Consider the following 113,658-nt stretch of genomic DNA (forward strand, 5'->3'; position numbering starts at 1 on the left):
CGATCATCTATTGGCTGATGTCCATCGCACTGGAACTGATCCAGGCGCGCATGGAGCGGCATTATGGGAAGGCGTACCTCAAGCGCAGTTGACAGCCCCATCGCTGTCAAACGGACCGTTCCGAGAGTGATGTAGGGCAACGCCACGTACCGTGAGCGCTGACGCGACGAGGCCTTGCTCAAGACGCGACCGGACTACAGGCTTCGTCGCGATCTCTCGCCAGAGGCACAGCCATAGCCGGCATCGCGCTCCAGAGTGAATTTTTAAAGTGCGGACTCCCTTCATGAGAGGCCGCATTCAATGCCAGACCAACACGCATATCCACTCCAATACCTTGCCTTGGCGATTGCCCTGATGCTCGGTTGCGCCGATGTCTCCATGGCTCAGCCAATCGTCAATGACGCCCTGCCCTCACCCCCAGAAACCACCGCCCAGGTACAAGCCCGCCTCAAGGCGTTCGCCAGTGCACCGGAGAGAAATCGCACCAGGGTCACCAAGACCGTGCTCGCGCTGGAAACGGGCAGCGACGACGATCTGGTCATCGTGAGCGGACGCGGCAAGCTCATGGGGCTTGTCGACGGCGGAGGCGGAATCAATGTCCTGCAGTTGGACACCGTGTCAGGGGGCAAGCTGGATGAGGTACGCAATTTCCAGGACCTGCATGTCAAGCGAGGGGAATGGTCGAACGCCCAGGGCTTCGATGGCCGAAGCCTGATTGCGCCGAAAGCCAAGCTGATCAACACCGGGCATCTCGGTGGTGAGGTACACGTTCTGGGCGGCTTCGATAATCAGGGCATTGTCACCAGCAGCGTATTTGTCGGGCCCAATGCCCACATGACGAACCCGGGCACCGCTGGGACTGTCGTTGTGGCGGAAACAGCCCGGTTCAGCGGCAGCGGAACGGTGGAGAGCCTCGATGTGGCAGGACTGTTGGAAGTCGGTCCGGCAATGGGTGCGCCTTTCATTGCCAAGGACTTCAGGCTGGCGCAAGGTGCTGAGCTCGTCTACGGCGTCAACGCCCAGGGAGGCAGTGCCACGATCACGGTCGGGGGAATCGCGACCCTGGATAACGCCACGCTGAAAATCAACGCCGCCCCGGGCGAATATGTCGGTACAAACGAACATACCGTTATCAACGCATCCAGGGTCGAAGGCGAATTCGGACAGGTCATCAGCGAACTCGCATTCATGACTGCGACGCCCCGTTACCTGGAGACACAGGTCAATCTAACCTATGCCCGGAACGAGGTTCCGATTGAGTCGCTAGCGGCTACCAAAAACGCGCGCGAATTCGCAGCCCACATCGACGAGCCACAGCCGGTTGAATCGGTTGCGCCACCCGATGTGCAAGCGCCTGCTGTAGCCCCAGCACCCAAAGCTTCCGAGCCAGCGAGAACTGCGGCCGTTGCGCAAGCGCCTGCCGCTCCGCTGCCAGCCGCCCAACCCGCCGCAAAGCCCAACGCCGCCATCAACGCTTTACTGGGCACCAACATATTCACGGCTGCCGACGCTATCGACCAGCTCACGGGTTACGACACCGCCAACCTCGCCAACGCTACCTTGAGCAGCAGCGCTCCGATCAGCACCGGGATGCTCTCGGTCATGGCCCGGAGAAAACCGCAGAGCGAGCCTGTCGACGGTCAGGTCTGGGTCCAGGCCATCGGCAACAATGGCGTTGTCGGTAGGCAATGGGGAAGCGATGCCCTCAAGCATTCAACAACGGGGCTGATGCTGGGGACCGATTGGACGGTCAGCCCTGAATGGCGCCTGGGCATAATCGCCAGCAAGACGCAGACGCGGCTGGACGGCCACCGCTTCGACGGCGGACTCGACAGTTGGTACCTGGGTGCATACGCCCTGCGCCAGGATGGCCCGCTGGCGCTGCGGCTGGGCGCCGTTCATGGCGACCATGACGGCAGTACCAAACGTCACGTGGCCTTCAATGGTTTCAGTGATCGCCTCAAGGGTCGTTACGATGCCAACACGCAACAGGTCTTTGGACAGATGGGCTACCGCTTCGACCTCGCTCATGTCGAGGTCGAGCCCTATGCCCATCTGGGTTACCAACGTTATCAACGTGACCGCTATCAGGAAAAAGGCGGGAACGCGGCGTTGAAAGTCCATGGCCAGACCCAGGACGCTTACAGCAGCCACTTGGGCCTGCGCCTCGCCCGGCCTTTTGCCCTGGATCGCGGTATGCAATGGACTCCTCGCCTGAATGTCGGCTGGAAACACCTCTACGGCGACGTCACCGGCCGTTCTCGCCAGGGCCTGGTGAGCGGCGGCAGTACCTATCGGGTGGAAGGCACCGAGCTGGACCGCGACAGCTTGCTCGTCGAAGCGGGGTTGGACCTGGCTGTTTCAGCCTGGCATACGCTGGGACTGGGCTATAGCGGTGAAACAGGCAACGACAATCGTAACCAGGCGCTGATGGGCCACTGGCGGATGATGTTCTGATCGCCTAAGGAGAGGCTGTGGAAAGTCTTGTGGGAGCGAGCCTGCTCGCGATGACGTCAGGTCAGCCAGTATCGATGGCGGCTGGTACATCGCTATCGCGAGCAGGCTCGCTCCCACAGAGGTTTGGTGTGGGGCAGGCATTTGCGCAAAAAAAAAAGGGGAGCACATGCCCCCCCGAGGTTAAAGCGTTGTATCGAGGCTGTTAGCTCAGCCTTCGATCTCGATCAGGATCTCGCCCGGATTGACCCGGTCGCCCTTGGCCACATGAATGGCGGTGACCTTGCCGGCGATGGCCGCCTGTACTTCGGTCTCCATTTTCATGGCTTCGGTGATCAGCACAGCTTGGCCAGCCTTCACCACGTCGCCTTCCTTGACCAGCACATCGACGATGTTGCCCGGCATGGTGGTGCTGACGTGGCCAGGTGCAGAGGCTTGCTTGCGCTTGCTGCTGCCGCCGCTGACGAATTCATTGAGCGGTTCGAACACCACTTCTTCCGGCATGCCATCGATGGACAGGTAGAAATGACGCTTGCCTTCGGCCTTGACGCCTACCCCGGTGATGTCGACGCGGTAGGTTTCGCCATGAACGTCGATGACGAACTCGGTCGGTACGCCTTCGCCGCCCGCCGAGCCCACACTGCCTGCCTCAGGGATCGGCAACAGCACTTCCGGAGTCAGGGTGCCGGCTTCGCGCTCTTCCAGGAACTTGCGCCCGATATCCGGGAACATGGCAAAGGTCAGCACGTCTTCTTCGGATTTGGCCAAGGCGCCTATTTCGCCGCGCAGCTTGGTCATTTCCGGCTTGAGCAGATCAGCCGGGCGCACGTCGATCACGTCTTCGCTACCGATAGCCTGGCGACGCAGCTTCTCGTTCACTTCACCCGGCGCCTTGCCGTAGCCGCCTTGCAGGTAGAGCTTCACTTCGTTGGTGATGGTCTTGTAGCGCTCGCCGGCCAGCACGTTGAAGAAGGCCTGGGTGCCGACGATCTGCGAGGTCGGCGTGACCAATGGCGGGAAGCCGAGGTCTTCGCGCACTCGCGGGATTTCCGCCAGCACTTCGTTCATGCGGTTCAGCGCGCCCTGCTCTTTCAACTGGTTGGCCAGGTTGGAAATCATCCCGCCGGGTACCTGGTTGACCTGGACACGGGTGTCCACCGCCGTGAACTGGCTTTCGAACTGGTGGTACTTCTTGCGCACCGCGTAGAAGTACAGGCCGATTTCCTGCAGCAACTCCAGGTCCAGGCCGGTATCGAACTCGCTGCCCTTGAGGGCAGCGACCATCGATTCGGTGCCAGGGTGGCTGGTGCCCCAGGCAAAGCTGGAGATAGCAGTGTCGATGTGGTCGGCGCCGTTCTCGACAGCCTTGAGCTGGCACATCGCGGCCAGGCCGGCGGTGTCATGGGAGTGGATGAACACCGGCAACGATTGCTCGGCCTTCAACGCCTTTACCAGTTCGCCAGTGGCGTACGGGGTCAGCAAGCCGGCCATGTCCTTGATCGCCACCGAATCGCAACCCATGGCTTCCATCTGCTTGGCCTGGGCCACGAAAGCGTCGATGGTGTGCACCGGACTGGTGGTGTAGGCGATGGTGCCCTGGGCATGCTTGCCGGCAGCCTTCACCGCCTCGATGGCCACGCGAAGGTTACGTACATCGTTCATCGCATCGAAAATGCGGAAAACATCGATGCCGTTGACCGCGGCCTTGGCCACGAACGCCTTGACCACATCATCGCTGTAATGGCGATAGCCCAACAGGTTCTGGCCGCGCAGCAACATTTGCAGACGGGTGTTGGGCAGCGCGGCGCGCAGCTGGCGCAGGCGCTCCCACGGGTCTTCTTTCAGGAAACGCACGCAGGCGTCGAACGTCGCGCCGCCCCAGACTTCCAGCGACCAGTAGCCGACTTTGTCGAGCTTGTCGCAGATGGGCAGCATGTCTTCGGTGCGCATGCGGGTGGCGAGCAGCGATTGGTGGGCGTCGCGCAGGATTGTGTCGGTAACAAAGATCTTCTTGGACATGGTCATACTTCCTTACAGGCCTGCGTGGGCGGCAATGGCGGCGGCGATGGCCAGGGCCAGCTCTTCGGGTTTGCGCTTGATCGAGTAGTTGGTCAGTTCAGGGTGGCTTTCGACGAAGCTGGTGTTGAACTGGCCGCTCCGGAATTCCGGGTTGCGCAGGATTTCCTGGTAGTACGCGGCAGTGGTCTTGACCCCCTGCAGGCGCATGTCATCCAGGGCACGCAGGCCTCGGTCCATGGCTTCTTCCCAGGTCAACGCCCAGACCACCAGTTTCAGGCACATCGAATCGTAGAACGGTGGAATGGTGTAGCCGGTATAGATCGCCGTATCGGTGCGCACACCCGGGCCGCCAGGGGCGTAGTAGCGGGTGATCTTGCCGAAGCTGGGCAGGAAGTTGTTCTTCGGGTCCTCGGCGTTGATCCGGAACTGCAAGGCAAAGCCACGGTGCTGGATGTCTTCCTGCTTGACCGACAACGGCAGCCCGGACGCAATGCGGATCTGTTCGCGAACGATGTCGATACCGGTGATTTCTTCGGTGATGGTGTGTTCCACCTGCACCCGGGTGTTCATCTCCATGAAGTACACCTCGCCCTCGGCGAGCAGGAACTCCACGGTGCCAGCGTTCTCATAGCCCACGGCCTTGGCGGCGCGCACCGACAGGTCGCCGATGTAGGCGCGCTGCTCGGGCGTCAGTTGCGGGCTGGGGGCGATTTCGATCAGCTTCTGGTTGCGCCGCTGGATCGAGCAATCCCGTTCGAACAGATGCACCACGTTGCCGAAACTGTCGCCCAGGATCTGCGCTTCGATGTGCTTGGGGTTGACGATGCATTTTTCCAGGAACACTTCCGCCGAACCGAACGCCTTGGTGGCTTCGGAGATGACCCGTGGGAAAGCCTGTTCCAGTTCTTCACGGCTGTTGCAGCGTCGAATACCCCGACCGCCGCCGCCGGACGTGGCCTTGAGCATCACCGGGTAACCGATCCGGTCGCCCTCGGCCAACGCCTCTTCGATGCCCGATACGTTGCCTTCGGTGCCCGGTGTAACCGGCACACCGGCCTTGATCATGCTGCGGCGCGCTTCGGTCTTGTCGCCCATGCGGCGAATGACTTCGGCCGCAGGACCAATGAATTTAATTCCGCGTTCGGCGCAGATGTCCGCCAGTTCGGCGTTTTCCGAGAGGAAACCATAACCGGGATGCAGGGCATCACAGCCAGTCTCCACGGCGAGGTTCACCAGTTTGCGCGGGTTGAGGTAGCCGGCCAGCGGGTCAGCGCCGATGCTGTGGGCCTCGTCCGCACGCTTGACATGCAGGGCATGGCGATCAGCGTCGGAATAGACCGCGACCGAGCGAATGCCCATCTCCGCGCAAGCGCGCACGATGCGGACGGCAATCTCACCACGGTTGGCGATCAGGATCTTTTTTATCAATTGGAGGTTCCCTTGAGCCGGTGATACCACGGCCTGAGGTTCAGGCCGACGCGTGACCAGATGTAACAATCGGTCGCAGCACCACACTAGTCCCGGCCGTTGATTAACAAAAATGAATATTTATTGGGTCAGGCATAAGGGAAGACTTATAGTTGACCTACCCGTCGTGGACCAGAGTGGCTAGAAAATGCGTAAGTCATTGATGCGTATGACATTGCGTCAACTTCAGATTTTCAACGAGGTGTGCGACCTGAGGTCCTACAGCCGCGCAGCCGATGAAATGTCTCTCACTCAGCCGGCCGTTAGCCTACAGATTCGATCCCTGGAAGAGCTGATTGGCCAACCGCTGTTTGAGTACGTTGGCAAAAAACTCTACATGACCGAAGCCGCCGAAGCCCTGCAACGCGCCAGCCGGGACATCTTCGGACGCCTGGAAAACCTCGACATGCAGCTTTCGGACATGCAGGGCTCGCTGCAAGGTCAACTGAAGCTGGCGGTGGAGTCCAGCGCCAAATATTTCGTGCCGCACCTGTTTGCCGCGTTCAAGCGCCAGCACCCGGAGGTCAACCTGAGCCTCACGGTGGTCAATCGCGGACAAGTCATTCGCCGGCTCTCGGACAACCGGGACGACTTGGTGATCATGTCCATGGTCCCTCAGGACATGGGGTTGGAGTTCCTGCCATTCCTCAACAATCCGATCGTGGCCGTGGCGCCGCCGGATCATCCGTTGTGTCACATGGGCCCGCTGCGCTTGCAGGATCTGGAGCCGTATACGTTGCTGCTGCGCGAGCCGGGATCAGGCACGCGGCTGGCCTGCGAGGAGTATTTCAAGGAGAAACGGGTGCATTTCACCCAGACACTGGAGGTGGCGTCCGCGGAGGCCCAACGCGAATGCGTGGTGGCCGGCCTGGGCGTGGCATTGTTGACGCGCCACGCCGTGAGCCGGGAGCTGTCGTCCGGCGCACTCATCGAGCTGCCGGTCGAGGAACTGCCGCTGTACCGCAGTTGGTGCCTGGTACAGGCCAGGGCGAAACGACTGTCGCCAGTGGCCCACGCCTTCCTGGCGTTTGTGCGCGGCGAACGCGCTCAGATCATTGGCCTGGTTGAGCGTTTCGACGGGAAGCCGCCGGCGTCGCCTGCCAGTAATTGAATTCTGTGACGTCAGGATATTCGCTGATTTCCGCCAGGAGCTGGCGCTGCTCATAACGGTCTTCGATCGCACGACGAAACGCCATGCGGCGCTGGTCTTCCTGTTGACGACGGGTTTTGACGGCGCTGCGTTCTTCGTAGGACTGGGTCATGTCGAGACTCCCAAGACGTATACGGGAGTTTTACGATGACAATACGGGATGACGATTTAGCGGCGCAGGGGTTACAGATCGATGAATGTTGCGACTAGTGGCCTCTTGCAGCTTGAGGCTCGTACCTTGCAGCTTCTAATCATCCAACGCCTTCACCGACTTGGGCGACAGCCGCAGGCTGCGAAGGCTGCGCTTGACGCTCTTGAGGTGGTTGACCAGACTCGGCCCACGGGCCATGGCAACGCCCATCGCCAGCACATCGATCACCACCAGGTGAGCGATGCGCGAGGTCAGCGGCGTGTAGATCTCGGTGTCTTCATGCACGTCGATGGCCAGGTTTACCGTCGAGAGTTCGGCCAATGGCGTCTGGCTCGGACACAGGGTAATCAACGAGGCGCCGCTTTCGCGAACCAGGTTGGCAGTGATCAACAGATCCTTGGAGCGCCCCGACTGGGAAATGCAGATCGCCACATCGGTGGGCTTCAGGGTGACCGCCGACATGGCCTGCATGTGCGGATCGGAATAGGCAGCCGCCGTGAGCAACAGCCGGAAGAACTTGTGCTGCGCATCCGCCGCCACCGCGCCCGACGCACCAAAACCGTAGAACTCCACACGCTGGGCCTGGGACATGGCCGTGACCGCTTTCTGCAGCGCCACCGGGTCGAGCTTCTCGCGGACCTCCATGAGGGTGTGCAGGGTGGTGTCGAAGATCTTCAGGCTGTAGTCGGCGACCGAATCGTCTTCATGGATCGCAAACTGGCCGAAGCTCGCACCGGCCGCCAGGCTCTGCGCCAGCTTGAGTTTCAGGTCCTGGAACCCGGAGCAACCGATGGCGCGACAGAAGCGCACGATGGTCGGTTCGCTGATGCCGACACTGTGGGCAAGATCAGCCATGGAACTGTGCATCACGGCCGCGGGATCAAGCAGTACGTGATCGGCGACTTTCAGTTCCGATTTGCGCAGCAGGTGGCGCGACTGGGCGATGTGTTGCAACAGGTTCAAGGGGATGGACTCTTGTTATTGGCGGTGGCCGGGATGTAGCAAGTTTGTAGTTATACTACAGGAATTGCCTTTTTGCCTGCCCAATACGTAACTCGATATCCCGATTTCATGCTGTATGCACGCCATGTAGCAGCCAGGCGCTATAAACCGTCTTCGTCGGCCTGCAGCAACGCGGCCAGGCCTTCTGCCTCGACGGGACGGCTGATGAGGTAGCCCTGGACTTCGTCGCAACGCTCGGCTTTCAGGAATTCGAGTTGTCCCGGCCGCTCGACACCTTCGGCCACCACCTTGAGCGATAGCCCGTGGGCCATGGTGATGATTGCCCGGGTGATCGCCGCATCCTCGCCCCCCTCCTCCAGCCCGCGGATGAACGCCTGGTCGATCTTCACGTAATCCACCGGGATACGCTTGAGGTAACTCAAGGAAGAATAGCCGGTGCCGAAGTCGTCGATCGCCAGCTTGACCCCAAGGTCGCGCAACTGTTGGAAGGTGGCGATGATGTGTTCAACGCTGTCGAGCAACTGGCTCTCGGTCAACTCCAACTCCAGGTACTCGGGAGCCAGGCCGGTTTCTTCCAGCACTTGGCGCACAAGGCTGACGAGCTTGCCCTGGCGCAACTGATGCACCGACAGATTCACGGATACCCGGATCGGTGCAAGCCCCTGGCGCTGCCATTCGCACGCCTGCCAGCAGGCCTGGCGCAGCACGAATTCGCCAATGGGCCCGATCAGTCCGGTCTCCTCGGCGAGGCCGATGAAATGCCCCGGCGGCACCCGCCCCATGGCCGGATGATCCCAGCGCACCAGCGCTTCCGCCGCCTTCAGACGACCGCTCGCCAGGCACAATTTGGGCTGGTAGAAGACCTTCAGCTGCCGCTCTTCAAGGGCTTTGCGCAGCTGGTTCTCCAATTGCAGGCGCTCCAGCGTGCTGGCCTGGAGGCTGTCGGTGTAGAACTGGAAGTTGTTGCCACCCAGGTGCTTGGCGTGTTGCATGGCCATGTTCGCCTGGTTGACCAGGGTGGAAACATCCCGCGCGTTGTCGGGCAGCAGACTGATACCGATGGAGGCACTGACCACCAGCTCGTGACCTTCAATGGTCTGTGGCAACCGCAACTTGGCGGACAAGCGGGTTGCCATGCGCGCCAGGCTTGAGAGATTGCCATAGGCATCGAACAGCACCGCGAACTCATCGCCGGACAACCGCGCGATGGTGTTGGCCTCCGGCAGCGCATTGATCAGGCGCCGGGCCATTTTCTGCAACAACTGGTCGGCGATGTCGTGGCCAAGGCTGTCGTTGAGCAGCTTGAAGCGATCCAGGTCGATATGCAGCAAGGCCAAGCTGCGGCGCCCGCCTTGGCGCACCCGCTGCTGCGCTTCCTGCAGGCGTTCGCGGAACAACGAGCGATTCGCCAATCCGGTCAACTCATCGTAATGGGTGAGATAGCGCATCCGCTCTTCGGATTCGCGCCTGGCCGATAAATCGGCGAAGAAGCCCACGATATGACTAACGCTTCCGCGAAAATCTCGCACAATGCTCAATTGCAGCCACTGCGGATACAACTCGCCATTGGCCCGCGCTTCCACCAGTTCACCCTGCCAGGTGCCGTGTTGCTTGAGTGCCTGGCGAATCACGGGATAGTGCCGGCGCGCATCGCGGCTGCACGGCAGGTCGACGACGTTACGTCCCAGCATGTCCTCGATATTGAAACCGGTAATCCGAGTGAATGCCTGGTTGGCGGCGAGCAGCGCATAGTGGGGGTCGAAGATCACGATACCTTCGCTGGCGGCCTCGAACACTGTCGCCGCCAGTTGCCGTTGCTGTTCCAGCTCTTTACTGACGCTGATGTTTCTTCGGGTGCCCACCATGCGCAATACCCGGCCGCTGGCGCTGCGCTCCACGGCCCGGCCACGGTCTTCGATCCAGACCCAATGGCCATTACCGTGACGGATGCGGTACTCGATCTGATAGTCCTCGCTACGGCCCTTGAGGTGTTCGACCAGGGCTCGCTTGAGCGCTGGCAGGTCTTGGGGGTGCAGGCGTGGCGTGAGGTGGCTGAGCATCGCCGTGATGTATTCCGGCTCCAGACCCAGCAATTCCTTGAGCTGGGTGTGATGGACTTCATCAGTCTGCAGGTTCCAGTCCCACAACCCCAACTCACTGGCCTTGAGGGCCAGGGCCAGGCGCGCCTCGCTCTTGCTCAAGGCCTGGCTGGCGGCCTCCAGTTCGAGACTGCGCTGTGCGACCCGCGCCTCGAGACTCACTTGGGCCGCACGCAGTTGCTCCTCGGCGAGACGACGCTGTTCGACCTCCCGTCCCAAGGCCCCGTTAAGCTGCGCACTGCGGATTTGCGTCTGTTGCAGATGCTCGATCAACGCCTGATTCTGGAACCGTCGCAGCATGCCGCTTTGCATCAATCGATTGACCTGCCAGGCCACCACGCTCAGGGATACCAGCACCACCAGACCGAGCCAACCCCATCCGCGCTGCTGTTCGTCACCGCCCCAGAAGAGGAAGCCGATGGCCGGCAACAGGCAGGGCAAGGTGAAAGACAGGAATGCCGGCAGGCTCACGGCATAGGCAACACTGGCCGACAGCGTGGCTGCGCCGATCAGGCCGAACACCCAGGCCTGTTGCTGGAAGCTGTCGGCCGGGACCAGGGCGATGCCGGCCCCGGCCAGCGTCAAGCCAGTCATCGCCGAACCGAGCAGGAACATGCGCAACCAGATCGGGTGCGCCTGGCGGCTGGGGATCGCCGAATCGAAGGCCGCGACTTGTATCACCCGTAGCGCCACCAGCGACAACAGCCAGACCAGCCATACGCTGACCAGGAAATAGCGTGACGGCTCCCACAACAGGCCGGCGCAGACCAAGCCGTTGACCAGCATGAATAACGTGGGCAGCAGCGAGCCCTGGTACAACAACCGTGTACGCTCTACAGCCATCTCCGTGGCGTACTGCTTGCAGATGACCCGCGGTTCCACACAGGGGCCCGCCAGATCGGAATTGAGGGTCATAGGCACTGTTCTTGTTCTTAGGGGCACGGAGAACCCGAAACGAGCACCGAGCATACACAAGCCAGAGGCCATCCCACACTGCTCCCGCTCACAAAAATGTCTAAAAATGTCGCTATTTCATTGGACGACAGCCCCTTCAAGCGTGTTTTGCCGCCGCTTGCACCCATGACTGACCGGTCATCCCAATCGGTCTTTTATCGGCAGAGGTAAAGCTTGGTTTGCCCGGGGTGCCGCCGCACCCTAGAATGCGCCGATGCGCGATGATCTCTCTCTTCTGCTGAACTCCCTCAACGATGCCCAACGCCAGGCCGTAGCAGCCTCCGTGGGTAGACAGTTGGTCCTGGCCGGTGCCGGTTCCGGTAAAACCCGGGTGCTGGTGCACCGTATCGCCTGGTTGATCCAGGTCGAGAACGCCTCGCCCCATTCGATCCTGTCGGTGACCTTCACCAACAAGGCCGCTGCCGAGATGCGCCACCGCATCGAACAGTTGATGGGCATCAACCCGGCCGGCATGTGGGTCGGTACGTTCCACGGCCTGGCACACCGCCTGTTGCGGGCCCATTGGCAGGAGGCCGGCCTGAGCCAGACCTTCCAGATCCTGGACAGCGACGACCAGCAACGTCTGGTCAAGCGGGTGATCCGCGAGCTGGGGCTGGACGAGCAGCGCTGGCCGGCCCGCCAGGCCCAGTGGTTCATCAACGGCCAGAAGGACGAAGGCCTGCGCCCACAGCACATCCAGGCCAGCGGCGACCTGTTCCTGGCGACCATGCGCAGCATCTACGAAGCCTACGAGGCCGCGTGCCAGCGCGCCGGGGTCATCGATTTTTCCGAACTGCTGCTGCGGGCACTCGACCTTTGGCGTGATCATCCAGGGCTGCTGGCGCACTATCAGAAGCGCTTCCGGCATGTGTTGGTGGACGAATTCCAGGACACCAACGCCGTGCAGTACGCCTGGTTGCGCTTGCTGGCCAAAGGCGGCGACAGCCTGATGGTGGTGGGTGACGACGATCAGTCGATCTACGGCTGGCGCGGCGCCAAAATCGAGAACATCCATCAGTACTCGGCGGATTTTCCTGACGCCGAAGTTATCCGCCTGGAACAGAATTACCGCTCCACGGCCGGTATCCTCAAGGCTGCCAACGCCCTGATCGCCAACAACACCGGGCGCCTGGGCAAGGAGCTGTGGACCGACGGCGGCGAAGGCGAAGCCATCAACCTCTATGCCGCCTTCAACGAACACGATGAAGCGCGCTATGTGGTGGAAACCATCGAGAGCGCGCTGAAAACCGGCCTGGCCCGCAGTGACATCGCCATCCTGTACCGCTCCAACGCCCAGTCGCGGGTATTGGAAGAAGCGTTGTTGCGCGAGCGGATCCCTTACCGCATCTACGGCGGCCAGCGCTTCTTCGAGCGCGCCGAAATCAAGAACGCCATGGCCTACCTGCGCTTGCTCGAAGGCCGCGGCAACGACGCAGCCCTGGAGCGAGTGATCAACGTACCGACCCGGGGCATTGGCGAGAAGACCGTCGAAGCGATCCGCGATCATGCGCGCCACAGCCATGTGTCCATGTGGGAATCCATGCGTCTGCTGGTCGACAACAAAGGCGTGACCGGTCGTGCCGCCGGCGCACTGAAGGCCTTTATGGACCTCATCGAGGACCTGGCCGCCAAATGCGCAGAAATGCCACTGCACTTGATGACCCAGACCGTCATCGAGCAGTCCGGCCTGATTGCCTATCACGAAGCGGAAAAAGGCGAGAAAGGCCAGGCCCGGGTAGAAAACCTCGAGGAACTGGTCAGCGCCGCCCGTAACTTCGAGAGCACCGAAGAAGACGCGGACCTGTCGCCCCTGGCGGCCTTCCTCGGCCACGCCTCCCTGGAGGCCGGTGACACCCAGGCCGAGGAACATGAAGACAGCATCCAGTTGATGACCCTGCACAGCGCCAAGGGCCTGGAATTCCCCTACGTGTTCCTGGTGGGCATGGAAGAAGGCCTGTTCCCTCATAAAATGAGCCTGGAAGAACCGGGGCGCCTGGAAGAAGAACGCCGCCTGGCCTATGTCGGCATTACCCGGGCGATGCAGAACCTGGTGCTGACCTACGCCGAAACCCGGCGTCTGTATGGCAGCGAGACCTACAACAAGGTGTCGCGCTTCGTACGTGAGGTGCCGAAGGGTCTGATTCAGGAAGTGCGCCTGTCCAACAGTGTCAGCCGTCCGTTCGGAGGCAGCCAACAGCACGGCACCAGCAGCCTGTTCGGCGGCAGCGACATCCCGGAGACCGGCTTCAGCCTCGGCCAGGCCGTGCGGCACTCGGTATTCGGCGATGGCGTGATCCTCAATTTCGAAGGCGCCGGCGCCCAGGCCCGGGTGCAGGTGAATTTCAGCGAAGGCAGCAAATGGCTGATGCTGGGGTACGCCAAGCTCGAGGCAATCTAGAAGGTTTTCTCGACACTTTCATATGTGGGAGCGAGCCTGCTCGCGATGGCGGTGAATCAGACAACGTTGATGTTGACTGACACTACGCCATCGCGAGCAGGCTCGCCCCCACAGTGACCTTTCAGCAGCTGGCTGCTTTCCGATAGAACTTGTCCACCTTTCCTACAGCCCAAAGCGAACAGGCCCTCTTGCGCTTCTGAAGCTGAACCTAAGCTGTCACGCAAAAGCCCGAAACACTCTGCCGCTAGCCAGCAACAGTTCACCTGTGCAACATGGCGCGCGTGCTATTCACAAATGGGAATGCCTTTATATGAAACGTTTTCTGAGCATCGCCATGGCGTTGTGCATCGGCCTGACGATGGCCATCGACGCCAATGCCGCCAAGCGCTTTGGCGGTGGTAAAAGTGCGGGCGCGGCCCCGACTCACCAGACCAGCCAGATGGCACCGTCCTCCGCAGCCGGTCCAACTGCCGCCACCGCAGGCGCGGCCGGTGCCGCGGGCGCAGCCACCAAGGCCGGCGGTGCTTCGCGCTGGCTCGGCCCCCTGGCCGGTATCGCCGCCGGTGGCCTGCTGGCCTCCATGTTCATGGGTGGCGGTTTCCAGGGCATGCAGATCTTCGACATCCTGATCCTGGCGGTCATCGCCTTCCTGGTGTTCCGCTTCATTGCCGCCCGTCGTCGCAAGCAGCAGGAGCAGTACGCTCCGGCCGGCCATGCGCCAATGCAGCGTGAAACGTTCAACCAGCAGCCTGCCGGTGGCTCGATTTTCGGTGGTTCTGCACCCGTGGCCGCCCGCCCGGTCATCAACGCTCCTGCCTGGTTCAACGAACGGAACTTCGTCGAGGCCGCGCGCACCCACTTCCACTCCCTGCAGCAGCATTGGGACGCGAACGAAATGGACAAGATCGCCGAGTTCGTGACCCCGCAACTGCTGGAGTTCCTCAAGCGCGAACGTGCCGACCTGGGTGATGGCTACCAGTCCACCTACATCGACAATCTTCAGGTGCAACTGGACGGTGTCGATGATCGCGCCGACAAGACCATCGCTACCCTGACCTTCAGCGGTGTGTCGAAGGACTCTCGCTTCGATCAGGGCGAAGCGTTCAGCGAAAGCTGGAACATGGCGCGTGCCCAAGGCGAGAACCAGCCTTGGCTGGTGGCAGGTATTCGCCAGAACGGTTGAACCTTTGCGCGTTTCGCCTGTTGAAATAAGAGAACCCCGGCTCAAGCCGGGGTTTTCTATTTCGCGGTTGCATCTATGGCGCGCTACTGTATAAACCGCCTCATGTAAAACCGCGCCATCGAGAAAGAGGACACCCGGACGTGGAAGAAATCATCGAACAATTGCGTGAAGCCAACGAACCGGTACCGGTTCCACTGGAGTTGCCCGACGAAGACTTGCTGGTAGAGATCGAAGAGCAGTTGTTCATCGATATCCCGTTCGTCTTCAGGGAGTTTTTGCTGACCGTCAGCGATGTCATCTATGGCAGCCTGGAACCGGTCACCGTTACCGATCCCAACTCCCACACCTACCTGCCGGAAGTGGCCGCCACCGCCTGGGATGCGGGTGTCGACCGCAGCCTGATTCCGATCTGCCAGGACGGCGACGATTATTATTGCGTCGAAGAAGACGGTACCGTGGTGCTCTGGCAAGCCGAAGAAGAACTGATTGCCGAAGAAACCTGGGAGTCCGTTTGGCACTGGGCGCGGGACGTCTGGCTGGAAAGCTGATCAGCATCAGGGATCAATGCCCGGACGACTCCTTGTGGTTGTCCAGGGTTTCCATCAAGGCCACCTGCATTCTTGTATGCAGGCGGACAAACCAGCGCCAGAGCAATGCCGCCACGGCAGTCGCTACCACGGCAATCAACACCAGCAGCTTGTTGGTCGGCAGGATACTGGCCGACAAGGCTGCCAATAGCAGGAAAATCACCAGCAGCGAGAGGATGGGGATCACTTCGGCGATCACCCGTCGCACCCGCTGGGTGTGACGACCGGCCATCTCGGCCTTCACGCCCATCTCCGCCAGCAGCATCGACAGCGCCTTGAGCTTGCGATAGGCCGCGATCAGGAAGGGCAGCGACAACAGCAGCGCCCCGCCCCAGATCAGCGCTTTCTGCCAGCTCGGGTCGCTAATCCAGTCTTGCAGATAGACCGACATCCGCTCGGCGAAATACCCGCCCGACACAAAAATCGCGATGACCAGTGCCAGGTTGATGCCCACCTGCAGCAGGATTCGCCTGATCATCGAAGCAATCAACGCGCCTTCGCCGCGAGGCTGGATGCTGCGCAACCATTCACCGTACATGCCCAGCACCCGGGTCAGCCGTCGCGGCATCACGGTCGCCAATTTAAGAGACAACGGATCGGCGGCACGGATCAGGTACGGCGTCAGCAACGTGGTCAGCACCGAGACGGCGACCGCCACCGGGTAGAGAAAGTCGCTGGTGACCTGCAGCGTCATCCCCAATGAGGCGATGATGAAGGAGAACTCGCCAATCTGCGAAAGCCCCATCCCGACCCGCAGAGAAGTACGTCCATCGTTGCCGGCGATAAAGGCGCCGAGACCGCAGGACAACATTTTGCCCAGCACCACGGCCGCCGTGATCACGGCAATCGGCCAGGCGTATTGCAGCAATATGGCCGGATCGAGCATCAGGCCTATCGCCACGAAAAAAATCGCACTGAACAGATCACGCACCGGCTCCACCAGGCGCTCGATCTTCAGCAACTGCCGGGACTCGGCCATGATCGCCCCGATCAGGAACGCCCCGAGCACCATGCTGTATTCCAGTTTCACCACCAGCAGGCAGAAGCCGAAACACAGGCCCAGTACGGTGATCAGCAGCATCTCGTTACTGTCGAACTTCGCCACGTAGGCCAACAGCCTCGGCACCAGCAGGATGCCGACGACCAGTGCGACGATCATGAACAAAGACAGTTTGCCGACGGTGGAGAATACTTCGCCGGAACTCACCGTCCCGCTGACAGCGATGCTTGATAACAAGGCGATGATGCCGATGCCCAGGATGTCTTCAACGATCAGCACGCCGAAAATCAGCTGCGCGAAGCGTTCGTTCTTCATCTTCAGGTCGTTGAGCGCCTTGACGATGATCGTAGTCGAGGAAATGGCCAGGATCGCGCCCAGGAACAGCGAGTCCATGGTATTCCAGTCGAACCAGCGACCGATCTCATAGCCGATCCAGATCATCAGCACGATTTCGAGGAACGCCGCGATGAAGGCCGTGGCGCCGACCTTGAACAGCTTGCGCAGGCTGAACTCCAGGCCCAGGCAGAACATGAGGAAGATCACGCCCAGCTCGGCGAGGGTCTTGATGGTGTCTTCGTCATGGATGAAACCGAACGGCGGCGTATGGGGGCCGATGAGGAAACCGGCAACGATGTAGCCCAATACCACCGGTTGCTTGAAACGATGGAAGAGCACGGTTACCAATCCGGCTGCCATCATGATGATTGCCAGGTCTTGAATGAAATTGATGGCATGCATCGGTCGGGCTCCCTGATCAAATGACTCATCGCCAAGCTGGATAAGTCCGCTTCCTTTGTAGGAAATGCCCATGCAATGGGCTTTTGCAGGTTAACACCGCGACTTCCGACAAAAAGACGGTGCAATATATGGAAACAGATCCATCGGCGCGTGACGGCAGGCACAGGCGCAGCGTCCCGATATCGATGGTTTTGATAAACCTGATGGCCTATGGGCCAGCGACCAGCGCCCGCAGAGGTGCACTCCCTGAATTGCTGCCTTGAACCGTGAGTACGTTATGGAACCCGGAAACGCCCAACTGTCGATGACGGTGTTGATGACCCCCGATATGGCCAACTTCTCTGGCAATGTCCATGGCGGCACCTTGCTCAAATACCTCGACGAAGTCGCCTATGCCTGTGCCAGCCGTTATGCGGGACGCTACGTAGTGACCTTGTCAGTGGACCAGGTGATCTTTCGCGAACCGATTCATGTCGGCGAACTGGTGACCTTCCTGGCGTCGGTGAACTACACCGGCAACACGTCGATGGAAGTGGGCATCAAGGTCGTGACCGAAAACATTCGCGAACGCTCGGTGCGCCACACCAACAGTTGCTTCTTCACCATGGTGGCGGTGGATGACCAGCGTAAACCCGCGGCAGTCCCGCCCTTGCAACCGCAGAACAGCGAAGCAAAACGCCGCTACGAGCAAGCGCAGCAGCGCCGGCAGATCCGTCAGGAACTGGAAAAGCGTTATCAGGAGATCAAGGCGGACGGGCCTTAACCATTGCGCCCTTCGCGAGCAGGCTCGCTCCCACAGTATCTGAACCTACTCGGTCAACGGTGGGGAGCGAGCCTGCTCGCGAAGGGGCCGGTATGGATCAAAGACTGATCGGCACCGCCTCGAACCGTACCCGCGGATGTGCGATCCGGTCCTGGGCACGGACCAGCTCCAACTCATAGCTGGCGCACGCCTGGGTTTCCAACAGCACCTCATGCACCGCAGCCGCGGTGAATTCGAAGGCCGCCACCAGGTTGTCTCCCAGCAGGACCCGCGCCAGGAACAGCCCCGACGTCAGGTCACCCACGCCCACGGGCTGGCGAGGGAAAGCCAGTAGAGGACGGCTCAGGTGCCAACTGCCATCGGCAGTCACCAGCAGCATTTCGAAGCGATCTTCGGGCTTGCCGGGGTAGGCCAGGTGTTTGACCAGGACAGCCTTCGGTCCGCGTGCCATGAGCGCGCGAGCCATGGCGAGGCAGTCGAACAGCGACTGCGCCTTGCGCCCCGAGAAACTGTCCAGCTCCAGTTGATTCGGGCACATGAGGTCAGCCACGGCTGCCGCTTCATCCAACAGGAACTCACTGACCTCGGGCGCCACGATACAGCCTTTCTCCGGGTGCCCCATGACCGGATCGCACAGATACAACGCCTTGGGGTTAGAAGCCTTGATCCGAGCCACGCCCGTCAGAATCGCCCGCCCCTGAGCGGCACTGCCCAGATAACCGGACAGCACCCCGTCGCAATTGCCCAGCTCGCCAATCGCCGCGATGCCTTCGACCAATGCCGGTATCTGCTGCGGCGCAAGCACCTCGCCGGCCCATTGGCCGTACTGGGTGTGATTGGAAAATTGCACGGTATTGAGCGGCCAGACATTCACGCCGACACGCTGCATGGGAAATACCGCAGCGCTGTTGCCTGCGTGGCCGAATACCACGTGGGACTGGATGGCAAGCAGATGGGGCGTCCGTTTCATGGGGAGAGGTTTCCGTAAAACGATTGAAATTCAAGCCGCGCAGTATGCGACTAAACGCAGCCTGTACGACAGACCGGCGACACAGTTAAGCTGATAGCAACTTGTGGGAGCACTTCGTTCATGCTGACTCTTGGAAACATTTTCGTGCTGATGCTGCTGGCCACCGGCGGCGCCTGGTTGTGGCACAACCATGGCTTGCGCGAACGGGCCCTGGCGAGGGTCGTGCAGCATTGCGCCAACCTCAAGATCGAGCTGTTGGACGGCAACGTAGCGCTGAAGAAAATCGGTTTCGTGAAGGATGGCAGTGGGCGGCGCAGGCTGGCCCGTGTCTACAATTTCGAGTTCACCGTCACGGGGGAGTCCCGTCATGCGGGCACCATTACCCAGTTCGGTGCCCACAGCGCGCAAATCGAACTCGCGCCGTATCCGATGCCCTTCGAAGAAGCACCCGAAGCGCCGATTGAACCGATCCAGACCAGGCCTCGGGCCGAGGTTATCGAGTTGAGTCAATGGCGCCAGGAACACAATAAGTGGAAGCCTTGAAACGGGTCTGACTCAGAATCGCCGACAGTTCGCCAGGCCGGCTTGCAACGCGTCAACGTCTTGCGGCTGACCGAAAATCAGTTCTAGCCGCGAATCCTGGCGCCACTCGCTGGTTTGCCAGGTCAGCGCTCCCTTATCCAGTGCATTGGCCGACACCCAGCCATCGACGCTGTGGATAACCAGTTTCGCCCGTGTCCAGTTTCCGCCTTGCAGCCATTCCGTCAGGGCCGTCGGATCGAAGCGCTGGCTCGGGTGCCAACGCCAGCCGATGCTCCAGCCCTCTTCCTGCTGTTGATGCAGGCAAATCGGCAACGTCGGATCACTCCAGATCGTCGGCATCTGGCCCACATCCCTTGGCAGATTCAAGTTATCCACAGCCCCACTTCCCTGCACACCAAACCCCGGCAGCCTGTCGAGGGGCAATGCAGCCTGTTGCGTCCAGTGCTGCGTAAGAGGCGGTAGCTGGGCGGCGATTCGAGCGCGGTCGGTTTCACTGAGGCCTTCGGACTTGTTCATCACCAGCAGTCCGGCATCGGCCAGCGCTTGCTGCTGCGCCTCGGGCAAAGGTCTGCCCTGGGCCAGCGCCTGGGCATCCAGGACCATTACGCAGGGCTGGACCGCCAGAACGCCAAGCCACGGCGCCAGCTGGAGTTGCCGCAGCAGTTGCGCAGGATGACCCAGGCCGGACGGCTCGATAAACAGCCGGTCCGGTCGTGCCTTGCGCAGTAGACGGCCGAGGCCGATCTGGAACGGCGCACCATTGACGCAGCACAGGCAGCCCCCGGCCACCTCGCCCAGTGCGATACCATCGGCCTCCTGAGTCAGCAAGGCGGCATCCAGGCCGATCTGGCCAAACTCATTGATCAGCACTGCCCAGCGCTCATCGGCCGGACGCTGGGCCAGCAGTTGCCTGATCAGGCTGGTCTTGCCGGCGCCCAAGGAACCGGCAATGACATGGGTGGGGATGTTCTGCAACATAATCGGCGACTTTTGATGGAGGTGAACGATGCGGATAATCGGTTGGTGCTTGTTGGCGCTGATTTCAAACCAGGCACTGGCCCAGGCCTGTGTGGTTCACAGTCAAGCGGAGCGGCTCGATGTAAAAGTCTGCCAGCAGAACCGCAACATCCCGCCCAAACTGTTCGCTGACGGCTTCTGCCAACCGAACCTTGCCGGACAGAAAGTCGAGGTGCAATACGTCGATCAGTGCCCTGGAGGGGCCTTTGGCATCTGCAGCAACGCCCAAGTCGCCAATATGCCTTACCGCCAGGATATTCACTATTACGGCGTCACCACCGACGCCGCTTATCTCAAGCCGTTTTGTGAGGGGAAAAGCCAGGGTATCTGGCTCAACCCTTAGGCCAGCCAATCCAGCGTGAGGATCAAGCGGCGTTCTCCCGGGGCCGGCTCCGGCGAGCGATGAATCAGGCCGAAGCCTTCATTGCCCAGCCACTTTTCACCTTTTAGCAACGCCACTTCGCCACTGCACAGCTGCTGGATCACCTGCCGATCACGGGGCTCGGCGTCAGGTTGAGCCAGCCGTCGACGTTCCATGACGCCCTCCTCAAGCCATTCGCTGCCAGCACCGGCATACGTTGTGATCAGCCGCACCGGCACATGATCGACGTGAAAGCGTGGGCACATGGCCTTGTCCAGCGCCCGCAGGCGCAGGCCGATCCGCTTGGCGCCCAGCAGGCAGGCAAACGCGCTGACCAGCCAGGCGACATCGGCAACGAAGCCTTCGTAGCCGTGCAGGTCGCTGAAACCGGCGGCAAGCCCCTTCAGTTCAGGTTGCGAGTCCTCCTCCGGGATCTCGAGCACCAGCGACTCGGCCAGCGCTTGATCCATCGAAAGCACCAACGCCGCAAAATCACTGATGTGCGCCGGAAGCTGACGCTGCCAGACCGCCAGATTGGTGCCGTCTTCCAGAATCTGCGCCAGGGTCCGCGGGGTATCGCCCAGAACCTGCCGAACCTGGCGCTCCTGTTGCAGAGTGGGCGCCCGCATCAGGCCGCGACCTCGTCATACCAGGAGCCGAACGGGTCTGGCAGCAAGCGCCAACCCTCCATACCCAGGGCCATTTCCGCATCCGTGAGCAGGCATCCGTCCAGCTCTTCAGCGAGCAGGTCGAAGTCGATGTTCTGGCCGATGAAGACCAGTTCCTGGCGGCAATCCCCAGTGCCGGGCAGCCAGTTTTTCATGATGGCCGCGGTGCTTTCCGCATCCTGGGGCCATTGATCCTTGGGCACGAACCGCCACCAGCGCCCGGCAAACCCATGTCGCATCAATCCGCCTGCCTGAGACCAACTGCCCGCGTCTTCAGGTTTGCTGGCCAGCCAGAAGAAGCCTTTGGAGCGCAGCAGCTTGCCATTGATCCAGGGTCGTTCTATCAGGTCGAAGAAGCGCTGGGGATGGAAAGGCCCGCGCGCCCGGTAGACTGTCGAAGCGATGCCGTATTCCTCGGTTTCAGGCGAGTGCTCGCCACGCAACTCCTGCAGCCAGCCGGGCGCTTGAGCCGCACGCTCGAAGTCAAAACGACCGGTGTCGAGGATTTCTCCCAGGGGCACCTGCCCCATGACCATGGGCATAATCTTCGCGTGAGCGTTGAGACGCTTGAGGATAGCCATCAGTTCTTCCCGCTCGTGGCGGCTAATCAGGTCGATCTTGCTGATCAGAATCACGTCGGCGAACTCGATCTGTTCAATCAGCAGATCCGTGATCGAACGCTCATCTTCCTCGCCCAGTGTTTCGCCTCGCGATGCAAGGTTCTCGGCAGCTTGGTAATCCGGCAGGAAGTTCAGGCCGTCGACTACCGTCACCATGGTGTCGAGCCGTGCCACATCCGCCAGGCTTCGACCTTCTTCATCACGGAACGTGAAGGTTTCAGCCACCGGCAAAGGCTCGGAAATACCGGTGGATTCGATCAGCAGATAATCGAAGCGCCCTTCCCTGGCCAGTTGCCCGACTTCTTCCAGCAGGTCCTCACGCAAGGTGCAGCAGATGCAACCGTTGCTCATCTCCACCAGCTTTTCCTCGGCGCGGTTCAGGCTGACATCACGCTGAACTTCGCTGCCATCGATATTGATCTCGCTCATATCGTTGACGATGACCGCAACACGCAGGTTGTCACGATTTCGTAGAACGTAGTTGAGCAGCGTGCTCTTACCGGCACCAAGAAACCCGGAGAGCACAGTTACGGGAAGACGATTGGGCATCAGGTATATCCTCATCGGACGGCCGTGTTGGAAGTGTGTGTTGTGGCGCGTTTTGTCAGGTTGTCGCTTCGGTCAGGGCGACTTATTTTATGTTATAGTATAACGATAAATACTCGCTAGCCCGAAATTCCAACTCTTCGAGAATTACTGATGCGCATTCTTTTGAAATTCGTACTGGCGGGCCTGATGCTGTCAGGCGCTCTGGAGGCGTCTGCCCGAACCTCGTTACTGGCAAACTGCACACGCAGCGCGAACTTGCTGGCTTGTTCCGATGAGCAAGGCAATGCCTATAGCGTCATGACGGCAGGGAACACGGTTTATTTGCGCGGTTTTGAGGTGAAGGGCAGCCGACATTGGGCGCAAACGACCAGCCGTTACGGTCAATTGACGTTCTTCACGGGCTTGGCCTCCGACGGTGAAGCTTGGGTTGGTTACAGTCGACGCGTGGGCTGGACCACCCTGAATCGCTTTTCCAGTTCAGGCGGTGCAGCCGGTAAATTCATCTGCGGACGCATAAACGGCTGCGAGGATTCACGCTGATGTTTCACGTGGAACGATCATAAGAACCGCATGAAACTCTGTTCATGAAAAAGATCTGGTTGAATTTATTGTTACACTATAACATAAGCTTTGACCCCATGACGGATCTTGATCATGAATGCGTTTGCACTTCCGGACATCGCTGCCCAAGCTTCGCGCCAAGCCTTGCCTCTCGATTGGGTGGGCATGTGTGGCGTCGCCTTGCCTGTGTTGATCGAGGGACAACAACTGAGTGCTATAGCCGACCTTGGCGTCAGCCTCGACGATGTGGACGCTCGCGGTATCCATATGTCCCGTCTGTACCTGGCACTGGAGATGCTCGAAAACTCGACGCTTTCTCCCCCGCTGTTGCAACGTGTCTTACTGCATTTCCTGGACAGTCATGAAGGCCTTTCACAAGCCGCCTCCCTGACCCTTCACACCGAATTGCTGCTAAAACGCCCTGCCCTGGTCAGTCCGTTATCAGGCTGGAAGCGCTACCCGGTGAGTATCGAAGCGCACCTGAAACATGATGTGTTCCACGTGGAACTGAGCATTCAAATACCCTACTCATCCACCTGTCCATGCTCGGCGGCACTTGCCAGGCAGCTGATCCAACAGCAGTTCGTGGATGATTTCGCGAATAAATCTTTGGAGCATGCTGAGGTTCTGGCCTGGCTGGGTTCCTCACAAGGGATCATTGCTACGCCACACAGCCAACGCAGCATCGCCTCCCTGAACATTCGCTTGAGCACGGGTAGCAGCCACTTGCCGCTGCTACGGATCATCAATCAGGCCGAAGCCGCCTTGGGCACCGCGGTACAAACCGCAGTCAAACGCGCCGACGAACAAGCATTCGCCCTCGCCAATGGTCAGAACCTGATGTTCTGCGAGGATGCCGCTCGACGATTGAGTCAGGCCTTGAGGCAGTCACCCGACGTCATGGCACTCAATGTGCGCGTCGTTCACGCGGAAAGCCTGCATGCCCATGACGCCGTGGCGCAAAGCCGCTGGACACGGGAGGCAGCATGATCAGTTGCCAAGCCTTGCGTTGGGGCCCACCGGGGCGTCCGCTCACACCCGAGCTGTATGTTGAGCGCCCCGCAGGCAGCCTGACGGCGATCATCGGTGCCAACGGTTCGGGCAAAAGCAGCCTGCTGAAAGTCCTCGCGGGGTTGCAAAAGCCCCTCTCCGGAAAACTCACCCTGACGGTTCCACGTCGGGGAGGCGTCTCGTTCCTGCCGCAGCAGCAACACCTGGATCGACAATTTCCCATCAGCCTGCAAGAGCTAATAGCCGCAGGAGCTTGGGGTAGTCGACACACACCGGCCCAGCGAAGCCAGCGACTCGGAACGGCGCTGGAGAACTGGGCGTTGACCGGCCTGGAGAATCGCCCACTCATGGCGTTGTCTGGAGGCGAGTTACAACGCGCTTTACTCGCTCGCTTGAGTCTGGCTGAAGCGCCGTTGCTCTTACTTGATGAACCCCATGCGGCGCTCGATGAAGAGGGTCAGGCGTTGTTGTGGAAACACATTCACACCTGGCATGCCGAGGGCCGCACCTTGGTGGTTGTGTGTCATGACCTTGCCGCTGTACGCCAGCATATTCCCCACACTTTGTTGGTCAGCGCCACAGGCTGCACGTTGGGTCGCAGCGTCGAAGTGATTACCCAACAACCTCATATAAAGGTGGCTTGATGCTCGCGGCCACCCATCTCTGGCAGCCCTTCCAGGAATTCGTTTTCATGCGCCGAGCGTTGCTTGGCGGCCTGGTACTGGCCTGCAGCACAGCGCCGTTGGGGGTGTTTCTGATCCTGCGACGCATGAGCCTGATCGGCGACGCCGTGGCCCACGGCATCCTGCCCGGCGCCGCGCTGGGCTTCTGGTTCGCGGGACTGAGCCTGCCCGCCTTGACCTTGGGCGGCCTCGGCGCGGGCCTGGGCATGGCCGGGCTTGCGGCGTGGGTCACCCGTCGAACGGGTCTGCGGGAAGATGCGAGTCTCGCGGCAATCTATCCCATCTCACTGGCGGCTGGCGTGCTGATCCTCGGCGTGGCCGGTAAACGCCTGGACCTGCTGCACCTGTTATTCGGATCAGCCTTGGCGGTGGACGGCCCGACTCTGACCGGCATGCTTTGGGTGTCGGCGGCGAGCCTGATTGCCATGGCGCTGATCTACCGCCCTTTATTACTCGACACGCTGGATCCGCTGTTCCTGCAAACCGTCAGCCGTCTAGGCCCGTTGGCCCATGGTGTATTCCTGACCTTGGTGGTGCTGAACCTGGTGATCGGCTTTCAGGCCATTGGCGCCCTCATGGTGGTCGGCCTGATGATGTTGCCGGCCGCCGCCTCGCGGTTCTGGAGTCGTCGCTTACCGCCCCTGATGGCCATCGCTGCGCTGCTCGGTTGCCTCTCGGTCTGGTTTGGCCTGTTGTTGTCCTTCTATTTCTCGCTGCCCAGCGGTCCGGCCATCGTGCTGGTTGCGGGGATGTTTTATCTACTGTCCGTGATAGTCGGTCCGGTACACGGTCTGCTGCGCCGCCCGCCCCTGCTCACATCCCCATGAGGTGTTTCCCGATGCGCGTTCTGCTCGTGCTGTTCAGTCTGATGCTGTCGATGTCCTTGTCCGCTGCCGAGAAACTTCAGGTGGTCACCAGCTTCAGCATTCTCGCCGACATAACCCGACAGGTCGGTGGCGAGCATATCCAGATCACCAACATGGTCGGACCAGACGCCGATGCGCACACGTATGAACCGACGCCGGACGATGCCAAGGCGCTGCTCGGTGCAAAATTGATCATCAAGAATGGACTGGGCTTCGAGCCGTGGCTGGATCGCCTGGTCACCAGCACCGAAACCGGCGCGCCGGTTATCAGTGCCAGCCGAGGCGTGATTCCGCGCTCATTGGATGAAGACGGTGAGACCGTTCCGGACCCACACGCCTGGCACAACCTGGCGAATGCCGAGCTGTACGTGCGCAATATCACCAAGGCACTGGAAGTCGCCGACCCAGCCAACAAAGCCGACTATGAGCGCAACAGCCAGGCGTACCTGAAGAAGATTTATGCGCTGCTTGCCGATGCCAAAGCCAAGCTCGGTTCCCTGCCGCCTGGCAACAGGAAGATCGTGACGTCTCACGACGCATTCGGTTATCTGGGTCAGGCCTATGGCATCGACTTCATGGCACCCCAGGGACTGTCCACCGAACGCGAGCCGTCAGCCGCCGAAGTCGCAGCGCTGATCACCCAGATTCGTCAGGCACACGTCAAAGCGGTGTTCATGGAAAACATCAAGGACACCCGCCTGCTGAAGCAGATCGCTGATGAAAGCGGCGCGCACATTGGCGGTACGCTGTACTCCGACGCCCTCGCCGCCAGCGGACCGGCCAGTACCTTCACCGGCCTGTTCGAATACAACCTCAACACGCTGTACGACGCGCTGTCCAAGCCGTAACCGTCAGTTTCACCTACACAGCGGTCAAGCCCTCGGCTTGACCGTTCCGCAATCCTGCCCCAACCACACGGCGCGGGTATCGAGGCTGCCATTCTGCTGGATACCGGTGGCATTGAAGGTGCCATTGACCTTGGTGGTAAATTCCCGATCGCTCTGAAAGGTGGCGATGCCGTTACCCTGGGCTTTCGGGCAACTGAAGCGAAACTTCCACTGATTGCCGGTGCGCTCGGTGATCTGCTGTTTGCATCCCGACTGCGGATCTTGCAGCGGGATGTCATTGGTTTGGACTTGGGCCGGCGTCAGGCATACCCGAATCCCCTTCCCACCCATGGTAATGCCCTGCTTTTCCAGCATCGCCCGCTGCTCCGGGGTGATCTGGTTCTGCAACTGGCCGAGAATAAGTTGCAGGTCTGGCAGGTTCTGGTTATCGACTTTCATGTTGCTTGAAGTCAGTTCCCACAAACCTGGCTGAAGCATCTGTGCCTGAGCCGCCACAGGAACTGACAAGCCAACCGCCAAGGCCAAACCCAGCAGACGAACATTCATTGCAAGAACTCCAGAGGACAAGTGGCCGTTAGACGCCGCCTACGGGCTTCGGTTCAAGCTCGGCGGCGGTGAATTAATTAGCGACATTCGTCATGGAACATGGTCTGTTAGGCATTGAAACTTCAGGAGCAAGGCTGCCCCATGGATTATTTCGGACCGCATGTTTTCGGTTACCTGATTGCGTTGCTTCATACCCTGGGTTCCATCGCCGCGGTGCATGCCGTGCTTACGGTGCGCACCGCCCAAGGCTCGATCGCCTGGGCCCTGTCACTGGTGTTCATCCCCTACCTGACGTTGATTCCTTATCTGGTGTTCGGTCGCAGCACCTTTGATGGTTACATCAAGGCACGCCGGCAAGCCAACGAAGAAATGCGCAAGGCCGTGTCCGAGCTGAATTGGCGCCCATGGGTCGAAGAGGCCCTGACTGCCCGTGCCTCCCAGGCCTACGACTCGCTACGCGCCATGCCCAAACTGGGTCGCACCCCCTGCCTGGCAAACAACGAAGTGCGTTTGCTCGTCAACGGTCACGCCACGTTCGAGGCCATTTTCCGGGCCATCGAAAGCGCCCGTGAAGCGGTGCTGATCCAGTTCTTCATCATCCATGACGACCGACTTGGCCAACGCCTGCAGACGCTGCTTTTAAAGAAAGCCGCCGAAGGTGTAGCGGTGTATCTATTGTATGACCGGATCGGCAGCCATTCCCTGCCCCACCGCTATGTCCAGGCATTGCGCGATGGGGGTGTCCACGTCAAGGCGTTCGCCACCCGCAGCGGCTGGCTCAATCGTTTCCAGGTCAACTTTCGTAACCACCGCAAGATCGTCACGGTGGACGGTGTGCTGGGGTTCGTCGGCGGGCACAACGTGGGGGACGAATACATGGGGGAGATGCCACCATTGTCGCCGTGGCGCGACACCCATGTCGAAGTACGCGGCCCCGTGGTGGCGAGCATGCAGGAGTCATTTGCTGAAGACTGGTTCTGGGCTGCCCGTTCATTGCCCCCCTTGATCCTGCCGGACACTTACCCCGATGACGGCGTGCTCTGCCAGTTGCTGGCCAGCGGGCCGGCGGATGCCCAGGAAACCTGCTCGCTTTTTTTCGTCGAAGCCATCCATGCCGCCAGCGAACGGGTCTGGATCACTACGCCCTACTTCATTCCTGATGAGTCGGTATTCGCCGCATTGCGCCTGGCGGTGCTGCGCGGGGTGGACGTGCGCATCCTCCTGCCTTCACGACCGGACCATAAGATCGTCTACGCCGCCTCCAGCCTGTACGCATTCGAAGCGGTCCGCGCCGGTGTGCGCGTCTTCCGCTACAAGCCAGGTTTCCTGCATCAGAAAGTGGTACTGATCGACCGGGAAATCAGCGCCATCGGCAGCGCTAACCTGGACAATCGTTCGTTCCGGTTGAATTTCGAAGTGATGTTGCTGACGGTGGATATTCCCTTCGCCACCGAGGTCGAGCAGATGCTCGAAAAAGACCTCGCTCAAGCCCACGAAGTCGCCAAAGAGGAAAGCCGGGAAACCCACCGCCTACAGAAAATCGGCATGCGGGTCGCCCGACTTATTTCGCCGATCCTTTAAGGGGTGTAGATATCGTCTCGGGTCCAAGGCAAGTCATGGCTGCCATCGGCATAAGCCTTCACCGCCAGGATCTGATGCAGATTGATCCACCCCTTGGCGAATGCATAGGCGCATCCGGCCAGGTACAAGCGCCAGATTCGCAGCGCCTGCTGCGGCACCTCTTTCGACGCGGCCTCCAGATTGTCTTCGAGCCGCTCACTCCAGTGATCCAAGGTGCGCGCGTAGTGCAAGCGCAAGCTCTCCACATCGACAATTTCCAACCCGGCCTCACTGATCTGGGCTGAAATCATCGACAGGTGCGGCAGCTCCCCATTGGGGAAAACGTACTTCTCGATGAAGTCCCCCGCGCCGCGTCCGACCGGACGGCCATCAGTATGTTTGGCTGTGATGCCATGGTTCATTACCAGCCCACCCTCGCGGACCGCACCAAACAACGTCTTGCAGTACTGCTCCAGATTGGCGTGCCCCACATGCTCGAACATGCCAACGCTGACGACCTTGTCGAAGCGACCGTCCTGCGGAAGGTCCCGGTAATCCAGCAACTGCAATTCCACCTGGTCCTCCAGGCCCTCCGCTTTGACCCGCTCCCGGGCCAGGGCCAGTTGCGCTTTGCTCAAGGTGATACCGAAGACCCTCACGCCGAATTCCCGTGCCGCATAACGCGCCAACCCACCCCATCCGCAACCGACATCCAGCATGTATTCACCGGGCTGCAGCCGCAGTTTGCGGCACAGGTGACGGAACTTGGCTTGTTGGGCCTGCTCGATGGTTTCGCTGCCCGTTTCGAAATAGGCGCAGGAATAGGCCATGTCGCTGTCGAGCCACAGTTGATAAAACGCGTTGGAAAGGTCGTAGTGATAGGAAATCGCCTTGGCGTCGGTTTCCTTGTCGTGGACTGAACGTACCGGCAGGCTATCGCCCTCTTCGTCCACCAGGGCCTGGCTCCATTCATCGCAGACCCGGATCACTTCGCTGATCGAGCCTTCGAGTTCGAGCTTGCCTTCGACAAACGCCGCCCCCAGCGCATCCAGGCTGGGATGGGTGAGTTGCGCGACCATCTGTGGGTCCTTGACCACGATCGTGACGCTGGGATCGGCGCCCAGCGTGAATTCGTGGCCGTCCCAGAGCCGCAGCCGAAGCGACAATTGGAGATTCTGTAAGGCCGGTGGAAGTTGCGCGAGCATGAAATAACCCCCCTTGTTTCAGACATCTGAAATGAGGGTAGACCATCGTAGAAAAATAGCAGGCTATCGAATTTATAGCCTTTTTCTATCGTCGCCCGAATTCGCTCCTTGAGCCGGTACTGCCAACTGTTTGGACCCTCTCCCACCATGGACTGCAAGTTCCACGGACAAGTTCTACCCCTCGTCCTGGACCTTCAGCAACGGTTCCTGAAAGCGTAGCAGCCTTCCGGCATTTCCCAATACCAGCAACGTGCTCAGGTTATGCAGCAGCGCCGCGATCATTGCCCCCGCCGCGCCAAGCCAGCCGAAGGCAGCAAAGGCGACAATCGCCAGCGTCCAGCCCAGGCCAATGATCACGTTGACCTGAAGCGTATGCCGGCATTGGCGGCTGAGCCGCACGCAGGTACCGAGCCGCCTCAGGTCGCTGCCGATCAGGACGATGTCCGCAGACGCCAGGGCAATGTCCGCTCCACCCGCCCCCATGGCGACACCCACTACCCCGGCCTTGAGCGCCAGCGAATCATTGATGCCGTCGCCGACGACCATGGGGCGAAAGCCGTTGTCGATTTCTGTCATGACTCGCTTGAGTTTGTCCTCCGGCAAGGCCTGGGCCTGCACATCGGCGATTCCCACTTCGCGGGCAAGCGTAGTGGCCACGCTCCGCCGATCACCCGTCAGCAACAGTTGCCGTCCCAGGCCCAGCGTCCGCAGCTCAGCCATGGCGACCTGCGCTTCCGGCTTGACGCTATCGGCCAGCAACAGCCAGGCAAGGAACCGTCCATCCAGGGCCAGCCCGGCAATCGGGCCGTCATGATCAGGTACCGTTGACGTTTCGATGCCCAGCTGAGCAAACAACTCAGGTCGACCAAGAGCCGCTTCGCCCTGGCTGGTCATCGCCACTACACCCAGGCCCTGACGCTCGTGAATGTCCGTCAATGGCAGATATTTTTCCTGCTCCACCAGCCCAGCCAACGCCCGGCTGACCGGATGGCTGCTGGCGGAACCAAGGCTGGCGGCCAATGGCAACAGGGACGGCTGATCGCTCTCTGCACTTTCGATGGATTGCAGGCGCAAGGTGCCGTAGGTCAGGGTTCCGGTCTTATCGACAACCAGTGATGTCAGGTCCGCAAGCTCTTCGAGAAAAGCCGAGCTGCGGATCAGGATGCCATGGCGTGCCGCCACTGCAATCCCTGCAATAGCGGTCGCCGGCGCCGACAACACCAGGGCACAAGGACAGGCCGCCACTAACACAGCCAGCATCGCCTGGGCATCGTTGGTAATGAACCAGGTCACCGCCGCCAGCAACAGCACCAACACCAGGTAGCTGCCAGCATAACGCTCCAGCAACCGGGTGATGGGCGGCTTGGAGCGTTCGGCGTTTTGCATCAGGGCGATAACCTTGCCCAGCGTCGACTCGTGCCCGGTGCGGGTCACTTCCAGACGCAGCAATCCATCGAGATTGATCGCCCCACCGAACACCTCGGTGCCCATCACCGCTTCCAGCGGCACGGATTCACCGGTAATAGGCGCAGTGTCGAGGCTGGCCTGGCCGGACAACACTCGTCCGTCAGCCGGTACGCGATCACCGGCACGCACCTCGACCGTATCGCCGGGCCGTAGCGTGGCGTTGTCGACTTCAATGATCGAGCCATCGGCCAGCACCTTGCGTCCCAGGCTGCGCGTCAGTTGACCCAAGGCGTGGATGGCTTCCTGGGAACCGATGACGCTGCGCTCTTCCAACACATGGCCGAAAATCATGATGATCGGCAGCAGCGCAGCCGTCAGCAGATCCCCCGTGGCCCAAGCCCCCAGCATCGCCAAGGCGATCAACTGATCGGTGATGCCATGCAGACTCGGATAACGCAGGCTATACCACGCCGAGCGCATCACCGGCACCGCGACCAACAGCGAAGCGACACCCAACAGCAACTGGCTGACCCCGGTCTGCTCCGGCGACCAGCCGCGCCATACCAGACCTAGCGCAAGCAGACCGAGGGCAAGCATCGCCAGGGTCAACTGGCGAGCGGCCGTGCGTTGCTCAGCGGAAGACAACATCGGAACGGCGGCAGTTTGCGCGCTCATTGCTCAGCTCCCTGAATGATCAGGCGGGAATCGTCTTTCGGGTCGACCGTGGTCACTGACCCGGCTTGGCGGAGAATGCCGGGCATGCGCTCGCGATACAGGCGCAGCAGCAGTTGCGGATCAGCGTCTTTGGTCTTCGCCAGGCTGAGCACCGTAGCGGTGTCGGCCGAGGCCTTGGCGAGCCGTTCGCTGGCCTGGGCGTGAGCCACCTGCAGGACGCGGTCGGAATCCTGGCGAGCGGTCTGGGTCAGTTTCTCGGCTTCGGTGCGGGCATTGGCAACGGCTTTGTCGGCCTGCTGACTGGCCGTCAGCACCGCATTGAACGCGCTTACCGCAGGGCCCGGCAAACTCGACTGAACATCGACCCGTACCACTTCGATCCCCAGCCCCTGCCCCGTAGCGGCAAGATCGGCCAGCCGTCGGTTGATGCCTTGCACGAGATCGCCGCGCAGGCGTTCGCGGCGTTCGGCGGCCTGGTTGTCACTGCCGATCAGTTCAGGACGGGCGACCAGAATTGTGTCCAAGTCCCGAGCCGCTGCGAGGGTCACCGCGCTGCGGGTGACCAGGCGATCCAGTGCTGGCAGGACGTGCTCACCCTGCAAGACGAACGCATAAGGTTCGGTGACTTTGTAGAACACCCGCACATCCAGCTGCACCACCCCGGCGTCACCGGTTAGTAAATAGCCAGAGCCGGCCAGGGCATCGCTGACCGGCGAGGCAAAACTGGCGACACGATCAGCCTGCAAGGCCGCATCCGAGCGCAGCAGGTTTTCCACGCGGCGCTCCAAGACCCGATCCGCTGCCGGAAGCAGGATCACTTGTTCCACTGGACGCGGCCATGCCAATAGGAGCCCGGCATTCTGAATGCGATCCAGCGCGCCAAAGTGCAGTACCACGGCTCGGTTTTGAGGGTCGATCTGCCGAACATTGGAAAAGACCCAGGCCAACGCAGCCAGGATCGTGACAGCGTAAAGCGCCAGGAATGCCACGCGTCCAGCCTGAATCCAGGGGCTGGATAACTCATTTGTTCCACGTGGAACCACACTCATGGTTGTGTTCCACCTTTAAGTTCCACAGACGGCGGACCGTCCACCAGCACCCTGAACGGCGCCGCATCCGTGCGCAGGATCAGTTTGGTACTGGGGCTGACAATGGTGCCCAAGGTGTCCAGCGAACGCAGCAGGTTGTAAAGCTGAGGCGAACCGGCATAGGCCCTGCCATAGATTTCAGCGGCTTCTACTCGGGACTGGGCCTCGATATCGGCGGCTTTCACTGTGGCGTCAGCCTGCACGATCCGCGCATCGCGTTCGGCGGCGGAGCGAATTTGCGCGGCTTCGCGTTTACCGATGGCGGTGCGTTCAGTGGCGATGGTTTCCCGCTCGGCACGCATGCGATCCACCGTCGCGGTCAACGTCACCGAAGGCAACGTCAGACGCTCAATGCCCACTTGCAGTACTCGCACGCCATAGGTGGCGAGCAACTGCTGTTCGATCTGCTGGCGCAACTGCGCTTCAAAATCGCCGATGCGTACCTGGCTGGCGTCGGTGTTCACCAGATTCGCCAGGTCAAAACTGGCAGCCGTGGTTTCCAGGGCCGAGCCCACGAAGGTGCGAATCTGCCGGGCGGCTTCGTCCGGTTGGTTCTGTACAGCACGCATGAAGCGTTGGACGTTATCTGGATCACCCTGAACCTGCCACGCCACGTAGGCTTGAACGATGATGCGCAAGCCGTCACGGGTACCGACATCCTGCAGCCCGCTGGACGTGGTGCGCAGCCGCAAGTCCACCGGAATCGCCGCCTCGAACGGCGCCGGCCAGCGCCACCCCAGGCCAGGTTGCAGCAGCACCCGTGCCGGATTGCCGAAACGGGTGATCACGGTCGCCTCCCCCGAACGCACCTGGACCAGGCTCGCGGCCGCAACGGCAAACGCTACCAGCAGCGCCGCCCAACCCATGCGCCGCCAGGGAAATGGCCCGGCCTCCTGCGGATCCCCGTGATGATGATGGTGATGTCCATGATGATGACCGGCATGGCCGTGATCATGACCGGTGTGATCGTGATGATCGTGATGATCGTGGGAAGAAGACTGGCTCAATGGGCAGCTCCTGGCTGGACAAGGTTACGCGGCGATGCGGGATCTGCCGGAAGCGTGAAAGTGCGCAGGTCGATGGTCGGCGCGTTGCCGCTGCCGCCCAGACGGTGATCGAGAATCAGCAACTTGGCACTGCCAAGGCCCCGGCTCAGTTGGCTGAGGTACTGCTCCAGCACAAAGGCGTGGCCGGCCGTGGCGTAGGCTTTGCGTTCAGCAGTGAAGCGCAAGTCGGAAGCCTGGGCGGTCGCGTTGATTTCCCGGGCAGTGGCCTGGGCCTGGTCGTGGGCAATACTGGCTTGCAGTTGTGCCTGGTTGGTCTGCTCCGCGGCAGCGCCGCGCTCCCGGGCAATCAAAGCCTGGGCGCCGATCTGCGCCGCTTGCACGCCATGGTAGGCATTAGCCGCACCCGCTGGTGGGTGGATCGCTTCGACGACAGTGGCGAGGATTTCCACGCCACTGTCGAGCCTCTGCAAATCGGCTTGTACAGCCCGACCGATTTCATCGGCCAGGCTGACCCGATCTGCTCCCAGCAAACCATCCAGCGTGCGCGAGGCAAACTCATGCACCAAGACGCGGCTGGCGGTGCTGCGAATCAGTGTGGGGATGTCGGCGCTGTTGTAGGTGGCGGCCAGCGCCGCCGCATCGGTGAGACCAATGCGATAGACAAAACGCACATCCATGTTGACGATCTGGAAGCTCTGCTGATCGGCACGACGGCTGGCAATCACTTGGGATTTATCGTTCACATGGCTGGCGTCCCACAAGCGATTGGCTATCGCCGGTGCTGGACCTTCCGCCGACTCGGTCTCGGTGCCCGCCCCGCTTTCGCCCACGCTGGTGGCCAGTTCATGGACGATGCCGTTTTCGACGTTAAGCACCCGACCCAACGGCCAGGGCAAGCCGAACTGCAGGCCAGGACCGAACACTTCCACCGGCTTACCAAAACGCTCGTAGATACCGCGCCCTTGCAGCGGTACTTCATGCACGCCCGTGAGCAGCCAACCCACCAGCGACACCAGCGCCAGCACCGGCAAAAAAGCGCGGCGCATGTAGCTGAACGCCCAGATCTGACGCAGGTCGATGCCAAAACGATTGTGCAATTCGTGCTGCAGGGCCAGCAACGGCTGTGGGGGCCAGCGCAGCAGGTCGGCGATGACGCTGCGACCCAGCAAGGTGGGTTCCAGGGAATCCCGGCGTGGGCTGAACAATGACAGCACAGCCCGCAGCAACAGCTCCGCCGCCGCCAGCCCCGGCAACACCCCCATCAGCACCGCCAGGCGCACCGGCCAGACGGACGATTCGCCGGCGAACAACAGACACAGTGCGCCGAGCACCAGCACGATAATCGCCAGGCGGGTCAGCTGCGCCAACGGCAGCGCTTCCGGCCATTCAAGGGTGGGTTGCTGCGCCAGTTGCCGTTCAAATACCAACAAGCCGAACGCCAGCAATAATGAAAGCGCTGCCCCGACACTGGCCGACGCACCAAGCGTGGTCGCCGGCAACGCCAGATTCCAGGCTTGTTCCAGGCTCAACAGAACCACCCCTGCCCAACCGGCCAACCACAACGTCGGCGCGCCGATCTGTTTCAGCAAGCCGATCCACCGCGCGCTGATGCGCTCCAGAAGTCGCTCATACCAGCCGGATTGATCAATCGGTTCACGCTCGACGGTTGGGATCTGCGCCGTCGATAACGCCGGTAGCAATGCCCTGTTGCGCCACTGCGTCACCCACCAGGCGGATTGCAGACCGGCCACCAACACCAGCAACGCTGCGCTTTGACTCGCCAACAAGGCCGGCCATATTGATTGCGGCGAAAACAGCCCGACAAAGAACCCCGTCACCAACCCCAGACCCGCCAGGACGGCCAGGGCAAAAGCGATCCGCTTCAGACGCCGCCCCTGAGATTGTGCCTGCTGAAAGCGTGGCCACTCGGCCACCTGTGTCCCCTCGACATCAAGATCGACTTGCATACCACCCCAGCACTTGTGGCGATCAAAAACCGGGCGTGTGGACAGACTTCACCACCGCTTCGTTATAAGGCGTTACCTTATAACCATAGCTGTGAAATTTCTGTTTTTAATTCTTCATGTTGGATGGCAAAACCGGTGAGATGAACAGGGCCTTTGTGGCGCGGGGATTTATCCCCTCGCCACGAGGTTTTCAAATAGATCGAAGTCAGCCAGCCGAACTCTGCGCCTTGCGACGACGTCGACTGATCAGGCCCAACGCGCTTGCGACTACAAACAGCACGCCGCCGATCTGCAACCAACGTTTGTAGGGACGCAACTCGGAACGAATCGGATCGAGGGCTTGGGTCACGTAGCGTTTGTCAGCCGCACGGAAATCCGGCTCCTGGCACTGATGACCGAAATCCCCAGCCCACGTCACATAAGGACCTTCTTTCACGTAGCGCTGATACAACGCGCTTTGTTCCTCGAGACTCGAGTTGTACGCCACGGCTCTGCACAACACCGCCGCAAATGCCTGGCTGGTATGGGGCACATTGTCCGCCGCCTTGCTTGCCAGGGCGGTGGCGACAAAACGGTAGTGATAGCGCTCGTTCGGTTGCGCGGCGCTGGCCTGCTGGCGTTGCACCTCCCCTTCGGCCACCAACGGCCCGACCTTCAGCTCAACCGGCTCCAGGCTGTAGCCGCCTCCCATGACGGCATAGTCCGGCGCCATCTCGTAACCGAGCATCTCCATGCCCCAATCGCGCGCCATCCTGGACGCATAGAAATACGCCTCGGCGCGCCGGGTCGGCCACCATTTGGACTCTGCCTCCTGGCGCAGTTGCCCGTAGGCCCGGGCCTTGTTCTGCAGATCGGGGTTATCGAAGTAAGCCGGTGCCTCGTCATACCGCCCTTCCCGCAACAAGCGACGGCCCAGCAGGTTGCGCAACTGGGCGGCGACCGGCAGTTGCACGTAGTTGTCGCGATCCTGCTGGCTCAATGGCGGTGGCGCCGGGACCTGGGCGTCGACGTACTGTTTCAATTCCTCTGCGGTCAGTACCCGCTCGGCGACTGCAGCGGCGTCGTACCAGTAGTTGCCCTGGCCACGGTAAAGCTGATCGAACGCTTGCAGGTAATCACCCCGTTGCAGGGCCAGGATCGCGCTCTCGCCTTCGACCCGGCACTTGGGCTGCACCGTTTCGTAATCCCAATCCGGCGTGCGCCGATTGCCCCAGGATTCGTCCTTTGGAAACGCCTGGGCCGCCTTGGAATAGGCCGCAGCCGCCGCCGTCTTGTCACCGTCACGCACCGCCAGTTTGGCCCGCAGCCACCAGGCCAATCCGCTGTCGCCGGCTTTTTCCACAAAGGCTTTGGCGCTGGCGTAATCGCCGTGCTGGTAGCTCACCGCCGCCAGCCGATCGGCATCGTCCAGATTGCCGTGACTACTGGCTTGCAGCAGCTTGACCAGCCTTTTATCACCGGATGGCTCCTCCCCATCCCACCAACTGACGCGGCTGAGCAAGTAGCTCGTCACCAACCGCTGCACGGCTTCGCTCTTGAGCAACTCCCTCAGGCGATCATCCGGCTGGCCATTCAGGTCCGCCGCCAGATACAACAACGAGCTGTAACCGACCTCGGAACCGTGCAGCGACTGGGTCGCATACAGCTTGATAGCACTGTCCCAGTCGTCTGCGGTATAGGCTACCCTGGCTTCTTCGCCGAGACTGGCGATAGCCAGCTCCAGCGGATCACTGAAGCCGGCAACGCTCAGGTCTCGGACCTGGCGAAACGCCGCACGGGCCTGATCCCGCGACGCCGCCGGATCTTCATTGCCCGCCTCGGTACTCACGGCAAACAAAGCCCGCCCCAGGGAATAGGCCGCCCAGGTACTGCGCAACGGGCGCTGGTCCGCTGGCAATGCCAGCAACTCCTTGAACGCCTGGGCAGCCCTCTGGTTTTCACCGGCACCAAAGGCGGCCGCGCCGATGGCGTACAACCGTAGCTCGGCCGGCAGGTTCGCTGCTTGCGCCGCGACCTCGTCGACGTCGGTCAACGCCCGCAACCGCTCCACCAACGCTTGCTGCGGTGGGGTCAGGCCAATCCGTTCAGCCTCGCTGCGCTGTGCCACGTAGGCAGACATGTCGTCGTAGTTGTAATCCGGATTGCGCGTCGCCTCACTGGCCGGCTTGAGTCCCGCGATGGCATGGCCAAGACGCTTGATCTCGAAGCGAAAGCTGCCTTCGGGTAATTCGGCCAAGGATTGGGCGCGGTTGTCCAGCAAGCGCATCGGAAACTCCGGACCACAGGCCAACGCCTGGCCCAACGGCAAGCCGAGGCTCATACAAAACACCGGGCAGAGCAAACGACGAGGCCATTTACGGGTAGACATTGAAAGCTCCTTGTTCAATTTTTGTACAGCGCGCCCAACCCATGGCCCGTTGGGCACCGGCAGCGAGGCGACCTTCCTGAATGCGGGTGAAGGTAAGCAGTCCGGGGGTTTGTTGCAACGTATAACCCGCCAAGGCATCGACCCCATCACATGCACCAACGGCAAGTGTCACGCGTTGGGGCCAGGGGCTGTCGAGATTGCCCCGATTGGCCAACCGGATATCGTACAAACCGTCTTTTTCCTCCACCGCCAGGGCCAGGTGGCTGTCCAGTTTGTCTCCTCGAGCCACCGCGCCGAGGGTGGTCAGGCTCCAGACACGGCGGTCACCCGCCAGCGGCAAGCGAAACCAGATCAAGCCAGCCAGGTGTTTCGGCGGTTCGGCACGCAGATCCGCGGCCAGGCCAGCCACCTGTTGCGGGTCTGCCAGCAGTTCCAGCCGCTCGCCTCCTCGGTCGATGGGCACTTCGCTTTCAACCACTGGCACGCCGCTCTCTTGGGTCAACAGCGCCACGCCATAAGCCGGCAGGGCCAGGTAGAACGGCCGCCGGGTGACCTTGCTCCAGCGCTCGGCCCAGTGCCGGGCCTGTTTCGGATCGAACAACCCCTGCCGCGGGTCGCTCACCGCATGGACCTGTAGCACGCTGCTGTCCACGGCCTCCAACAACCCGGGCAGCGCGGGGCTGTCGAGCCAGGCCGGCAAGGCCGTGATACTCAACCGCAAAGTAGACGGCAAGGTCTGGCGCAACTGGCTCAGGAATGTCCCATAGGCCGGCAACCGCGCGTTACCGGCGTCATGGTCGATCTCCACGCCCACCGGTGTCAGACCCTGGGCTTGCCAGTCACTCAGCACTTGCTGGATCTGCGCAATGACCTCGTCCCGATCCAGCGTTCCGAGCTGACCGTCCAGGCGGATCACCGCAATCAGCGGTCGGCCATCGGCCTTGAGCAAGGCCGGATCGATCCGCGCACGGCTCCAGCCCGCACGGGGAAACGCCTGCAAGGCCAACACCCGCAAGCTTGAGAAGTCCTGATGGCTCTGGCGCAGCGCCGATGCGTGGGCCGGCGTCCACTGGCGTTGCCAGATATAGAGTTGTTGATCGAGGGGCGCGGCGGGGGGTTGCTCGCAGCCCTGCAAAAGCAGCGCGACGAGTGCCAGCGATGTCCGGAAAAGAAAAGTCATGAACCTTCATCACCCGCTAAAACCCGGCAGATTACCGTGTCTTGCACCGAACGGGCATAGGGCCACACCATTGCGCCGAAGTTTTCATGTGTCACCACGAGGGCAGGGCCGCCGTATGCCCAACGGCCCTTCCCACGTGCGACAGACTACGCTCAGACGTGTTTCTGCAAACCGACAGCCGTACGCGGCATGCCCACGAACCCGGGCAGGGCCTCGATCCGCGCCAGCCACTCGCGGACATGGACGTAGTCGTCCAGCGACACGTTGCCCTCCGGCGCATGGGCGATGTAGGTGTAGCCGGCGACATCGGCGATGGTAGGCGCATCACCCGCCAGCCAGGTGTTGCTGCTCAAATGTTGATCGACGACTTTCAACAGACCGTGGGACCGGGCGATCACCTCCTCGGCGTTATAAGGCGCACCGAACACCGTGATCAGCCGCGCGGTGGCTGGCCCCGTATGGATTGCGCCAGCTGCCGTCGATAACCAGCGCTGCACCTGAGCGGCACCCACCGGGTCGCTCGGAAGCCAGCGGCCCTTGCCATATTTCTGCGCCAGGTACACCAGGATGGCGTTGGAGTCGGCCAGTACCACGCCGTCATCGTCGATCACTGGTACCTGACCAAATGGGTTGAGGGCCAGGAAGTCCGCCTGTTTATGCGCCCCCTTGGCCAGATCGATGAAGATGACCTCGACTGGCAACTCGAGCAGCGAAAGCATCAATTGCACACGGTGGGCATGTCCGGAAAGCGGGAAGTGATAGAGCTTGATAGGGTTCATGGTCGACTCCGCTGGAAATGACGCCGTCAGCAGAACGGCATCGATGGCGTCATCTTCCTCCTCAATTAAAAGCTAGAGAATCACCCGTAAACGCAATCCATTATTTCCTTCAGCGAAACAATGCATTAGTTTCTCAAGGCCGGGTGTCTACGCAGGGCGCTGACCGTGAAATCGACAAAACTGCGAACCCGAGCCGGTGCATTGCGCCCCCCCTGGTACAGCACATGAATCGGCAGGGGCGGCAGTTCAAAATCGGCCAGGACGATTTCCAGCTCCCCGCTGGCGATCTCCCCCGCCACTTGATAAGACAGCACACGGGTCATTCCCAGACCCTGGCAGGCTGCCGTAATGGCGGCCTGATTGGCGGTGACCACCAACCGAGGCACTGGCCGGACCGCCAGCGGTTGCCCGGCATCGAGGAAGGTCCAGCTTCTGACCTGGCCAATGGCCGAAGAGGCCACTACCGGCAGTCGCTCAAGCGCTTGCGGATGCTGGGGTCGACCGTGCTGAGCGAAAAACGTGGGAGAGCCGCAGACGACCCGCCGCACTTCACCGACGCGGACGGCGTGCTGATTGCTGTCGGGCAGCTCGCCGATGCGCACGGCAATGTCCATGCCTTCCTCGACCATGTTGACGTTGCGGTCCAGCAGCAAGGCATTGATGCTGACTTCCGGATACTGCTGCAGGTATTCCACCAGCAGGGGCGTGACGAACAACTGACCGAACAGCACCGGTGCGGTGATCGTCAGTTGCCCCCTGGGCTGGGCATGGCTGCCGGCCGCCGAATCCTCGGCTTCCTGTAGATCGCCCAGGATCCGGCGACTGTCCTCCAGAAAGCGCTGGCCGGCTTCGCTCAGGTACACGTTGCGGGTGGTGCGAACCAGCAACGGCGTGCCGATGCGTTGCTCCAACGCTGCCACCGCACGGGTGACACTGGCTGCCGACAGACCCAAGCGCCGCGATGCCGCCGAAAAACCCGACTCCTGGGCAACAGCAATAAACACCTGCATTTCCTGAAACCTGTCCATCCATCCCCCGATGAGAAATCCTGATACAAGTTTTCCAAACGCCGCAAAGCAGCGCCGCACGGCCATTGTAGGGCCTGAGCAAACGAACCGTAGCGTCACGACCCGGCTACTGATGAACAAGCTTGCTACCATCGCGCCCATCATTACCCTTTGATGACTAATAAACAGCACAGAATCCTGTGGGAGCGAGCCTGCTCGCGATAGCGGTGAATCAGTCGCCATCCATATGAATGACCCGTAGCTATCGCGAGCAGGCTCGCTCCCACAAGGCTGTGTGCCTGGTTCCAGACTCCGTACAAGGCCTGTTTTCGTGAACGTTTTTTTACGCGGACTCTTTTCCCCCTTCGCCCCTTTGATCACTTTGGGCAGCCTGGTCCTGATCGTTCCCCTCGCAATGCGTATCGCACTGGGTTGGTCCGATCCGTTGGGCTACCTGTCCGACCTGGGCGTTGGCGGCTTGCTGCTAGCGCTGCTTTACCGCCGCCCCCTCTGGCTGGCCTTGCCTGTGTTGCTGGCCTGGACCGCGCTGACGTTGGCCAACATCGAGTTGATCAGCGCCGTCGGACGCATGCCCAACCCCTCGGACCTGCACTACCTGACCGATCCGCAATTCGTCGAAAACTCCAGCAGCGGCGGCTTCGCCCATCCCTGGTTGGCCACGCTGCAACTGACAGCGCTGGCGCTCTGGCTGATGGTGCAATGGCCAGGCCGCTCACACCGCGCACTGCCCTTGCCACGCCACGCCTGGGCATTGCCGGCGCTGCTCCTGCTGGTCCACGGCACCGTACAATCCTGGCGCCCCACCGGGGCGGACCAGTGGAACGTGTTCAATCTACCCCATCAACTCGCCACGGCGGCGGTCGCAACCGGGCAGGACCGGATCCAGCACTGGCTTGAAGGCGATACAGACGCCCAGATCCCGCCGATGGAAGGCCTTACCCGGCTGGACCTTGATGGAGAGAAACTGCTGACCGCGCCAGGCCAGGCGCGCAACGTGCTGGTCATCGCCCTGGAAGGCATACCGGGTGCCTATATAGAAACCAACCGCCAGGCCCTGAAAGCCGGTTATCAGGATAGCCCCATGCCGCGCCTCAGTGCCTGGGCCGAGCGAGGCATGAACACGCCCGATTATGTCCTGCACAGCCACCAGACCATCCGCGGCCTGTACTCGATGTTGTGTGGCGACTACGACAAGCTCGACGATGGCACGCCCAAGGGCGTCGAAATGCTCAACCAGACCCAGCGCAACCAGGACTGCCTGCCGGCCCAGTTGCGCCAGCATGGCTTTGCCACGCATTTCCTCCAGGGTGCGGGCCTGCGGTTCATGGCCAAGGACCGGATCATGCCCCACATCGGCTTCGATACGACCCTGGGTATGGAATGGTTCACCCAACCCGCTTACCTGGAGTTTCCCTGGGGCAAGGACGACAAGACCTTCTTCGAAGGCGCGCTGGACTACGTCGAACACCTGCAACAAACGGACAAACCCTGGATGCTCACCCTGCTGACCGTGGGCACGCATCAGCCCTACTCCGCACCGGATGACTACCTGCAGCGCTATGAAACCGCCAAACAGGCCGCCGTGGGTTACCTGGACGATGCGCTGGATAACTTCCTCATCGGGCTGGAACGCCAGGGCATCCTGAAAGACACCTTGGTGGTGATCACCTCGGACGAGTCCCATGGCATCGACGATGTACGCTTGGCGTCATCCTGGGGATTCAACCTGACGCTGGCGCCGGAACCCTTGCCGCGCATCAAGCCAGGCACCTATGGGCACGTCGACCTCACCGCCTCGATCCTCGACTACTTCGGTTTCCCGGTGCCTGCGTCGCTGTCCGGTCGTTCGATGTTCAGGGACTACACAACGGGACGGGAAATCATGTCGTTCACCAATGGCATGCTGCGCTACCACGACGGCAAGGGCACGTTCACCGAATGCGATTTCCTGCAGCGTTGCCGCTACTACGCCAGCGAAGGTTTCATCGCCGACCGGGCGACCTACGGCGGGCACTACAGCGACCAGCGGGCCAGGCTGATCAGCGCACGGGCAACGGCCCTCAACCAGACCCTGCTACGCACGCCTCTGAACCAGCATTATCAATTCGGCAGCACCGAGAAAATTCCACTTCCCGCCCAGGTTTCCAACGACTGGACCGACAACCTGATCGGCGCCCAATACCTGGAAATGCCCCAGGGTTCGCAGACCCGCGTCAGCCTGAGCATCCGCGCCATCGAGACGGACCATACGGCCTATATTTCCCTCAAGGCCAAGGAGTTCGAGCAGGATGTGCCGATGGAACTGCCGACCGATGTAGCGGTGACGTCCGAACAACCGCTGGTGATGAACATCCGTTTCGATAACCCGCAGACCCGCAAAGCCTTTTCCTTCCATTTGCTGGGCCACGGGGAGGGTGCTATCGAGATCAGCGACTTCAGCGTCGTGACCGAGCTGCCGGGCCAGACGGACCAGCCGGAATACCTGGACGATATGCAGGAGGACAGCCAGGCCCAGTCCAGTTGAACAAAAAGCGCGCAGCCGCTGGACGGCTGCGCGTTTGTTCGGGCCTGTCCTGACCACTCACGGCGCTGTAACGCCGGGATTGATCGCTGCGCTTCAATACTTATCCACAGGGCATCGCTTCGCCGGCCGGAGCCACCTGCCAACTGGTACTGAGGATAATGCGCGTGGCGTTTCGTTGAATCGGCACCAGATGATGCAGCGTGGTACCGGACTTGAGGAAATACACGTCACCCTTGAGGTGGTGGCAGGCCTTGCCGGGGTTGTCCAGGCGGTATTCCCATGCGTTCAGGTCATCCTTGTTCCCGTTGCTGTGGGGCACGCATTGCAGCACGTCGCCCCCCTCCGGGTCTTCAGGCGCCTCGATGATCCAGACCAGGGTGTAGGGGTAATCGCCCCAATGCCAACCATGGGTATCGTCTGGATGATTCAGCCGACTGATCAGGTACTGTCCGCGGTCCAGGCAGGACGCCAAGTCTTCGCCTGCGATGCTGCCGAGGAAATGGCGTAGCGACCCGGAGTGGTAAAGCGCCGGGATCACGACCCCGCCCTCGGCGATTTCCGCCTGAGGGATCACATGGATCTTGCGGTAGGGATCATGGATAAACAGGACGGTCGCATCGCGACCTGCCGAATATTCATCGAGCAACCCATGTACTTCGGACTGGAGCGCTTCCGGCATCTCGCCGGGTAGAAATGAAAAGTCCTTGAAGTGGAAATAGCCCTCTCGGTGAAACGAATTACGAACCTGCTTCATCCGGATTTCATTGCTCAAGAAATCCCGGAAGTGCCTGGAAAGTTGCTGTTCCACATCCGCCAGGATCCGACCTGTTTTTCGATTACTCATTCATTGCTCCATCCCATAGCCCGATTGTAGGACGACGGAACTGTTCGCTACAGTGCAACAGACGACAACAAACGGTAGTTTTACGCCAAATGCACACCCACCCAGGAACAGTGGCCATTCTCGTTTACGAGGGTCTTTGCGTATTCGAATTCGGTATTGCGCTGGAGATATTCGGCTTGCCTCGTCCAGAGTTGGACGTTGCGTGGTACGCCCACCGCATCGTTGCTGTCGATCCGGTCCCCATGCGGGCATTGGGGGGCATCCAGATCTCGGTCGACGCCGGGCTGGAAGAGCTGGACACCGCAGACACCATCATCATTCCCGGCTGGCGCTATCGCGACCCACCTCCGCAAGCGTTGCTGAACGCTCTCATAAACGCCCATGCCCGAGGCGCCCGCTTGCTTTCGATCTGCTCGGGTGTGTTCGTACTCGCCGCCACGGGACTGCTCGACGGTGAAACGGTAACCACCCATTGGCAGTTTTCCGATGAGCTTGCCGAACGCTTCCCTCTCATCAACGTGGACCCGAATGTGCTGTATGTCGATTCGGGGCAGATCATTACCTCAGCCGGCAGTGCCGCCGGCATCGACGCCTGCCTGCACCTGATCGCACGGGATTTTGGTACTCATATCGCCAACTCGGTGGCCCGTCGCCTGGTCATGGCGCCACAGCGAACCGGTGGTCAATCGCAATTCATCGTCGCCCCCGTGGGCAAGTCGCCGCGCAACGAACTGAGCCAGGTCCTGCAGTGGATCCGCGAACACCTGGACCAACCCCTGAGCGTGTCCGACATGGCCGCTCGCGTGGCCATGAGCGAGCGCACTTTCCTGCGTCGTTTCATAGAAACGACCGGCCTTTCGCCAAGGGCCTGGCTGCAACAGGAACGCCTGAACCGGGCCAGGGAACTGCTGGAAACCACCGATCAGAGCGCGACCGGCATTGCGCAGGCCTGTGGTTATCGCTCAGTGGAAAGTTTCCGGGCGGCGTTCAGGAACGCCGTCGGGTTGCCGCCCTCGGCCTACCGTGAAAGATTTGGTAGCGCGAAGATCAGCCGGCAAGCGTCCCGGGTTGCAGCGGCTGAACCCCATCCACCAACCGATGCCACTTGGCGTACTGCAACCGCATGATGGTCTTGCCGTCACAGATCGCCCCCACCCGATCATGCCCAAGGCCTGGTCGAGTGGCAGCTCCAACACTTCGATTTCCTCGCCTTCTTCCAACCCGCCGCCGGCGTGTCGTTTGTCTTCGTCGTCATACTCGTCGACGAAGCCCGGCGCGGTCACTCCAGTACAGTGGTGAACACTTTGCCTGGGTTCATTAACCCGGCGGGGTCCAGCGTGCGTTTGATGGCACGCATCAACTCGATCTCCAGGGGGTCCTTGAAGCGAACTGCCGCCTCAGGCTTGGCTTGCCCCAAGCCATGCTCGGCGCTGATGCTGCCGTTGAAGGCGCTCGTCATCCGGTAGATGACTTGCATGATCGCGTGTTCATGAGTCCTGAACGAGGCGTCCGCATCGCCGAGCGGCTTGCTGATGTTGTAGTGCAGGTTGCCATCGCCCATGTGGCCATAAGAAACAATGCGCACGCCAGGAAAGTCCCGTTGCAGGGCCTTGTCGGTGCACTCGATGAATTCCGGTATCCGGCTCACGGGCACGCTGATGTCATGCTTGAGGCTCGGACCTTCATGATTCTGCGCCTCGGAAATGCCTTCGCGCAGTGCCCAGAGCGCCGCGGCTTGTGCCTGGTTGCCGGCCAATACCGCATCAATGACCCACCCACGCTCAAAGGCGTCGGCCAGGCCGTTTTCAAGCAGCAGTGCCAACGGCGCGTCGGGCACGGTGTCGCGCAATTCAATCAAGGCGTACCAGGGGTGCTTCGTTGCCAGCGGGTCGCTGCAGCCGGCCACATGGTCCAGGACAAAATCCAGGCTCTGGCGCGACATCATTTCGAAGCCCGTCAGGCGGTCGGCACACAAGCCGCGAACATGGCCGATCAGGTCCACCGCCGCCTGCGGCGAAGGCAGCGCGACCCAGGCTGTCGCCGTGCTGTGGGTCATCGGGAACAGTTTGAGCACCGCCGCCGTGATGATCCCGAGAGTGCCCTCCGAGCCGATGAATAAGTGCTTGAGATCGTAACCGGTATTGTCTTTGCGCAGCCCCCGCAACCCGTTCCAGACGCGACCGTCAGGCAGCACCACTTCCAGGCCGAGGGTAAGCTCACGCATGTTGCCGTATCGCAGCACTGCCGTGCCGCCGGCATTGGTCGCCAGGTTGCCGCCCACCGTGCAACTGCCCTCCGCTCCCAGCGAGAGCGGAAACAGGCGACCGGCCTGGTGGGCGGCATCCTGCAATTGTTGCAGGATCACCCCGGCCTCGACCGTGATGGTTTCGTTAGCCAGATCGATGTCACGGATACGTTTCATCCGGGTCAAGGACAACACCAGCTGATTGCCAGAGGGGTCAGGAATCGAGCCGCCGCACAAGCCGGTGTTGCCGCCTTGCGGCACCAAGGCAACCTGGGCGTCATGACAGATCCGTACAACCTCGGCCACCTCTTCGGTCGTCGCCGGACGTACCACCAAGGCCGCCAGGCCTTGATAGGCGTTACGCCAATCTGTCAGATAGCTTTGCATCAGCTCTGGGTCGCGCACCAATCCTGCTTGCCCGACCACCTGCTCGATGCGTTGCAGCACCTCTTGGCTCAATGATGGCATCCTCTGTCCTCGACCGGTTTACGGACGCTGCCCGAACGCCGCCTGGCTCGCCGTCCAACCCGCCACACGCTCGCTCAAGGACAACCCAAGGCCAGGGCGGGTAGGCACTAACATGCGTCCATCGCGGGTTTGCATGCGTTCGTTGAACAGAGGCTCCAGCCATTCGAAATGCTCAACCCATGGCTCGCGGCTATACGTGGCGGCCAGATGAATGTGCAGTTCCATGGCAAAGTGCGGCGCGATCATCAGTCCCGCTTGCTCGGCCAACGCCTGGACCTTGAGGTAAGGGGTAATGCCACCGACACGGGGCGCGTCGGGCATCAGGTAATCGGCGGCGCGCAGCTTGATGAATTCCCAGTGCTCGGCAACGCTGGTGAGCATTTCACCGGTCGCGATCGGCGTGTCGAATTGCAGGGCCAGCGCGGCATGACCTTCAGCGTCGTAGCAATCCAACGGTTCCTCGATCCAGACCAGGTTGAACTGCTCGAGACGTCGACACATTCGCTGCGCAGCAGGTCGGTCCCATTGCTGGTTGGCATCCACCATCAACGGAAAGTCATCCCCCAGATGTTTGCGGATGGTGCTGACACGGCGCAGATCCAGCGCCTGGTCAGGCTGGCCGACCTTGAGCTTGATGCCCCCGATGCCCTTCTCCCGGGAAAGGTCGGTATTGATCATTAATTGGTCAAGCGGAGTGTGAAGGAACCCACCCGACGTGTTGTAGCACTGAACAGAATCGCGATGGGCGCCCAGCAAGCGAGCCAGGGAAAGATTTGCCCGCTTGGCTTTCAGATCCCACAAGGCGACATCAAACGCACCAATCGCCTGGGTGGCCAGACCGCTCCGCCCCACCGAAGCACCGGCCCAGCAGAGCTTGTCCCACAGCTTGGAAATGTCGCTGGGGTTTTCGCCAATGAGGCTGGGGGCAACTTCCTGGGCATGGGCAAATTGCCCAGGACCACCGGCGCGCTTGGAATAGCTGAATCCCAAGCCCCGATGGCCGTCCCTGGTTTCGATTTCCACAAACAGAATGGCGATTTCCGTCATCGGCTTCTGCCGACCGGTGAGCACCTTGGCGTCGCTGATGGGATTGGCCAGCGGCAGGTAGACCGAGGCCACGCGCACCCAGGCAATACGGTCGTCGTCGGAGGAAGGTATTTGCGGCGTCTCTTGCATGGCTATGCTCCGAACGTTTTGGAGTCAGCCGCTGCCGCACGGGTTCGTGTGACAGCGGCATATACGCGGGAATGAAAACAGGCCACTAACTGCGCATCAATTCGATAGCAGCGCTTTTCCTGTTGCGAATGACCGTCACCAGGTGCCAGGAGATAGACGCGGCGGCCAGGATGAGAAAGCCCGCTGAGATGGGGTTGGACAGGAAGCCGGTGAAATTGCCATCGGACAGCATCAAGCCACGACGCAAATTGGTCTCCGCCATGGGGCCCAGGATGAAACCGATGATGAACGGCGCAATCGGCAACCCGCTCTTGACGAACCCGTAGCCCAGCAAGCCAAACAGCAGCACCGCCCAGACGTCGAAGATCCGGCTGTTCAGGCCAAATGCGCCAACCACACAGAGCACAAGGATGATCGGCAACAGAATGTGCTTGGGCACCGCCAGCAGTTTGATGAACATGCGCAGTCCGTAGAACTCGAGCACCAGCATCAGGACCGAAGCGAGGATCAGCGCGGCGAAGATCGTATAGACCAACGGCGCCTGGCTGATGAACAGCAGAGGCCCCGGCTGGATGCCGTGAATCATGAAACCGCCGAGCATCACAGCCGTGGTGGTATCGCCGGGAATGCCCAGGGTCAACAGCGGAATCATCGCGCCGCCAATGCCGGCGTTGTTTGCCGTCTCGCTGGCGACCACGCCGTCGATCTTGCCTTTGCCGAACTCTTCCGGGGTTTTGGAACGTTTCTTCGCCACGATATAAGAAACGATATTCGAGGTACCGGCACCGATACCGGGCAGGATACCAATGCCCAGGCCGATCAGGGATGAACGGGTGGCATTGGGCAGTTGACCGACGAACTCCTTCATCGAAAAACCAAAACCTTTTACGCCTTTCATGCTGACGTGCTGTGGTTTGGCTCGATGGCTCAGGCGTGCGCTTTCAGCAAACTTCAGCACTTCGGCCACTGCAAACATACCGATCATGACAGTGAGCATGGCAAAGCCGCCATTGAGGCTCGGCAGGTCAAACGTAAAACGGCGGATCGCCTCGACCGGGGCAATCCCCACGGTGGAAAAGGCAAAGCCCAGGGCACCGGCGAACAGGCCTTTGACCAACGAGCCGGTGGACAGCGTGGCGATCAACGTCAGCGAGAAAATCGCGATGGAAAAGTATTCGTGCGGGCCAAAACTCAAGGCCAGATCCGCCAGGATCGGAGCGATGAACATCAGCGCGGCGATACTGAAAATAGTGCCCAGGAACGAGAACACCACGCCGATCCCCAGCGCCTTGACGCCCATTCCCTTCTTCATCAACGGCCAACCATCGAATGTCGTGGCGATCGATGCCGGCGTTCCCGGTATGTTGAGCAATATCGCCGATATCAGTCCTCCCGAGGTGGCACCGACAAACAGCGCAACCAGCAGCGCCAGGCCCGTGCCAGGGCCCATCGAGTAAGTCAGGGGCAAGCACAACGCGATAGCCATGGTGGCCGAAAGCCCGGGCACCGCACCAAAAACAATCCCCACCGCAACGCCGAGTGTCATGAGGAAAAACACATAGGGAGTCAGTACGGCACCGAAGCCTTGCTGCATGAGTTCAATCATGGCCGTCTCCTAGAAATCCAATAGACCGACAGGCAGGAGCAAGTCGAAGCCATGGCGAAAAATGTAAAAGATCAACACTGACGAAACGACCGCGATGAACCCGTACAGGAGGTGCTTGACCTTCTGTTCCGCAGGGGTCAACACGATGAATTGGACGTACAGATAAAGCACGGTCATGACGATGAATCCCACGGGTTGCAGCAACGCGGTGTAAAGCAGCACCAATGCGAGGGACTTGAAGACCGTCGGATAATCAATCTGCTCGGTTTTTTCAGCGGGTTCGGCAGGTTGGTCCGGCAGCTTTCGCCACGCCCATAATTGCAACGCGCCCAACAGGCACAACGCAACGGCGAGCACCCAGGGCACAAACGCAGCATCGACGAAACTGCGGCGCGGCAGATTCAGGGTCAATACCAGATACGCCACGCCGGCACCGAGCATTGCAAGTCCGGCAATCAGCTCGTTTCTTTTATAGGAATCCATACAGGCTCCTCTTGCTGGGAAGGACTGGGCTGTCGGGTGCCAGTACGCACCCGAGCCCGTCATGCGGTGTTATTTGGCCTTACGCATCTCGTCCTTGAACTGCATGAAGCTGTCGCGGGTTTTGTTGAGGGTCGCAATGGCTTCTTCGCTGCCCTGGAAGCTGACCGGTTGCTTGAACGACTTCTTCAGCTCCTCGGCGTATTCCGGCTCTTCGGTGATCTTCTTCATCGTATCGGCCATTTTCTTGACGATGGCCGGGTCCGTACCCTTCGGGAAGGCCACGACGTAAGGCTTGTCCAGGACCAGGTCCACGCCTTGTTCCTTGAAGGTCTTCACGTCACCCAGCAGTGCGTTGCGCTCGGCGTTGGGTTGACCCAGAGCGGTCATTTTGCCGCTGGTGATGTAATCCTGGACCGAGCCATAGCTGATGGCACCGAGGTCGATGCGCTTGCCCAGCAAGGCGACGATTTTTTCGGACACTGTGCCGCTGTCGACCATTTTCAATTTCACGCCGGCCAGCTTCTCGAACATCAGCCCTTGAAGATGGGAGAAGTTGCCCATTTCGGTACCGTAGGTGATGGTGCCGGGCTTGGCCTTGGCTTTTTCAATCAGTTGATCAAGGGTGTCGATGCCCGAGCTTTTCGCCGAGACAAACACCGCACCTTTGTCGACGCCAGCGATGCAGGAGATATCAAATGCGTCAAAACGGTCCTCGGAGAGCCCTGCCACCTCGTTCACGATCAACTGGCCGGTATGGGTAAACAGAATGGTATTGCCATCCGGTGCCGCGCTCTTGACCGCATCGGCGGCAATCGTCCCGCCCCCGCCAGCCATGTTGGTGACGACCATGGGTTTGCCAGTGAGCTTGGTGAAATACTTGGCCATCATTCGGGCATTGAAATCGGTATCACCACCGGCATTGGCAATGACCACCACCTGCACGGGGCGGCTTGGCCAGTCACTGGCGTCGGCGGCCATTGCCGTGCCGGCGGTCAGGCTCAGAAAAGAGGCGATTAAAGAGGCGCAGAATGTTTTTCTCATTATTGTTCTCCAAGTACTGCCATTCATTGGGGGTAGGAACTAAGGAGGAAACGCAAGCGACAGACACCCTCGCCTGGCTGGACAGCTGACGTCGCTTGAATGTCGATAGGGGAAAATTCGATTGCACTTGCAAGCCTGCATAAGGCTTTTCAGAAAGTGGCGAAGGCCGTTGGCGCTCTGTGGAGAGAAGCAAGGCCGACGTATTACAGACTTGCTGGGCTGCAAATGTAGAAGGCATATCGGAGCCTTTCGTTTTTATTATTTTTTGATGTCATACGTTGTCGTATGACTGAATATCATCACCTATGTCCCAGGTTGTCAACGCAGTTGTTCAGCGGTTCTTCGTGAATACGACGAACCGGCTGCCGACAGGAGCGGGTTGGGTCTGCGTTCTAGCGCACCAAGGCATGGCGTATCGAGCAGAAAAAACTTCTGGATTCAAGCTTGTAGCGCTTCATCCAACGAAGCTGTGGAAAACCCCGATCAAGCTCGATTCTTGGCCGGGGAAGAGCTCACCGTAAGTTTCTGGAGCGTCCTGGCTGGAGGCCTGAGAGTGAACCTAATCCAGCAACCGATGCAGCTTGGCGTACTGCAACAGCATGATGGTCTTGCCGTCGCAGATTTCTCCGCTCTCGATCATGCCCAGGGCCTGGTCAAGCGGTAGCTCCAGCACCTCGATTTCCTCGCCCTCCTCTTCCAACCCGCCGCCGGCGTGTCGTTTGTCTTCGTCGAAATACTCGCCGACGAAAAAATGCAGCCGCTCCGTCACCGAGCCCGGGCTCATGAAGGCTTCGAAGACCTTGCGCACGTCTTGGATGACGTAGCCGGTTTCTTCCTGGGTTTCCTTGCGGATGCAGGTGTGCGGATCGTCGTTGTCCAACAGGCCGGCACAGGTTTCGATCAACAGGTCATCGTGTCCGTTGACGAAGGCCGGAAAGCGGAATTGCCGGGTCAACACCACGGTCTGCTTGGCCTTGCTGTACAGCAGGATTGTGGCGCCATTGCCGCGGTCATAGGTCTCGCGGGTCAACTCCTGCCATTGGCCGTTGCGACCGAGGTAGTCATAGGTGGTCTTGCGCAGTACGTACCAGTTGTCCGAGAGCACTTCGACGTTCTTGATGCGTACGCGATCGTTGATACCGGTTGCCTGGGTCATTCATCCACTCCATTCGGGACCAGGGTTGCATTTGAAAGCCTGCTTACGTTGGCTTGATGTCGTTCATGACACCGCCGGAACACGCGGCAATGCTCGTTTGTGAGCCGTCTTGCCGTAGGCGCGTTCGATGATGTGTCGCGCCTGAGGCGACACCTCTTCGCCCATCAGATACGCATCGATCTCCATGTAACTGCAACCATACGCCACCTCATCCAACCGACCGGGTGCCAAGTCTTCCAGATCGGCGGTCGGCGCCTTGTGCACCAGCGACGCAGGCGCGCCCATGGCATCGGCCAACCACCGCACCTGAGTCTTCGTCAGCCCGGACAACGGCGCCAAGTCGCATGCACCGTCGCCGAATTTAGTGAAGAACCCCATCACCGCCTCCGCGCCATGGTCGGTACCGACCACCAGCCCATTGCTCATATTGGCAATGGCGTATTGTGCCAACATCCGTGCCCGGGCCTTGGCATTGCCTTTGACAAAGTCAGTGTGCTCGGCCGAAGGCTGCAAGCCGTCGATCGCGATATTGGCCATCAGGCCATCCACACACGCGGCAATGTTGCTCGTGGTGATCAGGTCCGGCCGGATGAAGTCCAAGGATGCTTGGGCGTCTGGCTCATCGGCCTGGGTCTTGTAAGGCAGTCGCACGGCGATGAAACGCGCCTCGTAATCCTCGCCTCGCAATTGTTCCACCGCCAACTGGCATAGACGCCCGGCTGTGAGCGAGTCGACGCCGCCGCTGATACCGAGTACCAGGGACGTGCAACCCGACTCACGTAAAACCTGCTTGATAAACCCAACGCGACGGGCAATCTCGAGGTGCTCACCGCCCTGTTTGAGTTGGCGATCGATGCCCAGTTCCCGGGCAATGCGCTCTTGCTGAAGTGAAGTCATATCAGGCTCCCATCTGTGGATTGATCAGGGCGACGTTGAACACTTGGGCGGCATAGCGAAGGAACGAAACGTCTTCACAGACGTTCTTGATCGGATCATCGGAGAACTTCACCACCGGCTCGCCATGAACGCGCACCAGTTTCATGACAATGCTCAGCGGCTCGACCCCCTCGACATCGCAGGCCAGGCTGGTGCCCATGCCAAAACCGAACTTGGCCTTGCCGCGGACATGACGCAGGATCGGCAAGCATTTTTCGAAATTGAGACCGTCGGAGAACATCAGGTCCTTGGTCCGTGGATCGACACCCAATTCCCGGTAACGCCCCAGCACTTTGTCAGCCCAGACAATCGGGTCACCTGAATCCTGGCGCAGCCCGTCATAGAGCTTGGCGAAGTACAGGTCGAAATCCTTGAGGAAGAAGTCGGTGCTGATGCAGTCCGTCAGCGCGATACCGAGCCGGCCACGATACTCGCGCACCCAGTTTTCCAAGGCCGCGTTCTGACTCTCGCGCAGGCGCCCGAGTTGCTGATGGACCATCAGCCATTGGTGAGCCATCGTGCCGATCAGTGGGAGATCGAACTCATACGCCAGGTGAGCGTTACTGGTGCCGACAAACACGCCGGGAAAATCACTGCGCATGATATTCACCACTTCACGTTGCGCCCTGAAGGACAGCCGGCGACGGGTGGAAAAGTCGGAAACACGGAACTCGGCAAGTTCTTCACGACTGGCGTTTTTCTCCAGCCACTCGAACTTCTGGTACAGCTTGCGGGTAACGTCGGCCAGTTCGACTTCGGGGTACTTCTCGCGGTTGCGCAGTTCGCTGACCATCGCCAGTACCGGCTGCTCGAACATGATGCAGTGCAACATCGGACCACGAACGCGGATGTGCAGTTGGCCGTCAACCTCCGACACGTGGATGTAGCGCAGATTGAAGCGAAACAGACCCAGGAACTGTTCGAAGTCCGGTGTCAGGTATTCGCGGAAACGCTTGTTGAACAAAAACCTTTGCTCCCCCTCGCGCAATTGCAATCCGGCAAGCTTTTCCAGTTCCACACGAATGTCCGGGATCAGGTGACCGAGCCGCTCTTTGGAACGCACGATGAACTGATACTCCACCTCCACGTTCGGGTGCTGGTGCAAAACCGCCTGCATCATGGTGAAGGTGTAGTAATCGGTATCCAGCAGGCTCTGGATGACGCCACTGTTTGAGTCGAATGCGCTGTCCATGTTTGCTCCTTACTCGCTTGCCAGGCGGATGGTTTCTTCGCGGGTCCTGGCAACCCAGACCCCCGCTTGCCGCAGGTCCTGAATGGCTTGCGTGGCGCCCTCCTCGCTGATCGCCCGGCAGGCCGGAAGGTGAACGATCACGTTGAAGCCGGCGGCAGTCAGTTGCAGGGCCGTGGTCTTGACGCAGAAATCCAGCGCCAGCCCGCCGACAAGAACCTGCTCCACACCCAGGCCTTTCAGGTACTCGATCACCCCGGTGGACAGCTTGCCGTGCAGGTCGTGGTAACAGGCGCCGTACGGGTGAAAATCCGGCTCGACGCCCTTCCAGACGAAATAGTCGTAGTCGTAGGGAGTCGGCAGTTCGTCCAACAAGGTGAAACCTTCGGTACCAGGAACACAGTGGCTGACCCAAGTGACGTCGGCGTGCTCGAGCCCGGTCGGGGTGAGCATCTGTGAATGCTCGGCGACCACCCATGGCGCCTGAGGCGAATGGGCATCCTTGCTGCCGACACGCAGGCTGGCCAGGGAAGCGATGAAATTCAGCTCGTCGCCAATTTGTTCTCCACCAGGCACAGGCAGCTCATCAGGGCAAAGCGGTGTAAAGCTCTTTTGCGCATCGACATCGAAGGAAGCCGTCTTACGGTTCAGGCTATTCATACTGGTTTCTCCTGTTCACAGCAACGAGAGTACATAACGTGTACTTTAATGACAAGCCACCGTGAAAAGAATTTTTCTTGCCTATCGATTCATGCACGTATGAAATAGACATGGCTCAGATAAATTTCACCGGACACGTTTTTGATGTTACGGTACATGTCGTGTACCTAAAGAGAATAAGCCATGTTCGAACTGGCCCTTTATGGCGGCGCCTTCAATCCCCCTCATGCCGGTCACGCCCAGGTGATGATCCAGGCGTCATTCCAGGCCAGGCGCGTGCTGGTCGCCCCAAGCTTCAGGCATCCCTATGGCAAGCGAATGGTTGACTATGAAATTCGCCTGAAATGGCTGGAGTCGATCGTCGAGCACGTTCAGCCGCTGTGCTGCGCGCCAGTGCATGCAAGCCGGATCGAGCAGGTCGTCGCGCGTGGTGTCGAAGGCGCCATCTACAGCTACACCCTGCTTGCCCACCTGGCCGACAGCCTGGCCTTGGACGGCAAGCGGATAGCGTTAGTGGTGGGCCAGGACGTCGCGGATCTGTTACCGACCTTCTACCGCGGCCAGGAATTACTGGAGCGCTTTTCCATCCTTTGTGTGGAAGAGAAGATCCATGTGCGCAGCACGCTGGTTCGCGAACGACTGGCTTTAGGCGAACTGCTGCCCAATCACTGGATGGCACCCGGCATGGACCCGGTAAACTACGACCTTTACGCTACCCACGGAAACTGACATGCCGAACCGCACAGCCGCTGCGCGCGATTATCTGCACACCATCGACCTGTGTGTGCTGCGCTTCAACCGGGAAGCCCAGGCCCTTGAAATCCTCCTGAACCGCCGGGAAGCCGAGCCGTTCGCCGGCCATTGGGCGCTGCCAGGGATCGTGGTGAATGGAGGGGTCGAAGATCTCACGCTGAGCGACGCCGTGGAGCGCCTGCGCAATTCGAACAAAGTGGGCATGCCGCTGGCCTGGATCGAACAGGTCGGCACCGTCGGCGACGCGTTCCGCGATCCACGCTGCTGGTCATCATCGACGTTCTACCTGGCCATTGTCAGCGATACGCCCCCGCTCGCCGAACACCAGGGATTCTTTGCGCTAAAGGACGTCGCTGACGCCACGATAAAACTCCCTTTCGACCACAACAGCCTGGTGGCTGCCGTGCAGGAGCGGCTGTTCTCCAAAGCGCTCTACAGCAGCCTGCCGCTGATGTTCCTTGGTTCAGAATTCAGCGCGCCGGAAGCCGTGGGCATTTTTTCCCTGGTACTCGAGCGTCCGGTGCTCAAGACCAGCATGCGCCAGCGTCTGCTGAAGATGACCGAAGCGGGCTACCTGCAGGAAACCGGCCGCAAGAAAAGCGGCGACGGCGGCCGCCCGCAACGCACCGTGGAAAACCTCAAACCGGGCAGCGTCTACCTTTTTGACCGGTGTTTTCTGGAGTGATGCTCAGCCCGGAATCCGGGCGCTCGGCAAGCGCGCATCCGCGTCACTTGATGCCATAAAAATTCCTACGATTGCCCATCATCTTTTCTAGTTCGACAAAACCTGTCCACTCGTCAAATCTTCGCCCAACCCTGGCGGGGACTCATAAAAACAAGACCTGACGAGCGTGCTTCATGGGCATCAGTATGAAATTCGGCCACAAGATCCTTCTCGGCGCCTGTGTCATCTCGGTGGCAGTATTCCTGTCGTTCTCACTGCTCAATGACCATCGACAACAAGCAAGTACCCGCGAAGCGCTGCACAGCAGCTTGCAAACCACTGGCAAGTTGCTCGGCGCCAACCTCGACAATTGGCTGGCTGGCCGGCTCCTGCTGATCGAGGGCGCCGCCGAAACCATTGCCGCCGACCCCACCCCGGCTACCATCAGCAAGATGCTCTCTCAAGACATCATCACCAAGACCTTTATCGCCAGCTATGTCGGGCTCCAAGATAGTCGTTTCTTCATTTATCCCGAGCGGGTGATGCCCGATGGCTACGATGTCCGTCAGCGCCAGTGGTACAAGGAGGCGGCAGCCTCCCTCAGCCCCGTCCTGACCGAACCCTACATTGGAGCCGGCATCGATTATCTGATCATGACCGAGGCGGTGCCGATCAAGATCAACGGCAAGGCAGCCGGCGTATTCGGGGCGAGTCTGAGCCTGGAAAAGCTCGCCAGCATCGTCAACTCCGTTGATCTCAACGGCATCGGCTATGCCTTCCTGGTCAGTGACGACGGCAAGATCCTGGTGCATCCGGACAGTGCCTTGGTCACCAAGACTCTGGCCCAAGCGTTCCCCGAAGGTGCTCCGGGTATCAATGACAACCTGAATGAAGTACAGGAAAACGGCAGCACCCGGATCGTTACATTCACGCCGATCAACGGCCTGCCGTCATTGCACTGGTCCATCGGACTGTCGGTGGACAAGGACAAGGCCTACGCCGCGCTCCATGAGTTTCGCACCTCGGCCCTGATCGCAACGCTGATTGCGATACTGATCACCGTTGTCTTGCTCGGTCTATTGATCAATGCCCTGATGCGGCCTTTACGCAATATGGGCTTGGCCATGCAATCCATTGCCGATGGCGAAGGCGATCTGACCCAACGCCTGCAGAGCCTGTCCCAGGACGAGTTTGGCGTGATGGCTGGCGGGTTCAACCGCTTCGTCGAACGCATTCAGCACTCGATACGCGAAGTCCTGACGTCCAGTAGCCAACTTACCCAACTGGCCGCGCAGGTCAGCCAGGCATCGCACTCGTCCCTGAAAAGCTCCGACACCCAGGCGGCGTTGACCCACAACATCGCCACAGCCATCAACGAGCTGGGCGCCGCCGCCCAAGAGATCGCCCGTAGCGCCGCACATGCGTCAAATCTCGCCTCGGATACCAAGACCCAGACCCATGAAGGCCAACAGGTAGTGGAGCGCAGCATCAGCGCCATGGCACAGCTCTCATCACAAGTGATCAATACCCGTCAGGACATCGAAAGCCTGAATGAAAAAACCTTGAAAATCGGCCGGATCCTCGACGTGATCAAGGGCATTTCCGACCAGACCAACCTGCTGGCCCTCAACGCCGCCATCGAGGCCGCCCGTGCCGGAGACGCCGGACGTGGCTTTGCGGTGGTCTCGGACGAGGTGCGCACCCTCGCCCATCGCACTCAACAATCGGCGCAGGAAATTCACAATATGATCGAGGAGTTGCAAGCCGGCGCCGGCAGCGCCGTCAATGCCATGCTGGAAAGCCAGCGCCACAGCGACACCAACGTCAGCACCGCCAGGCTTGCCGGTGAACGACTCAATCAGGTACTGCAGGGCATTGGCGAGATCGACGAAATCAACCTATCCATGGCCACCGCCACCGAAGAACAAACCTCAGTGGTGGACAATCTGGATCGGGACATCAGCCACATCAATGACCTGAACCAGAAGACTGTCGGCAATCTGCAATCCACTTTGCAGGCGTGCAATGAACTGGAAAAACAGTCGATCCGCCTGCAGCAGATGGTCAACACCTTCAAGATCTGAAGGTGATCCAGGACCCGTTCGGCAGACGCCCCTCACTCCACCGTCACAGACTTCGCCAGATTCCGCGGCTGATCGACATCCGTCCCCTTGAGCACGGCCACGTAGTACGACAGCAACTGCAGCGGGATGGTATAGAGGATCGGCGCCAGGGCGTCGTGGATGTGCGGCATATGCACCACGTGATTCCCTTCGCCATTGGTCATGCCGGCCTTTTCGTCAGCAAAGACGATCAGTTGGCCGCCACGGGCACGCACTTCCTGAAGGTTGGACTTGAGCTTTTCCAACAGCTCGTTGTTCGGGGCCACGGTGACCACCGGCATGTCGTTGTCCACCAGAGCCAGCGGGCCATGCTTGAGCTCACCGGCCGGGTAGGCTTCGGCGTGGATATAGGAGATTTCCTTGAGTTTCAGGGCGCCTTCCATCGCTACCGGGAATTGCGCACCACGGCCCAGGAACAGGGTGTGGTTCTTCTCGGCGAACAGTTCGGCGATTTTTTCCACAGTGCTGTCCATCGCCAGGGCTTCACCCAGACGGGCCGGCAGGCGGCGCAGTTCTTCCACCAGCGTTGCCTCTACACCCTCGGCCAAGGTCCCGCGCACCTGGCCCAACGACAAGGTCAACAGCAGAAGACCGACCAACTGGGTGGTGAAGGCCTTGGTCGACGCCACGCCGATCTCGCGGCCGGCCTGGGTCAGCAAGGTCAGGTCGGATTCGCGCACCAACGAGCTGATGCCGACGTTGCAGATCGCCAGGCTGGCGAGGAAACCCAAGGCCTTGGCATTGCGCAGGGCCGCCAGGGTATCGGCGGTTTCACCGGACTGGGAAATGGTGACGAACAGTGTGTCCGGTTGCACCACCACCTTGCGATAACGGAACTCACTGGCAACTTCCACCTGGCACGGAATACCGGCCAATTCCTCCAGCCAGTAACGAGCGACCATGCCGGCGTGATAGCTGGTGCCGCAGGCGACGATCTGCACATTGCGAACCTTGGCGAACAATTCGGCTGCCTGTGGGCCAAAGGCCTGGACCAATACCTGGCTCTGGCTCATGCGCCCTTCCAGGGTACGTTGCACCACAGCCGGTTGCTCGTGGATTTCCTTGAGCATGAAGTGGCGGAACTCGCCCTTGTCGGCGGCTTCGGCACCGTCGCGGTACTGCACGATTTCGCGCTCTACCACTTGGCCATCGAGATCCCAGATCTGCACGCTGTCGCGGCGAATTTCAGCGATATCGCCCTCTTCCAGATACATGAAACGGTCAGTGACCTGACGCAGTGCCAACTGGTCAGACGCCAGGAAGTTTTCCCCCAGGCCCAGGCCAATCACCAGCGGGCTGCCACTGCGGGCCGCCACCAGACGATCCGGTTGTTTCGCACTGATGACTGCCAGGCCATAGGCGCCGTGAAGCTCCTTGACGGTGGCCTTGAGGGCCACGGTCAGGTCCGTCAGTTCCTTGAGCTTGTGATTGAGCAGATGGGCGATGACTTCAGTGTCGGTGTCCGAGGTGAAGACGTAGCCCTGGGCCTTGAGCTGTTCACGCAAGGCTTCGTGGTTCTCGATGATGCCGTTGTGCACCACTGCCAGGTCGCCGGAGAAATGCGGATGGGCATTGCGCTCGCACGGCGCACCGTGGGTGGCCCAACGGGTGTGGGCAATGCCCAGGCGACCGATCAGCGGCTCGGCTTCCAGCGCCTGCTCCAGCTCACTGACCTTGCCCGGCCGACGCATGCGCTCAAGTTGCCCATCGTTGGTGAGCACTGCCACACCCGCACTGTCATAGCCACGGTATTCCAGACGCTTGAGGCCTTCGAGCAGGATGGCTGTGATGTTGCGTTCAGCAACGGCGCCGACAATTCCACACATGTTATTTCTCCTGGCTGACAGACGCGCAGATCACCTGGATGCCGCGCGCCTGAATCTGATCGCGAGCCTCTACGGGCAGGCGATCATCGGTAATGAGGGTATGGACGCTGCTCCACGGCAGTTCCAGGTTGGGGATCTTGCGACCGATTTTATCGGCCTCCACCATCACGATTACCTCACGGGCCACCTCAGCCATGACCCGGCTTAGCCCCAGTAACTCGTTGAAGGTGGTGGTACCACGAATCAGGTCGATGCCGTCGGCACCGATGAACAGCTGGTCGAAGTCATAGGAACGCAGGACCTGTTCCGCCACCTGGCCCTGGAAGGATTCGGAATGAGGATCCCAGGTGCCGCCAGTCATCAACAGTACCGGTTCGTGTTCCAGTTCGTTCAAGGCACTGGCGACGTGCAGAGAGTTGGTCATGACCACCAACCCCGGTTGCAGGCCGAGTTCGGGGATCATGGCGGCAGTGGTGCTGCCGCTGTCGATGATGATGCGCGCGTGTTCGCGAATCCGCTTCACCGCCGCCCGGGCGATGGCTTGCTTGTACTTGGACACGGTCTGGGCGTTATCGGCCACCAACTCCTGCGGCATCGGGACCGCGCCGCCGTAACGACGCAAGAGCAGGCCATTGGTCTCCAGGGCGGCAAGATCCTTGCGAATCGTAACTTCCGAGGTTTCGAAGCGCTTGGCCAGCTCGTCCACACTGACTTCACCCTGCTCTTGGAGCAAGGCAAGGATGTTGTGGCGGCGTTGGGGGGTGTTGCGCTTTGACATGGCAGTTTAAGTTTCGATTCGAAAGATAACGTAAGCAATCAAAACCTATTGTGCGGCGATCGTCAAGGCGAAGGGAGAAAAATTCAGAAAAGATGGAGATCCTGTGGGAGCGAGCCTGCTCGCGATAGCGTTGTGTCAGTCGATGACTACTTGGCTAATATACCGCTATCGCGAGCATGGCTCGCTCCCACAGGGTGGACTGTGGATAACTTTAAGGTTTCTTGATTTTTTCCGGACGCTTCCAGCCGTCGATATTCTTCTGGCGTGCACGCCCCACAGCCAGCTGTCGGTTATCCACATTCTGGGTAATGGTCGAACCGGCCGCTGTGGTCGCACCGCTGGAGATATCCACAGGCGCTACCAAGGAGTTGTTGGAACCGATGAATACGTCCTCCCCCAGTACCGTCTTCCACTTGTTCGCGCCGTCATAGTTACAGGTGATGGTGCCGGCGCCAATATTGGTGCGGGCGCCGACTTCAGCGTCACCCAGATAGGTCAGGTGACCGGCCTTGGCGCCTTCACCCAGGTGGGCGTTCTTCAGCTCGACAAAGTTACCCACATGGGCATGGGCCTCCAGCACGGAGCCAGGACGCAAACGGGCAAATGGGCCGGCATCGCTACCTTCTCCCATCACCGCTCCGTCCAAGTGACTGTTGGCCTTGATCACCACGCCTTTGCGCAAGGTGCTGTCCTTGATCACACAGTTCGGACCGATAACCACGTCGTCTTCGATGACGACCTTGCCCTCAAGGATGACGTTGATGTCGATGACCACGTCGCGGCCCACGCTGACCTCACCTCGAACATCGAAACGGGCCGGGTCACGCAGGGTTACGCCCTGGGCCATCAAGCGGCGAGCGGCGCGCAGCTGATAGTGGCGTTCCAGCTCGGCCAGTTGCCGACGATCATTGGCACCCTGCACTTCCATTGCGTCCAAGGGTTGCTCAGTAGCAACCACCAGGCCGTCAGTCACTGCCATGGCGATCACGTCGGTCAGGTAGTACTCGCCTTGGGCGTTGTTGTTCGACAGGCGACTCATCCAGTCACCCAGGCGCCCGGCCGGCAGCGCCAGGATCCCGGTGTTGCCCTCGGTGATAGCGCGTTGGGCTTCGTTGGCATCCTTCTGCTCGACGATGGCGGTAACCTGGCCGTCGGCGTCACGCACGATGCGACCGTAGCCGGTAGGGTCATCCAGCTCGACGGTCAACAGGCCCAGTTGTTGCGGGCCAACATGCTTGAGCAGGCGCTGCAAGGTGTCGACTTCGATCAGCGGCACATCACCGTAAAGAACCAGCACCGTGTCAGCGGTAATGAACGGCACCGCCTGGGCCACCGCGTGGCCTGTCCCGAGTTGTTTATCCTGCAGGACAAAATTCAGGTCATCGGCGGCCAGCCGTTCACGCACGGCATCGGCACCGTGGCCGATCACCACATGAATACGCTGTGGATCGAGTTGGCGAGCGCTGTGGATAACATGACCGAGCATGGAGTTGCCAGCGATCGGATGCAGTACCTTGGGCAGCGCCGAACGCATGCGAGTGCCTTGGCCGGCCGCGAGGATAACGATTTCGAGAGACATGACGGGTACCAATCCTGGGTGGTCAACGACTGCGAACAGATGATGAGTGTCGCGAAAAGAAAAAAGGGTAGCCGAGGCTACCCTTTTTAATCAATCACACAAAAAGCAGACGGCTTAGCCGCCGAACTTCTTGCGGATCTGCTGGACGGTGCGCAGCTGGGCTGCGGCCTCGGCCAGACGTGCAGCAGCAGAACCATAGTCGAAGTCTGCGCCTTTTTCGTGCAGGGCCTTCTCGGCAGCCTTGACGGCTTCCTGAGCGGAGGCTTCGTCCAGGTCGGCAGCACGTTGCACGGTGTCGGCAAGGACCTTGACCATGTTCGGCTGAACCTCGAGGAAACCACCAGAGATGTAGAACACCTCCTTTTCCCCGCCCTGCTTGGTCAGACTAATCGGACCTGGCTTCAAGCTGGTGATCAGCGGTGCGTGCCCCAGAGCGATACCAAGATCCCCCAGTTCACCATGCGCAACCACAAACTCGACCAGACCGGAGAAAATTTCCCCTTCCGCACTGACGATATCGCAATGGACTGTCATAGCCATCTGATTGCCTCAACCTAAATTAGCGCCCGTTTCCGGGCGCCGGGATTACAGTTTCTTGGCTTTCTCGATCGCTTCTTCGATGCCGCCGACCATGTAGAACGCTTGTTCTGGCAGGTGGTCGTAGTCACCGTTGAGGATGCCTTTGAAGCCAGCAATGGTGTCTTTCAGGGAAACGTATTTACCCGAGGCACCGGTGAAGACTTCAGCCACGAAGAACGGCTGCGACAAGAAACGCTGGATCTTACGAGCACGGTTTACCAACTGCTTGTCGGCTTCCGACAGCTCGTCCATACCCAGGATCGCGATGATGTCCTTCAGTTCTTTGTAACGCTGCAGCACGTACTGAACGCCGCGAGCGGTTTCGTAGTGGTCGTTGCCGATCACGTTCGGGTCCAGCTGGCGAGAAGTCGAGTCCAGTGGGTCTACCGCTGGGTAGATACCCAGGGAAGCGATGTCACGGGACAGAACGACGGTGGCGTCCAAGTGGGCGAAGGTGGTTGCTGGCGACGGGTCGGTCAAGTCGTCCGCTGGTACGTATACCGCTTGGATCGAGGTGATCGAGCCTTGCTTGGTCGAAGTGATGCGCTCTTGCAGCACGCCCATCTCTTCAGCCAGGGTCGGCTGGTAACCTACTGCCGAAGGCATACGGCCCAGCAGTGCGGATACTTCGGTACCGGCCAGGGTGTAACGGTAGATGTTGTCGACGAACAGCAGAACGTCGTTACCTTCGTCACGGAACTTCTCGGCCATGGTCAGGCCGGTCAGGGCTACGCGCAGACGGTTTCCCGGCGGCTCGTTCATCTGGCCATAGACCAGTGCCACTTTGTCCAGAACGTTGGAGTCCTTCATCTCGTGGTAGAAGTCGTTACCCTCACGAGTACGCTCACCCACACCAGCGAACACGGAATAACCGCTGTGCTCGATGGCGATGTTACGGATCAGTTCCATCATGTTTACGGTCTTGCCTACACCGGCACCACCGAACAGACCGACTTTACCGCCCTTGGCGAACGGGCAAACCAGGTCGATAACCTTGATGCCGGTTTCCAGCAGCTCGTTGCCACCCGCTTGTTCAGCGAAGGTTGGCGCAGGACGGTGAATGCCCCAGCGCTCTTCGGTGTCAATCGGACCAGCTTCGTCGATCGGGTTGCCCAGTACGTCCATGATCCGGCCCAGGGTCGCTTTACCGACCGGTACGGAAATGGCTGCGCCAGTGTTGTTGACGTCCAGACCGCGCTTCAAGCCTTCGGTGGAGCCCATCGCAATGGTACGAACCACGCCGTCGCCCAGCTGCTGCTGAACTTCGAGGGTGGTTTCGGCGCCTTGAACCTTCAAGGCGTCGTAGATGCTCGGTACGTTGTCGCGTGGGAATTCCACGTCGATAACGGCGCCGATGATTTGAACGATACGTCCGCTACTCATAGCTGGATCCTCTGAATATTTGAACCGTTAAACCGCGGCAGCGCCGCCGACGATTTCCGAGATCTCTTGGGTGATCGCAGCCTGACGCGCCTTGTTGTAGATCAGCTGCAAATCGCTGATCAAATCACCGGCGTTGTCGGTAGCGTTCTTCATCGCGATCATCCGCGCGGCTTGTTCAGCTGCGTTGTTCTCGACCACCGCCTGGTACACCTGCGACTCCACGTAGCGGACCATCAAGCCGTCGAGCAGCTCCTTGGCATCCGGTTCGTAGAGGTAGTCCCAGTGGTGCTTGAGTTCCTGTTCCGGGGTCGCAACCAATGGAATCAACTGCTCCACGGTCGGCTGTTGCGTCATGGTGTTGATGAACTTGTTGGATACCACGGACAGGCGGTCGATCCGGCCTTCCAGGTAAGCATCCAGCATCACCTTGACGCTGCCGATCAGGTCATTGATCGACGGTTCTTCACCCAGGTGGCTGATAGCGGCGACGACGTTACCGCCGAAGTTGCGGAAGAAAGCCGCACCCTTGCTACCTACCACGCACAGATCGATCTCGACGCCTTGTTCGCGGTTTACCGCCATGTCCTTGACCAGGGCCTTGAACAGGTTGGTGTTCAAGCCACCGCACAGACCACGGTCACTGCTCACCACAACGTAACCGACGCGCTTGACGGCGCGGTCGATCATGAATGGGTGGCGATATTCCGGGTTGGCGTTGGCCAGATGACCAATCACCTGGCGGATGCGCTCCGCATAAGGACGGCTAGCAGCCATGCGCATTTGTGCCTTGCGCATTTTGCTGACCGCCACTTTTTCCATGGCGCTGGTAATCTTTTGCGTGCTTTTGATGCTCGCAATCTTACTGCGAATCTCTTTTGCGCCTGCCATGTAACACCTATCAGGTTAGCAAGCGGGAGCCTTGCGGCTCCCGCTGCGGCTTACCAGGTTTGGGTGGCCTTGAACTTCTCGATACCGGCTTTGAGGCCAGCGTCGATTTCGTCATTGAAGTCACCCTTCACGTTGATCTTGGCCATCAAATCGGCGTGATCGCGGTTGAAGAAAGCAATCAGCGCTTGTTCAAAGCTGCCGATCTTGGCGATTTCAATGTCAGTCAGGAACCCACGCTCAGCGGCATACAGCGACAGCGCCATGTCAGCGATCGACATCGGTGCGTATTGCTTCTGCTTCATCAGCTCGGTAACGCGCTGACCATGCTCAAGTTGCTTACGGGTCGCTTCGTCCAGGTCAGATGCGAACTGGGCGAATGCCGCCAGTTCACGGTACTGAGCCAGAGCGGTACGGATACCACCGGACAGCTTCTTGATGATCTTGGTCTGAGCGGCACCACCTACACGGGATACCGAAACACCGGCGTTCACAGCAGGACGGATGCCCGAGTTGAACATGGCCGATTCCAGGAAGATCTGACCGTCGGTGATGGAGATCACGTTGGTCGGAACGAACGCGGAAACGTCGCCAGCCTGGGTTTCGATGATCGGCAGAGCGGTCAGGGAACCGGTCTTGCCAGTCACGGCGCCGTTGGTGAACTTCTCGACGTACTCTTCCGAAACGCGGGATGCGCGCTCCAGCAGACGGGAGTGGAGATAGAACACGTCGCCTGGGTAGGCTTCACGGCCTGGTGGACGGCGCAGCAGCAGGGAAATCTGGCGGTAAGCCACTGCTTGCTTGGACAGATCGTCATAGACGATCAGCGCGTCTTCACCGCGGTCGCGGAAGTATTCGCCCATGGTGCAACCGGAGTACGGTGCCAGGAACTGCAGTGCGGCCGATTCGGAAGCACTGGCAGCAACGATGATGGTGTTAGCCAATGCACCGTTCTCTTCCAGCTTGCGAACCACGTTGGCGATGGTCGATTGCTTCTGACCGATTGCCACGTATACGCAGAAGATGCCGCTGTTTTTCTGGTTGATGATCGCGTCGATCGCCAGAGCGGTCTTACCGATCTGACGGTCACCGATGATCAGCTCACGCTGGCCACGGCCGACAGGGATCATGGCATCGACAGCCTTGTAGCCAGTCTGTACAGGCTGGTCTACCGACTTACGCCAGATCACGCCTGGAGCAACTTTCTCGACCGCGTCGGTCTCGGTGTTGTTCAGCGGACCTTTGCCGTCAACAGGGTTACCCAGTGCGTCGACTACGCGACCCAGCAGTTCCTTACCAACCGGAACTTCGAGGATGCGGCCGGTGCACTTGGCGCTCATGCCTTCAGCCAGAGTCGTGTATGCGCCCAGTACAACGGCACCTACGGAGTCCTGCTCCAGGTTGAGGGCCATACCGTAGACGCCGCCCGGAAACTCGATCATCTCGCCGTACATGACGTCGGCCAGACCGTGAATCCGCACGATACCGTCAGATACGCTGACGACAGTGCCTTCGTTACGGGCTTGGGAGGTCACATCGAGCTTTTCGATGCGGCCCTTGATAATTTCACTTATTTCGGAAGGATTGAGTTGCTGCATTGCTCTGCTGCCCCTTCAAACTCAAGATTTCAATGCTTCGGCAAGTTTCGCGATTTTGCCGCGAATCGAGCCATCGATAACCAGGTCGCCGGCGCGGATTACAACGCCCCCTATAAGGGACTTGTCTTCCTCGACTTGCAGGCGCACTTCCCGGTTGAGTCGTGCACTGAGAACCTTGGCGAGTTTGTCTTGCTGTTCTTGGTTCAATGCAAAAGCACTGGTGACTTCCACGTCTACCGATTTCTCCTGCTCGGCCTTGTACAGGTCGAACAGGGCGGCGATCTCCGGCAGAAGCGGGAGACGGTCGTTTTCAGCAACGACATGGATGAAATTCTGTGCCTTGGCATCGAACTTGTCGCCGCACACGTCAATGAACGTGGCGGCCTTTTCTGCGCTCGTCAGTCGCGGGGCCTTGAGCACGCGCTGCATGGTGTCGTCTTGCGACACCGCTGCTGCCAGGCCGAGCATGGCTGACCAATTGGCCAGTTGCTGGTGGGCCTGAGCGTGCTCGAAGGCCGCCTTAGCGTAAGGTCGGGCCAACGTGGTCAGTTCTGCCATGATCGCCCTCGCTTAGATTTCAGCAGCCAGTTGGTTAACCAGCTCTGCGTGCGCGTTTTGATCGATTGTGGCACCCAGGATCTTCGAAGCACCGCCAACGGCCAGGCTACCCACTTGGGCACGCAGCGCGTCTTTGACACTGTTCAGTTCCTGTTCGATCTCGGCTTGAGCCTGAGCCTTCACACGGTCAGCTTCGACACGAGCCTGTTCACGGGCTTCGTCGACAATCTGGGTACCGCGTTTCTTGGCTTGCTCGATGATTTCAGCTGCCTGAGCTTTCGCTTCGCGCAGTTGCTGACCCACTTTCTCATGGGCCAACTCCAGGTCGCGAGCTGCTCGGCTGGCAGCGTCCAGCCCATCAGCGATCTTCTTTTGACGTTCGTGCAGTGCCGCAATGACCGGAGGCCATACGAACTTCATGCAGAACAGTACAAAAATCAGGAACGCAACGGACTGGCCAATCAGGGTCGCATTAATGTTCACGCCAACACCTCGCAGTTACGTTGTCCATCACACCAAACTACTCGAAACATCCGAGTAATTAGCCAGCGATCTGACCAACGAACGGGTTCGCAAAGGTGAAGAACAGAGCGATACCAACACCGATCATGGTTACGGCGTCGAGCAGACCGGCAACGATGAACATTTTGACTTGCAGCATTGGAACCATTTCTGGCTGACGCGCAGCGCCTTCCAGGAACTTGCCGCCCAACAGGCCGAAACCAATTGCGGTACCCAGTGCGCCCAGGCCGATCAACAGTGCAACAGCGATAGCGGTTAGACCAACTACAGTTTCCATCTTTCCTCCCGACTTTTACGTCGTATGGTTTAGGTTTTTTTAATTTAAAGCGGTAAAACAAATCGTTTCATCGTGGCCTGTTCGGGCCCCTCCCCGTTTGACCGGGAAGGACATCAGACTAGTCGAGACTGGCCTTAATGGTTTTCTTCGTGCGCCATCGACAGGTAGACGATGGTCAGCATCATGAAGATGAACGCCTGCAGGGTGATGATCAGGATGTGGAATACGGCCCACGCCCACTGCAGTACCACGCCCAGGCCACTGAGCCAGAGCAGGCCGCTGCCGAACATCACAGCGATGAGGATGAACACCAGCTCGCCGGCATACATGTTACCGAACAGACGCAGAGCCAGAGAGATAGGCTTGGCGATCAGGGTCACGAACTCCAGCAGGAAGTTCACCGGGATCAGCAGTGCCTGAACAAGGATGTTCTTGCTGCCGAACGGGTGCAGGGTCAGTTCGCCGATGAAGCCGCCGATGCCCTTGACCTTGATGCTATAGAAAATGATCAGTGCGAAAACCGAGAACGCCATGCCCAGGGTCGCGTTCGGGTCGGTGGTCGACACGGCGCGGAATGGGATGTGGTGGTCACCGGAGATCAGGATGGCCAGTTGAGGAATCCAGTCGACCGGTACCAGGTCGACGGCGTTCATCAGGAACACCCAGACGAAAATGGTCAGTGCCAGCGGTGCAATCACCGGGCTACGACCGTGGAAGCTGTCCTTCACGCTGCCGTCGACGAACTCGACCAGGACTTCAACGAAGTTCTGCAAGGCACCCGGCTGGCCCGAAGTCGCCTTCTTGGCCGCCATGCGGAAAAGGAAAACGAAGATCAGACCCAGCGCGACCGACCAGCCGAGGGTATCGACGTGGAAAGCCCAGAAACCCATTTCCTTGGCTTCTGCTGCGGAGTGGGCAAAGCCCCAGCCGCCGTTGGGTAGCTGACCGAAGGTCAGGTTCTGCAAGTGGTGCTGGATATAGCCCGAAGCGGTTGTCTCTGCCATGGTTGCCTCAAACGCCCTAAGGTCTCGAAAGTCTTGTTCTCATTAGCAGGGGAGCGAACCAGCTGACCATTTGGGTCAACAGGAAGACACCGAATACAGCCAGTGGTGCCAACGGCTTCACACCTGCGAACGTCAGTGCAAACAGCACTGCCGTCAAAATCAGTTTCCCCGCCTCGCCGGCATAAAAAGACCGGACGATGGCTTGGGCTGCTCGGGCGCCGGAAAACCGAAATGCCCTGTGAGCGAAGTAAATATTGGGAAGCAAGGCTATCAGGCCTCCGCAAAGACCTGAATATCCGGCTACGACACCGCGCCATTGCCAGAGCGCCAACGAGGCGATCAGTACAACGACCAATTGGGTCATCAACACCGGGAAAACAGCCAGACGATGGAATGGCAGGCGGTTTGGCGTGCGGGTTTCCATCGCTTTTGCTCTCCAATGGTCGGCTGCCTGAAATCAATAACTTGGCATAATTTGTGCCGACAAAATGCGCGCAGAGTATAGGGGCGGTTCTGCCCCTATTCAACTGCCGGGTAGTGATTTCCGACTGCGCGCTACAAGAGCAATTGTTTCAGCGAATGTGCGCAAGGACGCCTTGCAGCTCATCGAGGGAGTTGTAACCGATTACCAATTGTCCCTTGCCCTTCTTGCCGTGGCGAATCTGCACCGTAGAGCCCAGCCGCTCGGCCAGGCGCTGTTCCAGGCGGGCGATATCCGGGTCCGGTTTGGGGGCTTCGACGGGGGCTGGTTTACCGCTCAGCCACTGACGAACCAGTGCCTCAGTTTGGCGCACGGTCAGGCCTCGTGCGACAACATGTCGCGCCCCTTCAACCTGTTGATTTTCCGGCAATCCGAGCAAGGCCCGGGCATGACCCATTTCCAGATCGCCATGGGACAGCATGGTCTTGATGACTTCCGGCAACGCAATCAAGCGCAACAGGTTGGCCACGGTGACGCGGGATTTGCCCACCGCCTCGGCGACCTGTTGCTGCGTCAGTTGGAATTCCTGTTGCAGACGCTGCAGGGCGACCGCTTCCTCGATCGGGTTGAGGTCTTCGCGCTGGATGTTCTCGATCAACGCCATGGCAATCGCGGTTTCATCCGATACGTCGCGCACCATCGCCGGAATGGTTTCCTGCCCGGCCTGCTGACTGGCGCGCCAGCGGCGTTCGCCGGCAATGATCTCGAAGCGCCCGCTACCGATCGAACGAACCACGATCGGCTGCATCACGCCCTGGGCCTTGATCGACTGGGCCAGTTCTTCCAGCGCCTGCGGATCCATGTCCCGGCGTGGCTGATATTTGCCGCGCTGGATCAGATCCAGCGGCAGGTGTTGCAGCTCACGCTGGTCGGCCTGTACGGCCTGCTCTTCCAGCGCGCTGACCGTGGGACCGCTGAGCAGCGCATCCAGTCCACGTCCGAGACCACGTTTCTTGACGGCCATGGGGTTTCCTTAAGTTGGCTGGGCGGCAGCGGTGCGTGGGTTGCGGCGCTGACGGCGAACCATTTCGCCCGCCAGGGCCAGGTAAGCCAGCGCACCACGGGATTGTTTGTCGTAGGCCAGGGCCGGCATGCCGTAGCTCGGTGCTTCGGCCAACCGGATGTTGCGTGGAATGACCGTGTCGTAGAGCTGCTCGCCGAAGTGTTCCTTGAGCTGGACCGACACGTCGTTCATCAGACTCAGGCGCGGGTCGTACATGGTCCGCAACAGGCCTTCGACCTTCAGGGCCGGATTCAGCAATTCGGAGATGCGCTTGATGTTATCCACAAGGTCGCTCAACCCTTCCAGGGCAAAGTACTCGCACTGCATGGGGATAATGACCCCATCGGCGGCCACCAGGGCGTTGAGGGTCAGCATCGACAGCGACGGCGGGCAATCGATCAGGATGTAATCGTAGTTCTCCCGGATCGGCGCCAATGCGCTGCGCAGACGGCTTTCCTTCATCTGCATTTCCAGCAGCACCACTTCGGCCGCCGTCAGGTCACGGTTGGCCGGCAGCAGTTGATAACCGCCGTGTTCGGAGAAATGCATGGCCTGGCCCAGATCGCATTCACCGATCAGGACGTCGTAGATGGAGTTTTCCAGGCCATGTTTATCCACACCGCTGCCCATGGTGGCGTTGCCCTGTGGATCAAGATCGATCAACAGCACCCGACGCTTGGTCGCGACCAGGGATGCTGCGAGGTTGATGCAGGTGGTGGTCTTGCCCACACCACCCTTCTGGTTCGCTATCGCGAATACCTTAGCCATTCTTGCTTGTGTTCCCAATCATGCCGTGCGGCGCAGTATCAGCAGATGGCGTTGGCCTTGGCAACCGGGTACGGCCAGGGCGTGTTCGCTATCGAGGTGGAAATCCGACGGCAATGCTACCAGCTCATCGGCCGGATGGACGCCCTTCATTGCCAGCCAGCGTGTTTCGACATCGCCCAGGTGGCGCGTCCAGTTGCTGAAATTCTCCATGCTGCTGAAGGCCCGGGAGATGATCCCGTTGAACGGCTGTGCAGGTTGGAACGCTTCGACCCGGCTGTGGATAACTTGCAGGTTATCCAGCTTGAGCTCGAGTTTGACCTGGGTCAGGAAGCGGGTTTTCTTGCCGTTGCTGTCCAGGCAGGTCACTTGCGAGTCCGGAAACAGGATCGCCAGCGGGATGCCGGGCATGCCGCCGCCGCTGCCCACATCGAGCCAGCGACCGTTTTCGATGAAAGACATCACGCTGAGACTGTCCAGCAGATGCCTCGACACCATTTCGTCCGGATCGCGCACGGCAGTCAGGTTGTAGGCCTTGTTCCATTTGATCAACAACGCCAGATAACCCAGCAGTTGTGCATGCTGGGCCTCGCTCAGGCTGACCCCAAGCTGGCGGGCGCCTGTGGATAACTCTTCGGCGTGTTGCGAGGTGACCATCGAACTCAAGCGCTTTGCTCCAACTGACGGCCCGCGCCGCGTTTTTTCAAATGAATCATCAACAGGGAAATCGCCGCCGGGGTCACGCCAGGAATGCGTGACGCCTGGCCCAAGGTCTCCGGTCGGGTTGTGCCGAGCTTGCTCTGGATTTCCTTCGACAGGCCGGAAATGACCGTGTAATCGATATCCACAGGCAGTTTCGTGTCCTCGCTGGCGCGCAGACGAGCGATTTCGTCCTGCTGGCGGTCGATGTACCCGGCGTACTTGGTCTTGATCTCGACTTGTTCGGCGACCTGTGGATCGTCCGCGCCCTGGCCGGTCACTTCCACCAGCCCGGCGTAATCGATTTCCGGCCGACTCAAGAGGTTGAGCAGGTTGTATTCGTGTGTCAGCGGCGTGCCGAACTTCGCCGCGATGGCATCGCCCTGCTCGGTACCGGGACGAACCCAGGTGCTTTTCAGCCGTTGTTCTTCCAGTTCGATACCTTCGCGTTTCTTGCAGAACGCGGCCCAACGCACGTCATCCACCAGTCCCAGCTCGCGGCCTTTCTCGGTCAGGCGCAGATCGGCGTTGTCTTCGCGCAGGATCAGGCGATATTCCGCGCGGGACGTAAACATCCGATACGGTTCCTGGGTGCCCAGGGTGATCAGATCGTCCACCAACACACCGATGTACGCTTCGTCGCGACGCGGGCACCAGCTGTCCTTGCCCTGGGCACGCAACGCCGCGTTGGTCCCGGCCAGCAAACCCTGGGCACCGGCTTCTTCGTAGCCGGTGGTGCCGTTTATCTGCCCGGCAAAGAACAGGCCGCCGATGACCTTGGTTTCCAGGCTGTACTTCAGGTCACGGGGATCGAAGTAGTCGTATTCGATGGCGTAGCCCGGACGAACGATGTGCGCGTTTTCCATGCCGCGGATCGACTGCACGATCTGCAGTTGCACGTCGAACGGCAGGGACGTCGAGATCCCGTTGGGGTAAAGCTCGTGGGTCGTCAGGCCTTCCGGTTCGATGAAGACCTGGTGGCTTTCCTTGTCGGCAAAGCGATGGATCTTGTCTTCGATCGACGGGCAATAACGTGGGCCGACGCCTTCGATCACGCCTGAATACATCGGCGAGCGATCCAGGTTGGCGGCAATGATCTCGTGGGTGCGGGCATTGGTGTGGGTAATCCAGCAGCTCACCTGTTGCGGATGCTGTTCTTTCGAGCCCATGAACGACATCACCGGGATTGGCGTATCACCCGGTTGTTCGGTCATGACCGAGAAATCCACAGACCGACCGTCAATTCGCGGCGGCGTACCGGTTTTCAAGCGACCTACACGCAGCGGCAATTCACGCAGACGTTGAGCCAAGGCAATCGACGGCGGATCGCCCGCGCGGCCGCCGGAATAGTTCTGCATTCCGATGTGGATAAGTCCACCGAGGAAGGTTCCGGTGGTCAATACCACGGAATCGGCAAAGAAACGCAGGCCCATCTGGGTGACAACACCGCGGACCTGGTCTTGTTCGACGATCAGGTCATCGGCCGCTTGTTGAAATATCCACAGGTTCGGCTGGTTCTCCAGGATTTCGCGGACAGCCGCCTTGTACAAGACCCGGTCGGCCTGGGCGCGAGTGGCTCGTACGGCGGGGCCTTTGCGGCTGTTCAATACGCGAAACTGGATACCACCTTTATCGGTAGCCATGGCCATCGCACCGCCGAGGGCGTCGATTTCCTTGACCAGATGGCTCTTGCCGATGCCACCGATGGCTGGGTTGCAGCTCATGGCACCGAGGGTTTCCACGTTATGCGTCAACAGCAGGGTCTTTACACCCATGCGTGCTGATGCAAGTGCTGCCTCGGTACCGGCATGACCGCCGCCGATGACGATCACTTCAAAACGGGAAGGGAAATCCACCACGCACCTCGTGCCTGCTTAATTCAGGTAATTCGGAAATAGGTTATGAGTCTGGCCCAAACGTTTTCTGGACCAGGTCGGCAAGTATAGGGACTTCCCCTTTCCTAAAGAACCCTTTGCACAAAATTTAACCAGCTGTGGAGAACTCGCGGTTAAAAAAATAAAAAAGAGAGAAATTTATAAAACCTTTGTTTTTATGTTTATTCTTACTGCCCACCCTTTCTGTGGATAAAACTCTGTAGGCCTTTATTTTCAATGTGTACAGAGATCTTGAACTCTGTGATCATCTGGCGCTGAGGGGTTTGGATAACCGGTGTAAGCCTGTGGATTAAGTGAGTGGTTATCCACAGGGCGGGTTATCTTCAATTTCCAAGGGGGTTTATCAACTGAGCTCAACGTCAGTTACCCACAGGGCTTAATCCACAAGCGGAACGCATATCCGCCCATGGGCAAGCCGCCATGAAGGGCAATCGAGGGAAGACAAGAAGAGAAGCCGGGCCGCAGGGAACGCGATGTGCAGCCCGTTTTGAGGGAAGGACTTACTTACCGATGCAGAAGCTGGAGAAAATCCGGCCCAACAAGTCATCGGAGCTGAAGGCACCGGTGATTTCTCCCAGGAACTGCTGAGCCTGGCGCAAATCTTCGGCCAGTAATTCTCCGGCACCCGCCAGCGTCAGCTGTGCACGACCGTGTTCCAGGGCGGCGCTGGCATGGCGCAAGGCTTCAAGGTGACGACGCCGGGCGCTGAAGCTGCTTTCCGAGGTTTGCTCGTAGCCCATGCAGGCCTTGAGGTGTTCACGCAGCAGTTCCAGGCCCTGTCCCGCGGCCTTTGCGCTCAGACTGATGGTCACGTGACCGTCAGCGCTGACCTCAAGCGCTATCGCTTCGCCAGTCAGGTCGGCTTTGTTACGGATCAACGTGACTTTCGCCGGATCCGGGCGCACTTCGAGAAACTCGGGCCACAACGCGAAAGGATCATCCGCTTCCGGTGCCGTCGCATCGACCACCAGCAACACACGATCGGCCTCGCCAATGGCCTTCAGCGCCCGCTCAACGCCAATCTTTTCTACTTGGTCATCGGTATCGCGCAGCCCGGCGGTATCCACAACGTGCAAGGGCATGCCGTCGATGTGGATATGTTCACGCAAGATGTCCCGGGTCGTGCCGGCAATCTCCGTGACAATCGCCGCCTCACGGCCTGCGAGGGCGTTGAGGAGGCTGGATTTGCCGGCGTTCGGTCGCCCGGCGATCACCACGGTCATACCGTCGCGCAACAAGGCCCCTTGTCCCGCTTCCCGCAGCACTGTGGATAACTCGTCTCGCACTTTGTCGAGCAGGCTCAGTACATGGCCATCGGCGAGGAAGTCGATTTCTTCTTCGGGAAAATCGATGGCTGCCTCGACGTAGATGCGCAGGCCGATCAGTTGTTCGGTCAGGCCATGCACGCGTTGGGAGAACGCGCCTTGCAAGGAACGCAGGGCATTGCGCGCAGCCTGTGCCGAACTGGCCTCGATGAGGTCGGCAATCGCTTCGGCCTGGGCCAGGTCGAGTTTGTCGTTGAGGAAGGCCCGTTCACTGAATTCGCCCGGCCGGGCCAGGCGACAACCCAGTTCAAGGCAACGCTTGAGCAGCATGTCCAGCACGATGGGTCCGCCGTGCCCCTGCAGTTCCAGCACATCTTCACCGGTGAATGAATTCGGTCCCGGGAAATACAGCGCGAGGCCTTCGTCGAGCACCTGCTGGTCGTCACTGAAGAATGGGCCGTAATGAGCAAACCGTGGCTTGAGCTCACGACCGCTGATGGCCTTGGCCGCGACACTGGCCAGTGGTCCCGAAATGCGGACGATGCCGACGCCACCGCGACCTTGGGCGGTGGCAACGGCGGCGATGGTTTCACGAGGTGTGCTCATAAACCGGTATCCAGACAAAAGTGACAGATAGCAAAACGCCCCACTAGGGGGCGTTTTGTGTGGTTATCCACAGTGCAAGTTACGCCTCGGCTTTCTTCGTAGCCGATTCGATCTTACGCGTGATGTACCACTGTTGAGTAATGGACAACACGTTGTTCACAACCCAGTACAGCACCAGACCGGCCGGGAACCACAGGAAGAAGAAGGTGAAGATGATCGGCATCATCTTCATGACCTTCGCCTGCATAGGGTCCGGAGGCGTCGGGTTCAGCTGCTGCTGGATGAACATGGTGGCGCCCATGATGATCGGCAGGATGAAGAACGGATCCTTGATCGACAGGTCGGTAATCCACAGCATGAAGGGCGCCTGGCGCATCTCCACGCTTTCCAGCAGAACCCAGTACAGCGACAGGAACACAGGCATCTGTACGAGAATCGGCAAGCAACCACCCAGCGGGTTGATCTTCTCTTTCTTGTACAGCTCCATCATGGCCTGGGACATTTTCTGCCGGTCATCGCCATGTTGCTCTTTCAGAGCGGCCAGTTTCGGTGCCACGGCGCGCATGCGAGCCATGGACTTGTAGCTGGCGGCCGACAATGGGAAGAACAACCCCTTGATCAGCATGGTCAGGAAGATGATCGACCAGCCCCAGTTACCGACGATGCTGTGGATATGTTGCAGCAGCCAGAAGATCGGCTGGGCAATGAACCACAGGAAACCATAGTCCACGGTCAATTCCAGACCTGGGGACAACTGTTTCAGTACGGCCTGACTTTTTGGACCGGCATACAACGTAGCGCTGGTTTCAGCCTTGGCGCCCGGCGCAGCGGTCAATGCAGGACCGGTATAGCCGATGATGTAGTTGCCTTTGCTGTCCTTGCGGGTCTGGACGATGTTGCTTTCGCCCTTTTGCGGGATCCAGGCGGTTACAAAATAGTGCTGCAACCAGGCAACCCAGCCACCTTGGACGGTTTCCTTGAGCTGCGCCTTGTCCATGTCTTTCATGGACACTTTCTTGTACGGCTCGGAACTTGTCCACAGGGCGGCGCCCAGGTAAGTCGCGGTGCCGGTGGCGGTGCTGGAGGAAGGATCGGCGCTGGCATCACGTTTCAACTGCGCGAACATCGCACCGGACCAGGGCTGTGCACTCTGGTTGTCGATCAGGTAGGACACAACTACGTCATACAGGCCACGTTTCAGCGTGAAACGCTTGATGTAGTTGACGCCATCCTTGCTGAACTTCAGGTCCACGACCAATTGGTCCTGACCGTCAGCCAGTTGATAACTTTTCTTCTCCGAAGCGTACACCGGACGACCGGCCGGACTGGCATCCGGGCCATTGGTGCCGATCAGGCCGCTCTGGGCCAGATAAGTCCGCTCGTTACCGTTATCGAACAGCTGGAACGGAATGTCCGGATGATCCTGGCGGCGTGGATAAAGCGGCAGCGTCAGTTGGGCGACGTCACCACCCTGTGGATCGATTGCCAACTGGAGCACGTCGGTCTTGATCTGGATCAGATCTTTGCTTGCAGCCACAGGGGCTTCGGCGGGAGCACTGGTATCGCTTGCCGCGCGTGGAATGTCGTCACTGCTGGCAGCGTTGTTACCGGAAGCAGTGTCCGGCAGGCTCGGTGCAGTATTGCTGGCTGCAACATTCTGAGTCGGCAGGGCAGCCTGGCCATAGTCCTGGTTCCATTTAAGAACCATGACGTAAGACACGATTGCCAGGGCGACGATCAGGATCGTGCGTTTGATATCCATGATTACTCGGCCATCGAAGAAGAACGGGAGGTAGGGATAGGCGGAACCGGGTCATAACCGCCGGGATTCCACGGATGACAGCGACCTAAACGACGAAAGGTCAGCCAGCCACCGCGCAGAAGGCCATGATTTTCTATGGCTTCGTACGCGTAGCAGGAGCAGCTGGGGTAGAAACGACAGTGACTGGCCATCAGAGGACTAATGGCATAGCGGTAAAACTGGATCGGAACGAGTGCCAGTTTACGCATCGGGACTGTCTACCCCTGCAGTTTCGGTGTTGACTGGTGATGCTGGCTTGTTGCGAGCCAGACGTTTCCAGAGCTTGCCGAAATGCTGAATCAGTTCAGGGTTTTCTACGTCCCCCAAACCTTTGCGCGCGACGATAACAATGTCCCATCCGACCAGTGAATCCTGGTTCAGGCGGAACGATTCGCGCATCAGACGTTTGAGGCGATTGCGCTGCACGGAGAGCTTGACGCTCTTTTTCCCGATAACCAGCCCTAGGCGGGGGTGATCGAGATCGTTGCTGCGCGCAAGGAGCAGGAGATTTTTCCCCGGAACCTTGCCGGTAGGGGAGTCAAAGACTGCCTTGAAATGCCGGGGTGTAAGCAGACGCTTTTCCCGACTGAAGTCCTGACTCACCTCCAGTGCCGGATTATCAAACTGCCAGACGCGCACGACCTTTGGCGCGACGACGCGACAGGACGGCACGACCGTTCTTGGTAGCCATGCGAGCACGGAAACCGTGGGTACGAGCGCGTTTGATAGTGCTTGGTTGGAAAGTACGTTTCATGTCGTGTTACCTGGTTCGTCCACAACGGGCCGGAATGGCCCCCGTTTTAAGAGACCGGGGATTCTAGAGAAAGCAAGTCCATAGGTCAATTTCCAACCAACGTTTCCTTTAAATAGATGTTCAGGCTGCCGGCCGTTGATCACACAGCGCCAGATATAGAAATAAAGAAGGGAATTATTTAAAGCTTTTCTGTGAAGCTTATAAAGGCTAGGCAGCCATCTGTCTGTGGATAACCTGGTCAAGCCCTTGTAAATCGCCATGTACAGAGAATGACAACTACAGGGGAAAGCAGTGTCCAGCCTGTGCTACGCAGTCGGATAAGCTGTGTGTGGAAAGGTGAGTTATCCACAGCGCGCTTATCCACCGAGTTTCGCCCCCACTTGTACAACGACCTCAGGCCCGGTTATCCACAGAGCTTATTCACTGACCGCCTGTCGTCTTTTTATGAGTTAACGCATTGATAAATCGTGGATGAGGATGAACCTGCGTGTGGATAAGTGGACGTCTGCTCGCTACAATGGCCGCTTGTTTTTGCCTCACCGGCTTTCAACTTAGGGGATGTCCGTGTCAGTGGAACTTTGGCAGCAGTGCGTGGAGCTTTTGCGCGATGAGCTGCCTGCCCAACAATTCAACACTTGGATCCGCCCACTACAGGTCGAAGCCGAAGGCGACGAGTTGCGCGTCTACGCACCGAACCGTTTCGTTCTCGACTGGGTCAACGAAAAGTACCTGGGTCGGGTCATGGAGCTGCTTGACGAGCATGGCAATGGCATGGCGCCTGCGTTGTCCTTATTAATAGGCAGCAAGCGCAGCTCGGCCCCGCGCGCGGCTCCGAATGCACCGCTGGCTGCTGCGGCCTCCCAGGCCCAGGCTGCCGTGGCACCGGCAAGCCCGGTCGCCCCGACTCCCGCGCCAAGCAAAAGAAATCCGCAGAAAGTGGCCGAAGCCAGTGAAGAGCCCTCCCGGGACAGCTTCGACCCGATGGCGGGCGCCAGTACCCAACAGGCGCCGGTACGCGCCGAGCAACGCACTGTGCAGGTCGAAGGTGCGCTCAAGCACACCAGCTATCTGAACCGCACCTTTACCTTCGAGAACTTCGTCGAAGGCAAATCCAACCAACTGGCCCGGGCGGCAGCCTGGCAGGTGGCGGACAACCCCAAGCATGGCTACAACCCGTTGTTCCTGTATGGCGGCGTGGGCCTGGGTAAAACCCACTTGATGCACGCTGTGGGTAACCACTTATTAAAGAAGAACCCGAATGCCAAGGTCGTGTACCTGCATTCCGAGCGTTTCGTGGCCGATATGGTCAAGGCGCTGCAACTGAATGCCATCAACGAATTCAAGCGCTTCTACCGTTCGGTGGATGCGCTGCTGATCGACGACATTCAGTTCTTTGCCCGTAAGGAACGCTCTCAGGAAGAGTTTTTCCACACCTTCAACGCGTTGCTTGAAGGCGGACAGCAGGTCATTCTCACCAGTGACCGTTATCCGAAGGAAATCGAAGGCCTGGAAGAGCGCCTGAAATCGCGTTTCGGCTGGGGCCTGACGGTGGCCGTCGAGCCGCCGGAACTGGAAACCCGGGTGGCGATCCTGATGAAGAAGGCCGACCAGGCCAAGGTCGAGCTGCCGCACGATGCCGCGTTCTTCATCGCTCAGCGTATCCGTTCGAACGTGCGCGAGCTCGAAGGTGCGCTCAAGCGGGTGATCGCGCATTCCCACTTCATGGGGCGCGACATCACCATCGAGCTGATTCGCGAGTCCTTGAAGGATCTCCTGGCGCTTCAGGACAAGCTGGTTTCTGTGGATAACATTCAGCGAACTGTTGCTGAATACTACAAAATCAAGATATCCGATCTGCTCTCCAAACGCCGTTCGCGTTCGGTGGCCCGGCCGCGCCAGGTGGCCATGGCCTTGTCCAAGGAGCTGACCAACCACAGCCTGCCGGAAATCGGCGATGTGTTTGGCGGACGCGACCACACCACGGTGTTGCACGCCTGCCGCAAGATCAACGAACTTAAGGAATCCGACGCGGACATCCGCGAGGACTACAAGAACCTGCTGCGTACACTGACCACTTGATGACCACTAGCGCAGCTTATTAAGGCAAGGGACTAGACCATGCATTTCACCATTCAACGCGAAGCCCTGTTGAAACCCCTGCAACTGGTCGCAGGCGTCGTCGAACGCCGCCAGACCTTGCCGGTACTTTCCAACGTGCTGCTGGTTGTCGAAGGCCAGCAACTGTCGCTGACCGGTACCGACCTGGAAGTCGAGCTGGTCGGTCGTGTGCAGCTTGAAGAGCCGGCCGATCCGGGTTCCATCACCGTGCCAGCGCGCAAGCTGATGGACATCTGCAAGAGCCTGCCCAACGATGCGCTGATCGACATCAAGGTCGATGAGCAGAAGCTCGTGGTCAAGGCCGGGCGCAGCCGTTTCACTCTGTCGACCCTGCCCGCCAACGACTTCCCGACCGTGGAAGAAGGCCCTGGCTCGCTGACCTGCAGCCTTGAGCAAAGCAAGCTGCGCCGCTTGATCGAACGCACCAGCTTCGCCATGGCCCAGCAGGACGTGCGTTACTACCTCAACGGCATGCTGCTGGAAGTGTCTGCCGGTGTTATCCGCGCCGTTGCCACTGACGGTCACCGCCTGGCGATGTGCTCGATGCAGGCCGATATCGGTCAGCCGGATCGCCACCAGGTGATCGTACCCCGCAAAGGTATCCTGGAGTTGGCGCGCCTGCTGACCGAGCCGGACGGCAACGTCAGCATCGTGCTGGGCCAGCACCACATCCGCGCCACCACCGGGGAGTTCACCTTCACCTCGAAGCTGGTAGACGGCAAGTTCCCCGACTACGAGCGTGTGTTGCCTAAAGGCGGCGACAAACTGGTGCTGGGTGACCGCCAGGCGCTGCGCGAGGCCTTCAGCCGTACCGCGATTCTGTCCAACGAGAAGTACCGCGGCATCCGCCTGCAACTGGCCAGCGGTCAGTTGAAAATCCAGGCGAACAACCCGGAACAGGAAGAAGCGGAAGAAGAAGTGGGCGTTGATTACAACGGCGGCTCCCTGGAAATCGGCTTCAACGTCAGCTACCTGCTCGACGTGCTGGGTGTGATGACCACTGAGCAAGTACGCCTGATCCTGTCGGATTCCAACAGCAGTGCGTTGGTGCAGGAGTCCGATAACGACGATTCGGCTTACGTTGTCATGCCGATGCGTCTGTAATAATCAGCAGAAGCTAGATGTCCTTAAGTCGCGTCTCGGTCACCGCGGTGCGCAATCTGCACCCGGTGACCTTCTCCCCCTCCCCCCGAATCAATATTCTTTACGGCGCCAACGGCAGCGGCAAAACCAGTGTTCTGGAAGCCGTACACCTGCTGGGGCTTGCCCGTTCGTTTCGTAGTACCCGCCTGTTACCGGTCATCCAGTACGACCAACTGGCCTGTACGGTGTTTGGACAGGTGGAGCTGGCGGAAGGTGGGCAAAGCGCGTTGGGCATTTCACGGGACCGGCAAGGCGAGTTCCAGATCCGCATCGATGGCCAGAACGCCCGCAGCGCCGCGCAACTGGCGGAGATCCTGCCATTGCAGTTGATCAACCCGGACAGTTTCCGTCTGCTGGAGGGGGCGCCGAAGATTCGCCGACAATTCCTGGATTGGGGCGTGTTTCACGTGGAGCCGCGCTTCATGGCGACCTGGCAGCGCTTGCAGAAGGCGCTGCGCCAGAGAAACTCTTGGCTGCGACATGGTACACTTGACGCCGTTTCGCAAGCGGTTTGGGACAGGGAACTGTGCCAGGCCAGCGCTGAAATCGATGAATACCGCCGCGCTTACATCAAAGCCTTGAAACCGGTCTTCGAGCAGACCTTGAGCGAGCTGGTTGAGCTCGAGGGCCTGACGCTCAGCTATTACCGAGGCTGGGACAAGGACCGGGAACTGAGCACCGTACTGGCTGGCTCGCTGCAACGGGACCAGCAGATGGGCCATACCCAGGCTGGACCTCAACGCGCTGACTTGCGCCTCAGATTGGGCGCCCATAACGCCGCGGACATTTTGTCCCGGGGTCAGCAGAAGTTGGTGGTGTGTGCCTTGCGTATTGCCCAGGGGCACCTGGTCAGCCAGGCCCGTCGCGGTCAGTGTATTTATCTGGTGGATGACCTGCCGTCCGAGCTGGACGAGGCCCACCGTCGGGCGCTTTGCCGTTTGCTGGAAGACTTACGCTGCCAGGTTTTCATCACCTGTGTAGATCACGAATTATTGAGGGAAGGCTGGCAGACGGAAACGCCAGTCGCTCTGTTCCACGTGGAACAGGGCCGTATCACCCAGACCCACGACCATCGGGAGTGAAGGCATTGAGCGAAGAAAATACGTACGACTCAACGAGCATTAAAGTGCTGAAAGGCCTGGATGCCGTACGCAAACGTCCCGGTATGTACATTGGTGACACCGACGATGGCAGCGGTCTGCACCACATGGTGTTCGAGGTGGTCGACAACTCCATCGACGAAGCCCTCGCTGGCTACTGCGACGACATCAGCATCATCATCCACCCGGATGAATCCATCACCGTTCGTGACAACGGTCGGGGCATCCCGGTAGACGTGCACAAGGAAGAAGGCGTTTCCGCGGCCGAGGTCATCATGACCGTGCTGCACGCCGGCGGTAAATTCGATGACAACTCCTACAAGGTTTCCGGCGGGCTGCACGGCGTAGGTGTCTCTGTGGTCAACGCGCTGTCCGAGGAGCTGGTGCTCACCGTGCGCCGTAGCGGCAAAATCTGGGAACAGACCTACGTCCATGGTGTACCCCAGGCACCGATGGCCATCGTTGGCGACAGCGAAACCACCGGTACCCAGATCCACTTCAAGGCTTCCAGCGAAACCTTCAAGAACATCCACTTCAGTTGGGACATCCTGGCCAAGCGGATTCGTGAGCTGTCCTTCCTCAACTCCGGTGTCGGCATCGTCCTCAAGGACGAGCGCAGCGGCAAGGAAGAGCTGTTCAAGTACGAAGGTGGCCTGCGTGCATTCGTTGAATACCTGAACACCAACAAGACTGCGGTCAACCAGGTGTTCCACTTCAACATCCAGCGCGAAGACGGCATCGGCGTGGAAATCGCCCTGCAGTGGAACGACAGCTTCAACGAGAACCTGTTGTGCTTCACCAACAACATCCCGCAGCGCGATGGCGGCACCCACCTGGTGGGTTTCCGTTCGGCGTTGACGCGTAACCTGAACAACTACATCGAACAGGAAGGCCTGGCGAAGAAGCATAAAGTCGCCACCACCGGTGACGATGCTCGCGAAGGCCTGACGGCGATCATTTCGGTGAAAGTGCCGGATCCGAAGTTCAGCTCCCAGACCAAGGACAAGCTGGTGTCTTCCGAAGTGAAGACCGCGGTCGAGCAGGAAATGGGCAAGTATTTCTCCGACTTCCTGTTGGAAAACCCGAACGAAGCCAAATTGGTGGTCGGCAAGATGATCGACGCCGCGCGTGCCCGTGAAGCGGCGCGCAAGGCCCGTGAGATGACCCGCCGCAAAGGTGCCCTGGACATCGCCGGCCTGCCGGGCAAACTGGCTGACTGCCAGGAAAAGGACCCTGCCCTGTCCGAACTGTACCTCGTGGAAGGTGACTCTGCTGGCGGCTCCGCCAAGCAGGGACGCAACCGCCGGACCCAGGCCATCCTGCCCCTCAAGGGCAAGATCCTGAACGTCGAGAAGGCGCGCTTCGACAAGATGATCTCCTCGCAGGAAGTCGGCACGCTCATCACCGCGCTGGGCTGTGGCATCGGCCGCGAAGAGTACAACATCGACAAGCTGCGCTATCACAACATCATCATCATGACCGACGCCGACGTCGACGGTTCGCACATCCGTACCCTGCTGCTGACGTTCTTCTTCCGTCAGTTGCCGGAGCTGATCGAGCGCGGCTACATCTATATCGCCCAGCCGCCGCTGTACAAGGTCAAGAAAGGCAAGCAGGAGCAATACATCAAAGACGACGACGCCATGGAAGAGTACATGACGCAGTCGGCCCTGGAGGATGCGAGCCTGCACCTGAACGAAGACGCCCCGGGCATTTCCGGTGAGGCTCTCGAGCGCCTGGTCAACGACTTCCGCCTGGTGATGAAAACCCTCAAGCGCCTGTCCCGCCTGTACCCACAGGAACTGACCGAGCACTTCATCTATCTGCCTGCCGTCAGCATGGAGCAACTGTCCGATCACGCAGCGATGCAGGATTGGCTGGCCCAGTACGAAGTCCGCCTGCGCACCGTCGAGAAGTCCGGCCTGGTCTACAAAGCCAGCCTGCGTGAAGACCGCGAGCGTAACGTCTGGCTGCCGGAGGTCGAACTGATCTCCCACGGTCTGTCGAACTACGTCACCTTCAACCGCGACTTCTTCAGCAGCAACGACTACAAGACTGTTGTATCCCTCGGCGCGCAACTGAGCACGCTGCTGGATGAAGGCGCCTACATCCAGCGTGGCGAGCGCAAGAAAGCCGTCACCGAGTTCAAGGAAGCCCTTGAATGGCTGATGGCCGAAAGCACCAAGCGCCACACTATCCAGCGATACAAAGGGTTGGGTGAGATGAACCCGGATCAGTTGTGGGAAACCACCATGGACCCGGGCTCGCGCCGGATGCTGAAAGTGACCATCGAAGACGCCATTGGCGCGGACCAGATCTTCAACACCCTGATGGGTGATGCGGTCGAGCCTCGTCGTGACTTCATCGAGAGCAACGCACTGGCAGTGTCTAACCTGGATTTCTGATCCTGCGGCAGTACTGCTACAAAAAAAGCCAACGCTCATGCGTTGGCTTTTTTTTACGCCTGAAAGCAGCGATTCCATGGCAGCCCGTGCGGTCGAAAATCGGGTAGCCCGGTAACACTTCGGAACAAATCCTTCATTCTCAGTCTCTTGCATATCCGCCTAGACCCCGGGACCACGGGTCCTCAGGTTTTCTGGCGTAAAACTTGCGTGTTAAATAAACAACACCTCGTTTCTTTAAATTTACAAAGAGGCGGTGGTACGAGGCGGTACGAATAAATTCAAGACCAAGGGTAGTCTCAATGAGTGGTACGCAAACTTCCAACAATCTGGAGCAAGGGCTCAAACCCCGGCATGTGACGATGCTCTCCATCGCCGGCGTGATTGGTGCCGGGCTTTTCGTAGGCTCCGGTCATGCTATCGCTGCGGCCGGTCCGGCCGTGCTGTTGGCCTACGCCGCCGCCGGTGCATTGGTGGTGTTGGTGATGCGGATGCTGGGTGAAATGGCGGTGGCTTCGCCGGACACCGGTTCGTTCTCGACTTACGCTGATCGAGCGATTGGTCATTGGGCCGGCTTCACCATCGGTTGGCTCTACTGGTGGTTCTGGGTGCTGGTGATTCCCCTGGAGGCCAACGCTGCTGCAACCATCCTGCATGCCTGGTTTCCGAATGTGGCCATCTGGGTATTCACTCTGGTCATCACGTTGCTGCTGACGATCACCAACCTGTTCAGTGTGAAGAACTACGGAGAATTCGAGTTCTGGTTCGCCTTGGTCAAGGTCATAGCGATCATTGGCTTCGTTGTTCTTGGTACGTTGGCGATCTTCGGTCTTTTGCCCAACAGCCAAGTCAGCGGTGTTTCGCACTTGTTCGACACCCAAAGCTTCCTGCCAAACGGTATGGGCGCAGTGTTGGGCGCGATCCTGACCACCATGTTTTCGTTCATGGGTACTGAGATCGTGACCATTGCGGCGGCCGAATCGAAGAACCCAGGGCAACAGATTTCCAAGGCCACCAATTCGGTTATCTGGCGGATCGGCTTGTTCTATCTTGTGTCGATTTTCATGGTCGTATCCCTGGTGCCATGGAATGACCCGCTGCTCGCCAGCGTGGGCTCTTACCAGACTGTGCTGGAACGCATGGGCATTCCCAACGCCAAGCTGATCGTCGATATCGTGGTGCTGGTGGCGGTGACCAGTTGCTTGAACTCGGCGCTCTACACGGCGTCGCGCATGATGTTTTCGTTGGGCAAGCGCGGTGATGCACCGGCCGTTGCCCAGCGCACCAACAAGAGCGGCACGCCTTACTGGGCGGTGATGCTTTCGACCGCTGCGGCGTTCCTGGCGGTGTTTGCCAACTACGTGGCCCCGGCGGCGGTGTTCGAGTTCCTGCTGGCCAGCTCCGGCGCCATCGCACTGCTGGTGTATCTGGTGATCGCGTTCTCGCAACTGCGCATGCGCAAGCAACGCATGGCCCGTGGGGAAAAAATCGCCTTCAGCATGTGGTTGTTCCCAGGCTTGACCTACGCGGTGATCATTTTCATCGTCGCGGCCCTGACCATCATGCTGTTCCAGGAGGCCCACCGTGTGGAGATCCTGGCGACCGGGCTGTTGAGCCTGCTGGTAGTGGTCTCCGGATTGCTGGTGCAGCGCCGCCGGATTGCAAAAACAGGAAGCCTGGTACAGGCACGCGGCTGATTTGATCGTTCCCACGCTCAGCGTGGGAATGCAGCCAGAGACGCTCTGCGTCTCAAAGAGCCGAACGCAGAGCGTCCGTTGAGGCGTTCCCACGCAGAGCGTGGGAACGATCAACCTAGCTCGCCACCGATGTTTCGCTTCCCGCCGTCACACTCTCCAACCGATACCCATACCCATAAATCGTCAACAACTGCCAACCTCGGTCCGCCGTCAGGCCCAGCTTGTTGCGTAGGCGATAGATGTGGGTGTCGAGCGGACGGGACGAGGACATTTCTTCGTGGGTCCAGAATCGCTCGTAGAAATATTCCCGGGACAGTGGGCGACCCAGGTTGGCGAACAGGCAACGGGCCAGGCGGTATTCCCGTTCGGTCAGGCTGATCGGGATACCGGCTCGGGTTACGGTCAGCTCGGCGTCGTCGAAGGCCAGGTCGTTGAACACCAGCACGTCGCTGGCCGGAGCGCGTTGCAGGTTATGACGACGCAACACCGCGGTGACCCTGGCCTTGAGCTCGTTGGGCCTGAAGGGTTTGCTCACGTAATCGTCGGCGCCGGCATTGAGCGCCTGGACGATGTCGTGTTCGCCGTCCCGGCTGGTGAGCATGATGGCGGCCGGTGGCGCATCCATGTGCTCGCGGGTCCAACGCAGCAGTGAAAGGCCGCTGATATCGGGCAGTTGCCAATCGAGGATCAGCAGGTCGAAGGTCTCCCGCCGCAGTTGCCGCAACAGGTCTTCGCCACGTTCGAAACTGTGCAGGGTCCAGGTTTGCTCACCCCTGCCGGGGATCTGTTGCAGTGTCTGTTCCACCCGGCGCAGCTCGGCCGGTTCGTCATCCAGTATGGCGACACGCATGGGACGCGATTCCTTGATCTCGAAAGTAACGGACATCATCAGGGGCACGCAATCTGCCATTTTTATTGCCGTTCCCCTGTCGCAGGCTGCGACAATACCGGCTCACGGCGCAGAGGGAAAGGCAACCGCACGCCGCCCATCGAGTCCGCTATAGTCTTGGGCTTCACATCAAACAAGAAGCCACTCCTCTCTCATGTTCGGTCAGGGCATCCATGAGTCATCCGCGTCGCAGTGAAAGCCGTGAACCCACCCAGGCCCAGCGATTGTTTCGTCAGTTGGTGCGGGAATGGTTGTGGATAAGTCTGCTGCTGTTACCGGTGACGGCGCTGTTGTCGCTCAGTGTCCAATCGGCTCGCCATGGATCGAGCGTCGTATTATCGGTGTGCCTGGTAGCCTGCGTGCTGGGACTTTTACTGCTGCGCCCTCACTTGGCCCTGTGGACAATGGTGGGTGGCATGGCGGCGGCATTGTCGATCAGTGCTGTGCTGGCGTTAGAGGGCTGGTGGTGGTCGCCGCTGGCGAGTGTATTGGGCATGCTGTTTGGCTACCTGATCTGGAACTGGCGACGCCTGAGCGTGGTGCTGGCCTATTTCGGCTGGGAGCTGGCGCGCCTGGACGCGGAGCCGAAAGTATTTCCGGAACGCCGACGCACCCCCTACACCGGCAGTGACCGCCTGCAGGGCCAGATCATGGCCCTGGAACAGGCCATGGGCAGGACCCGCGACACCCGCCGCTTCATTGCTGACGGCCTGGAATACCTGCCCGTCGCGACCATGATCAGCGATCCGCAAGGCCGGATATTGCTCGGTAACCGCAAGGCCCGGGATCTTTTCGGTCATGTCCTGGCAGGCGGCGATGTGCTGGAACAGCTTGTGCAACTGGGGTACCCAGCGCTGGAGCGTGAACCCCATCACCGGTTATCCACACTGCCCTTGGTGGAGTTTCGCGACACTCGCGAACGCAGCCTGCGCCTGGAGCGTGCCCCGCTCATGCCGGTGGACGGTGATACGCCCATTGGCTGGTTGCTGAGCCTTATCGACCTGAGCGCCGAGCGAGAAGCCGAAGAGCAGCGCAGCGTGATGTTGCGTTTTCTCTCCCACGACTTGCGTGCCCCCCACTCGGCGATCCTGGCGTTGCTCGACGTGCAGCGGCATCAGACGGGAGGAAGTAATCTGCTGTTCGATCAGATCGAGCGTCAGGTTCGTCGTGCCCTGGACCTGACCGATGGCTTCGTGCAACTGGCCAAGGCGGAATCCGAAGCGTACCAATTCCAGCCGACCCTGTTCGCCATGCTGATTCTGGATGTGCTGGACCAGGCGTTACCCATTGCCCAGGCCAAGCGCATCCAACTGACTCATGCCGTGGATGATGAAGAAGCGATGGTGAGGGCGGATCAATCCCTACTGACCCGTGCGCTGTTCAACCTGCTGGAAAATGCCATCAAGTACAGCGCGCCCGATAGCTGGATTTCGTTGGTGGTTCGCGGCGCGGAGGGTTGGTTGATCTGTGAAATCAGCGACCAGGGCAAAGGCATTGGTGTCGATGAGCTTCCCGATCTGTTCAGTCAGTATCGGCGGTTCTCGTCGGCCCACGGCGTGGATGGGATTGGCTTGGGATTGTCGATGGTCAAAGCCGTGGTGGACCGCCATGGGGGACAGATCGAATGTCACAGCGTGGTCGGTGAAGGTACGACGTTCAGCTTGCGGTTTCCCTTGCTGGGGGACGAAGCGGAAGATCGCAACCTTCTATAGAAACGGTTCCAGGCAGCGAATCGCTCAGGCGCTATAAAAAACTTATGCACCTTCAGACTGGTTTTATGTTTTTAAGAAATATGCATTAAAAACAATCAGTTACAAGATAAAAGCTGTGTTTATCGAATAAACGGTACACAGCTTATCCACAGATATCAGACAGCGAGTTGATCCGTAGCCGCCGGTGTCGTGGGGGTCGGGGGGAGCGAGCCCATGTCCCGCTGGGTCTGTTCGTTCCAGGCCTGGACCCGGTCGTTGAGGTCGGCAATGGCGCGGGGCCCACTGCCTTGGGCATACATTGGCTCGCCGATGACCACGGTGATGGTCCCTGGCGTCCTGATCCAGCCAGCCTTGGGCCAGAATTTGCCGGCATTGTGTGCAATCGGCAATACAGGCAGATCGGCATTCACCGCCAATGCCGAACCGCTGCGGGAAAACTTGCCGACCGTGCCGTACGGCACGCGGGTACCTTCCGGGAAGATCAATACCCAGACGTTGTCCTTGAGCAGCTCGTCGCCCTTCTTCGCCACTTGCTTGAGCGCAGCCTTGGGATTGTCGCGATCGATAGCAATCGGCCGCAGCATCGCCATGGCCCAGCCGAAGAACGGTACGAATAACAGTTCACGCTTGAGCACCTGGCTCAGCGGCTCGAAATAGGCCGACAGGAAGAACGTCTCCCAGGTGCTCTGATGGTTGGACTGGATCACGCAGGGCCGCTCAGGCACGTTTTCGGCGCCCTTCACTTCATAGCGAATACCCAGGAACACTTTGCTTAACCACAGTGCGCAACGGCACCAGTACACGTTGATGAAGCGGTAGCGCGCCTTGAACGGCATGAAAGGCGCGACAAAAAAACTCAGGGAGCACCACAACAAGGAACTGGTGCCCAACAGCAGGTAAAAGAGAAAAGATCTGATGGCCTGCAATATCGACATAGCGGCATTTACCGTTGCGGGCAATGCCCGCCTGTTCAAGCGCTTCCCGAACAATCCTTGATCAGGATGTCTTGGGAGCTCTAATTGTGGATAAGTTCAGCGGCAATCGCCGCCAGGTCGTCAAAAATCAGGGTGCCTACCGGTAGGGTCTTGCCCAGAGTCTTCTCGCCTTTCCCGGTTTTTACCAAAACTGGCTGACAATCGACGGCCTTGGCCGCCTCCAGGTCACCGAGGCTGTCGCCGACGAACCAGACGCCCGCCAGCGGCACAGCATAATGCTCGGCAATGGCCTTCAACATGCCCGGTTTGGGTTTGCGGCAATCGCAACCTTCATCCGGCCCATGGGGGCAATAGACGATCAGCCCGACTTCGCCGCCCTGCTCGGCCACCAGGGCGCGCAAGCGCTCATGCATGGCGTCGAGGACCGCGAGGTCATAGTAACCGCGGGCAATGCCCGACTGGTTGGTGGCAACCGCCACCGTCCAGCCGGCCTTGCTCAACTGCGCAATGGCTTCGATCGAGCCGGGGAGCGGCAACCACTCCTCCACCGATTTGATATAAGCGTCGGAGTCGTGATTGATCACCCCGTCCCGATCGAGAATCAGCAGTTTCAAGGTTTACCCCAGCAGCGAAATGTCGGCGACGCCGAGGAACAGACCCCGCAGACGCGACAGCAGTGCATAACGGTTGGCCCGTACGCTGGCGTCTTCGGCATTGACCATCACTGCCTCGAAGAACGCATCCACCGGTTCACGCAGTGCCGCCAAGCGTGCCAGGGTTTCGCTGTACTGACGTGCCGCGGCCATCGGCTGTACTGCCTGGTCTGCCTGCTGGATCGCCGAATACAGAGAGAACTCGTTGGCGTTGTCGAAGTATTTGGCTTCGACGGTGGCCGCGATATTGCCTTCGGCCTTGCTCAACAGGTTCGACACACGCTTGTTCACCGCGGCCAATGCTGCCGCTTCCGGCAGTTTGCGGAAGGCCTGGACGGCTTGCACGCGCTGGTCGAAGTCCAGGGCCGAACCCGGCTTCAGGGCGCGCACCGACAGGTAGGTGGCGACGTCGACGCCTTCATCTTCATAACGCGCGCGCAGGCGGTCGAAGATGAACTCCAGCACCGCATCGGCCAGGCCGGCGGCCTTGACCTTGCTGCCGAACGCGTTGACGGTGAAGGCCACCGCGTCGTTCAGGTCCAGGTCCAGCTGCTTGTCGATGAGGATCCGCAACACACCCAGCGCCGCGCGACGCAGGGCATAGGGGTCCTTGCTGCCGGTGGGCAGCATGCCGATGCCGAAGATGCCGACCAGGGTGTCGAGCTTGTCGGCGATGGCCACGGCCGCACCGGTCAGGGTGGTCGGCAGTTCGGCGCCGGCGCCGCGGGGCATGTACTGCTCGTTCAGCGCCAGGGCGACGTCCTGCGGCTCACCGTCGTTGAGGGCATAGTAGTAACCGGCGATACCTTGCATCTCCGGGAACTCACCGACCATCTCGGTGGACAGGTCGCATTTGGACAGGATGCCGGCACGAGCCGCGCGCTGGGCGTCGCCGCCGATGCGTGGGGCAATGAAGGCCGCCAACTTCGAAACGCGCTCGGCCTTGTCGTAGACGCTGCCGAGTTTTTCCTGGAACACCACATTTTTCAGGCGTTCGTTGAAGCTTTCCAGCGGTTGCTTCTTGTCTTGCTTGAAGAAGAATTCGGCGTCGGTCAGGCGCGGGCGAACGACTTTTTCGTTACCGGCGATGATCTGCTGCGGGTCCTTGCTTTCGATGTTGGCAACCGTGATGAAGCGCGGCAGCAACTTGCCGTCGGCGTCCAGCAGGCAGAAATACTTCTGGTTGTCCTGCATGGTGGTGATCAGCGCTTCCTGCGGCACTTCAAGGAAACGTTCCTCGAACGAGCACACCAGCGGCACCGGCCATTCCACCAGCGCGGTCACTTCGTCCAGCAGGCTTGGTGGCACGATGGCGGTGCCTTCCTGGCGGGTGGCCAGCTCTTCGGTGCGCTTGCTGATCAGCTCGCGGCGCTCGTTGGCATCGGCCAGCACGTAGGCGGCACGCAGGTCGGCCAGGTAGTTGGCCGGCGAGGTGATGCGTACGCTTTCCGGATGATGGAAGCGGTGACCGCGAGAATCGCGACCGGCCTTCTGGGCCAGGATCGTGCAGTCAATGACCTGGTCGCCGAGCAGCATGACCAGCCATTGGGTCGGACGGACGAACTCTTCCTTGCGCGCGGCCCAGCGCATGCGCTTGGGAATCGGCAAGTCATTGAGGGAGTCTTCGACGATGGTCGGCAGCAGGCTGGCAGTCGGCTTGCCCTTGATGCTCTGGCTATAGCGCAGCTTCGGGCCGCTCTGGTCGATTTCGCTCAGGTCCACGCCACACTTCTTGGCGAAGCCCAGGGCAGCCTGGGTCGGATTGCCATCGGCGTCGAACGCGGCCTGGCGTGGCGGGCCGTCGAGGTTGATGCTGCGGTCCGGCTGCTGGGTCGCCAGGCCGGTGATCAACACGGCCAGGCGGCGCGGCGCGGCGTAGACGTGCTTGGTTTCGAAGTTCAGGCCGGCAGTTTGCAGGCCTTTTTCGATACCGGCCAGGAACGCATCGGCCAGGGTATTCAGGGCTTTGGGTGGCAGTTCCTCGGTGCCCAGTTCAACCAGAAAATCTTGAGCACTCATTGTGCAGCCTCCAGCTTAGCCAACACTTCATCACGCAGGTCCGGGGTCGCCATCGGGAAGCCCAGCTTGGCACGGGCCATCAGGTAGGCTTGCGCGACGGAACGCGCCAGGGTGCGTACACGCAGGATGTATTGCTGGCGCGCCGTCACGGAAATCGCCCGACGTGCGTCCAGCAGGTTGAAGGTATGGGAAGCCTTCAACACCATTTCATAGCTCGGCAACGGCAGCGGCTGGTCCAGTTCGATCAGGCGCTTGGCTTCGCTTTCATAGAAATCGAACAGTTCGAACAGTTTGTCGACGTTGGCGTGTTCGAAGTTGTAGGTCGACTGTTCCACTTCGTTCTGGTGGAACACGTCGCCATAAGTCACTTTGCCGAACGGGCCGTCGGCCCATACCAGGTCGTAGACCGAATCCACGCCTTGCAGGTACATGGCCAGGCGTTCCAGGCCGTAGGTGATCTCGCCGGTGACCGGGTAGCACTCGATGCCGCCGGCCTGCTGGAAGTAAGTGAACTGAGTCACTTCCATGCCGTTGAGCCAGACTTCCCAACCCAGGCCCCAGGCGCCCAGGGTCGGCGATTCCCAGTTGTCTTCGACGAAACGGATGTCATGCACCAGCGGGTCGAGGCCCACGCGCTTGAGGGAGCCCAGGTACAGTTCCTGGAAGTTTTCCGGGTTCGGCTTCAGGACCACCTGGAACTGGTAGTAGTGCTGCAGACGGTTCGGGTTTTCGCCGTAGCGGCCGTCAGTCGGGCGGCGGCTGGGCTGCACGTAGGCGGCGTTCCAGGTTTCCGGGCCGATGGCACGCAGAAACGTGGCAGTGTGGAAAGTGCCGGCGCCTACTTCCATATCGTAGGGCTGAAGTACCACGCAACCTTGCTCGGCCCAGTATTGCTGGAGGGCGAGGATCAAGTCTTGGAAGGTACGCACGGCTGGCGTAGGCTGGCTCACGAAATTCACCTGTTTCTTGGGCTGCGATTTAAAGAGCGGGAGTATACCCGATTCGTTCGTGCGCACGCCCCCTGGAGCCTTATGCCACGCTGCTTTTGGTGTTCCGAAGATCCGCTGTACATGGCCTATCACGATCAGGAGTGGGGGACGCCGCTGCGCGATGCGCAGGGTTTGTTCGAGTTGCTTTTGCTCGAAGGGTTCCAGGCCGGGCTGTCCTGGATCACCGTGCTGCGCAAACGCGCCCGTTACCGCGAGGTGTTGTACAACTTCGACGTACAGCGGGTGGCGCAGATGAGCGATGCCGAAATCGAGGACCTGATGCAGGACCCCGGCATCATCCGCAACCGCCTCAAGCTCAAGGCTGCGCGCCGCAACGCCCAGGCCTGGCTGGCCCTGGAAGACCCGGTGGCGTTCCTCTGGTCGTTCGTCGGCGACAGGCCCCTTATCAACCATTTCAAGGACCGCACCGAAGTGCCGGCCATCACTCCCGAAGCCGTGCAGATGAGCAAGGGCCTGAAAAAGGCCGGCTTCACCTTCGTCGGGCCGACCATTTGCTACGCCTTCATGCAGGCCTCGGGGATGGTCATGGACCACACCCAGGACTGCGACCGCTACGCCGAGCTGGCAAACGGCGGTTAGAATAGCCGGCTCGCAACACGCCCATGAATTCAGGAGTGACCTGTGGATAAGTTGAAAGGCGCCTTGCTGGTCGGCGCTCTGCGGTTATTTGCGCTGCTGCCTTGGCGGGCGGTGCAAGCGGTGGGGTCGGCCATCGGCTGGCTCATGTGGAAACTGCCCAACCGCTCCCGCGACGTGGTGCGGATCAACCTCGCCAAGTGCTTTCCCGAGATGGACCCGGCCGAGCGCGAACGCTTGGTGGGCCAGAGCCTGAAGGACATCGGCAAATCCCTGACCGAAAGCGCCTGCGCCTGGATCTGGCCGGCCCAGCGCTCCATCGAACTGGTGCGCGAAGTCGAGGGCCTGGAGGTATTGAAAGAAGCCCTGGCGTCCGGCAAGGGCGTGGTGGGCATCACCAGCCACCTGGGCAACTGGGAAGTGCTCAACCACTTCTATTGCAGCCAGTGCAAACCGATCATTTTCTACCGCCCGCCCAAGCTCAAGGCGGTGGATGAACTGCTGCAAAAGCAGCGGGTACAACTGGGCAACAAGGTCGCGGCGTCCACCAAGGAAGGCATCCTCAGCGTCATCAAGGAAGTGCGCAAGGGCGGCCAGGTGGGTATCCCCGCCGACCCGGAACCGGCCGAATCCGCCGGCATCTTCGTGCCCTTCTTCGCCACCCAGGCCCTGACCAGCAAGTTCGTCCCCAACATGCTCGCCGGCGGCAAGGCCGTCGGCGTCTTCCTCCACGCGCTGCGCCTGCCGGATGGCTCCGGCTACAAAGTCATCCTCGAAGCCGCGCCAGAAGCCATGTACAGCACCGACACCGCAACCGCCTGCGCCGCCATGAGCCAAGTTGTGGAGCGCTACGTGCGGGCGTACCCGAGCCAATACATGTGGAGCATGAAACGCTTCAAGAAACGCCCGCCGGGCGAGGCGCGGTGGTACTGAAGGCCTGTTGCTTCATAAGATCGGTCCCACTGGGATTTGTGGTGAATGCAGCGTCTGCTGCACCCAAGAAACCCTGTGGGAGCCGAGCTTTCTCGCGATGACGGCGACACAGTCAACATCGGTGCAAGCAGACCCACCGCCATCGCGAGCAAGCTCAGCTCCCACAGGATTTGGGATGGATGCGATGTCTGTGAACCGCCCGGAAAAAACTGTGGGAGCGAGCCTGCTCGCGATAGCGCCCTCACAGCCGCCGCTGAATTAACTGACTCCACCCTCCTGTGGCGAGGGAGCTTCGCAATAGCAGCCCCAACTTCCTACAGACGATCCGCCCCAGCCCTGCTTTCCAACCAAGCAGAGGCAGCCCCTGGCTCGCGAATTCCAGGCCTTACCGTCGCCTGTTTATTCTCCCAAGGCCACCCTTCCCCCAACCCACGCATCCTTGCGCCTTTGCCTACAACTACGCCAGAATCCGCCCGCTTGTGCACCCTGTCTCCGGGTTCTATCGTCTTCCTGCCACTGCTCATCAGTGGTCGGGTTTAGTAGCCCGTGGTAATTGAAGATGTACAAGTGCTTCCATCAGACAGGCTTCGATCCTGCGCTTGATGGTGGCTGTACGCAGGGCGCTTCGGCGCGCCGGCTTCTTCGGTTCCCCGGTCTACTAACCTGCGTACAGCTGCCACCCCCTGTTTAGTAGCTCGGGCGTGTCGGCATCACATCGGGAACCGAAGATTATGTTCAAAGTAACTCCAAACCCTCCGGAAACGGAGCAAGCCTCCCCGCGCACAAAATCCAGGACCAAAAAGCTCGATGAAGCCGCGGAGCGCGCCCTGGATTTCTATCTCTCACCCAAAGAGACGAAACCCGACGATCCCCAGCCGGGCCAGATATTCACAATCGTAAAAGACATCGACAGCGAATCCCTGCTCGCCAACCTCACCGAAACCCTGGCCTCGGCTGACGCCATGGTCAACGACCTCGCCTTCGAACTGGAAGGTTCACGCCGTCATGTGGCACTCGGTATTCAGCAACTGATCGAGCTGGGTTCGTTGATGGCAAATCGGGTGCTGGATAACGTTGAGTCGCGCTAGCAGGTAGACATTCGCTCAATCAACGAAGCAAACCCGACACCGCTTGTCGGGTTTGCTTCGTTTTACTGGATTGTCGCTATCTTCAATCGTTGTACGAAGAACTCGTAAATATCGTCTCGCCAAACATCGCACAGCCCCCTGGTCCATTACTCAAGGAGTCCCTCCCATGAAAATCGACTTCACCGGCCGTTACGTTTTAGTCACCGGCTCCACCAGCGGCATCGGTTTTGCCACCGCCAAAGGCTTCCTCGAAGCCGGCGCCAATGTGGTCCTCAACGGACGCAGCGAGAGCAGCGTGCAGGACGCGTTGCAGCGCTTGGGCGAGCTTGCCTCCAAAGCCGAAGGCTTTGTGGGCGACCTCAGCAACGCGTCAGGCTGCCAGGCATTGGTCGCCAAGTACCCGCGTTTCGATGTGGTCATCAACAACCTGGGCATCTTCAAGCTGGAAGATTTCTTCGACACGCCGGACAGCGAATGGCAGCGCTTCTTCGAAACCAACGTGATGTCCGGCGTGCGTGTTTCCAGGGCCTATGCGCAGGGCATGGTCGAGCGTGGTTGGGGGCGGATTGTGTTTGTCTCGTCGGAATCCGGCGTGAATATTCCTGCCGACATGATCCACTACGGTTTCACCAAGACCGCCCAACTCTCCATTGCACGCGGCCTTGCCAAGCGCCTCGCTGGCACGGGCGTTACGGTGAACTCGGTGCTGCCCGGGCCGACGTTGTCCGAAGGGGTTGCCCAAATGCTCCAGGCCGATGTCGAGCGCACTGGGGAAAGCCTGGAAAAGGTGGCGGCGGATTTCGTCAATGAGCACCGCAGTACCTCGATCATCCAGCGCGCGGCGCGGGTCGAGGAAGTTGCCAACATGATCATCTATGCCAGCTCGGAACAGGCCTCGGCGACCACGGGGGCGGCGCTGCGTGTTGATGGGGGTGTGGTGGATAGCATCGTTTAGCAGCTCCAGTTCTATTGCCGAGGTTTCCATGAAGACTTCTAAGCGCACTCCAAAGCCGTTGCTTGCTGCTCAGTACGAAGCCGAAGCCCGCCGTCTGGCTGGTTGTGCGACGAGTATTGAGCGTCAGTTCTTGTCGGTTAGCCTCGCCAAAGGCAAGGAGCTTGAGCCTATTGGCCGAATGGCTGGCGCTAAATCCTGAACTCTGTTCACATAAAAAATCGCCAAATAGGCGGTTTTCTGGTTCCTGCGCCGGGCAAATCCACCCCTACTGCGCAACCGCCACCTGATTGCGCCCCAACGCCTTCGCCCGATACAGGGCCTTATCCGCGTTATTCATCAAGCTATGCAGGTCCTTATGCCCAGCCTCCGTCGACGCGACACCGAGGCTGGCCGTTATTCCGTGAACCGGCTCGATCATCAACCCGCCAATTGTCTGGATCAGTTCTTCTGCAATCTTGATGGCGACCTCGATGGAAGTGTCCGGAAGCAAAATCGCGAACTCTTCCCCGCCCAGTCGACCGTGAATGTCCGTCGCACGAAAGGACGAGCTGATGACCACACCCATCTGGCGCAACACCTGATCCCCAACCTGATGGCCGTAGGTGTCGTTGATCTGCTTGAAATGGTCCATGTCCAGCATTACCGCACACAACCCCTGCCGATTGGTTTTACAGTCGTTATAGAGCCGTTGGGCATGTTCGAAAAAAGCCCGTCGGCTTTTCAGACCCGTCAGTTCATCGGTTTGGGCTGCGCGGGTTGAAATGCTGTTCGCCTGCTCCATCTCACGGGTCAATCGGAAAGCGGTTTCCAGTGCCTGGGACATTTTGTGTGTGGCACGGGCGGCAAATGCCGCGAACACCACAATCGAAAGCGCCATGCCGACTTGGATCGGAAAGGGTTGAAACAGCAGCCAGGCGGTGCATGGCAACAGAACCAGGCCAATGGAGACGAGCGTCATATCGCGGTAGGCCGAATAGCAGGACACCGCGCTGACGGACATGCCGACCGTAAAGAGCATGACCAATGCCTGCGCCAAGAGATCGTCTGCCGGCATGACCGCCAATGCGCCTCCCCCCCAGATGCTGGCGGACAGCACGAGGGTGATCCAGTATTTGCGCTCCCAGTGCTGAGGCGTGCGTTTGCTTTCGTCGCTGCGAACATAGGCAATGAACAACGAGACGCGCAACAACGTCGACCCGGTCAGGATGGCCAGCCACCAGAAGATAACGCTGTGGTCAAAGCGATCCCAGCACAGCCAAGACAGCATGATGGCCGCGAGGTAACTGCCAAAAACCGCGGAAACCGATTGGCGAAAAAGTTGCTGTAACCGGTCAGTTCGCACCTGCTCGGCGATGAACAAACCCTGGTCATCCCGAGATCCTAGGCAACCCATATGATCCACCTGATCGTGACGCAACTTAAAAAAACGATTGTGGCACCTTGCCAGCAACGCAAACAACCGAATTACACCCATTGTAGGGCCCTTGAAGCATTACCCTGCCCTCGAACGCACTCTAGGCATGGCAAAAACCTCGGCATTCTCGGTGGTCGGCAGAATGTTGCCCTGATCCTGCAGCGTTTTTGCGACGGCAGTCAGGCTGGAATCAACCCCGACTCCTGGTAGCTCGATATCAGGTCGTCGAACAGGCCGATATCCCCCCGGGTTCGCGCAATTAACTGAGCGCCAGCAACCGCGGTGTAAATGGCAAGGGCTCGACGCTCACAGGTTGGCGTGTCGCCTGCCCCGAGATCGGCCAGTACCTGGGCCAGCCACTTCACGTTAACGTCCGCAAACGCCTTGACCTCTCGCATCACTTCTTCGGGCAGGTCCTCGGATTCGGCTGCCATGAAGCTGGACAGGCAGAGCCTGTTACCGTTCTGAAGAGACGTGCGAAAAATGGAGGGGTAGAGCTGCAGGCACCGTTTCGGATCGACATTGGTGGCGCGGATTTCTTCAAGCGCCCGCTGCACATCCTGCCAGTAGCGTTCAGCGACCGCAGCGCCCAGGCCGGCCTTGCTGGGGAAGTGGTAGTAGATGCTCGCATTCTTGATGCCGACTTCTTCGGCAATGCTGCGGAAATTGATACCGCTGTAACCGTGTAGCTGGGCGGCGGATTTGGCCGCCGCCAATATGGCTTCTCGAGCATTTTCGTTCACGTTGCCACCTCGCATCGAGATTCAAGTTCGTCAGATGCGAGGGATTCTACGCGCAGATCCGCTTACCTGCCAATTGTCAGGTAGGGGATTGACGACGTCGAAAGTTCGGTTCAGTCTTTACCTACCAACTGACAGGCAGGGAATAGATCATGACTTTTCCACAGCAACGCAGTGACGCATCGCCAACGACTTCCAAGCTGAAAATCTACGATTGGTTCAATGGCCCTTATCCCGCCCGAGTGCGCATCGCACTGGCGGAAAAGGGCTTGCTGCCAAACGTCGAGTTTGTGTCGGTCAATCTTTGGACGGGCGAGCACAAGAACCCCGAGTTCCTGGCCATCAATTACTCCGGGACACTGCCCGTGCTGGAATTGAGCGATGGGACGCGGATCGCAGAGTGCACGGCGATTACCCAATACCTGGATAGCCTGGACGGCCATCCGACGTTGACGGGCGAAACGCCTGTTGAAAAAGGCATCATCCATATGATGACCAAGCGTGCCGAAATCGAGTTTCTCGATGCCGTCAGCACGTACTTTCACCATGCCACGCCGGGCCTCGGCCCAGAGGTCGAGCTATACCAGAATGCTGAATGGGGCGGCCGGATGCGTGACAAGGCGATCCGGGGCATGCGCTATTTCGACAACCTTCTCAAAGACCAGCCCTTCGTGGCGGGCGACAAGTTTTCGATGGCCGATATTGCGGTACTGGGCGGCATGATCTTCGCCTCGCTGGTGCAGCTCCCGGTGCCTGAAGAGTGCCTGGCGCTTCGAGCATGGCACGCCAGGATGCAGGAGCGCTCCAGCGTCCAAGCATGGCGTGCCATGGTCGAGCGTGGCGCTGTGTAGCGTTGAGCCGTGATAGCAGGTGAACCGCCAAAGAAAAACCCGACGCTTTACGTCGGGTTTTTCTTTGGGTACGACTGCAAGCCCGATGTGCTCGTGGTTTACGGCTTACTCGACCTGCGACAGCTTGGCGTCGTCGCAACCGGCAGCACGGCACTCGCGCTCGACAGCCTTGAGTATGACGATACGCGCTTCGGTCTTTTCATTGGCACAGTCCAGGTAGAGCAGGCCATCGTTGGAACAGGCGTTGTCACGAATCTTGATCCACTGGATCTGAGCGGCTTTCACCTTTTTCTTTTGATCCGGGTTCAGAGCACTCATCGTCTTCTTGTATTGATCATTGATTTCCTGATCCGACTGAACCATTTTCAACGACGCGCAATAGGTTCTGTCATAGGCGTTTCTAGGGTTATCGCAACTCATCGCGGATGCCGATGCGGATGCCATTGCCAGCAGTGCCCCAACCAACAAAGACTTGATCACTTACTTCTCTCCCTGAATGCCCTCTATTCATTAGAGGTCGTGGCGTGGAATTTATCATGAGTGCAAAAAAAACGGGCCTGCATTCCCACGCAGCCCCGTTTTTTCATCACCGATCAGATCAGAACGCTGGCAACACCGCGCCTTTGTACTTCTCCAGAATGAACGCCTTCACTTCCGGGCTATGCAACGCAGCCGCCAGCTTCCTCATCGCCTCGCTGTCCTTGTCATCCTCACGGGCTACCAGGATGTTCACGTAAGGCGAGTCGTTGCCTTCGATCACCAGCGCATCCTTGGACGGATCCAGCTTGGCTTCCAGCGCGTAGTTGGTATTGATCAGCGCCAGATCCACCTGAGTCAGAACGCGGGGAATGGTCGCCGCTTCCAGCTCGCGGAATTTCAGGTCCTTCGGGTTCTCGGTGATGTCCTTGGTGGTCGACAGGATGTTGGCCGGATCCTTCAGCTTGATCACCCCGGCCTTCGCCAGCAGCAACAGCGCACGGCCGCCGTTGGTGGCGTCGTTCGGGATCACCACGTTGGCGCCGCCTGGCAGTTCTTCGAGCTTCTTGTACTTATTGGAATACGCGCCCAGGGGTTCCAGGTGCACACCCGTCACGCTTACCAGGTGCGTGCCCTTGGCCTTGTTGAACTCATCCAGGTACGGCTGGTGCTGGAAGAAGTTGGCATCCAGGCGCTTCTCGGCGACCTGTACGTTCGGCTGGATGTAGTCGGTGAAGACCTTGACCTTGAGGTCCACGCCTTCTTTGGCCAATGCCGGTTTGACGAATTCGAGGATTTCCGCGTGGGGCACCGGCGTTGCCGCAACGGTCAGGGTATCGGCGTGGGCGGAAAATGCTGCGGCGGCAGCGAAGGCAACCAGTAACTTCTTCATTCAGCTAACTCCTTGTGGGGCGCCCGCTCTTGGCGCCTGCCAGCGAATGGCTGGCTCATGGTTTATGGGCTCGAGGCCTTATTTTCTAGAGAAATGCACAACCAGCTTGTCGCCTACGGTTTGCAGGACCTGGACCAGCACCAGCAGCAATACCACCGTGACCACCATGACATCGGTCTGGAAACGCTGGTAACCGAACCGGATCGCCAGGTCACCCAAGCCACCGGCGCCCACCACACCGGCCATGGCCGTGTAGGACACCAGCGTAATCGCTGTCACCGTAATCGCTGCAAAGATGCCCGGACGGGCTTCCGGCAGCAAGGCGTTGACGATGATCTGCCGGGTGGTTGCGCCCATGGCCTGGGTCGCTTCGATGATGCCGCGGTCGACTTCGCGCAGGGCGGTTTCCACCAGGCGGGCGAAGAACGGGGTCGCGCCGACCACCAGTGGTGGAATTGCGCCGGCCACGCCCAACGAGGTGCCGGTAATCAATACCGTGAACGGGATCATCACGATCAACAGAATGATGAACGGCAGCGAGCGCAGGATGTTGACGATCAGCGATAACAGCGCATAAACGCCCCGGGCTTCGAGCAACTGGCGTGGGCTGCACAGGAACAGCAGCACCCCCAGCGGCAAGCCGAGCAGCACGGTGAACAACAGCGAACCGAACAGCATCAGGAAGGTGTCGCCAGTCGCCAGCCAGATTTCCAGCCAGTCGATGTTTACAAAGAAATTCGTCAGCAGTTCCATTAGCGCAGCACCTCCATGTGGACATCGGCCGCGGTGAAGCGGGCGAAAGCCGCCTCCATGTCACCGCCGGTGATGGCGAGGGTCAGTTGCCCGTAGGGGGTGTCTTTGATGCGGTCGATACGGCCGGCCAGGATGCTGTAGTCCACACCGGTTTCCCGGGCGACGGTGCCGAGCAAGGGGGCGTAGGTCGCATCGCCCTGGAAGGTCAGACGCACGATGCGCCCAGGTACGTGGGCAAAATCGTCGCGCTGTTCGCTCTCGTCGATCTGCTCGTCTTCCTGGACGAAACGCTTGGTGGTCGGGTGCTTGGGATGCAGGAACACGTCGGCCACCGGACCTTGCTCGACGATGACGCCGGCGTCCATCACCGCCACTTCATCGCAGACCCGGCGGATCACGTCCATTTCATGGGTGATCAACACGATGGTCAGCTTCAGCTCGCGGTTGATTTCGGCCAGCAGTTGCAGCACCGATGCGGTGGTTTGCGGGTCCAGCGCACTGGTGGCTTCGTCGCACAACAGGATCTTGGGCTTGGTCGCCAGGGCGCGGGCGATGCCGACGCGTTGCTTCTGGCCGCCGGACAACTGGGCCGGGTATTTCCTGGCGTGATCGGACAAGCCTACTCGGGCCAGCAACTCGGCCACTCGCCGGTCAATGTCGCTGCGGGACAGCTCGCCCGCCAAGGTCAGTGGCAAGGCCACGTTGTCGGCCACGGTCTTGGAGGCCAGCAGGTTGAAGTGCTGGAAAATCATCCCGACCTGTTGACGGAAGCGTCGCAGACCGTTGGCGTCCAGGGCGGTGATTTCTTCACCGTCGACGATGATCTTGCCGCCGCTGGCGTCTTCCAGGCGATTGATCAGACGCAGTAGGGTACTTTTTCCTGCACCGGAGTGGCCGATCAGGCCGAAGACCTGACCGTTCTCGATCGTCAGACTGGTCGGGTGCAGAGCGGGGATATCCTTACCGGCGACGCGGTAGGTTTTATGGACGTTTTGAAACTCGATCACGTAGCGAACCTTGTGGGGCGCGTTGGAAAAGGGGCAGCGGTTAGCCGGGGGCGCATTTTAGCCTGTCTGTATAGAGGTCATTAGCATTTATTTCGCAAACTGACTGCCATTTGGAAATAACGCGATCGAAGGTCAGCGAGCCTGGTGGTCGGTCGTTGAGCACCCCTGCGCGCCGCTGTCGGGGACCGGGCGCCATGCGGCCGTCGCCAACCCAGACAGTAACAACACCGTTAATACTTCTTGCTCAAGAGCATTCAAAGTTAGCTTTTAATATATTCACATACTCGGTTTCATTTCGAATAAGTCCTTTCAGTTGTCCACGGATAAGTATCTGGTAAGTTACCGGCCGTCGCTCACTACAGCGAAGTAAAGCCCGTCACGCAATGGCGGGGAAACATTTAAAAGGAATTGAATGTGAAAAAACATAAGGCTATTTTTGCAGGACTGTTTGTGTTGGGCGTAATGGCAAACGCAGTGGCTGCAAGTTCGACGACTTCGGACACTTTAATGATCTTCGGTGAACTTCCCGACGCGCATGTCGCGCTACCTCGGTACCAGGCCTTGTCAGTCGCGGCAATGCCTGAGAAAGAATTCAAGGAGCGACTTGCCGACGACAAATTTTCTTCCCTGGCCTATCTGGACATCGCCGCAGTAAAGGACGATGAAGCCGCCATCGAGAAAGCAACGGCGATTTTCCGCTCGGGGAAACCGGTGCTGTTGAAAATGGGCTACCAGACGACGGAACTGGCGAAAACAGTAAGTGGCATATTCGGAATTTCCAGCGCGTTTGACTATGCCTTGTTTCACCGGGTGAGCAATTCGGAGATCAATGTCTATCGCCTGGAAGGTTACCAGGATGAAGCCGTCCTGGAAGCGGTGTTGTTGCTGGTCACGGAACTGCAGGCACAGGGCAGCTACCCCCGGGAGGAAGGCGAGTTCATTGGCCTGCCGAAACTGACCTACAACATCAATCTTCAAAGCCCGAACCAGGAAATGACGTCCGTGGTGAATATCGATGTCATCAGGAGTGCAGAGCGAAGCCAGGACAAGAAGTTCGTTTCCATCAAAACGTCGCCAACGACAACGCGTTCCACGAAAAACGGCATCACCATTGGTGGGTCCGGACCGGGTGGCAGTGGGGAAAATCTGTGGGGCGCGTACTTGCCCCATGCATACCGGTTCACTCACCAACTGACCGCTGAACAGGTTGTTCCGGTGTTGGTCAATTCGGCGCCTGCCAGCGATTCGAGGACGGATTTCAATTACAGCGAGACGAAAACCAATGGATTTTCCATTGGCGGAACATTGGGTAGCGAGTTTGGCGGAACGAAAGCCGAAAACATTACCTATGCCGCCAAATCGCCGTTCAACGTGAATTTCGGCCTGAGTTATTCACATTCCAAGACCATGAGCTACGCGTTCCAGGACTACTCGTTGATCGCAGCGCAGAACGGCTCGAAGTTGACGTGGAACGCACCCATAGACCCCAAGCTGAAGGCTGTATTGGTCGACAGGCTCACGGCCGGCATGCCTATTTTGACTGAGGCGCGAATGACGCCAATGATGCGCTCGGCGTCGCTTGAGTCTTATACCTTGTGGGAGTTGCCCGGCACCTACACCGGTGCGGCAACAGTCAGCATTGGCGGCGGCTATGATTTGAATCGGCGTGAGTGGTGGTGGGATCGGACCCAGGTTAGATCCCTGCATGTCACCGATGTCTACGATGCCGCCGAGCAGTACACGCTGGACTTGAACAGTCCGTTCCTGACACGCGAGATGACCGTGCTGATTCGCTCCGCCGACGGCGTCGGCAAGTGCATGTCTGAAAACGCCAACTCCGGTGTTTCCCTTGAGTCCTGTGCGGCCTCGAACGTCAATCAGCTGTGGGGCCTGGATTCGGAGAATCGGTACGTCAACCGGGCGTCGAACCGGTGCCTGAGCGTGCGCGAAACGGATGGCGCCCTGATCACCGATAGCTGCGCCCTGGATAACCGGCAGCAGTGGGAGTGGCAAGCGGATCGGATTCATTCGTTGTACAACCGCGACTGGCGCCTTTATGCCGATGACACCCGGCTGAAAGTCATTCCGGATGACTCCATGCACTTCCAGGACACGCCCAAGAACGTGTTCAACCCGCTGAACATTCCTTGGGCGAGCTATCCACGGGCACCGTCTATCCATGATGTGATGCCCAACCACTTGGGCCCATCGCCTCAGATCAGCCCGGAATGGGTCGACCGCTATCAAGGCGTGGATACGCGCCAGAGGTGGAGAATCGAGATCCTGCGCGATGGCATCTGACCGCTGAAGCTCCGTCAACCCAACGGTGAGGTTCATCACCGTTGGGTTGGCGCCGGCGGGGAACATCCAGGCGCGTTTCGAGGGAACGGCTCGAACCCTCATCAGTCACTACATAAGCCACTCCCAAATGCCTGGGCACTACTGCCCCGGCGCTTGTCCGCAAGCCCTGTCTGGAAAAGGGATCGAAACGAGGAGTTTATGTCTGATGAATACCAAGCAGCCTGCAACCGCCAAGAGCCAACTGGCCGGGACCGACACCCTGGATCGCGGCAACACCAACGCCAAGCTTGAGAGCCTGGAGCCGTTTCGCTCCGATGCCACCGAGCAGGCATTGCGCACCAACCAGGGAGTGAAGATCGCCGACAACCAGAACACCCTCCGTGCCGGCGCCCGTGGGCCTTCGCTGCTGGAAGATTTCATCATGCGTGAAAAGATCACGCATTTTGACCATGAGCGTATCCCTGAGCGCATCGTTCACGCCCGCGGTACCGGGGCCCATGGTTACTTTCAGAGTTATGAAGCGCATTCGGCACTGACCAAGGCTGGTTTCCTACAGGACCCGAGCAAGAAGACTCCGGTGTTCGTGCGTTTTTCCACCGTGCAGGGGCCACGGGGGTCCGGTGACACGGTGCGTGACGTGCGGGGCTTTGCCGTGAAGTTCTTCACCGACGAAGGCAACTTCGATCTGGTCGGCAACAACATGCCAGTATTTTTCATACAGGATGCGGTGAAGTTTCCTGACTTCGTCCACGCGGTAAAACCCGAACCCCATAACGAGATTCCTACCGGCGGTTCGGCCCACGACACCTTCTGGGATTTTGTCTCGCTGGTGCCGGAGTCGGCTCATATGGTGATCTGGGCGATGTCCGACCGGGCCATTCCAAAGAGCTTGCGAAGCATGCAAGGCTTCGGGGTCCATACCTTTCGTATGATCAACGCCGAAGGCCGCAGCAGTTTCGTCAAGTTCCATTGGCGACCCAAGGTCGGTACGTGTTCATTGGTGTGGGACGAAGCCCAGAAGCTGGCCGGTAAAGATACGGACTACCACCGGCGCGATCTGTGGGAAGCGATCGAGATGGGGGATTACCCGGAGTGGGAGTTCGGTGTGCAGGTCGTCGCCGAGGAAGACGAGCACAAATTCGACTTCGACCTGCTCGACCCGACCAAGATCATCCCTGAAGAACTCGTGCCCATCACGCCACTGGGCAAGATGGTGCTGAACCGCAACCCGGACAATTTCTTCGCCGAAGTCGAGCAAGTCGCCTTCTGCCCCGGGCATATCGTGCCGGGCATCGACTTTTCCAACGACCCTTTGCTGCAAGGCCGGCTCTTTTCCTATACCGATACGCAGATCAGCCGACTCGGTGGGCCGAATTTTCATGAGCTGCCGATTAACCGTGCGATCACCCCTGTACACAACGGCCAGCGTGACGCCATGCACCGCACCACCATCGACAAGGGGCGGACCTCCTACGAGCCGAACTCCATCGACGGTGGTTGGCCGAAGGAAACCCCGCCCGGTCCGCAAGACGGTGGTTTTGAAAGCTATCCAGAGCGTATCGACGCCTACAAGATCCGCCAGCGCAGTGACTCGTTCGGTGACCATTTTTCCCAGGCGCGGCTGTTCTACAAAAGCATGAGTGCCCATGAGCAGGAGCACATCCTCGCGGCCTACAGTTTCGAATTGGGCAAGGTCGAGCGGGAGTACATCAGGGCGCGGCAGGTTAACGAGATTCTCGCCAACATCGATTTGGACCTGGCGGCACGGGTGGCGAAAAACCTCGGATTGCCGGCGCCCACTGCGGGCACCGTGAATGTACCGACGCCTTCGCTGGAGACATCCCCGGCCTTGAGCCAGGCGAACTTGCTGTCCGGAGATATCAAGACACGCAAAGTCGCGGTGCTGGTGGCGAACGGCGTCGATGGGGCGATCATCGATGCGCTCAAGCAGGCGCTGGAGGCCGAGGGTGCCCATGCAAAAGTCCTCGGGCCGACCTCCGCGCCGGTCACGACCGCCGATGGGCAGACGCTGGCGGTGGATGCATCCATGGAAGGCTTGCCATCCATTGCCTTTGACGCAGTGTTCGTGCCGGGCGGCGCGCAGTCGATCCAGGCCTTGAGTACCGATGGTGTTGCGCTGCATTACCTGCTGGAAGCCTACAAACACCTGAAGGCTATCGCCCTCAACGGTGAAGCCAGGCAATTGTTGGCGTTGTTGAAACTGGAGGCGGACGCGGGGCTGATTCCGGATGCGGATGCCGGGAAGTTCGCGGATTTCTTTGCGGCGATCGCCCAGCATCGGGTTTGGGCGCGGGAGTCCAAGGCCAAAGGGATTCCGGCTTGATGATTGTCTGAAAAGGGCTTGTTGCCTGTCAGGACGCTATCGCGAGCAGGCTCGCTCCCACAGGTGTGTGTCGGATACAAAATTTGTATTCACAACACATCCAATGTGGGAGCGAGCCTGCTCGCGATGCCTTTAAGATTTACGCGGAGTCAGCACCAGCTGCGCCGGCACGCTGCGCAGGAGCTGTTTGCGAAGCTTCAGGTCAAACCCCGGATCCAGCTTTTTTACCCGCTTGGTCAGCAGGTTCGCCAGCCATGGATAATCGTTGGTACGCGGCGCCTGAACTGTGACATCACACTGGAAATTCACCACATCGGCGGCAATGGCATCCAGTTGCCGACGCATTTGCTGGATATCGTTGATGTCGAGCTGAATCGTGGTGCTCTCGGCGCTCGGATCGATCAGCTTGGCGACCGGTTTGGTTTCGGCAGCCTGGAGGGCGGCCTCGGCTTTATCCAGCTCGACCTTACGGGCCTCGGCGATCGCGCCGTTGACTTCACCGGTCAGAGCCGGGGCCTTGGGCATCAGGGCGCGAGCACGGCTCAGGGCGGTGGCGGCGGCGTTTACATCGCCTTTTTGCAGATCGATCTGGCTGCGGCGCAGATACGCCTCGGCCAGTTGCCGCTGATAGGGCTCCAGCGCCGGGTCATTCGGCGTCTGGGCCTGCAGTGCGGCCAATTGATCTTCAGCGGTGGCCAACTCATTGCTGGCCAGGCTTTGTTCCAGCTGCGCAATGGCCGGGCCCCGGGTGTCGGGCGCTTCGGTCACTGGCGGCGAACTCGTGCAAGCCCCCAGCAGCAAGGAAAATGCGACAAGGAGCAGATAACGGGAGGCGAACGGCTTCATTCCTGCGACTCTCTATTTGCGCAAAAAGCGAGCAAGTCTACACCCCTCGGCGGGGCAGGACAAAACTCAGCAGAAACAATGCCGCGGCGCTGACCACGATCGACGGGCCGGCCGGGGTGTCCTTGAACCACGACAAGGCCAGCCCGCCACACACCGCAAGCATGCCCAGCAGGCTCGCGCCCAGGGCCATCTGCTCCGGCGAGCGGGCGTGACGCTGTGCTGCGGCAGCTGGAATGATCAGCAATGACGTAATCAGCAACACACCGACGATTTTCATCGCCACGGCAATGACCACCGCAATCAGCAGCATCAGCGCCAGTCGCAGCCCCGTCACGGGCAGGCCTTCGACCCGGGCCAGTTCTTCGTGGACGGTGACGGCCAGCAAGGGGCGCCAGAGCGCTACCAGCAATAGCAGGACGGCTGCGCTGCCACCCAGGATCCAGGCCAGGTCCGTCGGGCTGATGGCCAGCAGGTCACCGAACAGGTAGGCCATCAAGTCGATCCGCACTTCACGCATGAAGCTCAGCACTACCAGGCCAAGGGACAGGGTACTGGGCGCGAGGATGCCCAGCAGCGTGTCGGATGCCAGCGGCTGGCGCTGTTGCAAGGTCACCAGCACCACCGCCAGCAACAGGCAGCCGACGGTCACCGCCACCGTTGGGCTGACGTCCAGCAAGAACCCCAACGCCACACCGAGCAATGCCGCGTGGGACAAGGTATCGCCGAAATAGGCCATGCGCCGCCAGACCACGAACGAGCCCAGGGGACCGGCCACCAGCGCGAGGGCCAGGCCTGCAAGCAGGGCGTACAACAGAAAATCAGCCATGCTTGCAGCCATCTCCATGAACATGGGGGGTAACAGGTGCACCGATGACCACCGAACCGTGCAGGTCGTGGGCGTGGTCATGGTGGTGGTGATAAATCGCCAGGCTGGGTGCGTTCTTGCCGAACAGTTCGACGAACGCCGGGTCGCCACTGACCTGCTCGGGATGGCCGGAACAGCAGACATGCCGATTGAGGCAGACCACTTGGTCGGTGGTGCTCATGACCAGGTGAAGATCATGGGAAACCATCAGCACACCGCAGCCGTGACGGTCGCGCAGGCGGGTGATCAAGCTGTACAGCTCGGCCTGTCCCGCCACGTCGACCCCCTGTACCGGCTCGTCGAGCACCAGCAGCTCAGGCTCGCGCAGCAAGGCACGGGCCAGCAGCACGCGCTGCATTTCACCACCGGAGATGCTTTGCACCGGGCTGTCGATCACGTGTTCGGCGCCGACTTCGTTGAGTGCCGCCAAGGCCCGCCCGCGATCCACGCCAGGCACCAGGCGCAGGAAACGCAGGACCGACAGGGGCAGCGTCGGGTCTACATGGAGTTTTTGCGGCATGTAGCCGACCCGCAGCTTCGGTTTGCGCCAGACGCTGCCGCTGTCCGGCTTGAGCAAACCCAGCACGGCGCGCACCAGGGTGGTCTTGCCGGCGCCGTTGGGGCCGATCAGGGTGACGATCTGCCCCGGCTCGACGCTCAGGTGGATGTTGTCCAGCACGTTCTGTCCGGCGAACGTCACGGCCACCTGCTCGAGGCGGATCAAGGCATTGCTCATCAGGCCCCCTGGCAACCGGAGCAGAGACCGACCACTTCGACGGTCTGGCTGTCGACCACAAAGCCGACCTCCTTGGCGCTGGCGACGATGGCATCGCTGATGGATTTCTGCTCCAGCTCGATGGCGGCGTGGCATTCGCGGCAGATCAGGAACTGGCCTTGATGGGCGTGTTCGGGGTGGTTGCAGCCGACGAAGGCGTTCAGGGAGGAAATGCGATGCACCAGGCCGTTTTCCAGCAGGAAGTCCAGCGCCCGATAGACCGTCGGCGGCGCGGCGCGGCGGCCGTCCTGCTCGCTGAGCACCGCCAGGATGTCGTAGGCACCCAACGGCTTGTGGCTTTGCCAGACCAGTTCCAGCACGCGTCGCCGCAAGGCGGTCAAGCGCAGCCCCTGCCGTGCACAGATGGCATCGGCCTCGGACAGCGCGCTGTGCACGCAGTGAGAGTGATCGTGGGGACGACTGGCGAGGGGTGTAATAGGCATGGGCAGCGACGAGTTCAGTGAGAGACGTTATTATGTTACCCGTTCTCGCCTCTTCGAGTGGTCATCGTGTCCCGATTTTTTTCGCTCTTTGTCGCTTTTGTCGCAACTTTTCTGTTGATCGGTCCGGCCCAGGCCGAGGTCAAGGTCCTCACCAGCATCAAGCCGCTGCAGTTGATTGCTGCTGCGGTGCAGGACGGCGTGGCCGTTCCCGAGGTGCTGCTGCCTCCCGGAGCTTCGCCTCATCACTACGCCTTGCGCCCATCCGATGTACGCAAGGTGCAATCGGTGGACCTGCTGTACTGGATCGGTCCGGACATGGAAGGGTTCCTGCCGAGGGTGTTGAGCGGTCGTACGCTGCCTTCCGTCGCGGTACAGGACCTGCCGGGGCTCAAGTTGCGGCATTTTACCGAGGACAGCCAATCCCATACCGATGAGGATGGCGACGAGCATGATCATGACCATCGTCCTGGCACGATCGATGCCCATTTGTGGCTTTCACCGATCAACGCTCGGGTGATCGCCGCCAGAATGGCCGCAGACCTGAGCGCTGCCGACCCGGCCAATGCCGAGCGTTATCAAAGCAACCTCAAGGGCTTCAACCAGCGGCTCGATGCCTTGGACACGCGCCTCAAGTCTCGTCTGGCCGGGATTACGGGCAAGCCCTACTTCGTATTCCACGAAGCGTTCGATTATTTCGAAGACACCTACGGTCTCAAGCACGCCGGGGTGTTCGCCGTGGCCGCCGAGGTCCAGCCCGGGGCCCAGCATGTGGCGGCGATGCGCACCCGCTTGCAGGCCGTGGGCAAGACCTGCGTGTTCAGCGAACCGCCCCTGCGCCCGCGCCTGGCCGAAACCCTGGTGGCCGGGTTGCCGGTCAAGCTTGCGGAGCTGGATGCGCTGGGCGGCTACACCCCGGCGACGGCGCAGGGGTATGAGCAGTTGTTGGAAAAGCTGGGGAATGATTTGGCGGGGTGTCTGGAGTCGTTGTAACGCTTGATTGGCGACGATCCCGATCGCGGGCAAGCCTTGCTCCCACAGGGTAAGACACAAGCAAGCCTTGCTCCCACAGGGTAAGACACAAGCAAGCCTTGCTCCCACAGGGTAAGACACAAGCAAGCCTTGCTCCCACAGGGTAAGACACAAGCAAGCCTTGCTCCCACA

101 protein-coding genes and 2 pseudogenes (1 of these 103 only partly in view) are annotated in these 113,658 nt (G+C 59.8%); 36 read left to right on the plus strand and 67 right to left on the minus strand.

Annotated features, from left to right (window positions below; all coding sequences use genetic code 11):
* On the plus strand, positions 1–92 hold the 3' portion of the coding sequence (locus tag FGE05_RS02625) for an amino acid ABC transporter permease (RefSeq protein WP_139641307.1). It extends 745 nt beyond the left edge of the window; the window shows 92 of its 837 coding nt (coding positions 746–837); its start codon lies off the left edge, out of view; its stop codon occupies positions 90–92.
* Between the two features lie 208 nt (positions 93–300).
* Complete coding sequence (locus FGE05_RS02630; RefSeq protein WP_139641309.1) at positions 301–2,457, plus strand: autotransporter domain-containing protein; 2,157 nt, start codon at positions 301–303, stop codon at positions 2,455–2,457.
* A 207-nt stretch (positions 2,458–2,664) separates the two neighbouring features.
* Here the strand turns inward: FGE05_RS02630 and oadA are convergent, their stop codons facing one another.
* Both oadA and FGE05_RS02645 read right to left on the minus strand, forming a co-directional pair.
* Positions 2,665–4,473, minus strand: a complete 1,809-nt coding sequence (gene oadA / locus FGE05_RS02640) for a sodium-extruding oxaloacetate decarboxylase subunit alpha (RefSeq protein ID WP_139641313.1) — start codon at positions 4,471–4,473, stop codon at positions 2,665–2,667.
* A 12-nt stretch (positions 4,474–4,485) separates the two neighbouring features.
* A complete protein-coding gene (locus tag FGE05_RS02645) occupies positions 4,486–5,901 on the minus strand; it encodes an acetyl-CoA carboxylase biotin carboxylase subunit (protein WP_024777837.1) in 1,416 nt (471 codons plus the stop codon).
* Between the two features lie 187 nt (positions 5,902–6,088).
* Between FGE05_RS02645 and FGE05_RS02650 the strand changes: the two genes are divergently transcribed.
* Entirely contained in the window at positions 6,089–7,051 is a 963-nt protein-coding gene (locus tag FGE05_RS02650) for a LysR family transcriptional regulator (RefSeq protein ID WP_139641315.1), read from the plus strand.
* Here FGE05_RS02650 and FGE05_RS02655 read toward each other — a convergent pair.
* The 3 genes from FGE05_RS02655 to FGE05_RS02665 all read right to left on the minus strand — a co-directional run bounded on the left by FGE05_RS02655 (position 6,993) and on the right by FGE05_RS02665 (position 11,218).
* Positions 6,993–7,202: a PA3496 family putative envelope integrity protein gene (locus tag FGE05_RS02655; protein WP_024777835.1), complete on the minus strand. Its 210-nt coding sequence runs from the start codon at positions 7,200–7,202 to the stop codon at positions 6,993–6,995. The genes FGE05_RS02650 and FGE05_RS02655 overlap by 59 nt on opposite strands.
* A 135-nt stretch (positions 7,203–7,337) precedes the next feature.
* Positions 7,338–8,204: a transcriptional regulator HexR gene (gene hexR, locus FGE05_RS02660; RefSeq protein WP_003187110.1), complete on the minus strand. Its 867-nt coding sequence runs from the start codon at positions 8,202–8,204 to the stop codon at positions 7,338–7,340.
* Between the two features lie 140 nt (positions 8,205–8,344).
* Positions 8,345–11,218 (minus strand): bifunctional diguanylate cyclase/phosphodiesterase, encoded by a 2,874-nt coding sequence (locus FGE05_RS02665; RefSeq protein WP_139641317.1) that lies wholly within the window; start codon positions 11,216–11,218, stop codon positions 8,345–8,347.
* 253 nt (positions 11,219–11,471) lie between these two features.
* Here FGE05_RS02665 and uvrD point away from each other — a divergent pair, with 253 nt between their 5' ends.
* The 3 genes from uvrD (at position 11,472) to FGE05_RS02680 (ending at position 15,386) form a co-directional block, all read left to right on the plus strand.
* Positions 11,472–13,655, plus strand: coding sequence for a DNA helicase II (gene uvrD / locus FGE05_RS02670; protein ID WP_139641319.1), 2,184 nt, complete (start codon positions 11,472–11,474; stop codon positions 13,653–13,655).
* A gap of 310 nt (positions 13,656–13,965) precedes the next feature.
* Positions 13,966–14,838, plus strand: a complete 873-nt coding sequence (locus FGE05_RS02675) for a Tim44 domain-containing protein (RefSeq protein ID WP_139641321.1) — start codon at positions 13,966–13,968, stop codon at positions 14,836–14,838.
* 140 nt (positions 14,839–14,978) lie between these two features.
* Entirely contained in the window at positions 14,979–15,386 is a 408-nt protein-coding gene (locus FGE05_RS02680) for an SMI1/KNR4 family protein (protein WP_041023443.1), read from the plus strand.
* A 13-nt stretch (positions 15,387–15,399) separates the two neighbouring features.
* On the opposite strand, the gene FGE05_RS02685 is transcribed toward FGE05_RS02680, so the two are convergent.
* Entirely contained in the window at positions 15,400–17,163 is a 1,764-nt protein-coding gene (locus tag FGE05_RS02685; RefSeq protein ID WP_139641323.1) for a cation:proton antiporter, read from the minus strand.
* A gap of 277 nt (positions 17,164–17,440) precedes the next feature.
* Here FGE05_RS02685 and FGE05_RS02690 point away from each other — a divergent pair, with 277 nt between their 5' ends.
* Positions 17,441–17,926, plus strand: coding sequence for an acyl-CoA thioesterase (locus FGE05_RS02690; RefSeq protein ID WP_003187124.1), 486 nt, complete (start codon positions 17,441–17,443; stop codon positions 17,924–17,926).
* 97 nt (positions 17,927–18,023) lie between these two features.
* Here FGE05_RS02690 and pdxY read toward each other — a convergent pair whose 3' ends face one another.
* Positions 18,024–18,896 carry a pyridoxal kinase PdxY gene (gene pdxY / locus FGE05_RS02695; RefSeq protein ID WP_139641325.1) on the minus strand — a complete coding sequence of 291 codons (873 nt, stop codon included), beginning with the start codon at positions 18,894–18,896 and terminating at the stop codon, positions 18,024–18,026.
* A 120-nt stretch (positions 18,897–19,016) separates the two neighbouring features.
* Here pdxY and FGE05_RS02700 point away from each other — a divergent pair, with 120 nt between their 5' ends.
* Positions 19,017–19,439 (plus strand): DUF3301 domain-containing protein, encoded by a 423-nt coding sequence (locus tag FGE05_RS02700; protein ID WP_139641327.1) that lies wholly within the window; start codon positions 19,017–19,019, stop codon positions 19,437–19,439.
* A 12-nt stretch (positions 19,440–19,451) separates the two neighbouring features.
* Here FGE05_RS02700 and FGE05_RS02705 read toward each other — a convergent pair whose 3' ends face one another.
* Complete coding sequence (locus FGE05_RS02705; RefSeq protein ID WP_139641329.1) at positions 19,452–20,417, minus strand: GTP-binding protein; 966 nt, start codon at positions 20,415–20,417, stop codon at positions 19,452–19,454.
* A gap of 28 nt (positions 20,418–20,445) precedes the next feature.
* Here FGE05_RS02705 and FGE05_RS02710 point away from each other — a divergent pair, with 28 nt between their 5' ends.
* Positions 20,446–20,799 (plus strand): NADH:ubiquinone oxidoreductase, encoded by a 354-nt coding sequence (locus FGE05_RS02710; RefSeq protein WP_139641331.1) that lies wholly within the window; start codon positions 20,446–20,448, stop codon positions 20,797–20,799.
* Here the strand turns inward: FGE05_RS02710 and FGE05_RS02715 are convergent.
* Positions 20,796–21,446 (minus strand): DUF1826 domain-containing protein, encoded by a 651-nt coding sequence (locus tag FGE05_RS02715; RefSeq protein ID WP_139641333.1) that lies wholly within the window; start codon positions 21,444–21,446, stop codon positions 20,796–20,798. The two genes, FGE05_RS02710 and FGE05_RS02715, sit on opposite strands and share 4 nt — an antisense overlap.
* Positions 21,446–22,654, minus strand: a complete 1,209-nt coding sequence (zigA, locus tag FGE05_RS02720) for a zinc metallochaperone GTPase ZigA (RefSeq protein ID WP_139641335.1) — start codon at positions 22,652–22,654, stop codon at positions 21,446–21,448. The genes FGE05_RS02715 and zigA overlap by 1 nt, the downstream gene beginning before the upstream one ends.
* A gap of 186 nt (positions 22,655–22,840) precedes the next feature.
* On the opposite strand from zigA, the gene FGE05_RS02725 reads away from it, so the two are divergent.
* The 5 genes from FGE05_RS02725 (at position 22,841) to FGE05_RS02745 (ending at position 26,623) form a co-directional block, all read left to right on the plus strand.
* The gene (locus FGE05_RS02725; RefSeq protein ID WP_373682428.1) at positions 22,841–23,194 is read left to right on the plus strand and encodes a glutamine synthetase; all 354 of its coding nucleotides are present in this window, start codon (positions 22,841–22,843) and stop codon (positions 23,192–23,194) included.
* Positions 23,195–23,308: 114 nt separating this feature from the next.
* Positions 23,309–24,205: a GTP cyclohydrolase FolE2 gene (folE2, locus tag FGE05_RS02730; RefSeq protein WP_139641339.1), complete on the plus strand. Its 897-nt coding sequence runs from the start codon at positions 23,309–23,311 to the stop codon at positions 24,203–24,205.
* The gene (locus FGE05_RS02735; RefSeq protein WP_139641341.1) at positions 24,202–24,870 is read left to right on the plus strand and encodes a metal ABC transporter ATP-binding protein; all 669 of its coding nucleotides are present in this window, start codon (positions 24,202–24,204) and stop codon (positions 24,868–24,870) included. Before folE2 ends, FGE05_RS02735 begins: the two co-directional genes overlap by 4 nt.
* A complete protein-coding gene (locus tag FGE05_RS02740; protein ID WP_139641342.1) occupies positions 24,870–25,736 on the plus strand; it encodes a metal ABC transporter permease in 867 nt (288 codons plus the stop codon). Before FGE05_RS02735 ends, FGE05_RS02740 begins: the two co-directional genes overlap by 1 nt.
* 11 nt (positions 25,737–25,747) lie before the next feature.
* A complete protein-coding gene (locus FGE05_RS02745) occupies positions 25,748–26,623 on the plus strand; it encodes a metal ABC transporter substrate-binding protein (RefSeq protein WP_139641344.1) in 876 nt (291 codons plus the stop codon).
* A gap of 24 nt (positions 26,624–26,647) precedes the next feature.
* On the opposite strand, the gene FGE05_RS02750 is transcribed toward FGE05_RS02745, so the two are convergent.
* Complete coding sequence (locus FGE05_RS02750; RefSeq protein ID WP_139641346.1) at positions 26,648–27,169, minus strand: DUF3617 domain-containing protein; 522 nt, start codon at positions 27,167–27,169, stop codon at positions 26,648–26,650.
* A 141-nt stretch (positions 27,170–27,310) separates the two neighbouring features.
* On the opposite strand from FGE05_RS02750, the gene cls reads away from it, so the two are divergent.
* A complete protein-coding gene (gene cls / locus FGE05_RS02755; RefSeq protein WP_139641348.1) occupies positions 27,311–28,750 on the plus strand; it encodes a cardiolipin synthase in 1,440 nt (479 codons plus the stop codon).
* Here the strand turns inward: cls and cfaB are convergent.
* From cfaB to FGE05_RS02800, 9 genes are all read right to left on the minus strand, one after another.
* Positions 28,747–29,934: a C17 cyclopropane fatty acid synthase CfaB gene (gene cfaB, locus FGE05_RS02760; protein ID WP_139641350.1), complete on the minus strand. Its 1,188-nt coding sequence runs from the start codon at positions 29,932–29,934 to the stop codon at positions 28,747–28,749. The two genes, cls and cfaB, sit on opposite strands and share 4 nt — an antisense overlap.
* A 174-nt stretch (positions 29,935–30,108) precedes the next feature.
* Complete coding sequence (locus FGE05_RS02765; RefSeq protein WP_139641352.1) at positions 30,109–32,016, minus strand: heavy metal translocating P-type ATPase; 1,908 nt, start codon at positions 32,014–32,016, stop codon at positions 30,109–30,111.
* A complete protein-coding gene (gene hflK, locus FGE05_RS02770; RefSeq protein WP_139641354.1) occupies positions 32,013–33,065 on the minus strand; it encodes a protease modulator HflK in 1,053 nt (350 codons plus the stop codon). The genes FGE05_RS02765 and hflK (FGE05_RS02770) overlap by 4 nt, the downstream gene beginning before the upstream one ends.
* Complete coding sequence (hflC, locus tag FGE05_RS02775; protein WP_139641355.1) at positions 33,062–34,111, minus strand: protease modulator HflC; 1,050 nt, start codon at positions 34,109–34,111, stop codon at positions 33,062–33,064. The genes hflK (FGE05_RS02770) and hflC overlap by 4 nt, the downstream gene beginning before the upstream one ends.
* Positions 34,108–36,078: a protease modulator HflK gene (gene hflK, locus FGE05_RS02780; protein WP_139641358.1), complete on the minus strand. Its 1,971-nt coding sequence runs from the start codon at positions 36,076–36,078 to the stop codon at positions 34,108–34,110. Before hflK (FGE05_RS02780) ends, hflC begins: the two co-directional genes overlap by 4 nt.
* 205 nt (positions 36,079–36,283) lie before the next feature.
* Entirely contained in the window at positions 36,284–38,446 is a 2,163-nt protein-coding gene (locus tag FGE05_RS02785; protein WP_139641360.1) for a hypothetical protein, read from the minus strand.
* On the minus strand, positions 38,433–39,626 hold the full coding sequence (locus tag FGE05_RS02790) for a DUF3142 domain-containing protein (RefSeq protein ID WP_139641362.1): 1,194 nt from the start codon (positions 39,624–39,626) through the stop codon (positions 38,433–38,435). Before FGE05_RS02790 ends, FGE05_RS02785 begins: the two co-directional genes overlap by 14 nt.
* A 152-nt stretch (positions 39,627–39,778) precedes the next feature.
* On the minus strand, positions 39,779–40,405 hold the full coding sequence (locus FGE05_RS02795; protein ID WP_139641364.1) for a glutathione S-transferase family protein: 627 nt from the start codon (positions 40,403–40,405) through the stop codon (positions 39,779–39,781).
* 125 nt (positions 40,406–40,530) lie between these two features.
* Positions 40,531–41,433, minus strand: coding sequence for a LysR family transcriptional regulator (locus FGE05_RS02800; protein WP_139641367.1), 903 nt, complete (start codon positions 41,431–41,433; stop codon positions 40,531–40,533).
* 394 nt (positions 41,434–41,827) lie between these two features.
* On the opposite strand from FGE05_RS02800, the gene FGE05_RS02805 reads away from it, so the two are divergent.
* Positions 41,828–43,957 (plus strand): LTA synthase family protein, encoded by a 2,130-nt coding sequence (locus FGE05_RS02805; RefSeq protein ID WP_139641368.1) that lies wholly within the window; start codon positions 41,828–41,830, stop codon positions 43,955–43,957.
* A 100-nt stretch (positions 43,958–44,057) separates the two neighbouring features.
* On the opposite strand, the gene FGE05_RS02810 is transcribed toward FGE05_RS02805, so the two are convergent.
* Positions 44,058–44,801 carry a hypothetical protein gene (locus FGE05_RS02810; RefSeq protein ID WP_139641371.1) on the minus strand — a complete coding sequence of 248 codons (744 nt, stop codon included), beginning with the start codon at positions 44,799–44,801 and terminating at the stop codon, positions 44,058–44,060.
* A gap of 89 nt (positions 44,802–44,890) precedes the next feature.
* Between FGE05_RS02810 and ftrA the strand changes: the two genes are divergently transcribed.
* Positions 44,891–45,928, plus strand: a complete 1,038-nt coding sequence (gene ftrA, locus FGE05_RS02815; RefSeq protein WP_139641372.1) for a transcriptional regulator FtrA — start codon at positions 44,891–44,893, stop codon at positions 45,926–45,928.
* Here the strand turns inward: ftrA and FGE05_RS30015 are convergent.
* From FGE05_RS30015 to FGE05_RS02865, 10 genes and pseudogenes are all read right to left on the minus strand, one after another.
* Positions 45,849–46,069 (minus strand): annotated as a pseudogene (locus FGE05_RS30015) (hypothetical protein); the annotation flags it as partial. The gene ftrA and the pseudogene FGE05_RS30015 sit on opposite strands and share 80 nt — an antisense overlap.
* 11 nt (positions 46,070–46,080) lie before the next feature.
* Complete coding sequence (locus tag FGE05_RS02825) at positions 46,081–47,514, minus strand: FAD-binding oxidoreductase (RefSeq protein ID WP_139641374.1); 1,434 nt, start codon at positions 47,512–47,514, stop codon at positions 46,081–46,083.
* Between the two features lie 18 nt (positions 47,515–47,532).
* Positions 47,533–48,690, minus strand: coding sequence for a mandelate racemase/muconate lactonizing enzyme family protein (locus FGE05_RS02830; protein ID WP_139641376.1), 1,158 nt, complete (start codon positions 48,688–48,690; stop codon positions 47,533–47,535).
* Positions 48,691–48,775: 85 nt separating this feature from the next.
* Entirely contained in the window at positions 48,776–50,296 is a 1,521-nt protein-coding gene (locus FGE05_RS02835; protein WP_139641378.1) for a tripartite tricarboxylate transporter permease, read from the minus strand.
* Positions 50,297–50,305: 9 nt separating this feature from the next.
* Entirely contained in the window at positions 50,306–50,779 is a 474-nt protein-coding gene (locus FGE05_RS02840) for a tripartite tricarboxylate transporter TctB family protein (protein WP_139641380.1), read from the minus strand.
* Between the two features lie 69 nt (positions 50,780–50,848).
* Positions 50,849–51,820, minus strand: coding sequence for a tripartite tricarboxylate transporter substrate binding protein (locus FGE05_RS02845; RefSeq protein WP_139641382.1), 972 nt, complete (start codon positions 51,818–51,820; stop codon positions 50,849–50,851).
* 559 nt (positions 51,821–52,379) lie between these two features.
* On the minus strand, positions 52,380–52,976 hold the full coding sequence (gene nudK / locus FGE05_RS02850) for a GDP-mannose pyrophosphatase NudK (protein WP_139641384.1): 597 nt from the start codon (positions 52,974–52,976) through the stop codon (positions 52,380–52,382).
* 63 nt (positions 52,977–53,039) lie between these two features.
* Positions 53,040–53,873, minus strand: a complete 834-nt coding sequence (nadE, locus tag FGE05_RS02855) for an ammonia-dependent NAD(+) synthetase (protein WP_139641387.1) — start codon at positions 53,871–53,873, stop codon at positions 53,040–53,042.
* A gap of 1 nt (position 53,874) precedes the next feature.
* Positions 53,875–55,104 (minus strand): nicotinate phosphoribosyltransferase, encoded by a 1,230-nt coding sequence (gene pncB, locus FGE05_RS02860; protein WP_139641389.1) that lies wholly within the window; start codon positions 55,102–55,104, stop codon positions 53,875–53,877.
* A 9-nt stretch (positions 55,105–55,113) separates the two neighbouring features.
* Positions 55,114–55,761: a nicotinamidase gene (locus tag FGE05_RS02865; RefSeq protein ID WP_139641390.1), complete on the minus strand. Its 648-nt coding sequence runs from the start codon at positions 55,759–55,761 to the stop codon at positions 55,114–55,116.
* A 183-nt stretch (positions 55,762–55,944) separates the two neighbouring features.
* Here FGE05_RS02865 and FGE05_RS02870 point away from each other — a divergent pair, with 183 nt between their 5' ends.
* The 4 genes and pseudogenes from FGE05_RS02870 to FGE05_RS30275 all read left to right on the plus strand — a co-directional run bounded on the left by FGE05_RS02870 (position 55,945) and on the right by FGE05_RS30275 (position 59,262).
* Positions 55,945–56,490 carry an adenylyltransferase/cytidyltransferase family protein gene (locus tag FGE05_RS02870; RefSeq protein ID WP_139641392.1) on the plus strand — a complete coding sequence of 182 codons (546 nt, stop codon included), beginning with the start codon at positions 55,945–55,947 and terminating at the stop codon, positions 56,488–56,490.
* Between the two features lies 1 nt (position 56,491).
* Positions 56,492–57,199, plus strand: coding sequence for an NUDIX hydrolase (locus FGE05_RS02875; protein WP_139641394.1), 708 nt, complete (start codon positions 56,492–56,494; stop codon positions 57,197–57,199).
* Positions 57,200–57,384: 185 nt separating this feature from the next.
* A pseudogene (locus tag FGE05_RS30270) lies at positions 57,385–58,404 on the plus strand (cache domain-containing protein); the annotation flags it as partial.
* Complete coding sequence (locus FGE05_RS30275; protein ID WP_373682429.1) at positions 58,378–59,262, plus strand: methyl-accepting chemotaxis protein; 885 nt, start codon at positions 58,378–58,380, stop codon at positions 59,260–59,262. The pseudogene FGE05_RS30270 and the gene FGE05_RS30275, both read left to right, overlap by 27 nt.
* A 32-nt stretch (positions 59,263–59,294) precedes the next feature.
* Here the strand turns inward: FGE05_RS30275 and glmS are convergent, their stop codons facing one another.
* The 21 genes from glmS to rpmH form a co-directional block, all read right to left on the minus strand.
* Positions 59,295–61,127, minus strand: a complete 1,833-nt coding sequence (glmS, locus tag FGE05_RS02885; RefSeq protein WP_139641398.1) for a glutamine--fructose-6-phosphate transaminase (isomerizing) — start codon at positions 61,125–61,127, stop codon at positions 59,295–59,297.
* A gap of 1 nt (position 61,128) precedes the next feature.
* Complete coding sequence (locus FGE05_RS02890) at positions 61,129–61,905, minus strand: DeoR/GlpR family DNA-binding transcription regulator (protein WP_139641399.1); 777 nt, start codon at positions 61,903–61,905, stop codon at positions 61,129–61,131.
* Between the two features lie 211 nt (positions 61,906–62,116).
* Complete coding sequence (glmU, locus tag FGE05_RS02895) at positions 62,117–63,484, minus strand: bifunctional UDP-N-acetylglucosamine diphosphorylase/glucosamine-1-phosphate N-acetyltransferase GlmU (protein ID WP_139641400.1); 1,368 nt, start codon at positions 63,482–63,484, stop codon at positions 62,117–62,119.
* A gap of 114 nt (positions 63,485–63,598) precedes the next feature.
* Positions 63,599–64,024 (minus strand): F0F1 ATP synthase subunit epsilon, encoded by a 426-nt coding sequence (locus FGE05_RS02900; protein WP_024777790.1) that lies wholly within the window; start codon positions 64,022–64,024, stop codon positions 63,599–63,601.
* Between the two features lie 45 nt (positions 64,025–64,069).
* Positions 64,070–65,446: a F0F1 ATP synthase subunit beta gene (atpD, locus tag FGE05_RS02905; protein ID WP_024777789.1), complete on the minus strand. Its 1,377-nt coding sequence runs from the start codon at positions 65,444–65,446 to the stop codon at positions 64,070–64,072.
* A 27-nt stretch (positions 65,447–65,473) separates the two neighbouring features.
* Entirely contained in the window at positions 65,474–66,334 is an 861-nt protein-coding gene (gene atpG, locus FGE05_RS02910) for a F0F1 ATP synthase subunit gamma (RefSeq protein ID WP_030139034.1), read from the minus strand.
* 50 nt (positions 66,335–66,384) lie between these two features.
* On the minus strand, positions 66,385–67,929 hold the full coding sequence (atpA, locus tag FGE05_RS02915) for a F0F1 ATP synthase subunit alpha (RefSeq protein ID WP_024777788.1): 1,545 nt from the start codon (positions 67,927–67,929) through the stop codon (positions 66,385–66,387).
* Positions 67,930–67,950: 21 nt separating this feature from the next.
* Positions 67,951–68,487 carry a F0F1 ATP synthase subunit delta gene (locus FGE05_RS02920; RefSeq protein ID WP_003187192.1) on the minus strand — a complete coding sequence of 179 codons (537 nt, stop codon included), beginning with the start codon at positions 68,485–68,487 and terminating at the stop codon, positions 67,951–67,953.
* Positions 68,488–68,499: 12 nt separating this feature from the next.
* Positions 68,500–68,970, minus strand: coding sequence for a F0F1 ATP synthase subunit B (locus tag FGE05_RS02925; RefSeq protein WP_030139033.1), 471 nt, complete (start codon positions 68,968–68,970; stop codon positions 68,500–68,502).
* Between the two features lie 58 nt (positions 68,971–69,028).
* Complete coding sequence (gene atpE / locus FGE05_RS02930; protein ID WP_003097235.1) at positions 69,029–69,286, minus strand: F0F1 ATP synthase subunit C; 258 nt, start codon at positions 69,284–69,286, stop codon at positions 69,029–69,031.
* 134 nt (positions 69,287–69,420) lie between these two features.
* On the minus strand, positions 69,421–70,290 hold the full coding sequence (gene atpB, locus FGE05_RS02935) for a F0F1 ATP synthase subunit A (RefSeq protein WP_024777786.1): 870 nt from the start codon (positions 70,288–70,290) through the stop codon (positions 69,421–69,423).
* Between the two features lie 16 nt (positions 70,291–70,306).
* Positions 70,307–70,714: a F0F1 ATP synthase subunit I gene (locus FGE05_RS02940; protein ID WP_139641401.1), complete on the minus strand. Its 408-nt coding sequence runs from the start codon at positions 70,712–70,714 to the stop codon at positions 70,307–70,309.
* 148 nt (positions 70,715–70,862) lie between these two features.
* Positions 70,863–71,735 (minus strand): ParB/RepB/Spo0J family partition protein, encoded by an 873-nt coding sequence (locus FGE05_RS02945; protein WP_139641402.1) that lies wholly within the window; start codon positions 71,733–71,735, stop codon positions 70,863–70,865.
* Positions 71,736–71,744: 9 nt separating this feature from the next.
* Positions 71,745–72,542, minus strand: coding sequence for a ParA family protein (locus FGE05_RS02950; protein ID WP_139641403.1), 798 nt, complete (start codon positions 72,540–72,542; stop codon positions 71,745–71,747).
* An 18-nt stretch (positions 72,543–72,560) separates the two neighbouring features.
* A complete protein-coding gene (gene rsmG / locus FGE05_RS02955; RefSeq protein WP_176562972.1) occupies positions 72,561–73,196 on the minus strand; it encodes a 16S rRNA (guanine(527)-N(7))-methyltransferase RsmG in 636 nt (211 codons plus the stop codon).
* A gap of 5 nt (positions 73,197–73,201) precedes the next feature.
* Positions 73,202–75,094: a tRNA uridine-5-carboxymethylaminomethyl(34) synthesis enzyme MnmG gene (gene mnmG / locus FGE05_RS02960; RefSeq protein WP_139641405.1), complete on the minus strand. Its 1,893-nt coding sequence runs from the start codon at positions 75,092–75,094 to the stop codon at positions 73,202–73,204.
* 539 nt (positions 75,095–75,633) lie between these two features.
* Complete coding sequence (mnmE, locus tag FGE05_RS02965) at positions 75,634–77,004, minus strand: tRNA uridine-5-carboxymethylaminomethyl(34) synthesis GTPase MnmE (protein ID WP_139641406.1); 1,371 nt, start codon at positions 77,002–77,004, stop codon at positions 75,634–75,636.
* A 79-nt stretch (positions 77,005–77,083) separates the two neighbouring features.
* Entirely contained in the window at positions 77,084–78,766 is a 1,683-nt protein-coding gene (gene yidC / locus FGE05_RS02970) for a membrane protein insertase YidC (RefSeq protein ID WP_139641407.1), read from the minus strand.
* A gap of 2 nt (positions 78,767–78,768) precedes the next feature.
* Entirely contained in the window at positions 78,769–79,014 is a 246-nt protein-coding gene (gene yidD, locus FGE05_RS02975) for a membrane protein insertion efficiency factor YidD (protein WP_010465488.1), read from the minus strand.
* Positions 79,007–79,408, minus strand: coding sequence for a ribonuclease P protein component (gene rnpA, locus FGE05_RS02980; protein WP_041023039.1), 402 nt, complete (start codon positions 79,406–79,408; stop codon positions 79,007–79,009). Before rnpA ends, yidD begins: the two co-directional genes overlap by 8 nt.
* Positions 79,409–79,424: 16 nt before the next feature.
* Entirely contained in the window at positions 79,425–79,559 is a 135-nt protein-coding gene (gene rpmH, locus FGE05_RS02985) for a 50S ribosomal protein L34 (protein ID WP_003213577.1), read from the minus strand.
* Between the two features lie 564 nt (positions 79,560–80,123).
* On the opposite strand from rpmH, the gene dnaA reads away from it, so the two are divergent.
* The 5 genes from dnaA (at position 80,124) to gabP (ending at position 88,019) form a co-directional block, all read left to right on the plus strand.
* The gene (gene dnaA / locus FGE05_RS02990) at positions 80,124–81,638 is read left to right on the plus strand and encodes a chromosomal replication initiator protein DnaA (RefSeq protein ID WP_139641408.1); all 1,515 of its coding nucleotides are present in this window, start codon (positions 80,124–80,126) and stop codon (positions 81,636–81,638) included.
* 39 nt (positions 81,639–81,677) lie between these two features.
* The gene (gene dnaN, locus FGE05_RS02995) at positions 81,678–82,781 is read left to right on the plus strand and encodes a DNA polymerase III subunit beta (protein ID WP_139641410.1); all 1,104 of its coding nucleotides are present in this window, start codon (positions 81,678–81,680) and stop codon (positions 82,779–82,781) included.
* A gap of 17 nt (positions 82,782–82,798) precedes the next feature.
* A complete protein-coding gene (recF, locus tag FGE05_RS03000) occupies positions 82,799–83,902 on the plus strand; it encodes a DNA replication/repair protein RecF (RefSeq protein WP_139641412.1) in 1,104 nt (367 codons plus the stop codon).
* 5 nt (positions 83,903–83,907) lie between these two features.
* Entirely contained in the window at positions 83,908–86,325 is a 2,418-nt protein-coding gene (gyrB, locus tag FGE05_RS03005; protein WP_139641414.1) for a DNA topoisomerase (ATP-hydrolyzing) subunit B, read from the plus strand.
* Positions 86,326–86,624: 299 nt separating this feature from the next.
* Positions 86,625–88,019, plus strand: coding sequence for a GABA permease (gabP, locus tag FGE05_RS03010; RefSeq protein WP_139641416.1), 1,395 nt, complete (start codon positions 86,625–86,627; stop codon positions 88,017–88,019).
* Between the two features lie 115 nt (positions 88,020–88,134).
* On the opposite strand, the gene FGE05_RS03015 is transcribed toward gabP, so the two are convergent.
* On the minus strand, positions 88,135–88,869 hold the full coding sequence (locus FGE05_RS03015) for a response regulator transcription factor (RefSeq protein WP_139641418.1): 735 nt from the start codon (positions 88,867–88,869) through the stop codon (positions 88,135–88,137).
* Between the two features lie 212 nt (positions 88,870–89,081).
* Between FGE05_RS03015 and FGE05_RS03020 the strand changes: the two genes are divergently transcribed.
* Positions 89,082–90,620, plus strand: coding sequence for a HAMP domain-containing sensor histidine kinase (locus FGE05_RS03020; protein WP_139641421.1), 1,539 nt, complete (start codon positions 89,082–89,084; stop codon positions 90,618–90,620).
* A 155-nt stretch (positions 90,621–90,775) separates the two neighbouring features.
* On the opposite strand, the gene FGE05_RS03025 is transcribed toward FGE05_RS03020, so the two are convergent.
* The 4 genes from FGE05_RS03025 to glyQ all read right to left on the minus strand — a co-directional run bounded on the left by FGE05_RS03025 (position 90,776) and on the right by glyQ (position 95,177).
* Positions 90,776–91,555 (minus strand): 1-acyl-sn-glycerol-3-phosphate acyltransferase, encoded by a 780-nt coding sequence (locus tag FGE05_RS03025; protein WP_139641423.1) that lies wholly within the window; start codon positions 91,553–91,555, stop codon positions 90,776–90,778.
* Between the two features lie 80 nt (positions 91,556–91,635).
* A complete protein-coding gene (gmhB, locus tag FGE05_RS03030) occupies positions 91,636–92,169 on the minus strand; it encodes a D-glycero-beta-D-manno-heptose 1,7-bisphosphate 7-phosphatase (RefSeq protein WP_139641425.1) in 534 nt (177 codons plus the stop codon).
* Between the two features lie 3 nt (positions 92,170–92,172).
* Complete coding sequence (gene glyS, locus FGE05_RS03035) at positions 92,173–94,227, minus strand: glycine--tRNA ligase subunit beta (RefSeq protein ID WP_139641427.1); 2,055 nt, start codon at positions 94,225–94,227, stop codon at positions 92,173–92,175.
* A complete protein-coding gene (glyQ, locus tag FGE05_RS03040; RefSeq protein ID WP_024777767.1) occupies positions 94,224–95,177 on the minus strand; it encodes a glycine--tRNA ligase subunit alpha in 954 nt (317 codons plus the stop codon). The genes glyS and glyQ overlap by 4 nt, the downstream gene beginning before the upstream one ends.
* A gap of 81 nt (positions 95,178–95,258) precedes the next feature.
* Between glyQ and tag the strand changes: the two genes are divergently transcribed.
* The 5 genes from tag to FGE05_RS29755 all read left to right on the plus strand — a co-directional run bounded on the left by tag (position 95,259) and on the right by FGE05_RS29755 (position 98,988).
* Positions 95,259–95,816: a DNA-3-methyladenine glycosylase I gene (tag, locus tag FGE05_RS03045; protein WP_139641429.1), complete on the plus strand. Its 558-nt coding sequence runs from the start codon at positions 95,259–95,261 to the stop codon at positions 95,814–95,816.
* 42 nt (positions 95,817–95,858) lie between these two features.
* Complete coding sequence (locus tag FGE05_RS03050) at positions 95,859–96,746, plus strand: lysophospholipid acyltransferase (protein ID WP_024777765.1); 888 nt, start codon at positions 95,859–95,861, stop codon at positions 96,744–96,746.
* A gap of 731 nt (positions 96,747–97,477) precedes the next feature.
* Positions 97,478–97,834, plus strand: a complete 357-nt coding sequence (locus tag FGE05_RS03055) for a DUF6124 family protein (RefSeq protein ID WP_139641657.1) — start codon at positions 97,478–97,480, stop codon at positions 97,832–97,834.
* Positions 97,835–98,000: 166 nt separating this feature from the next.
* Entirely contained in the window at positions 98,001–98,789 is a 789-nt protein-coding gene (locus FGE05_RS03060; protein ID WP_139641431.1) for an SDR family NAD(P)-dependent oxidoreductase, read from the plus strand.
* A gap of 28 nt (positions 98,790–98,817) precedes the next feature.
* On the plus strand, positions 98,818–98,988 hold the full coding sequence (locus FGE05_RS29755; protein WP_176562970.1) for a hypothetical protein: 171 nt from the start codon (positions 98,818–98,820) through the stop codon (positions 98,986–98,988).
* A 66-nt stretch (positions 98,989–99,054) separates the two neighbouring features.
* Here FGE05_RS29755 and FGE05_RS03065 read toward each other — a convergent pair whose 3' ends face one another.
* Entirely contained in the window at positions 99,055–100,182 is a 1,128-nt protein-coding gene (locus tag FGE05_RS03065) for a diguanylate cyclase (protein WP_139641659.1), read from the minus strand.
* Between the two features lie 200 nt (positions 100,183–100,382).
* Positions 100,383–100,946: a TetR/AcrR family transcriptional regulator gene (locus tag FGE05_RS03070; protein ID WP_139641433.1), complete on the minus strand. Its 564-nt coding sequence runs from the start codon at positions 100,944–100,946 to the stop codon at positions 100,383–100,385.
* Positions 100,947–101,095: 149 nt separating this feature from the next.
* On the opposite strand from FGE05_RS03070, the gene FGE05_RS03075 reads away from it, so the two are divergent.
* The gene (locus FGE05_RS03075) at positions 101,096–101,794 is read left to right on the plus strand and encodes a glutathione S-transferase (protein WP_139641434.1); all 699 of its coding nucleotides are present in this window, start codon (positions 101,096–101,098) and stop codon (positions 101,792–101,794) included.
* A 105-nt stretch (positions 101,795–101,899) separates the two neighbouring features.
* Here FGE05_RS03075 and FGE05_RS03080 read toward each other — a convergent pair whose 3' ends face one another.
* The 4 genes from FGE05_RS03080 to FGE05_RS03095 form a co-directional block, all read right to left on the minus strand.
* Entirely contained in the window at positions 101,900–102,274 is a 375-nt protein-coding gene (locus FGE05_RS03080; RefSeq protein ID WP_081993370.1) for a lysozyme inhibitor LprI family protein, read from the minus strand.
* Between the two features lie 118 nt (positions 102,275–102,392).
* The gene (locus FGE05_RS03085; protein WP_139641436.1) at positions 102,393–103,163 is read right to left on the minus strand and encodes a MetQ/NlpA family ABC transporter substrate-binding protein; all 771 of its coding nucleotides are present in this window, start codon (positions 103,161–103,163) and stop codon (positions 102,393–102,395) included.
* Positions 103,164–103,241: 78 nt separating this feature from the next.
* On the minus strand, positions 103,242–103,916 hold the full coding sequence (locus tag FGE05_RS03090) for a methionine ABC transporter permease (RefSeq protein WP_139641438.1): 675 nt from the start codon (positions 103,914–103,916) through the stop codon (positions 103,242–103,244).
* On the minus strand, positions 103,916–104,923 hold the full coding sequence (locus FGE05_RS03095; protein ID WP_139641440.1) for a methionine ABC transporter ATP-binding protein: 1,008 nt from the start codon (positions 104,921–104,923) through the stop codon (positions 103,916–103,918). Before FGE05_RS03095 ends, FGE05_RS03090 begins: the two co-directional genes overlap by 1 nt.
* A 414-nt stretch (positions 104,924–105,337) precedes the next feature.
* On the opposite strand from FGE05_RS03095, the gene FGE05_RS03100 reads away from it, so the two are divergent.
* Positions 105,338–107,224: a ricin-type beta-trefoil lectin domain protein gene (locus FGE05_RS03100; protein ID WP_139641442.1), complete on the plus strand. Its 1,887-nt coding sequence runs from the start codon at positions 105,338–105,340 to the stop codon at positions 107,222–107,224.
* A gap of 205 nt (positions 107,225–107,429) precedes the next feature.
* A complete protein-coding gene (katE, locus tag FGE05_RS03105) occupies positions 107,430–109,568 on the plus strand; it encodes a catalase HPII (protein WP_139641444.1) in 2,139 nt (712 codons plus the stop codon).
* 132 nt (positions 109,569–109,700) lie between these two features.
* On the opposite strand, the gene FGE05_RS03110 is transcribed toward katE, so the two are convergent.
* From FGE05_RS03110 to zur, 4 genes are read right to left on the minus strand one after another with little or no spacing between them, the layout of a single operon-like run.
* The gene (locus tag FGE05_RS03110; RefSeq protein WP_139641446.1) at positions 109,701–110,414 is read right to left on the minus strand and encodes a PA5502 family lipoprotein; all 714 of its coding nucleotides are present in this window, start codon (positions 110,412–110,414) and stop codon (positions 109,701–109,703) included.
* A 37-nt stretch (positions 110,415–110,451) separates the two neighbouring features.
* Positions 110,452–111,240, minus strand: coding sequence for a zinc ABC transporter permease subunit ZnuB (gene znuB / locus FGE05_RS03115; RefSeq protein ID WP_139641449.1), 789 nt, complete (start codon positions 111,238–111,240; stop codon positions 110,452–110,454).
* The gene (gene znuC, locus FGE05_RS03120; protein WP_041024685.1) at positions 111,233–112,015 is read right to left on the minus strand and encodes a zinc ABC transporter ATP-binding protein ZnuC; all 783 of its coding nucleotides are present in this window, start codon (positions 112,013–112,015) and stop codon (positions 111,233–111,235) included. Before znuC ends, znuB begins: the two co-directional genes overlap by 8 nt.
* The gene (gene zur / locus FGE05_RS03125) at positions 112,015–112,497 is read right to left on the minus strand and encodes a zinc uptake transcriptional repressor Zur (protein ID WP_024778404.1); all 483 of its coding nucleotides are present in this window, start codon (positions 112,495–112,497) and stop codon (positions 112,015–112,017) included. The genes znuC and zur overlap by 1 nt, the downstream gene beginning before the upstream one ends.
* 66 nt (positions 112,498–112,563) lie before the next feature.
* On the opposite strand from zur, the gene FGE05_RS03130 reads away from it, so the two are divergent.
* Positions 112,564–113,487, plus strand: a complete 924-nt coding sequence (locus tag FGE05_RS03130) for a zinc ABC transporter substrate-binding protein (RefSeq protein ID WP_139641451.1) — start codon at positions 112,564–112,566, stop codon at positions 113,485–113,487.
* Positions 113,488–113,658 lie beyond the last annotated feature (171 nt).

Source organism: Pseudomonas sp. ICMP22404 (assembly GCF_006227205.1).
Taxonomy (GTDB): Bacteria; Pseudomonadota; Gammaproteobacteria; order Pseudomonadales; family Pseudomonadaceae; genus Aquipseudomonas.

Excerpts from the sequence above, each read along its gene's own strand:
- FGE05_RS02630 (WP_139641309.1), top strand. The coding sequence starts at position 301 with ATGCCAGACCAACACGCATATCCACTCCAATACCTTGCCTTGGCGATT.
- oadA (WP_139641313.1), bottom strand. The coding sequence starts at position 4,473 with ATGTCCAAGAAGATCTTTGTTACCGACACAATCCTGCGCGACGCCCAC.
- FGE05_RS02650 (WP_139641315.1), top strand. The coding sequence starts at position 6,089 with ATGCGTAAGTCATTGATGCGTATGACATTGCGTCAACTTCAGATTTTC.
- FGE05_RS02655 (WP_024777835.1), bottom strand. The coding sequence starts at position 7,202 with ATGACCCAGTCCTACGAAGAACGCAGCGCCGTCAAAACCCGTCGTCAA.
- FGE05_RS02665 (WP_139641317.1), bottom strand. The coding sequence starts at position 11,218 with ATGACCCTCAATTCCGATCTGGCGGGCCCCTGTGTGGAACCGCGGGTC.
- uvrD (WP_139641319.1), top strand. The coding sequence starts at position 11,472 with ATGCGCGATGATCTCTCTCTTCTGCTGAACTCCCTCAACGATGCCCAA.
- FGE05_RS02675 (WP_139641321.1), top strand. The coding sequence starts at position 13,966 with ATGAAACGTTTTCTGAGCATCGCCATGGCGTTGTGCATCGGCCTGACG.
- FGE05_RS02685 (WP_139641323.1), bottom strand. The coding sequence starts at position 17,163 with ATGCATGCCATCAATTTCATTCAAGACCTGGCAATCATCATGATGGCA.
- FGE05_RS02690 (WP_003187124.1), top strand. The coding sequence starts at position 17,441 with ATGGAACCCGGAAACGCCCAACTGTCGATGACGGTGTTGATGACCCCC.
- pdxY (WP_139641325.1), bottom strand. The coding sequence starts at position 18,896 with ATGAAACGGACGCCCCATCTGCTTGCCATCCAGTCCCACGTGGTATTC.
- FGE05_RS02700 (WP_139641327.1), top strand. The coding sequence starts at position 19,017 with ATGCTGACTCTTGGAAACATTTTCGTGCTGATGCTGCTGGCCACCGGC.
- FGE05_RS02705 (WP_139641329.1), bottom strand. The coding sequence starts at position 20,417 with ATGTTGCAGAACATCCCCACCCATGTCATTGCCGGTTCCTTGGGCGCC.
- FGE05_RS02710 (WP_139641331.1), top strand. The coding sequence starts at position 20,446 with ATGCGGATAATCGGTTGGTGCTTGTTGGCGCTGATTTCAAACCAGGCA.
- FGE05_RS02715 (WP_139641333.1), bottom strand. The coding sequence starts at position 21,446 with ATGCGGGCGCCCACTCTGCAACAGGAGCGCCAGGTTCGGCAGGTTCTG.
- zigA (WP_139641335.1), bottom strand. The coding sequence starts at position 22,654 with ATGCCCAATCGTCTTCCCGTAACTGTGCTCTCCGGGTTTCTTGGTGCC.
- FGE05_RS02725 (WP_373682428.1), top strand. The coding sequence starts at position 22,841 with ATGCTGTCAGGCGCTCTGGAGGCGTCTGCCCGAACCTCGTTACTGGCA.
- folE2 (WP_139641339.1), top strand. The coding sequence starts at position 23,309 with ATGAATGCGTTTGCACTTCCGGACATCGCTGCCCAAGCTTCGCGCCAA.
- FGE05_RS02735 (WP_139641341.1), top strand. The coding sequence starts at position 24,202 with ATGATCAGTTGCCAAGCCTTGCGTTGGGGCCCACCGGGGCGTCCGCTC.
- FGE05_RS02740 (WP_139641342.1), top strand. The coding sequence starts at position 24,870 with ATGCTCGCGGCCACCCATCTCTGGCAGCCCTTCCAGGAATTCGTTTTC.
- FGE05_RS02745 (WP_139641344.1), top strand. The coding sequence starts at position 25,748 with ATGCGCGTTCTGCTCGTGCTGTTCAGTCTGATGCTGTCGATGTCCTTG.
- FGE05_RS02750 (WP_139641346.1), bottom strand. The coding sequence starts at position 27,169 with ATGAATGTTCGTCTGCTGGGTTTGGCCTTGGCGGTTGGCTTGTCAGTT.
- cls (WP_139641348.1), top strand. The coding sequence starts at position 27,311 with ATGGATTATTTCGGACCGCATGTTTTCGGTTACCTGATTGCGTTGCTT.
- cfaB (WP_139641350.1), bottom strand. The coding sequence starts at position 29,934 with ATGCTCGCGCAACTTCCACCGGCCTTACAGAATCTCCAATTGTCGCTT.
- FGE05_RS02765 (WP_139641352.1), bottom strand. The coding sequence starts at position 32,016 with ATGAGCGCGCAAACTGCCGCCGTTCCGATGTTGTCTTCCGCTGAGCAA.
- hflK (WP_139641354.1), bottom strand. The coding sequence starts at position 33,065 with ATGAGTGTGGTTCCACGTGGAACAAATGAGTTATCCAGCCCCTGGATT.
- hflK (WP_139641358.1), bottom strand. The coding sequence starts at position 36,078 with ATGCAAGTCGATCTTGATGTCGAGGGGACACAGGTGGCCGAGTGGCCA.
- FGE05_RS02785 (WP_139641360.1), bottom strand. The coding sequence starts at position 38,446 with ATGTCTACCCGTAAATGGCCTCGTCGTTTGCTCTGCCCGGTGTTTTGT.
- FGE05_RS02790 (WP_139641362.1), bottom strand. The coding sequence starts at position 39,626 with ATGACTTTTCTTTTCCGGACATCGCTGGCACTCGTCGCGCTGCTTTTG.
- FGE05_RS02795 (WP_139641364.1), bottom strand. The coding sequence starts at position 40,405 with ATGAACCCTATCAAGCTCTATCACTTCCCGCTTTCCGGACATGCCCAC.
- FGE05_RS02800 (WP_139641367.1), bottom strand. The coding sequence starts at position 41,433 with ATGGACAGGTTTCAGGAAATGCAGGTGTTTATTGCTGTTGCCCAGGAG.
- FGE05_RS02805 (WP_139641368.1), top strand. The coding sequence starts at position 41,828 with ATGCGTATCGCACTGGGTTGGTCCGATCCGTTGGGCTACCTGTCCGAC.
- FGE05_RS02810 (WP_139641371.1), bottom strand. The coding sequence starts at position 44,801 with ATGAGTAATCGAAAAACAGGTCGGATCCTGGCGGATGTGGAACAGCAA.
- ftrA (WP_139641372.1), top strand. The coding sequence starts at position 44,891 with ATGCACACCCACCCAGGAACAGTGGCCATTCTCGTTTACGAGGGTCTT.
- FGE05_RS02825 (WP_139641374.1), bottom strand. The coding sequence starts at position 47,514 with ATGCCATCATTGAGCCAAGAGGTGCTGCAACGCATCGAGCAGGTGGTC.
- FGE05_RS02830 (WP_139641376.1), bottom strand. The coding sequence starts at position 48,690 with ATGCAAGAGACGCCGCAAATACCTTCCTCCGACGACGACCGTATTGCC.
- FGE05_RS02835 (WP_139641378.1), bottom strand. The coding sequence starts at position 50,296 with ATGATTGAACTCATGCAGCAAGGCTTCGGTGCCGTACTGACTCCCTAT.
- FGE05_RS02840 (WP_139641380.1), bottom strand. The coding sequence starts at position 50,779 with ATGGATTCCTATAAAAGAAACGAGCTGATTGCCGGACTTGCAATGCTC.
- FGE05_RS02845 (WP_139641382.1), bottom strand. The coding sequence starts at position 51,820 with ATGAGAAAAACATTCTGCGCCTCTTTAATCGCCTCTTTTCTGAGCCTG.
- nudK (WP_139641384.1), bottom strand. The coding sequence starts at position 52,976 with ATGACCCAGGCAACCGGTATCAACGATCGCGTACGCATCAAGAACGTC.
- nadE (WP_139641387.1), bottom strand. The coding sequence starts at position 53,873 with ATGACTTCACTTCAGCAAGAGCGCATTGCCCGGGAACTGGGCATCGAT.
- pncB (WP_139641389.1), bottom strand. The coding sequence starts at position 55,104 with ATGGACAGCGCATTCGACTCAAACAGTGGCGTCATCCAGAGCCTGCTG.
- FGE05_RS02865 (WP_139641390.1), bottom strand. The coding sequence starts at position 55,761 with ATGAATAGCCTGAACCGTAAGACGGCTTCCTTCGATGTCGATGCGCAA.
- FGE05_RS02870 (WP_139641392.1), top strand. The coding sequence starts at position 55,945 with ATGTTCGAACTGGCCCTTTATGGCGGCGCCTTCAATCCCCCTCATGCC.
- FGE05_RS02875 (WP_139641394.1), top strand. The coding sequence starts at position 56,492 with ATGCCGAACCGCACAGCCGCTGCGCGCGATTATCTGCACACCATCGAC.
- FGE05_RS30275 (WP_373682429.1), top strand. The coding sequence starts at position 58,378 with ATGGCTGGCGGGTTCAACCGCTTCGTCGAACGCATTCAGCACTCGATA.
- glmS (WP_139641398.1), bottom strand. The coding sequence starts at position 61,127 with ATGTGTGGAATTGTCGGCGCCGTTGCTGAACGCAACATCACAGCCATC.
- FGE05_RS02890 (WP_139641399.1), bottom strand. The coding sequence starts at position 61,905 with ATGTCAAAGCGCAACACCCCCCAACGCCGCCACAACATCCTTGCCTTG.
- glmU (WP_139641400.1), bottom strand. The coding sequence starts at position 63,484 with ATGTCTCTCGAAATCGTTATCCTCGCGGCCGGCCAAGGCACTCGCATG.
- FGE05_RS02900 (WP_024777790.1), bottom strand. The coding sequence starts at position 64,024 with ATGGCTATGACAGTCCATTGCGATATCGTCAGTGCGGAAGGGGAAATT.
- atpD (WP_024777789.1), bottom strand. The coding sequence starts at position 65,446 with ATGAGTAGCGGACGTATCGTTCAAATCATCGGCGCCGTTATCGACGTG.
- atpG (WP_030139034.1), bottom strand. The coding sequence starts at position 66,334 with ATGGCAGGCGCAAAAGAGATTCGCAGTAAGATTGCGAGCATCAAAAGC.
- atpA (WP_024777788.1), bottom strand. The coding sequence starts at position 67,929 with ATGCAGCAACTCAATCCTTCCGAAATAAGTGAAATTATCAAGGGCCGC.
- FGE05_RS02920 (WP_003187192.1), bottom strand. The coding sequence starts at position 68,487 with ATGGCAGAACTGACCACGTTGGCCCGACCTTACGCTAAGGCGGCCTTC.
- atpE (WP_003097235.1), bottom strand. The coding sequence starts at position 69,286 with ATGGAAACTGTAGTTGGTCTAACCGCTATCGCTGTTGCACTGTTGATC.
- atpB (WP_024777786.1), bottom strand. The coding sequence starts at position 70,290 with ATGGCAGAGACAACCGCTTCGGGCTATATCCAGCACCACTTGCAGAAC.
- FGE05_RS02940 (WP_139641401.1), bottom strand. The coding sequence starts at position 70,714 with ATGGAAACCCGCACGCCAAACCGCCTGCCATTCCATCGTCTGGCTGTT.
- FGE05_RS02945 (WP_139641402.1), bottom strand. The coding sequence starts at position 71,735 with ATGGCCGTCAAGAAACGTGGTCTCGGACGTGGACTGGATGCGCTGCTC.
- FGE05_RS02950 (WP_139641403.1), bottom strand. The coding sequence starts at position 72,542 with ATGGCTAAGGTATTCGCGATAGCGAACCAGAAGGGTGGTGTGGGCAAG.
- rsmG (WP_176562972.1), bottom strand. The coding sequence starts at position 73,196 with ATGGTCACCTCGCAACACGCCGAAGAGTTATCCACAGGCGCCCGCCAG.
- mnmE (WP_139641406.1), bottom strand. The coding sequence starts at position 77,004 with ATGAGCACACCTCGTGAAACCATCGCCGCCGTTGCCACCGCCCAAGGT.
- yidC (WP_139641407.1), bottom strand. The coding sequence starts at position 78,766 with ATGGATATCAAACGCACGATCCTGATCGTCGCCCTGGCAATCGTGTCT.
- yidD (WP_010465488.1), bottom strand. The coding sequence starts at position 79,014 with ATGCGTAAACTGGCACTCGTTCCGATCCAGTTTTACCGCTATGCCATT.
- rpmH (WP_003213577.1), bottom strand. The coding sequence starts at position 79,559 with ATGAAACGTACTTTCCAACCAAGCACTATCAAACGCGCTCGTACCCAC.
- dnaN (WP_139641410.1), top strand. The coding sequence starts at position 81,678 with ATGCATTTCACCATTCAACGCGAAGCCCTGTTGAAACCCCTGCAACTG.
- recF (WP_139641412.1), top strand. The coding sequence starts at position 82,799 with ATGTCCTTAAGTCGCGTCTCGGTCACCGCGGTGCGCAATCTGCACCCG.
- gabP (WP_139641416.1), top strand. The coding sequence starts at position 86,625 with ATGAGTGGTACGCAAACTTCCAACAATCTGGAGCAAGGGCTCAAACCC.
- FGE05_RS03015 (WP_139641418.1), bottom strand. The coding sequence starts at position 88,869 with ATGCGTGTCGCCATACTGGATGACGAACCGGCCGAGCTGCGCCGGGTG.
- FGE05_RS03020 (WP_139641421.1), top strand. The coding sequence starts at position 89,082 with ATGAGTCATCCGCGTCGCAGTGAAAGCCGTGAACCCACCCAGGCCCAG.
- FGE05_RS03025 (WP_139641423.1), bottom strand. The coding sequence starts at position 91,555 with ATGTCGATATTGCAGGCCATCAGATCTTTTCTCTTTTACCTGCTGTTG.
- glyS (WP_139641427.1), bottom strand. The coding sequence starts at position 94,227 with ATGAGTGCTCAAGATTTTCTGGTTGAACTGGGCACCGAGGAACTGCCA.
- tag (WP_139641429.1), top strand. The coding sequence starts at position 95,259 with ATGCCACGCTGCTTTTGGTGTTCCGAAGATCCGCTGTACATGGCCTAT.
- FGE05_RS03055 (WP_139641657.1), top strand. The coding sequence starts at position 97,478 with ATGTTCAAAGTAACTCCAAACCCTCCGGAAACGGAGCAAGCCTCCCCG.
- FGE05_RS03060 (WP_139641431.1), top strand. The coding sequence starts at position 98,001 with ATGAAAATCGACTTCACCGGCCGTTACGTTTTAGTCACCGGCTCCACC.
- FGE05_RS29755 (WP_176562970.1), top strand. The coding sequence starts at position 98,818 with ATGAAGACTTCTAAGCGCACTCCAAAGCCGTTGCTTGCTGCTCAGTAC.
- FGE05_RS03065 (WP_139641659.1), bottom strand. The coding sequence starts at position 100,182 with ATGGGTTGCCTAGGATCTCGGGATGACCAGGGTTTGTTCATCGCCGAG.
- FGE05_RS03075 (WP_139641434.1), top strand. The coding sequence starts at position 101,096 with ATGACTTTTCCACAGCAACGCAGTGACGCATCGCCAACGACTTCCAAG.
- FGE05_RS03085 (WP_139641436.1), bottom strand. The coding sequence starts at position 103,163 with ATGAAGAAGTTACTGGTTGCCTTCGCTGCCGCCGCAGCATTTTCCGCC.
- FGE05_RS03090 (WP_139641438.1), bottom strand. The coding sequence starts at position 103,916 with ATGGAACTGCTGACGAATTTCTTTGTAAACATCGACTGGCTGGAAATC.
- katE (WP_139641444.1), top strand. The coding sequence starts at position 107,430 with ATGAATACCAAGCAGCCTGCAACCGCCAAGAGCCAACTGGCCGGGACC.
- FGE05_RS03110 (WP_139641446.1), bottom strand. The coding sequence starts at position 110,414 with ATGAAGCCGTTCGCCTCCCGTTATCTGCTCCTTGTCGCATTTTCCTTG.
- znuB (WP_139641449.1), bottom strand. The coding sequence starts at position 111,240 with ATGGCTGATTTTCTGTTGTACGCCCTGCTTGCAGGCCTGGCCCTCGCG.
- znuC (WP_041024685.1), bottom strand. The coding sequence starts at position 112,015 with ATGAGCAATGCCTTGATCCGCCTCGAGCAGGTGGCCGTGACGTTCGCC.
- zur (WP_024778404.1), bottom strand. The coding sequence starts at position 112,497 with ATGCCTATTACACCCCTCGCCAGTCGTCCCCACGATCACTCTCACTGC.